The sequence below is a fragment of the Streptomyces sp. P9-A2 genome, from assembly GCF_036634175.1.
Lineage (GTDB): Bacteria > Actinomycetota > Actinomycetes > Streptomycetales > Streptomycetaceae > Streptomyces > Streptomyces pratens.
On sequence record NZ_JAZIFX010000001.1, the window covers coordinates 5,204,701 to 5,320,043 of the forward strand.

The 115,343-nt window shown below is 70.1% G+C and carries 95 protein-coding genes and 7 pseudogenes (2 of these 102 only partly in view); 61 read left to right on the plus strand and 41 right to left on the minus strand.

Going from position 1 to position 115,343, the window contains the following annotated elements:
* From V4Y04_RS23780 to V4Y04_RS23815, 8 genes and pseudogenes are all read left to right on the plus strand, one after another.
* A protein-coding gene (locus V4Y04_RS23780) for a hypothetical protein (RefSeq protein WP_332430344.1) crosses the window boundary here: on the plus strand, positions 1–237 show its end. Its footprint begins 1,119 nt before the window's first position; the window shows 237 of its 1,356 coding nt (coding positions 1,120–1,356); its start codon lies off the left edge, out of view; it ends in the stop codon at positions 235–237.
* A gap of 1,060 nt (positions 238–1,297) precedes the next feature.
* Positions 1,298–1,633 (plus strand): hypothetical protein, encoded by a 336-nt coding sequence (locus V4Y04_RS23785; protein ID WP_332430345.1) that lies wholly within the window; start codon positions 1,298–1,300, stop codon positions 1,631–1,633.
* Between the two features lie 18 nt (positions 1,634–1,651).
* Positions 1,652–1,976 (plus strand): annotated as a pseudogene (locus V4Y04_RS23790) (LLM class flavin-dependent oxidoreductase); the annotation flags it as partial.
* 253 nt (positions 1,977–2,229) lie between these two features.
* Positions 2,230–3,036: a class I SAM-dependent methyltransferase gene (locus V4Y04_RS23795; RefSeq protein WP_332430346.1), complete on the plus strand. Its 807-nt coding sequence runs from the start codon at positions 2,230–2,232 to the stop codon at positions 3,034–3,036.
* Between the two features lie 888 nt (positions 3,037–3,924).
* Positions 3,925–4,698, plus strand: a complete 774-nt coding sequence (locus V4Y04_RS23800; RefSeq protein ID WP_332430347.1) for an isoprenyl transferase — start codon at positions 3,925–3,927, stop codon at positions 4,696–4,698.
* Between the two features lie 377 nt (positions 4,699–5,075).
* Complete coding sequence (locus tag V4Y04_RS23805) at positions 5,076–6,401, plus strand: PhoH family protein (protein ID WP_332430348.1); 1,326 nt, start codon at positions 5,076–5,078, stop codon at positions 6,399–6,401.
* Positions 6,402–6,902: 501 nt separating this feature from the next.
* Positions 6,903–7,628 carry a transglycosylase SLT domain-containing protein gene (locus tag V4Y04_RS23810; RefSeq protein WP_332430349.1) on the plus strand — a complete coding sequence of 242 codons (726 nt, stop codon included), beginning with the start codon at positions 6,903–6,905 and terminating at the stop codon, positions 7,626–7,628.
* A gap of 144 nt (positions 7,629–7,772) precedes the next feature.
* Positions 7,773–9,383 (plus strand): AI-2E family transporter, encoded by a 1,611-nt coding sequence (locus tag V4Y04_RS23815; protein WP_332430350.1) that lies wholly within the window; start codon positions 7,773–7,775, stop codon positions 9,381–9,383.
* Positions 9,384–9,504: 121 nt separating this feature from the next.
* Here the strand turns inward: V4Y04_RS23815 and V4Y04_RS23820 are convergent, their stop codons facing one another.
* The 6 genes from V4Y04_RS23820 to V4Y04_RS23845 form a co-directional block, all read right to left on the minus strand.
* Entirely contained in the window at positions 9,505–10,038 is a 534-nt protein-coding gene (locus V4Y04_RS23820) for an alkyl hydroperoxide reductase (protein WP_332430351.1), read from the minus strand.
* 215 nt (positions 10,039–10,253) lie between these two features.
* Positions 10,254–12,572 (minus strand): ABC transporter permease, encoded by a 2,319-nt coding sequence (locus V4Y04_RS23825; protein ID WP_332432983.1) that lies wholly within the window; start codon positions 12,570–12,572, stop codon positions 10,254–10,256.
* Between the two features lie 98 nt (positions 12,573–12,670).
* Complete coding sequence (locus tag V4Y04_RS23830; protein WP_332430352.1) at positions 12,671–13,360, minus strand: ABC transporter ATP-binding protein; 690 nt, start codon at positions 13,358–13,360, stop codon at positions 12,671–12,673.
* Positions 13,357–13,881: a PadR family transcriptional regulator gene (locus V4Y04_RS23835; protein WP_332430353.1), complete on the minus strand. Its 525-nt coding sequence runs from the start codon at positions 13,879–13,881 to the stop codon at positions 13,357–13,359. Before V4Y04_RS23835 ends, V4Y04_RS23830 begins: the two co-directional genes overlap by 4 nt.
* 546 nt (positions 13,882–14,427) lie before the next feature.
* Positions 14,428–14,781 (minus strand): hypothetical protein, encoded by a 354-nt coding sequence (locus V4Y04_RS23840; protein ID WP_332430354.1) that lies wholly within the window; start codon positions 14,779–14,781, stop codon positions 14,428–14,430.
* Positions 14,778–15,722, minus strand: a complete 945-nt coding sequence (locus V4Y04_RS23845; RefSeq protein ID WP_332430355.1) for an SPFH domain-containing protein — start codon at positions 15,720–15,722, stop codon at positions 14,778–14,780. Before V4Y04_RS23845 ends, V4Y04_RS23840 begins: the two co-directional genes overlap by 4 nt.
* A 291-nt stretch (positions 15,723–16,013) precedes the next feature.
* On the opposite strand from V4Y04_RS23845, the gene V4Y04_RS23850 reads away from it, so the two are divergent.
* Complete coding sequence (locus V4Y04_RS23850; RefSeq protein WP_332430356.1) at positions 16,014–18,317, plus strand: transglycosylase domain-containing protein; 2,304 nt, start codon at positions 16,014–16,016, stop codon at positions 18,315–18,317.
* A 96-nt stretch (positions 18,318–18,413) separates the two neighbouring features.
* On the opposite strand, the gene V4Y04_RS23855 is transcribed toward V4Y04_RS23850, so the two are convergent.
* From V4Y04_RS23855 to V4Y04_RS23865, 3 genes are all read right to left on the minus strand, one after another.
* On the minus strand, positions 18,414–20,657 hold the full coding sequence (locus V4Y04_RS23855) for an ATP-binding SpoIIE family protein phosphatase (RefSeq protein ID WP_332430357.1): 2,244 nt from the start codon (positions 20,655–20,657) through the stop codon (positions 18,414–18,416).
* 330 nt (positions 20,658–20,987) lie between these two features.
* The gene (fomD, locus tag V4Y04_RS23860; protein WP_332430358.1) at positions 20,988–21,719 is read right to left on the minus strand and encodes a cytidylyl-2-hydroxypropylphosphonate hydrolase; all 732 of its coding nucleotides are present in this window, start codon (positions 21,717–21,719) and stop codon (positions 20,988–20,990) included.
* Between the two features lie 160 nt (positions 21,720–21,879).
* Positions 21,880–23,283, minus strand: a complete 1,404-nt coding sequence (locus V4Y04_RS23865) for a class II fumarate hydratase (protein ID WP_332430359.1) — start codon at positions 23,281–23,283, stop codon at positions 21,880–21,882.
* A gap of 386 nt (positions 23,284–23,669) precedes the next feature.
* Between V4Y04_RS23865 and V4Y04_RS23870 the strand changes: the two genes are divergently transcribed.
* Positions 23,670–24,842 (plus strand): RNA-guided endonuclease InsQ/TnpB family protein, encoded by a 1,173-nt coding sequence (locus V4Y04_RS23870; RefSeq protein ID WP_332430360.1) that lies wholly within the window; start codon positions 23,670–23,672, stop codon positions 24,840–24,842.
* Positions 24,843–24,928: 86 nt separating this feature from the next.
* Here V4Y04_RS23870 and V4Y04_RS23875 read toward each other — a convergent pair whose 3' ends face one another.
* Together V4Y04_RS23875 and V4Y04_RS23880 are read right to left on the minus strand one after the other, a co-directional pair.
* Positions 24,929–25,927: a M28 family metallopeptidase gene (locus V4Y04_RS23875; protein WP_332430361.1), complete on the minus strand. Its 999-nt coding sequence runs from the start codon at positions 25,925–25,927 to the stop codon at positions 24,929–24,931.
* A gap of 433 nt (positions 25,928–26,360) precedes the next feature.
* Positions 26,361–28,064: a fumarate hydratase gene (locus V4Y04_RS23880; RefSeq protein WP_332430362.1), complete on the minus strand. Its 1,704-nt coding sequence runs from the start codon at positions 28,062–28,064 to the stop codon at positions 26,361–26,363.
* Between the two features lie 381 nt (positions 28,065–28,445).
* Here V4Y04_RS23880 and V4Y04_RS23885 point away from each other — a divergent pair, with 381 nt between their 5' ends.
* Together V4Y04_RS23885 and V4Y04_RS23890 are read left to right on the plus strand one after the other, a co-directional pair.
* Positions 28,446–29,141, plus strand: coding sequence for a DUF1707 SHOCT-like domain-containing protein (locus V4Y04_RS23885; RefSeq protein WP_332430363.1), 696 nt, complete (start codon positions 28,446–28,448; stop codon positions 29,139–29,141).
* 187 nt (positions 29,142–29,328) lie between these two features.
* Positions 29,329–29,706 carry a WhiB family transcriptional regulator gene (locus V4Y04_RS23890; protein ID WP_065002061.1) on the plus strand — a complete coding sequence of 126 codons (378 nt, stop codon included), beginning with the start codon at positions 29,329–29,331 and terminating at the stop codon, positions 29,704–29,706.
* A gap of 336 nt (positions 29,707–30,042) precedes the next feature.
* Here V4Y04_RS23890 and glpX read toward each other — a convergent pair whose 3' ends face one another.
* Positions 30,043–31,077 carry a class II fructose-bisphosphatase gene (gene glpX, locus V4Y04_RS23895; protein ID WP_332430364.1) on the minus strand — a complete coding sequence of 345 codons (1,035 nt, stop codon included), beginning with the start codon at positions 31,075–31,077 and terminating at the stop codon, positions 30,043–30,045.
* A gap of 125 nt (positions 31,078–31,202) precedes the next feature.
* On the opposite strand from glpX, the gene V4Y04_RS23900 reads away from it, so the two are divergent.
* The gene (locus V4Y04_RS23900) at positions 31,203–31,730 is read left to right on the plus strand and encodes a DUF4245 domain-containing protein (RefSeq protein WP_332430365.1); all 528 of its coding nucleotides are present in this window, start codon (positions 31,203–31,205) and stop codon (positions 31,728–31,730) included.
* A 188-nt stretch (positions 31,731–31,918) separates the two neighbouring features.
* Here V4Y04_RS23900 and V4Y04_RS23905 read toward each other — a convergent pair whose 3' ends face one another.
* Complete coding sequence (locus V4Y04_RS23905; protein WP_332430366.1) at positions 31,919–32,509, minus strand: malonic semialdehyde reductase; 591 nt, start codon at positions 32,507–32,509, stop codon at positions 31,919–31,921.
* 236 nt (positions 32,510–32,745) lie between these two features.
* On the opposite strand from V4Y04_RS23905, the gene V4Y04_RS23910 reads away from it, so the two are divergent.
* On the plus strand, positions 32,746–32,958 hold the full coding sequence (locus tag V4Y04_RS23910) for a DUF4287 domain-containing protein (protein ID WP_332430367.1): 213 nt from the start codon (positions 32,746–32,748) through the stop codon (positions 32,956–32,958).
* Between the two features lie 68 nt (positions 32,959–33,026).
* Here V4Y04_RS23910 and V4Y04_RS23915 read toward each other — a convergent pair whose 3' ends face one another.
* Positions 33,027–33,317: an exodeoxyribonuclease VII small subunit gene (locus tag V4Y04_RS23915; RefSeq protein ID WP_332430368.1), complete on the minus strand. Its 291-nt coding sequence runs from the start codon at positions 33,315–33,317 to the stop codon at positions 33,027–33,029.
* A gap of 9 nt (positions 33,318–33,326) precedes the next feature.
* Complete coding sequence (gene xseA, locus V4Y04_RS23920) at positions 33,327–34,535, minus strand: exodeoxyribonuclease VII large subunit (protein WP_332430369.1); 1,209 nt, start codon at positions 34,533–34,535, stop codon at positions 33,327–33,329.
* A 257-nt stretch (positions 34,536–34,792) separates the two neighbouring features.
* On the opposite strand from xseA, the gene V4Y04_RS23925 reads away from it, so the two are divergent.
* Both V4Y04_RS23925 and ppgK read left to right on the plus strand, forming a co-directional pair.
* Positions 34,793–35,821 (plus strand): 4-hydroxy-3-methylbut-2-enyl diphosphate reductase, encoded by a 1,029-nt coding sequence (locus V4Y04_RS23925; protein ID WP_332430370.1) that lies wholly within the window; start codon positions 34,793–34,795, stop codon positions 35,819–35,821.
* Positions 35,822–35,945: 124 nt separating this feature from the next.
* Entirely contained in the window at positions 35,946–36,692 is a 747-nt protein-coding gene (gene ppgK / locus V4Y04_RS23930; RefSeq protein ID WP_332430371.1) for a polyphosphate--glucose phosphotransferase, read from the plus strand.
* A 44-nt stretch (positions 36,693–36,736) separates the two neighbouring features.
* Here ppgK and V4Y04_RS23935 read toward each other — a convergent pair whose 3' ends face one another.
* A complete protein-coding gene (locus tag V4Y04_RS23935) occupies positions 36,737–37,375 on the minus strand; it encodes a DUF6542 domain-containing protein (RefSeq protein WP_332430372.1) in 639 nt (212 codons plus the stop codon).
* A gap of 182 nt (positions 37,376–37,557) precedes the next feature.
* Between V4Y04_RS23935 and ychF the strand changes: the two genes are divergently transcribed.
* The 3 genes from ychF to V4Y04_RS23950 all read left to right on the plus strand — a co-directional run bounded on the left by ychF (position 37,558) and on the right by V4Y04_RS23950 (position 41,314).
* Positions 37,558–38,646, plus strand: coding sequence for a redox-regulated ATPase YchF (gene ychF / locus V4Y04_RS23940; RefSeq protein ID WP_332430373.1), 1,089 nt, complete (start codon positions 37,558–37,560; stop codon positions 38,644–38,646).
* A gap of 396 nt (positions 38,647–39,042) precedes the next feature.
* Positions 39,043–40,359 carry a sensor histidine kinase gene (locus V4Y04_RS23945; RefSeq protein ID WP_332430374.1) on the plus strand — a complete coding sequence of 439 codons (1,317 nt, stop codon included), beginning with the start codon at positions 39,043–39,045 and terminating at the stop codon, positions 40,357–40,359.
* Positions 40,360–40,462: 103 nt separating this feature from the next.
* Positions 40,463–41,314, plus strand: coding sequence for an MMPL family transporter (locus V4Y04_RS23950; RefSeq protein WP_332430375.1), 852 nt, complete (start codon positions 40,463–40,465; stop codon positions 41,312–41,314).
* A 122-nt stretch (positions 41,315–41,436) separates the two neighbouring features.
* Here V4Y04_RS23950 and V4Y04_RS23955 read toward each other — a convergent pair whose 3' ends face one another.
* On the minus strand, positions 41,437–42,081 hold the full coding sequence (locus V4Y04_RS23955) for a response regulator transcription factor (protein ID WP_332430376.1): 645 nt from the start codon (positions 42,079–42,081) through the stop codon (positions 41,437–41,439).
* A 177-nt stretch (positions 42,082–42,258) separates the two neighbouring features.
* On the opposite strand from V4Y04_RS23955, the pseudogene V4Y04_RS23960 reads away from it, so the two are divergent.
* Positions 42,259–42,725, plus strand: a pseudogene (locus V4Y04_RS23960) (pyridoxal-phosphate dependent enzyme); the annotation flags it as partial.
* Between the two features lie 189 nt (positions 42,726–42,914).
* Here V4Y04_RS23960 and V4Y04_RS23965 read toward each other — a convergent pair.
* The 4 genes from V4Y04_RS23965 to V4Y04_RS23980 all read right to left on the minus strand — a co-directional run bounded on the left by V4Y04_RS23965 (position 42,915) and on the right by V4Y04_RS23980 (position 45,543).
* Positions 42,915–43,307 carry a DNA-binding protein gene (locus V4Y04_RS23965; RefSeq protein WP_332430377.1) on the minus strand — a complete coding sequence of 131 codons (393 nt, stop codon included), beginning with the start codon at positions 43,305–43,307 and terminating at the stop codon, positions 42,915–42,917.
* Complete coding sequence (locus V4Y04_RS23970) at positions 43,307–43,558, minus strand: hypothetical protein (protein ID WP_332430378.1); 252 nt, start codon at positions 43,556–43,558, stop codon at positions 43,307–43,309. The genes V4Y04_RS23965 and V4Y04_RS23970 overlap by 1 nt, the downstream gene beginning before the upstream one ends.
* A gap of 441 nt (positions 43,559–43,999) precedes the next feature.
* Positions 44,000–44,989, minus strand: a complete 990-nt coding sequence (locus V4Y04_RS23975; RefSeq protein WP_332430379.1) for a hypothetical protein — start codon at positions 44,987–44,989, stop codon at positions 44,000–44,002.
* On the minus strand, positions 44,986–45,543 hold the full coding sequence (locus V4Y04_RS23980) for a DUF6932 family protein (RefSeq protein WP_443080072.1): 558 nt from the start codon (positions 45,541–45,543) through the stop codon (positions 44,986–44,988). Before V4Y04_RS23980 ends, V4Y04_RS23975 begins: the two co-directional genes overlap by 4 nt.
* 164 nt (positions 45,544–45,707) lie before the next feature.
* Here V4Y04_RS23980 and V4Y04_RS23985 point away from each other — a divergent pair.
* The 3 genes and pseudogenes from V4Y04_RS23985 to V4Y04_RS23995 form a co-directional block, all read left to right on the plus strand.
* Positions 45,708–45,893: pseudogene (locus V4Y04_RS23985) on the plus strand (hypothetical protein); the annotation flags it as partial.
* A 53-nt stretch (positions 45,894–45,946) separates the two neighbouring features.
* Positions 45,947–46,162 carry a CbrC family protein gene (locus V4Y04_RS23990; RefSeq protein ID WP_332432984.1) on the plus strand — a complete coding sequence of 72 codons (216 nt, stop codon included), beginning with the start codon at positions 45,947–45,949 and terminating at the stop codon, positions 46,160–46,162.
* Positions 46,101–46,235: pseudogene (locus V4Y04_RS23995) on the plus strand (CbrC family protein); the annotation flags it as partial. The gene V4Y04_RS23990 and the pseudogene V4Y04_RS23995, both read left to right, overlap by 62 nt.
* Positions 46,236–46,479: 244 nt before the next feature.
* Here V4Y04_RS23995 and V4Y04_RS24000 read toward each other — a convergent pair.
* From V4Y04_RS24000 to V4Y04_RS24010, 3 genes are read right to left on the minus strand one after another with little or no spacing between them, the layout of a single operon-like run.
* Positions 46,480–47,127, minus strand: coding sequence for a DUF6000 family protein (locus V4Y04_RS24000; protein ID WP_332430381.1), 648 nt, complete (start codon positions 47,125–47,127; stop codon positions 46,480–46,482).
* A 3-nt stretch (positions 47,128–47,130) separates the two neighbouring features.
* Positions 47,131–47,862: a HEAT repeat domain-containing protein gene (locus V4Y04_RS24005; protein WP_332430382.1), complete on the minus strand. Its 732-nt coding sequence runs from the start codon at positions 47,860–47,862 to the stop codon at positions 47,131–47,133.
* The gene (locus V4Y04_RS24010) at positions 47,859–48,245 is read right to left on the minus strand and encodes a CPCC family cysteine-rich protein (RefSeq protein WP_332430383.1); all 387 of its coding nucleotides are present in this window, start codon (positions 48,243–48,245) and stop codon (positions 47,859–47,861) included. The genes V4Y04_RS24005 and V4Y04_RS24010 overlap by 4 nt, the downstream gene beginning before the upstream one ends.
* 528 nt (positions 48,246–48,773) lie before the next feature.
* Here V4Y04_RS24010 and V4Y04_RS24015 point away from each other — a divergent pair.
* Complete coding sequence (locus V4Y04_RS24015; RefSeq protein WP_332430384.1) at positions 48,774–49,058, plus strand: hypothetical protein; 285 nt, start codon at positions 48,774–48,776, stop codon at positions 49,056–49,058.
* Positions 49,040–49,453 (plus strand): DNA-binding protein, encoded by a 414-nt coding sequence (locus tag V4Y04_RS24020; RefSeq protein WP_332430385.1) that lies wholly within the window; start codon positions 49,040–49,042, stop codon positions 49,451–49,453. The genes V4Y04_RS24015 and V4Y04_RS24020 overlap by 19 nt, the downstream gene beginning before the upstream one ends.
* 454 nt (positions 49,454–49,907) lie before the next feature.
* Here V4Y04_RS24020 and V4Y04_RS24025 read toward each other — a convergent pair whose 3' ends face one another.
* The gene (locus V4Y04_RS24025) at positions 49,908–53,639 is read right to left on the minus strand and encodes an nSTAND1 domain-containing NTPase (RefSeq protein WP_332430386.1); all 3,732 of its coding nucleotides are present in this window, start codon (positions 53,637–53,639) and stop codon (positions 49,908–49,910) included.
* Positions 53,640–53,972: 333 nt separating this feature from the next.
* Here V4Y04_RS24025 and V4Y04_RS24030 point away from each other — a divergent pair, with 333 nt between their 5' ends.
* Together V4Y04_RS24030 and V4Y04_RS24035 are read left to right on the plus strand one after the other, a co-directional pair.
* Positions 53,973–55,244: an acyltransferase family protein gene (locus tag V4Y04_RS24030; RefSeq protein ID WP_332430387.1), complete on the plus strand. Its 1,272-nt coding sequence runs from the start codon at positions 53,973–53,975 to the stop codon at positions 55,242–55,244.
* 125 nt (positions 55,245–55,369) lie between these two features.
* Positions 55,370–55,936: a DUF4240 domain-containing protein gene (locus V4Y04_RS24035; protein ID WP_332430388.1), complete on the plus strand. Its 567-nt coding sequence runs from the start codon at positions 55,370–55,372 to the stop codon at positions 55,934–55,936.
* 156 nt (positions 55,937–56,092) lie between these two features.
* On the opposite strand, the pseudogene V4Y04_RS24040 reads toward V4Y04_RS24035, so the two are convergent.
* From V4Y04_RS24040 to V4Y04_RS24050, 3 genes and pseudogenes are all read right to left on the minus strand, one after another.
* Positions 56,093–56,725: pseudogene (locus V4Y04_RS24040) on the minus strand (DUF6000 family protein).
* A 4-nt stretch (positions 56,726–56,729) separates the two neighbouring features.
* Positions 56,730–56,894, minus strand: a complete 165-nt coding sequence (locus V4Y04_RS37815) for a hypothetical protein (protein WP_443080073.1) — start codon at positions 56,892–56,894, stop codon at positions 56,730–56,732.
* Between the two features lie 324 nt (positions 56,895–57,218).
* Positions 57,219–58,464 (minus strand): annotated as a pseudogene (locus V4Y04_RS24050) (helix-turn-helix domain-containing protein).
* 394 nt (positions 58,465–58,858) lie between these two features.
* Here V4Y04_RS24050 and V4Y04_RS24055 point away from each other — a divergent pair.
* Positions 58,859–60,295 carry an ATP-binding protein gene (locus V4Y04_RS24055; RefSeq protein ID WP_332430390.1) on the plus strand — a complete coding sequence of 479 codons (1,437 nt, stop codon included), beginning with the start codon at positions 58,859–58,861 and terminating at the stop codon, positions 60,293–60,295.
* Positions 60,296–60,611: 316 nt separating this feature from the next.
* Here the strand turns inward: V4Y04_RS24055 and V4Y04_RS24060 are convergent, their stop codons facing one another.
* The 4 genes from V4Y04_RS24060 to V4Y04_RS24075 all read right to left on the minus strand — a co-directional run bounded on the left by V4Y04_RS24060 (position 60,612) and on the right by V4Y04_RS24075 (position 62,582).
* Positions 60,612–61,451 (minus strand): HEAT repeat domain-containing protein, encoded by an 840-nt coding sequence (locus V4Y04_RS24060; RefSeq protein WP_332430391.1) that lies wholly within the window; start codon positions 61,449–61,451, stop codon positions 60,612–60,614.
* On the minus strand, positions 61,379–61,765 hold the full coding sequence (locus V4Y04_RS24065) for a CPCC family cysteine-rich protein (RefSeq protein WP_332430392.1): 387 nt from the start codon (positions 61,763–61,765) through the stop codon (positions 61,379–61,381). Before V4Y04_RS24065 ends, V4Y04_RS24060 begins: the two co-directional genes overlap by 73 nt.
* Positions 61,766–62,056: 291 nt before the next feature.
* A complete protein-coding gene (locus V4Y04_RS24070) occupies positions 62,057–62,320 on the minus strand; it encodes a type II toxin-antitoxin system RelE family toxin (protein WP_332430393.1) in 264 nt (87 codons plus the stop codon).
* On the minus strand, positions 62,313–62,582 hold the full coding sequence (locus V4Y04_RS24075) for a type II toxin-antitoxin system Phd/YefM family antitoxin (RefSeq protein ID WP_332430394.1): 270 nt from the start codon (positions 62,580–62,582) through the stop codon (positions 62,313–62,315). Before V4Y04_RS24075 ends, V4Y04_RS24070 begins: the two co-directional genes overlap by 8 nt.
* A 111-nt stretch (positions 62,583–62,693) precedes the next feature.
* Between V4Y04_RS24075 and V4Y04_RS24080 the strand changes: the two genes are divergently transcribed.
* The 5 genes from V4Y04_RS24080 to V4Y04_RS24100 all read left to right on the plus strand — a co-directional run bounded on the left by V4Y04_RS24080 (position 62,694) and on the right by V4Y04_RS24100 (position 68,595).
* Positions 62,694–64,877 carry a DEAD/DEAH box helicase gene (locus tag V4Y04_RS24080; protein WP_332430395.1) on the plus strand — a complete coding sequence of 728 codons (2,184 nt, stop codon included), beginning with the start codon at positions 62,694–62,696 and terminating at the stop codon, positions 64,875–64,877.
* 307 nt (positions 64,878–65,184) lie between these two features.
* Positions 65,185–65,469 carry a type II toxin-antitoxin system Phd/YefM family antitoxin gene (locus tag V4Y04_RS24085; RefSeq protein ID WP_111005329.1) on the plus strand — a complete coding sequence of 95 codons (285 nt, stop codon included), beginning with the start codon at positions 65,185–65,187 and terminating at the stop codon, positions 65,467–65,469.
* The gene (locus V4Y04_RS24090; RefSeq protein WP_332430396.1) at positions 65,466–65,720 is read left to right on the plus strand and encodes a Txe/YoeB family addiction module toxin; all 255 of its coding nucleotides are present in this window, start codon (positions 65,466–65,468) and stop codon (positions 65,718–65,720) included. Before V4Y04_RS24085 ends, V4Y04_RS24090 begins: the two co-directional genes overlap by 4 nt.
* A 590-nt stretch (positions 65,721–66,310) precedes the next feature.
* Positions 66,311–68,020, plus strand: coding sequence for an aldehyde dehydrogenase family protein (locus V4Y04_RS24095; protein WP_332430397.1), 1,710 nt, complete (start codon positions 66,311–66,313; stop codon positions 68,018–68,020).
* Between the two features lie 11 nt (positions 68,021–68,031).
* Positions 68,032–68,595 carry an EF-hand domain-containing protein gene (locus tag V4Y04_RS24100; protein WP_332430398.1) on the plus strand — a complete coding sequence of 188 codons (564 nt, stop codon included), beginning with the start codon at positions 68,032–68,034 and terminating at the stop codon, positions 68,593–68,595.
* Between the two features lie 174 nt (positions 68,596–68,769).
* Here the strand turns inward: V4Y04_RS24100 and V4Y04_RS24105 are convergent, their stop codons facing one another.
* The 4 genes from V4Y04_RS24105 to V4Y04_RS24120 all read right to left on the minus strand — a co-directional run bounded on the left by V4Y04_RS24105 (position 68,770) and on the right by V4Y04_RS24120 (position 71,615).
* Complete coding sequence (locus tag V4Y04_RS24105; RefSeq protein ID WP_332430399.1) at positions 68,770–69,627, minus strand: GvpL/GvpF family gas vesicle protein; 858 nt, start codon at positions 69,625–69,627, stop codon at positions 68,770–68,772.
* Complete coding sequence (locus V4Y04_RS24110; protein WP_332430400.1) at positions 69,624–69,938, minus strand: gas vesicle protein K; 315 nt, start codon at positions 69,936–69,938, stop codon at positions 69,624–69,626. The genes V4Y04_RS24105 and V4Y04_RS24110 overlap by 4 nt, the downstream gene beginning before the upstream one ends.
* A gap of 73 nt (positions 69,939–70,011) precedes the next feature.
* Positions 70,012–70,968, minus strand: coding sequence for a gas vesicle protein (locus V4Y04_RS24115; RefSeq protein ID WP_332430401.1), 957 nt, complete (start codon positions 70,966–70,968; stop codon positions 70,012–70,014).
* Complete coding sequence (locus V4Y04_RS24120; RefSeq protein ID WP_332430402.1) at positions 70,965–71,615, minus strand: gas vesicle protein; 651 nt, start codon at positions 71,613–71,615, stop codon at positions 70,965–70,967. Before V4Y04_RS24120 ends, V4Y04_RS24115 begins: the two co-directional genes overlap by 4 nt.
* Positions 71,616–72,207: 592 nt before the next feature.
* On the opposite strand from V4Y04_RS24120, the gene V4Y04_RS24125 reads away from it, so the two are divergent.
* The 15 genes from V4Y04_RS24125 (at position 72,208) to V4Y04_RS24195 (ending at position 91,155) form a co-directional block, all read left to right on the plus strand.
* Positions 72,208–73,185 carry a phosphotriesterase gene (locus V4Y04_RS24125; RefSeq protein WP_332430403.1) on the plus strand — a complete coding sequence of 326 codons (978 nt, stop codon included), beginning with the start codon at positions 72,208–72,210 and terminating at the stop codon, positions 73,183–73,185.
* Positions 73,186–73,233: 48 nt separating this feature from the next.
* A complete protein-coding gene (locus tag V4Y04_RS24130) occupies positions 73,234–74,193 on the plus strand; it encodes a phosphotriesterase family protein (RefSeq protein ID WP_332430404.1) in 960 nt (319 codons plus the stop codon).
* Between the two features lie 126 nt (positions 74,194–74,319).
* Positions 74,320–75,435 carry an FAD-dependent oxidoreductase gene (locus V4Y04_RS24135; protein WP_332430405.1) on the plus strand — a complete coding sequence of 372 codons (1,116 nt, stop codon included), beginning with the start codon at positions 74,320–74,322 and terminating at the stop codon, positions 75,433–75,435.
* A gap of 4 nt (positions 75,436–75,439) precedes the next feature.
* Positions 75,440–76,363 carry an alpha/beta hydrolase gene (locus tag V4Y04_RS24140; RefSeq protein WP_332430406.1) on the plus strand — a complete coding sequence of 308 codons (924 nt, stop codon included), beginning with the start codon at positions 75,440–75,442 and terminating at the stop codon, positions 76,361–76,363.
* Positions 76,364–76,446: 83 nt separating this feature from the next.
* On the plus strand, positions 76,447–77,388 hold the full coding sequence (locus tag V4Y04_RS24145) for an MBL fold metallo-hydrolase (protein ID WP_332430407.1): 942 nt from the start codon (positions 76,447–76,449) through the stop codon (positions 77,386–77,388).
* A gap of 50 nt (positions 77,389–77,438) precedes the next feature.
* A complete protein-coding gene (locus tag V4Y04_RS24150; RefSeq protein ID WP_332430408.1) occupies positions 77,439–79,178 on the plus strand; it encodes a CocE/NonD family hydrolase in 1,740 nt (579 codons plus the stop codon).
* 433 nt (positions 79,179–79,611) lie between these two features.
* Positions 79,612–81,192 carry a S8 family peptidase gene (locus tag V4Y04_RS24155; protein ID WP_332430409.1) on the plus strand — a complete coding sequence of 527 codons (1,581 nt, stop codon included), beginning with the start codon at positions 79,612–79,614 and terminating at the stop codon, positions 81,190–81,192.
* A 301-nt stretch (positions 81,193–81,493) separates the two neighbouring features.
* Positions 81,494–82,798, plus strand: a complete 1,305-nt coding sequence (locus tag V4Y04_RS24160; RefSeq protein WP_332430410.1) for a DUF4190 domain-containing protein — start codon at positions 81,494–81,496, stop codon at positions 82,796–82,798.
* 147 nt (positions 82,799–82,945) lie between these two features.
* A complete protein-coding gene (locus tag V4Y04_RS24165; protein WP_332430411.1) occupies positions 82,946–83,698 on the plus strand; it encodes a GntR family transcriptional regulator in 753 nt (250 codons plus the stop codon).
* 391 nt (positions 83,699–84,089) lie between these two features.
* Complete coding sequence (locus V4Y04_RS24170; RefSeq protein ID WP_332430412.1) at positions 84,090–84,278, plus strand: SPOR domain-containing protein; 189 nt, start codon at positions 84,090–84,092, stop codon at positions 84,276–84,278.
* Positions 84,279–84,688: 410 nt separating this feature from the next.
* Positions 84,689–85,090 carry an NUDIX hydrolase gene (locus V4Y04_RS24175; RefSeq protein ID WP_332430413.1) on the plus strand — a complete coding sequence of 134 codons (402 nt, stop codon included), beginning with the start codon at positions 84,689–84,691 and terminating at the stop codon, positions 85,088–85,090.
* Positions 85,091–85,318: 228 nt separating this feature from the next.
* Complete coding sequence (locus V4Y04_RS24180; RefSeq protein WP_332430414.1) at positions 85,319–86,779, plus strand: nitronate monooxygenase; 1,461 nt, start codon at positions 85,319–85,321, stop codon at positions 86,777–86,779.
* A 223-nt stretch (positions 86,780–87,002) separates the two neighbouring features.
* Positions 87,003–87,410, plus strand: coding sequence for an ATP-binding protein (locus tag V4Y04_RS24185; RefSeq protein ID WP_332432985.1), 408 nt, complete (start codon positions 87,003–87,005; stop codon positions 87,408–87,410).
* Between the two features lie 290 nt (positions 87,411–87,700).
* Positions 87,701–90,493 carry a SpoIIE family protein phosphatase gene (locus V4Y04_RS24190; protein ID WP_332430415.1) on the plus strand — a complete coding sequence of 931 codons (2,793 nt, stop codon included), beginning with the start codon at positions 87,701–87,703 and terminating at the stop codon, positions 90,491–90,493.
* A 68-nt stretch (positions 90,494–90,561) separates the two neighbouring features.
* Positions 90,562–91,155 carry a GNAT family N-acetyltransferase gene (locus V4Y04_RS24195; protein WP_332430416.1) on the plus strand — a complete coding sequence of 198 codons (594 nt, stop codon included), beginning with the start codon at positions 90,562–90,564 and terminating at the stop codon, positions 91,153–91,155.
* A gap of 199 nt (positions 91,156–91,354) precedes the next feature.
* Here the strand turns inward: V4Y04_RS24195 and V4Y04_RS24200 are convergent, their stop codons facing one another.
* Entirely contained in the window at positions 91,355–92,953 is a 1,599-nt protein-coding gene (locus V4Y04_RS24200; RefSeq protein WP_332430417.1) for an MFS transporter, read from the minus strand.
* A gap of 235 nt (positions 92,954–93,188) precedes the next feature.
* Between V4Y04_RS24200 and V4Y04_RS24205 the strand changes: the two genes are divergently transcribed.
* The 4 genes from V4Y04_RS24205 (at position 93,189) to V4Y04_RS24220 (ending at position 96,633) form a co-directional block, all read left to right on the plus strand.
* Positions 93,189–93,785: a helix-turn-helix domain-containing protein gene (locus V4Y04_RS24205; protein WP_332430418.1), complete on the plus strand. Its 597-nt coding sequence runs from the start codon at positions 93,189–93,191 to the stop codon at positions 93,783–93,785.
* Between the two features lie 127 nt (positions 93,786–93,912).
* Complete coding sequence (locus tag V4Y04_RS24210) at positions 93,913–94,785, plus strand: class I SAM-dependent methyltransferase (RefSeq protein WP_332430419.1); 873 nt, start codon at positions 93,913–93,915, stop codon at positions 94,783–94,785.
* A gap of 104 nt (positions 94,786–94,889) precedes the next feature.
* Positions 94,890–95,057, plus strand: a complete 168-nt coding sequence (locus tag V4Y04_RS24215; RefSeq protein WP_332430420.1) for a hypothetical protein — start codon at positions 94,890–94,892, stop codon at positions 95,055–95,057.
* Positions 95,058–95,376: 319 nt separating this feature from the next.
* On the plus strand, positions 95,377–96,633 hold the full coding sequence (locus tag V4Y04_RS24220; RefSeq protein WP_332430421.1) for a hypothetical protein: 1,257 nt from the start codon (positions 95,377–95,379) through the stop codon (positions 96,631–96,633).
* A 217-nt stretch (positions 96,634–96,850) separates the two neighbouring features.
* Here the strand turns inward: V4Y04_RS24220 and V4Y04_RS24225 are convergent, their stop codons facing one another.
* From V4Y04_RS24225 to V4Y04_RS24240, 4 genes are all read right to left on the minus strand, one after another.
* Entirely contained in the window at positions 96,851–97,627 is a 777-nt protein-coding gene (locus V4Y04_RS24225; RefSeq protein ID WP_332430422.1) for a succinate dehydrogenase/fumarate reductase iron-sulfur subunit, read from the minus strand.
* On the minus strand, positions 97,624–99,576 hold the full coding sequence (locus tag V4Y04_RS24230; protein WP_332430423.1) for a fumarate reductase/succinate dehydrogenase flavoprotein subunit: 1,953 nt from the start codon (positions 99,574–99,576) through the stop codon (positions 97,624–97,626). The genes V4Y04_RS24225 and V4Y04_RS24230 overlap by 4 nt, the downstream gene beginning before the upstream one ends.
* A gap of 106 nt (positions 99,577–99,682) precedes the next feature.
* A complete protein-coding gene (locus tag V4Y04_RS24235) occupies positions 99,683–100,519 on the minus strand; it encodes a hypothetical protein (protein WP_332430424.1) in 837 nt (278 codons plus the stop codon).
* 71 nt (positions 100,520–100,590) lie between these two features.
* A complete protein-coding gene (locus V4Y04_RS24240) occupies positions 100,591–100,884 on the minus strand; it encodes a hypothetical protein (protein WP_332430425.1) in 294 nt (97 codons plus the stop codon).
* 301 nt (positions 100,885–101,185) lie between these two features.
* Here V4Y04_RS24240 and V4Y04_RS24245 point away from each other — a divergent pair, with 301 nt between their 5' ends.
* The 9 genes and pseudogenes from V4Y04_RS24245 to V4Y04_RS24285 all read left to right on the plus strand — a co-directional run.
* The gene (locus tag V4Y04_RS24245; protein ID WP_332430426.1) at positions 101,186–103,651 is read left to right on the plus strand and encodes an ABC transporter family substrate-binding protein; all 2,466 of its coding nucleotides are present in this window, start codon (positions 101,186–101,188) and stop codon (positions 103,649–103,651) included.
* Positions 103,652–103,830: 179 nt separating this feature from the next.
* The gene (gene typA / locus V4Y04_RS24250) at positions 103,831–105,747 is read left to right on the plus strand and encodes a translational GTPase TypA (protein ID WP_332430427.1); all 1,917 of its coding nucleotides are present in this window, start codon (positions 103,831–103,833) and stop codon (positions 105,745–105,747) included.
* A gap of 305 nt (positions 105,748–106,052) precedes the next feature.
* Positions 106,053–107,756, plus strand: a pseudogene (locus V4Y04_RS24255) (IS200/IS605 family accessory protein TnpB-related protein).
* Between the two features lie 540 nt (positions 107,757–108,296).
* A complete protein-coding gene (locus V4Y04_RS24260) occupies positions 108,297–109,916 on the plus strand; it encodes a peptide ABC transporter substrate-binding protein (RefSeq protein ID WP_332430428.1) in 1,620 nt (539 codons plus the stop codon).
* Positions 109,917–110,047: 131 nt separating this feature from the next.
* Positions 110,048–110,977, plus strand: a complete 930-nt coding sequence (locus V4Y04_RS24265; protein WP_332430429.1) for an ABC transporter permease — start codon at positions 110,048–110,050, stop codon at positions 110,975–110,977.
* Positions 110,970–111,935 (plus strand): ABC transporter permease, encoded by a 966-nt coding sequence (locus tag V4Y04_RS24270; RefSeq protein WP_332430430.1) that lies wholly within the window; start codon positions 110,970–110,972, stop codon positions 111,933–111,935. The genes V4Y04_RS24265 and V4Y04_RS24270 overlap by 8 nt, the downstream gene beginning before the upstream one ends.
* An 11-nt stretch (positions 111,936–111,946) precedes the next feature.
* Positions 111,947–113,005 (plus strand): ABC transporter ATP-binding protein, encoded by a 1,059-nt coding sequence (locus tag V4Y04_RS24275; RefSeq protein WP_332430431.1) that lies wholly within the window; start codon positions 111,947–111,949, stop codon positions 113,003–113,005.
* The gene (locus tag V4Y04_RS24280) at positions 112,998–114,146 is read left to right on the plus strand and encodes an ABC transporter ATP-binding protein (protein ID WP_332430432.1); all 1,149 of its coding nucleotides are present in this window, start codon (positions 112,998–113,000) and stop codon (positions 114,144–114,146) included. The genes V4Y04_RS24275 and V4Y04_RS24280 overlap by 8 nt, the downstream gene beginning before the upstream one ends.
* Positions 114,147–114,478: 332 nt before the next feature.
* Positions 114,479–115,343: the 5' portion of a peptide ABC transporter substrate-binding protein gene (locus tag V4Y04_RS24285; protein ID WP_332430433.1), read on the plus strand. Its footprint extends 761 nt past the window's final position; the window shows 865 of its 1,626 coding nt (coding positions 1–865); its start codon is at positions 114,479–114,481; its stop codon lies off the right edge, out of view.

Sequence of the window (115,343 nt, forward strand, 5' to 3'; positions counted from 1 at the left end):
GGAAATTCGCTGGTGGCTCGGGCTGTACGAGGCGCGAATAATCCTGAAGCCTCAGCCAAGGCTGTGGAGGGGACGGCAGGCGTCGTCGGTATTGGGACTGCTGGGTTCGGTCTCCGTAACAAGTTGGTGGACGCGGACGACGACGGCGTAAAGGACGGCGCAGTAGCCGGTATTGATGGTACGCGCCTACTGTTGGACTCCGGAGCGATCTATGGTCTTGCTCGTCATCTCTTCTGACGCGTTCTGAGGGAAGGAAGCGGATGCGATCTGCCAACCGGTCAACTGCTTGGAATTCATGGTCCACCCGCCGGGTGTGGTCAAGAGGCCTTGCTATGAGCGTCATAGGGTTGGTTGCATGGGCTGGCGGCTGGGTGATCCTACTAGGGTTATCCGTGAATGGTCCGGAATGGCTCGTGTGGTTGTTCATGCCTTATTTCATCTACGGACTCTACCGGGTGGTGCTTCAGCTTCACGGATTTCCAGTTGCATTGAGTGTGCTTCGGGTCCTCCGTGAATACCCCTGGCAGATCTACTCCAACGCAGTGCGAGGCATTGAAGATCATCCGGATGCGGAGGCTTCTGGGATCTGGATCGAACTCCCCAGCCCTTCAAGCCGTTCAGACGCAGGGATCCCCCTGGTGTTCGTGAAGCATCATCGGGTGTTCTGGTGGTTGCGGCGGATTGGGGGGCCGCGTACGAAGCCTGCGCTCAAGGCGCAGCTGGAGCCTCTGTGGTTTGCGGGGGATCCACGGTTCCTGGGTGTCGTGGCTGTGTCCTCCCGGGATGGTAAGGCTCCCAGGCGGCTGCACTTCCTCTACCAACCGTCTGCCTTCGACGAGCGTGCTCCGCGCCGGAGTTGGCAGGACGCGGACCCTGTCGACCTTGAGCGTGCCCGTCGTGCCGGAGCGCGGTTCGTCGACGCCGTGCCCCCTGACGCCGTCTCCGGCATCAGGGGGAGCGAAGGGACAGGGCCTTGAGCACAGCTGTGGTCATTGTCGATGCTTCCACGGCGGATCCTCTCGCCGAGCTGTGGTTCGTCGAACCACCGGGGTTTCTCCCGCTGCCTTTGGACGCCCTGCTTCCCGGCCCGAACTCCCCGGCAGGGGATCGTTTGCGGGCAGCGGCCGCACCGCTTGTCGATACCGCGCCTGATGAGGTGTCCCGCCAGCAGTTCATCGCGGCTTTCGCCACCGGTCAGCAACTCCTCGCTGCGCTCCGGGAAGTAGGTACTGTGCACTGTTCTGTTGGGTTGCATCGGGATGATGTGAGTGGGGTGGGGGCGGGGCCGTTGTTTTCGTTGTTCACGATTTCCTGGCGGGAGACCGCCCCCGCGCCCCGGGGTGTCACGGCTGCCCGTGCCGTGACGGCCGGCGGAGGGTATACGGGGGCCGAGTTCGCCGAGTTGCCCGCGGGGCCCGCCACGTTCGGCGAGTCGACGTCCGTACCCGGGAGCGGGAGCGGGAGCGGTCTGCCGCAGTGTCCGGTTCTCCAGTTGCACGCCCACCTTCCCCACCCGGACTGCCGGCGGCTCGCTGTTCTCACGCTCACCACCACGGCTCCGGCCCGGCGCGAGGAGTACCGGGCGATCCTGCGGGCGATCGCCGAGAGCGTCAGCTTCGAAAGCCCCGGGTAGGTGCATCGCCGTGAGAATGGTGCTGTCGGGCCGCGTAGCCTGCGGCTCACCGGCGAGGTCGCCGGCGGCACCATTCTCACGGCGTTCACCTCACCCGAGGGCGTTCGGCGTGCCGGCGTCTCATCGGCGAGGAGCGTGCGGCGGCCGGGCGTGAGGCCACGGCACACACGGTCGTCGTGTATCTCCTCACTGCCACCGGGCCCGGCGCCGAGGAGCGGCTCCGGGCCGAGCTGATCGCCGAGGGCGTCGGCTCGGAACCCGGCCTCGGAGTGGCCGGGAGGCCGGTGCCGTCGCCGAGGCGGTGCACCGGCTGGCCGATGCCGGGGCCGACTCCGTGATCCTCTAGCCGACGGAGGACGAGCCGGATCCGGAGGGGTTCGTTCGGTTCGCCGCGGAGGAAGTGGCCCGGAGGGTGGGGACAGCGGTGTCGTAGGGGAGGCGTGGACCGCGGGTCGTGGACTGTGGACCGCGACTGCCTGTTCCGGGGAAATTCGAGAGCGGGCTCCGTCGGCTTCTGTGAGGATCGAGAGGTGTCGTACGGACGTCGCTCGGACCGTTCCTCATCCTCGTTCTCCCCCTCCCTTCCCCCTTCCTCCTTGTCCTTCGACGAGCTGCTGGCCGAAGGCGTGGCCGTTCCCACCGAGGGGTGGGACTTCTCCTGGTTCGCCGGGCGGGCCACCGAGGCCCGGCCCTCATGGGAGTACGCGCGGGCCATGGCCGGGCGATTGGGCGGACTGTCGGGCCGGCAGTCGGGCCGGGCGGTCGGGGCTGTGCTCGATGTGCAGACCGGGGGAGGGGAGGTGCTGAGCTTCGCTCTCGACGAAGCCGGGCGTGCCGCCCCCGAGAGCCGTCGGCCCGCGCTTGTCGTCGCCACCGAGGGGTGGGCGCCCAATATCGTCAAGGCCGCCGGGCTCCTCCGGGAGCGGGGCGGCTTCGTCGTCGCCTCCGCGGACGGGCCGTTGCCCTTCGCCGACGGGGTCTTCGATCTCGTCGTCAGCCGGCATCCGGTGAGAGCCCACTGGCGGGAGATCGCGCGGGTGCTGCGGCCCGGCGGCGGTTACTTCGCTCAGCACGTCGGGCCCCGCAGCGCCTACGAACTCGTCGAGCACTTCCTCGGGCCGCAGCCGGACGAGCAGCGCGATGCCCGGCATCCCGAACGTGAACGCCGGGATGCCGAGGCCGCCGGGCTGGAGATCGTCGACCTGCGGGCCGAACGGCTGCGCATGGAGTTCTACGACATCGCCGCCGTCGTGCACTTCCTGCGCAAGGTGATCTGGATGGTTCCGGACTTCACCGTCGAGGCGTACCTGCCCCGACTGCGCGCGCTGCACGAACGGATCGAGACCGAGGGCGCGTTCGTCGCCCACAGCAGCCGCCACCTCTTCGACGTACGCAAACCCTGACCACCCTCGATCCGGCGCGGTGCCTACGCGTGCGAGTCGACGGTCACCTTGCCCACGACCACCCTCCCGGCCGTCGCGTCGTCGGCGGGTCAAGTGGGCGTTCCTCGCCGGGTCACCCGTCGGAGGGACGGCCGGAAGGGTGGTCGTGGCGGGGTTCCATCGAGGGCGCGCCGGATGGCCCAGGGTGGGATGACCCGCTATTGCCGGTTTCTTCCAGGAGGAACTGCCGTATTTCGGCCACTGGAACGCCCGGAATGTGCACTTCCGTGACCCTCGGGGCGTTGCCGTGCGATTCCGGAGAGTAGTTATGGCGCGCCAATGTACGCAGCATCACTCACAAAGGGTTATGGTGGAGCTCCCCCCCTCGGGCCGGTCCGTATCCCCCCCACGGACCGGCCCGTTTTTCTTTGCCCGCGTCCGCAGGTCCGGCCGCGGCTCCCCGTTCCGGCCCCGGGCGGGTCCATCGGGTGGGGCGTGCCCCTGCTCGGCGTCCGATCGCGCCCTGTGTCCCGTCCCGCCGGGGCGACCTCCCCGCATCCATCCGGGCGGACCCACAAGCAGGCCCACAAGCAGGCCCACAAGCGGACCCCCGGGCAGACCCACAAGTGGACCCCCGGGCAGACCCACAAGCGGATCCCCGGGCAGGCGCACGGGCAGACCCTCGCCCGGGCCGGCCGCTTCGGAGGCCCGCTCCGAGGTTCAGGCCGGCCGCCGAATCACCCCCACCCCGAGGTTCAGGTCCCCCGCCCCCGCAGGGGTAGGCTTCGCCTCCGGGGACTGCCACATGGAGACAGGGTCCGCACGCGGCCGAGGAGTACCGGGCCGCATGGCGTGGGCCGCGGCGGGTGCCGCCCCTGTCCGATCCGTACGTGAGGGGCTGACGATCACGTGAACCTGCGCGACAAGCTGCGCGGCCTGCTGGTCAGGCTGTACACGCGCCGGGTGGGAGGCCGCCTGGACCACGCTCAGGTGCCGAAGCACATCGGCGTCATCATGGACGGCAACCGCCGTTGGGCGAAGGCCTCGGGTTCCAGTACCGTCCACGGCCACCGGGTCGGCGCGGACAAGATCGGTGAGTTCCTCGGCTGGTGCTCCGACACGGATGTCGAGGTGGTCACCCTGTGGCTGCTGTCGACGGACAACTTCGACCGGCCGAAGGACGAACTCGTTCCGCTGCTCGGCATCATCGAGGACGTCGTGCGCAGCCTCGCGGCCGACGGCCGCTGGCGGGTGCATCACGTCGGCACCCCCGATCTGTTGCCCGCCGGGATGCAGACCACCCTCAAGGAGGCCGAGGCGGCCACCTCGCAGGTCGACGGCATAGTGGTCAACGTCGCCATCGGGTACGGCGGTCGTCAGGAGATCGCCGACGCGGTGCGCTCCATGATTCTCGACGCCCACGAGAAGGGCACCTCGATGGAGGAGCTCGCCGAGGCCGTCGACGTCGACATGATCGGACGTCATCTCTACACCCGCGCCCAGCCCGACCCGGACCTTGTCATCCGAACGAGTGGCGAGCAGCGGTTGTCCGGATTCATGCTGTGGCAGACCGCGCACTCGGAGTACTACTTCTGCGAGGTCTTCTGGCCGGCCTTCCGCAAGGTCGACTTCCTGCGCGCCCTGCGCGACTACGCGGCCCGCCACCGGCGTTACGGCGGCTGAGGCCACGGCACCGTTCGGCGGCCGAGGCCCCGTTCCCGCACCGTTCGGCGGCCGAGCGCTGCCGGGACGGGGCGGGTGAGCCGTTCGGAGGAACGGACGTCACGAGGAGTTCATCCTGGCGCCGCCGGGTGCTCGGGCATGGGCGCGATGGTTCGAGGGCATAACTCAGACAGGTCGACACCCGAACCACGGGTGTCGGATCTCAGCGGGCGGCCCGGGGCCGTCCGCCCGGGAGGCCCTTTGCACCAGCCCGACCGTGCGGTCACGGCACGGACGAAGCAGCGGGGGGCCGGTTCTCGGCCCGTGCATCGGCGCCGTCAACCGGTCCAGCTCCGCTCCGTCGCTCCCCGACCTCTTCCGAGGGGGTACGTCCTTCCGTGGTGACCAGCACAAAGCGCCACAAGCCCGACCGGCGCACCTATGTCATCGACACCAGCGTCCTGCTGGCCGATCCCAACGCCCTGAGCCGCTTCGACGAGCACGAGGTCGTGCTTCCCGTCGTCGTGGTGACGGAATTGGAGGCCAAGCGGCACCATCCCGAACTCGGCTACTTCGCCCGGCAGGCGCTGCGCCTGCTCGACGACTTCCGGGTGCGCTACGGCCGTCTCGATGCTCCCCTCCCGATCGGGGACCTCGGCGGAACCCTGCGTGTCGAGCTCAACCACTCGGACCCCGGCCTGCTGCCCAGCGGCTATCGCCTGGGGGACAACGACTCCCGCATCCTCGCGGTCGCCCGCAATCTGCAGGCCGAGGGATTCGACGTCACCGTCGTGTCGAAGGATCTCCCGCTCAGGATCAAGGCGTCCTCCGTGGGACTCCTCGCCGAGGAGTACCGCGCCGAACTCGCCGTCACGGACGCCTCCGGCTGGACCGGAATGTCCGAGCTGACCCTGCCCGGCGAGCAGGTGGACGTCCTCTTCGAGGAGGGCCACGTCTACGTGCCCGAAGCGGCCGAGCTGCCCGTGCACACGGGGCTGACCATCCAGTCGGAGCGCGGCAAGGCGCTCGGCCGGGTCACCCCCGAGGGCAACGTCCGTTTGGTGCGCGGTGACCGGGAGGCGTTCGGCATCAAGGGCCGGAGCGCCGAGCAGCGGATCGCGCTCGACCTGCTGCTCGACCCCGACGTGGGAATCCTGTCCCTCGGCGGCCGGGCCGGCACCGGCAAGTCGGCGCTGGCGCTGTGCGCGGGCCTGGAGGCGGTGCTCGAGCGCCGTCAGCACCGGAAGGTGATGGTCTTCCGGCCGTTGTACGCGGTGGGCGGGCAGGAGCTCGGCTATCTTCCCGGCAGCGAGGCCGAGAAGATGAGCCCCTGGGCGCAGGCCGTCTTCGACACGCTGTCGGCGGTCACCAGCCGCGAGGTCATCGAGGAGGTCACCGCGCGCGGCATGCTGGAGGTCCTGCCGCTCACGCACATCCGGGGCCGCTCGCTGCACGACGCGTTCGTGATCGTGGACGAGGCCCAGTCGCTGGAACGGAACGTACTGCTGACCGTTCTGTCCCGGATAGGCGCCAATTCGCGGGTCGTCCTGACCCACGACGTCGCCCAGCGGGACAACCTCAGGGTGGGCCGGTACGACGGAGTGGTCGCCGTCGTCGAGAAACTGAAGGGCCATCCGCTCTTCGCCCACGTGACCCTGACCCGGTCCGAGAGGTCCCGGATCGCCGCCCTTGTGACCGAAATGCTGGAGGACGGGCATATCTGAACGATCCGGGAGGTTCGGGTGATCCGGGGCGTCCGGGTGATCCCGGGCGTCCCGGCGGTCCGAAACGTCCGGGCGGTCCGGGTGATCCGGACGATCCGGGACGTCTGCCCCGTCCGGTAGTTGGCGCCGTCCGGAAAGGCGAAGAGCCTAGCCGGGCGGCGTCGGCGTGCGTGCCGCTTTCCGGTAATCGCCTGGACCAAACGGGATGTGAGCTTTCACACCCGCGAGGGAATTGCCTCCCGGCTCCGTATTACGGCAGAGTCTCACTCCTGTCAGGCCCCGCATACGACACAGCCTTACCCCCAGCGGCAGGGCGCCACATGAGTACCAGCATCAACTGCATAGCGTTGTCGTATGCCGCCCGAGTACCACGCGGCGCTCCCGTTCGGGAGTTGCTCATCGGGCCCGTACCTCCCGTGACCCGAGTTGGGGAGGCCAGTGCCAGGGGCACGATTGCGTCCGCGAGGGTCACCGAAGCGGTCGATGCTGGAAGGAAACCGTGTGAGCCGGATTTCGGTCCGGGGATTCGCAGTGGCTTCGGCCACGGCGGTCACCGCTGTAGGAAGCGTCGTCGGCGTTGCGTCGGGCAGTACCGCGCAGACCAACAATGACCTTGAGGCGACCGCAGCCGGCACCACGCTGCTCGCGGACATCCCCGCGGGCCAGCAGGTCGAGGTGCAGACCGCTTCCCTGACGCAGCAGGCCGAAACGATGGCCATCGCCGCGGACACGAGCGCCAAGAAGGACGCGGAGGAATCGGCCCGCAAGGCCGCCGCCGAAACCGCGATCGCCAAGAAGAAGGAAGCCGCCGAGCAGGCGGCCAAGGAAGCCAAGGCGGCGAAGGAAGCCAAGGAACGCGAGGAGGCCGACAAGGCCGCCAGCCGTTCCAAGACGGCCTCCGCGTCCGCCTCCGACTTCGCGGTCCAGAGCTCGTACAGCGTCGCCGAGGTCCAGGCGATGGCCCGGCAGATGATTCCGGCCGACCAGTTCCAGTGCTTCAGCAACATCGTGAACCACGAGTCCACATGGAACTACCAGGCCGTGAACCCCTCCTCCGGCGCCTACGGTCTCGTCCAGGCACTTCCGGCGGGCAAGATGGCGTCGGCCGGTGCCGACTGGCAGACCAACCCGGCCACCCAGATCAAGTGGGGCCTCAACTACATGAACGACCGCTATGACAGCCCCTGCGGCGCCTGGTCGTTCTGGCAGGCCAACCACTGGTACTAGAGCCCTGCTCGGTACCAGCCCCGCTCAACCCCGGCAGAGCCCCGCACCGTCCTACGGTGTGGGGCTTTCGCCATGTACGGTCTGATCGACGCCCCCGGGGGAAGCAGGGGAGTGATGAAGAGAGCCGGGGGAAAAGGACGCACCATGTCGCACGCGCCAGGATGGCTCGGCCGGATCGGAGCCGGACTGACCGAGGTGAGCAGGCGGTTGGAGGCACGCCGCGCCGCGATGGAACGGGAGAGCCGGGACGGCCCCGAGCCCGCCATGACGACCGCACCGGCCGCCGGCCCCTACGCACCCGATGTCACCGCTTCCACTTCCTCCACCGAGCCCACCGAGCCCATCGAGCCCGCCGAGCCCGCCGACCGGGTGTCCGTGCCGCCGGGCGGCCACGCTCCCGCAGCCGCGCCCGCCCCCGCGACGGCCTTCGGCACCGCACCCGCCCCGGTCACCGTCGTCCCCTCCCGCCCCGACCCCGCGCAGGCCGTGCCCTGGGGAGTGCGGGTCGCCGCCGAGGCCGGCTGGCGCCTGCTGGTGCTCGCGGGCACGGTCTGGGTGCTCATGCGGGTCATCGGGGCCGTGCAGCTGGTGGTGCTGGCCTTCGCCTCCGCGCTGCTGATCACGGCGCTGCTCCAGCCGACGGTGGCCTGGCTGCGGAAGATCGGGCTGCCGCGCGGACCGGCCACGGCGCTGACCGCGCTGTTCGGGTTCGTCGTCATCGGCCTCATAGGCTGGTTCGTGACCTGGCAGGTCATGGAGAACATCGACACCCTCTCCGACCAGATCCAGGACGGCATCGACGAGCTGCGCATCTGGCTGCTCAACAGCCCCTTCCACGTCACCGACCACCAGATCAACGACATCGCCAAGAACCTGCGTGAAGCGGTCGGCGCCAACACCGAGCAGATCACCTCGGCGGGACTCGAGGGCGTGACGGTCGTCGTCGAGGCACTCACCGGCATCCTGCTCGCGGTCTTCTCGACGCTGTTCCTGCTCTACGACGGCAAGCGCATCTGGGAGTGGACGCTGAAGCTGGTGCCCGCCGCCGCCCGTCCGGGGGTCGCCGGCGCCGGACCGGCCGCGTGGCGGACGCTGACGGCGTATGTGCGCGGCACGGTGATAGTGGCACTGATCGACGCGGTCTTCATCGGCCTCGGCATCTACTTCCTGGATGTGCCGATGGCGGTGCCGCTCGCCGTCTTCATCTTCCTGTTCTCCTTCATCCCGCTCGTCGGCGCGGTGGCGTCCGGAGCGCTCGCGGTGGTCGTCGGGCTGGTCACCCAGGGCGTGTTCACGGCGGTCATGACGCTGGTGGTGGTCCTGGCGGTGCAGCAGATCGAGGGCCATATCCTCCAGCCGTTCATCCTCGGCCGGGCGGTCCGCGTCCACCCGCTCGCGGTGGTGCTGGCGGTCGCCACCGGCGGCATGGTGGCGGGCATCGGCGGTGCGGTGGTCGCCGTACCGCTGGTCGCGGTGACCAACACCGTCGTGGTGTATCTCCGCGCGTACGCCCAGGAGCCGGCCGCGCGTTTCGCACCGAAGCCGCGGGGTGCCACGGCGGCGTCGGCGGCCACGGTCCACCCCGGACTGTCGGCTCCACCCGCCTCAGCGGCTCCACCCGCCTCAGCGGCTCCACCCGCCTCAGCGGCTCCACCCGCCTCAGCGGCTCCACCCGCCTCAGCGGCTCCACCCGCCTCAGCGGCTCCACCCGCCTCAGCGGCTCCACTCGCACCGCAGGTCCCGCCGGTGGAGTGAAGGTCGAAGGGTGAAGAACGCGGGGCGAGGTGCGCGGGGCGAAGGGCGCGGGGCGAGGTGCGATCGCCGGGGGAGCGGAGCGCGCGGAGTCGCTCGGCAATGGCTCGGGAGCCGCTCGGAGTCATTCCGCGAGGGCCGCTTCCGCGTCCAGGGTGGTGGCGACGGCCTGGATCACCGCGGCGATCTTGAACGCCTCCTGGACGACTTCGCGTGCGACGCCCGCCCCGCGCAGAACCGACTCGTGCGCGTCGAGGCACAGGCCGCAGCCGTTGACCGCGGAGACCGCGAACGCCCAGAACTCGAAGTCGACCCGGTCGACGCCCGGGTCGCCGAGGACGTTCGTCCGCAGGCCCGCGCGCAGGCTGCCGTACTCCTTGTCCGACAGCAGGTGGCGGGTCCGGAAGAAGACGTTGTTCAGCGCCATCACCGAGGCGGTGGTCTTCGCCGCCCGGTACGCCTCGGGCGACAGGACCGCCTTCGCCTCCGGCTCCAGCTCACGCAGCACGACGGCCGAGCGCGAGGCGATCGCCGTCGACAGCACCGTGCCCCACAGCCGCTGGACCGGCAGGTCCGAGTTGCCGATGGCCGCGTCCAGATTGAGCGTCAGATCCCGTGCATAGTCGGGGATACGGGACTTGAGGGACTCCAGCGACATGGCGGACACGCTCCTTTTGGCAGGGAAGGCTTCCGGGCCGCGAGGGCTTTGGATCACAAGGCAGTCCCGTGCTCCCTGTGCTCTCTGCGCTTCCCGTGCTCTCTGCGCTTTCCGTGATTCCGTGCTTTCCGTGGCCGGACGCGGTCCATGCTCTCAGGTGCGGCGGCCGGTCCCGGGCACCCCGTGCCGCCCGGGACCGGCCGCCGCACCACCGGTCACTCCGTGCGGAGGCCGTCCGGGCGCATCATGCGCAGGAGGGGCGGCAGGCTCAGCAGCGTCACCACCACGACGACACCCGCACCGAAACCGGTCATCTGCAACAGGCTCGTCCAGTCCATCCGCACCGGTGTCGACGTCATCCGCAGCAGGACCGTGCCCAGCGTGACCCCCACCACCGAGGCCAGCAGCAGCCCCAGCCCGATCGGGACGGCCGTCTGCCACAGCACCGACAGGCTCAGGGTGCGCCGCCGGGTGCCGAAGGCGACCAGGGCCGACAGCAGCTTGCGCCGTTCGCGCAACTGCTCCAGCTGGGAGACCAGCAGACTCGCCCCGATCAGCGCCAGGACACAGGCCGCGCCGACGAACAGACCGGTACGGATCGAGTCATAGGTCCCGGAACGCTTGGTGGCGTTCCACTCGGCCATGTACGTCAGCGGATCGATCGCGGCGGCCGTGTTCCGCACGTGCTCCATGGCGTACGGCACCGAGTGGTCGACCTCGAGGTAGATCTGGCTGGAGAGCGTGTCGGTCATCCCCGCCGTCACCGCGCCCGGGGTCAGCAGGAAGCCGCCGCGCTCTTGGCCCACCGGGTCCGGGATCGACCGGGCCTCCTTGAAGCCCGCGGGGACCGTCCAGGTGACGCCCTCGGCGTAGCGGGAGGGGTCCGAGGGGTCGGGCGCCTCGAGGTGGAGGTCCAGGCCCGGCCTGCTCAGCGCCGGGGTGCTCGTGTCGTACTCGGCGCCGGACACCGTGAACACGTCGCCGTCCCGGCACGAGGGGAGTTTCGCCACCGTGCGCAGGGTCGCGCAGTCGGCGACGGTCAGTGCGGCGGTGTTCTCCGGCTCTTGCCCCCAGGGTTTGTCGGCGAGGTAGCCGTGGGAGAGCGCGTAGACCCTGCTCACTCCCTTGACGTCCGCCAGCTTCTCGGCGGCGGGGGCGAGTGCGTGGCCGTCCGGCAACTCCACCTGCGCCTGGGCCAGCGACACGTCGAGCCCGGTGTCCTCGGTGTAGTCGCCCTCGACGCCGACGAACAGCATCTGGAGCGCGATCGCGCCGGCCACGGCCACCGCGATCCCGTTGACCATCCGGGCCGCCGAGCCGCTACTGAGCTGAAGCCGGCGCACCGCCAGCTGCCACGACAGACCGCCCTTGCCGAGCCGGGAGACGACCGCCTCCACGAACCACGGCAGCAGTGCGGTGATGCCGATGAGCAGCAGCAGGACACCGCCGACGACCAGGTACGCGTTGAAGTCCCCGTTCTCGCGGCCCTGCCCGACCATCGGATAGAGCATCACGATGCCGGCCAGCGGCGGCAGCAGCCGCCACCACAGCCGCCGCCGGGGCGGACGCACCGTACGGACCACGCCCAGCGGCTCGATGACGACCCCGCGCAGCGCGAGCAGCGTCACCAGCACCGAGGCCGCCGGGACCGCGACCGCGACCAGGAGGGCCAGCAGCGGTGACGGGTTCAGGTAGCTCGGGAACACGCTGATGCCGAACAGCTCGACGGAGGCGGCGACCTGGCGGCCGATCAGGAAGAAGCCGGTGCCGAGGACCAGCCCGAGCAGCGAGCCGGCCAGTGCCTCGCCCCCCGCGATGCGCCGGGTGGCCGCCGCATCGGAGCCGACCAGCCGCAGCGCCGCGAGCCGGCGGTCGCGCCGCTCGCCGCCGAACCGTACGGCGGTGGCGATGAACACGGCGACCGGTGTCAGCAGCACCACGAAGACGACCAGGACCAGCAGCATGATCACCGGGTCGTTCTCTTTCTCGGACGTGTACTCGGGAGGTGTGCCGAACCTGTCGAGGCGCACCGCCGTCGAGCCGTCGGTCCCCTCGGCGAGCCCCTCGGCGCCCGCGTAGTAGGCGAGTTCCTGCGAGCCGACGAGGCCCGGCTCGCCGATCGTCCCCGTGACGTCGTACGGCAGCCGCTCGCGCAGCAGTCCCGTGCCGTCCGACGCGAGCAGCTCTTTCAGGGCGGGGGAGACGACCATCTCGCCGGCCGCCGGGAACTCGCTCAGACCCGGCGGCAGGGGGGCGTTCGGGCCCTCCGGCTCCATCAGGCGGCCGCGGACGTGCTTGTCCCGGAAGTCGGTGTCGACGCGCGTGATGAGCAGGGTGTCGTCGGCCTTCGACACGGTCTCCGAGCTGAAGGGCCAGTCGAGCCGCGCCTCCTCCCGCCGGTCCCGCTCCGACAGCACCCCGGGCAGGGCGGCGCAGAGCAGCAGCAGCGCCACGCCGAGACCGACGCCGACCCCGGTGAGCACGGCCCTGATCCAGCCCTCGCGCCCGCCGGCCAGGGCGAAGCGGAGGCCCATGCCCAGGTCCCGGGCCACCACCCGGACCTTCGGTTCCGTGCGGGCGGCGGGGACCTCCGGGGCGGAGGAGGCGGTGCGGTCCCGCTCCTTGGTCCCGCTCATACGGCGTGCTCCATGTCCCGGGACTTACCGTCGCGTACGACGATCTCGCGGTCGGAGTACGCGGCCACCCGCGCCTCGTGCGTGACGAGGACGACGGCGGCGTTGGTGGACCGGGCGGCCTCGGTGAGCAGTTCCATCACGCGCTCGCCGTTGAGCGAGTCCAGCGCGCCGGTCGGCTCGTCGGCGAACAGCACCCGGGGGCCGGTCACCAGCGACCGGGCCACGGCGACCCGCTGTCCCTGACCGCCGGATACCTCGCCCGGCCGCTTCGCCCGGACGTCGTCGACCTCCAGGCGCTCCATCCAGGCCAGGGCGGAACGCTCGGCCTCCTTGCGGGGCGTGCCGTTCAGCCGCAGGGGCAGGGCGACGTTCTCCACGCAGGTCAGCTCCGGCACGAGCTGCCCGAACTGGAAGACGAAGCCGAACTCCGAGCGCCTGAGCCTGCTGCGCTCGGAATCGTTCATCGCGGTCAGTTCGCGCCCGTTGTACATGATCGAGCCGGAGTCGGGCGTGACGATCCCGGCGAGGCAGTGCAGCAGGGTCGACTTGCCCGACCCGGAGGGGCCCATCACGGCGACGACCTCGCCGGGGTGGATGGAGAACGCGGCGCCGTCGAGCGCCGGGGTGGGCCCGTACGCCTTGCGCAGGTCCTGGGCGACGAGCAGGGAACCGGCGGGGATCGTCATCGGGAGACCGCCTCACGGAGTTTGTCGAGGCGCGCGGCGGTGAGTTCCAGCCAGCGCAGATCGGCCTCGAGGTGGAACAGGGCGTGGTCGCAGATGAGCTGGTCGGCCAGGTCGCCCCGGCGCTTGCGCTCGGTGAGGGCGCGCATGCCGCGCAGATGCTCGGAGCGCTGGGTGTCGAGGATGTCGGCGGCGTCGCGGCTGGTGAGCAGCGCGAGGACGACCTTGGTGTAGAGCGTCGACTGGAGGTACGGCTCCGGCTTCTCCGGTGTGGCGAGCCAGCGGGCGACGTCGGTGACGCCTGCCTCCGTGATCGCGTACCGCTTGCGCTCGGGGCCGTCGCCGGCCTCGATGCCGTCGACTTCGACGAGGCCGTTCTTCAATAGGCGGGACATCGTCGAATAGACCTGGCCGTAGTGCAGTGGCCGGTCGTGACCGAACTTCGCGTCGAAGGCCCGCTTCAGGTCGTAACCATGGCGCGGGCCGGACTCCAGGAGCCCCAGAAGGGTGTGACCGATGGACATGACGAGCACTCTACACAGCGCGTATACGTGCCGTGTATACATCGAGTGTGCAGGTCGCGGAGAGAAGCAAGAGGGCCCAGGTGAGGGCCGGTTGTCACGGTTCTGTCACCGGGTGGGGGAGAGGACGGGCGCTCGGATTCAGGAGGCCGGGCCTCTTGCCCGGATCGGTCCGGTCCGGACCGGTTCGGAGAGTGGGGGTCCGGTTTGATCGGGCCGAAAGACACTGCAGGGCCCGAGGAAGCAGGGCTCGGGGAGCGGGCCAGGGGGAGCAGGGCCGAGGAGCTGGGACCCAGGAAGGCGGACCCAGGAAGGCGGGAGGCAAGGGGGGCGGAGGGTCGGAGGGCGTCACCGGGGCGCGGGGTGGGGCGCGCCGGGCCAGGAAGGCGGGCCCAGGGAGGCAGGGGGAGAGCGCCCTCGGGGCGCGGCCCGGGGAGGCAGGTCCGGGGAGGCGGGGGCAGAGGGCCGGAGGGCGTCATCGGAGCGCGGGGTGGGGCGCGCCGGGCCAGGGGCGGTCGTCCGGCCCGGGAGGCCCCGGCTCCGAGATGGTCACCGGGGCTCGGGGGGATACTCCTCGGGCGGCTGCGGCTGCGGCTGCGGCTGCGGCTGTGGTTGTGGCTGCGGTGGCCGGCCGGCCTGTGGGGGCTGGGTGGGTGGCTGCTGTACGGGCGGGCGCCCCCGGCGGGGGAGGGGGCCCGCCTCGCCGGGCAGCCGGCCCGCTTCCGCGAGCGCCCGCCGCAGCAGGAACTCGATCTGCGCGTTCGCCGAGCGCAGCTCGTCGTTCGCCCATCGCGCCAGTGCCTCGTGCACCAGCGGGTCCAGCCGCAGCAGCACCTGCTTGCGCTGCTGCTGCGGCCTGCGCCGAGGGGCCCGCCCCTCGGGGGGGTCGGAGGGGGCGGTCACTGGTAGAGGGTCCCGGTGTTGAGGACCGGCTGCGCGGCGCGGTCACCGCACAGGACGACCATCAGGTTGGACACCATCGCGGCCTTGCGCTCGGAGTCCAGCTCCACGATGCCCTGCTCGGCGATCCGGGCCAGCGCGGTCTCGACCATGCCCACGGCACCCTCCACGATCAGTTGCCGGGCCGCCACGACCGCGCCCGCCTGCTGCCGCTGGAGCATCGCGGAGGCGATCTCGGGGGCGTAGGCGAGGTGGGTGAAGCGGGACTCGATGATGTCGACGCCGGCCGCGTCCACCCGTGCGCGCAGTTCGACCGCGAGCTTCTCGGTGATCTCCTCGGCGTTGCCGCGCAGCGAGAGGCCGTCCTCCTCGTGGGCGTCGTACGGGTACTCGATGGCGATGTGCCGGACGGCGGCCTCGGTCTGGGTGGAGACGAACTCGATGTAGTCGTCCACCTCGAAGGTGGCCTGCGCGGTGTCCGCCACCCGCCACACCACGACCGAGGCCAGCTCGATCGGGTTGCCGTAGGCGTCGTTCACCTTGAGGACCGCGGTCTCGTGGTTGCGTACGCGGGTCGAGATCTTGGTGCGTGAGGTGAAGGGGTTCACCCAGCGCAGACCGTCCTGCCGGATGGTGCCCCGGTAGCGGCCGAAGAGCTGGACCACCCGGGCCTCGCCCGGCGCCACCGTGTTCAGCCCGCACATGGCGAGGAACGCGGCTATGGCGATCAGGATGCCGAAGACGATCAGCAGGGCCTTTCCGGCGGCCGCGGTGACCGCGGTGGCGCTGATGGTCATCCCGATGCCGAGCAGTAGTCCGACCAGGCCGAGTGTCAGGGCGAGGCCGCCGCCGATGCTGTGCGCCGCCGTCTCCCGCACGCGCGGGGCCGGCATCTCGGGGACGTCGGCCGTGGCCGGTGCGGCCTGTGTGTCGTGTGTGGACATGGGTGATCCCCCGTCTTTCGGGGCGCCGTCGCGTGTGATGCGTTCCGCTAGCGCCTGCCTATCCAAGTGATATCACTTTAGTGGTTCGTGGCAACCATGACCAGCTTTCGCACGTCGGTTCTGGTGAGGCGAATGGTGGTTCCGGTGGGACGGGTGCTGATTGTCACGCCCGTAAAGGCCGGATCGGCAGCTTTTTGTCATAGCTTCCGGTGTTAGCTTGCGGAGTTGACCTGGCCGGCGAACCCGTGTGTTTCGTCGGCACACACGAGCGAAGCGGAGCAGAGCGGACCCATGGGACGAGCGGAAGAACGACGCGCACGACAGCGCGGTGGGCACCGTGCGGCATCCAGGGGCCGTTCGGCGGGCGGGAACGGCCAGGGCCGGATACGCCGCCTCTTCACCTGGAAGAAGATCCTCGGCACGGTCTTCGGCCTCTGCCTGCTCGGCATGGGCGCCTTCATCGTGCTGTACATGGTGATCGACATCCCCGAGGGGAACGCCGACGCCCAGCAGCAGAGCAACGTCTACAAGTACAGCGACGGCTCGATCATGGCCCGCGACGGCGAGGTCAACCGTGAGGTCGTCGACCTGGCGAAGGTCCCCAAGCCGGTACAGCGGGCGTTCGTCGCCGCGGAGAACAAGACGTTCTACAACGACGCCGGTGTCGATCTCAAGGGCACCGCGCGCGGTCTGCTCAACACCGTGTCCGGCAAGGGTGCCCAGGGCGGTTCGACGATCACGCAGCAGTACGTGAAGAACTACTACCTGACCCAGGAACAGACCGTCTCGCGCAAGCTCAAGGAAGTCGTCATCTCCCTGAAGCTGGACCAGAAGAAGTCCAAGGAATACATCCTCGCCGGCTACATGAACACCAGCTACTACGGCCGTGGCGCCTACGGTGTCCAGGCCGCCGCCCAGGCCTACTACCGCGTCGACGCCGAGGACCTGACCGTCGAGCAGGGCGCCTACCTCGCCGCGCTCCTCCAGGCACCGAGCCAGTACGACTGGGCGGTGGCCTCGGACACCAGCAAGAAGCTCGTCAAGAACCGCTGGAACTACGTCCTCGACAACATGGTCGAGCAGAAGTGGCTGGACGCCGCCGAGCGGTCCGGCATGAAGTTCCCGGTGCCGAAGGATCCCAAGGGCAACCCCGGTCAGGCTGGCCAGGTCGGTTACCTCGTGACGGAGGCCAACGCCGCGCTGAAGCGCCGGCTGGTCGACGAGGGCACCGCCGCGGACGCCAAGGAGGCCGACGCCCTGGTCGACCTCGGCGGCTGGACCGTCACCCTCAACATCGACAAGAAGAAGCAGAAGGCGCTGGAGAAGGCGGTCAAGACCCAGCTGACCGACAAGCTGGACCCGAAGGCACGCAAGGTCGACGCCGACGTCCAGGCCGGCGCCGTGTCCGTGGACCCGAAGACGGGCGCGGTCGTGGCGATGTACGGGGGTGTGGACTACCTCAAGCACTACTGGAACAACGCCACCCGCGTCGACTACCAGCCCGCCTCCACCTTCAAGCCGGTGATCCTGGCGGCCGCGGTCGAGGAACAGGCCGAGACGCAGGACGGTCAGCCGATCGCGGCCAACACCGTCTACGACGGCACCAGCAAGCGCCCGGTCATGGAGAACGGCGCCGAGGTCGGCTTCTCCCCGGAGAACCAGGGCGACGTGGACCACGGCGACATCACCGTCCAGACGGCGATGAACAAGTCCGTCAACTCCGTCTTCGCGCAGATGGGCGTCGACGTCGGCATGGAGAAGGTGATGGAGACCGCGGGCAAGCTCGGCATGGACGTTGAGGACCTGGAGGCGGTGCCCGCCCAGACCCTGGGCTCCATGGGCGCGAGCCCGCTGGACATGGCCGCCGCCTACGCCACCCTCGACAACCACGGCAAGCGGACCACCCCGACGATCCTCAAGTCGGCCGAGCACCTCAACCGCACCGTCACCGTCCCGGACGCCGTCGGCGAGCAGGTCATCAGCCGCGAGGCCGCCGACACGGTGACCTCGATCCTGACCGGCGTGGTCGACGACGGCACCGCCCGCACGGCGGTCCGCGACAACCCGCTGCGCGACGGCCAGCAGGTCGCCGGCAAGACGGGCACCTCCGACAACAACAAGTCGGCCTGGTTCGCCGGCTACACCCCCGACCTGGTCACCACGGTCGGCCTGTTCGGCGAGGACGACAAGCCCCCGCACCCGCAGGTCGAGATGTACGGCGCGGGCGGCCAGGACCGGGTCAACGGCGGTGGCTTCCCGGCGCAGATCTGGTCCGCGTACACCTTCGGCGTGATGGAGAAGACCAGCAGGTTCGACCTGGAGACCGACCAGGGCGCGGCCGTCACCCCGCCCCCGTCCTCGTCGGCCCCCGCGTCGCCGTCCCAGTCGCCCAGCGAGGAGCCGACGACCGAGGAACCGACCTCGCAGGCTCCGACCACCGAGGAACCGACCGGGGAACCCACCACGAGCGAGCCCACCACCGAGGCACCGACGACCACCCCGCCGGCGAGCCCGAGCTCCACCCCGCCCACCATCGAGGTCCCGACCGACCCGGACGATCCGGGGGACGACGAGGAGCAGCAGCAGCGGCAGTAGAAGGCAGACGAACGACGTGTGGGGCACCCGGTACCAGGACCGGGTGCCCCACACGTCGTCGGCGCCCTGCGGACACCGTGGTTCGGGTGCCGTGGTTCAGCCGCCGTGGTTCAGCTCGAACCACACCACCTTGCCGGTGCTCAGCCGGGTCGCGCCCCAGCGGCGGGCCAGGCGGTTGACCAGGTAGAGGCCGCGGCCTCCCTCGTCCGTGGCGCGTGCCTGGCGCAGCCGCGGGAGCTGGGGCACGTCGTCACCGACCTCGCAGCGCAGGACGTCCGTACGCAGCAGCCGCAGGGTGACCGGGCGGGAGGCGTACCGGACGGCGTTGGTGACCACCTCGCTGACCAGCAGCTCCACCGAGTCGCTCAGGTCCTCCATGCCCCACCGGGACAGTGCCTTGCGGGCCAGCCGGCGGGCCCGGCCGGGAGCGGCGTCCTCCGGCTCGAGGAACCAGTACGCCACGTCGTTCGGCGCGATCCCGTCGAAGCGGGCGGCGAGCAGCGCGATGTCGTCGTCCCGGTCGCCCGGACCGAGCATGTCGAGCACCTCGTCGCACAGCGCCTCCAGCGGCGGCGGATGGTCCGGGCCGGTCAGCTGCGCGGTCGCGGCGAGCCTGTCGCGCAGCTGGTCGATGCCGGTCCACACGTCCCGCAGCCGGGACTCGACCAGGCCGTCCGTGTAGAGCAGCAGCGTCGCCCCGGCGGGCGCGTCCAGCTCGACCGCCTCGAAGTCCACGCCGCCGACGCCGATCGGGGCGCCCGCGGGCACCCGCAGCACCTCGGCCCGCCCGCCCAGGTGCAGCAGGATGGGCGGCGGATGACCGGCGTTGGCGATGGTGATGCGGTGCGCGACCGGGTCGTACACCGCGTACAGGCAGGTCGCCATCCGGTCCGCGCCGAGCCGCTGCGCCTGCTCGTCCAGGTGGTGCAGCACCTCCTGCGGCGGCAGGTCGAGCCCGGCCAGGGTCTGGGCGGTGGTGCGCAGTTGACCCATGATCGCGGCGGACGTCATGGAGTGACCCATGACGTCGCCGACGACCAGCGCGACCCTGCTGCCGGGCAGCGGGATGGCGTCGTACCAGTCACCGCCCACGCGCGCGGTCTCGGCGGCCGGCAGATAGCGGGAGGCCAGCCGTACGCCGGTGCAGCGCGGCAGGTTCTCCGGCAGCATGGTCCGCTGCAACTCGTCCGCGATGTACGCCTCCCGCCCGTACAGCACCGCCTTGTCGATGCCGAGGGCGCTGTGCGTGGCGAGCTGGGCGGCGACCAGCAGGTCGTCGGCCTCGAAGGCGACGCGCTCGGGGCCGCGCAGGAACAGGGCCGCGCCGATCACCCGGCGCCGGCCGCGCAGCGGCGCGAGGATCGCCCGCTGACCGTCGGGGACGGTCGACTCGGCTCCCTCGCCCAGGAGTTCGGGCAGCGCGGCGCGCGCGGCGGGCGCGTCCGTGAACACCGGCCGTACGCCGCGCAGTACTTCGGCGAGCGCGCTGCCGGGCCGCACCGTGCACCGCTCCGAGCCGATGGAGTCCAGCTCGGAGCGCGCGGGCGCGGCGGCCGACGCGAAACCGCCCTCGGTGTCGCGCTCGGCCGGAATCCGGTCGCTGCGCCGCAGCCGCAGCACCAGCGGGCCGGTGGGCCGCTCGTCACCGACCGGCAGCGGTTCGCGCAGATAGACCAGGATGGTGTCGGCGAAGGTGGGCACGGTGGCCCGGCACAAACCCATCACGATCTCTTCGAGATCGATGCCGCGGGCGATCCGCCGGGTCGCGGCGCCGACGAACCTCAGCCGGTCCCCGTCCCGCCGCATCGGGGTGGGCTTCCCGGGCGGGGTGATCTGACCGCTGCGGCGGTCGAGGCCGTCGGAGACGGGCGCGGAGCGGTCCTGGGGCGCCGGTTCCCGGGACCCGCGGCCCTGCTCCCCCCGCTCCGGGTCCCCCCGCTCCTGGTCTTCCTGTTCCTCGGGCGCACCGCGGGGGGCCGGAGGGGCCGCTGCCGGGTGGTCCGCTGCCGGGTGGTCGTGCACGTCGGTTCTCTGTCCTCCGGCCGGCTGGAGCGGGATGCCTTCGGGCGCGGGCCGAGGCCGATGGGCGTCGGGTTCGGATTCCTGCCCGGCGTGCGGCTGGGAGTGCTCGGCGCCGGGCCCGGTCGTACCCGACGAGGCCAAGGACGCCGGCGAAGCCGGCGCGGACGACGACGTCGGCGGCGATGACGACGATGTCGAGCCGGGCCCGTGTGCCGGTGCCGAGGCAGGCAGGAACACCCCGTGGGCATCCGCGGGGGTGACGCCCGGATCCGGGCGCTCGTAGGAGGTCGGCTGCTCCGTCACGCGTGTCGAGTCCATCCGTCCGGGGCCACGGCCCGTTCCTCACATTCCCGCCCGCCCCGTGAACGTGAGGCCAAGGACGCACGCCGTGCACACCGTACGTCCCGCCGGAACTCCGATACCCGCAATGCGTGCCCCTGGAACGGAATCCCCGCGGGGTGAGCGCGTGCTCCTGTGCCGCCTGCGGGCCGTCCACGGCCCGCACCGGTAGTGCCGTACCCCTCGCTCACGTCCTGCCGCCCCTCGGTGACGTTCGGTCAAGCCCAGCGCGTGCTCCGGTAGTTGTCGTCACCCGGTGCCTTGCGGAGGACGATCCTACGTTTCCCGGCCCGGGGCGCATCAAGAGTCTCATGACGACAGATGCGCAGGCGTGCGATCCCAGTCCGGTGGCAGTGAAGGTACCGCCCAGGACGGATCCGGGCGCCAGTTCTGCCAGCCGTCCGAGAACGGGGCTCCCCACCGGGAGATCACGGCCACCGCGTCCCGGCCCGCCCGGCGCACCCGGCCGGCCAGCGCGGCGTCCACCAGTCCGTCCTGCTGGGCCTGCGTGAACTCGTCCTCGTCCCGCCAGTGCCAACTGCGGTCCGGGTGCACGGAGATGTCCAGGAAGTGATCCTCGGAATCCACCCCACCGGCCCAACGGGCCAAGGGTTCCTCCAGATTCACGTACCAGTTCTTGAACCGCCAGCCCTGGTCCCAGAACAGCCACACCGACCAGGGCTCACCGGGCCGGGCCAGCTTCAGCACACCGGTCCCGGCCCAGCGGTCGCGCTGGACCGTCCGGGGTTTGGTGTACCGGGTCCGGAGGGGTTCCTGGTGCACGGGAGTGCCGTCGGCGAGCACCGGCTTCACGCACTCGGTGCCGGGTGCCATCCACGCGGCGAGCAACTCCGGATCGTCGCGCACGACGGTGACGGGGCGCGCGATGTGCAAGCGCGCGCCGCCGTTCTCCCGGTAGCGCCACAGCACCTGCGTCCCGGGCGCCCAGTGACGGTCCGGACCGACCGCCGCCGTCGCGCCGCGTCGGTCCTGGCGTGGGCCGCCCTCTTCCCCGTGTCCTGTCGCTCCGCCCTCTGTCATGGGCAGATATTAGGTGCCCCGGGCACAGACCGCTGCGGTCCCCGTCACGCTTCACCCGTGCGGTACGCCGGCGACATGACGGGGGCGTGGCGGAGAGACGGCGGGGGCGTGGCGGAGGGACGGCGGGGGCGTGGCGGAGGAGCGTCTCAGCCGCGCCGTTTCACGGGCGCGTCATCCGCAGGACGTCCAGGGCCTCGTCGAGCTGCTCCGCGCTGAGGTCGCCGCGCTCGACGTACCCGCTCTCCAGGACCACCTGACGGATGGTCTTCCGCTGTGCCAGCGCCTTCTTGGCGACCTTCGCGGCCTCCTCGTAGCCGATGTACTTGTTGAGCGGGGTGACCACGGACGGCGAGGACTCGGCGTACTCACGGGCACGCTCACGGTCGGCCACGATCCCGTCGACCGTACGGTCGGCGAGCAGCCGGGAGGCGTTCGCGAGCAGCCGGATCGACTCCAGGACGTTCTTCGCGATGACGGGCAGCATCACGTTGAGCTCGAAGTTGCCGGACGCGCCCGCGGTGGCGACCGCCGCGTCGTTGCCCATGACCTGCGCGCAGACCATGAGCACGGCCTCCGGGACGACCGGGTTGACCTTGCCGGGCATGATCGAGGAGCCGGGCTGGAGGTCGGGCAGGGTGATCTCGGCGAGACCGGTGCGGGGGCCCGAGGCCATCCACCGCAGATCGTTGGCGATCTTCGTCAGTCCGACCGCGATCGTCCGCAGCTGACCGCTGGTCTCCACGATGCCGTCCCGGGCGCTCTGCGCCTCGAAGTGGTCGCGGGCCTCGGTCAGCGGCAGCCCGGTGGCCTCGGCGACCTCCTCGATGACGGCGGCCGAGAACCCGGGCGGGGTGTTGATGCCGGTACCGACGGCGGTTCCGCCCAGCGGCAGCTCGGCCAGCCGCGGCAGGGAGGCGTGCAGCCGCTCGACCCCGTACCGCACCTGGGCCGCGTACCCGCCGAACTCCTGCCCGAGGGTGACGGGTGTGGCGTCCATCAGGTGCGTACGCCCCGACTTCACCACGTCGGCGAACTCCCCGGCCTTGCGCTCCAGCGAGACCGCGAGGTGCTCCAGGGCCGGTACGAGGTCCCGGGTGACGGCGGCGGTGGCGGCGATGTGGATCGAGGACGGGAAGACGTCGTTGGACGACTGGGAGGCGTTGACGTGGTCGTTGGGGTGCACGGGGCGCCCGAGCCGCTCGGTCGCCAGAGTGGCGATGACCTCGTTGGTGTTCATGTTGGACGAGGTGCCCGAACCCGTCTGGAACACGTCGACGGGGAAGTGCTCGTCCCACTTCCCCCCGGCGACCTCCCCGGCCGCCTCGCCGATCGCCCCGGCGATGTCCTCGTCCAGTACACCGAGGCGCGCGTTCACCTTCGCCGCGGCGCCCTTGATCCGGGCGAGGGCCTCGATGTGGGCGCGTTCGATGCGCTGCCCGGAGACCGGGAAGTTCTCCACGGCGCGCTGGGTCTGGGCGCGCCACTTGGCGTCGGCCGGTACCTGCACCTCCCCCATGGAGTCGTGCTCGATGCGGTAGCGCCGGTTGTCGTCCGTGGTCGTCATCGTCGTACCTCCGAAGATCCACAGCAGTGGTGTGGGCCGGGTGTATTCCTGCGGGCTCCTTGCCAGCATCCCGCGCGGGTACCCGGAACGGACTCCGCCCCGCCGCGAGGGAGCGGCGGGGCGGGGCGGAGTACCGCGTGCGGACCGGCGCCGGCCGGGTGCCCCGGGGGGTGCCCCTAAGCCCGGCGGCAATACCCCCAGGTCATCCCTTCGACAGGGGGCACACAGCCATACCGGACCCGGGGGCCAGGCGCCCCATTGCGAGGCCACGAATAAAGGTAACGGGGCAGGGCGAGTCGGACCCGGTGATGCCGGGTTTCACTCGATGGGGTGGCCGGCGGGGAACGCGTGGTGCGGCGTCGTGCGGGTGTCTACGATCGGTGATCGTGAAGCTGATGGTGCGGGTCAAACTCCTGCCGACGCCCGAGCAGGCGGCGGCGCTGGAGTCGACCCTGCGCGCCTGCAACGAGGCCGCCACCTGGGCGGCCGAGGTCGCCTTCGCCGAGAAGGCGATGAAACCCCTGCCCCTGCGCAAGCACACCTACCAGCAGGTCAAGACACGGTGGGGCCTGGGCGCGCAGGCCGCCCAGCATGCGATCAAGAAGACCTGTGACGCGTACACCACGCTGCGCGCCAACCTCCGGGCGGGCAACCACGGCAGGCCGGGCTCGAAGCGGTACGAGAGAGCCTCGGGCAAGCCGATCGCCTTCCGCGCGCGGGCGGCGCAGCCGTACGACGACCGGATGCTGTCCTGGCGGCACGAGGACCAAATGGTGTCGATCTGGACGACGTCCGGGCGGATGAAGAAGGTGGCGTTCACCGGCGAGGCCGGTCAGCTGGCCGTGGTGGCCGCACACCGGCGGGGCGAGTCCGATCTGCTGTGCCGGGACGGGCAGTGGTTTTTGTTGGTGACCTGCGACATCGCCGAGGCCGAACCGGACACGCACCCGGCCGGGTTCGTCGGGGTGGATCTGGGGATCGTCAACATCGCCACCACCTCCACCGGAATCCGGCACAGCGGCCGGCACCTCAACCGCCGCCGCGAGGCCGACCGGGCCCTGCGCTCCAAGCTGCAGAAGAAGGGCACGAAGTCGGCGAAGCGGCGGGCGAAGAAACACGCGGGCAGGGAAGCCAGGCGCGCCCGCGACATCAACCACAAGATCAGCAAACGCATCGTGGCGGAGGCTCAACGCACCGGTCGCGGCATCGCCCTGGAGGACCTGGGCGGTATCCGTGAGCGGGCACGGCTGAAAAAGCCCCAGCGCGTCACGTTGCACTCCTGGTCGTTTCACCAGCTCGGCTCGTTCATCGCCTACAAGGCGAAGCGCGCCGGGGTGCCGGTGGTCCACGTCGACCCGGCGTACACCAGCCGGGAATGCTCCCGCTGTCATCACATCGCCAGAGCCAACCGGCCCTCCCAGGCCGTGTTCACCTGCGGGTCGTGCGGCTTCGCCGAGCACGCAGACCACAACGCGTCCCACAACATCAGCCACCGCGGCTGGTACGTGTGGGTCCGCGGGGCCGAGTCACAGGCCCCTGCTCTCACCCTCATCGCCTGACGCACCGCGACACGTAAAGGGGAGGAGCTGGACGCGGCCGGTTCCGTCGAAGCCATCGACGGAACCGAGCAGCAAGCCCGGGAACTTCAGCCCCGAGTAGTTGACGAGACGGCCTGCTGCCAGAGGGTGTGGGCGATGCCGTCGGCCGCGCGGTTCAGGCCGGTGGTGTTGACGTTGGTGAGGGTGTCGCAGGACCGGTGGTAGCAGGGGTCGTAGGCGGAACCGGCCGTGCCGCCCCATTTGGCGGCCTGTGCGGACGTCTTGCGGGCGCTCGCGCCCATCGCGTAGCCGGAGGTGGGGATGCCGGCCTGCTGGAAGGGGTAGTCGTCGCTGCGCCCGGCGCCCTCGGTGTTCTCCTCGGGCCGCAGACCCAGCGAGTCCCAGTACGCCTTCATCGGCGCGGCGGCCGACGTGGTGATGCGGTTGATGAAGTAGCCGCCGTTGGTCGAGGCGACCATGTCGAAGTTGTAGTACGCCCGGATAGTGGAGCGCTGGGTGGAGGAAAGCGAACGGACGTAGAACTCGGAGCCGTTGAGGCCCTGCTCCTCGTCGGTCCACCAGGCGAAGCGGACCCGGTTGCGCATGGCCGGGTTCTGCTGGGCCAGGGTCAGGGCGTTCTCCAGGAGCGCGGCCGAGCCGGAGCCGTTGTCGTTCATGCCGGGGCCCGCCGAGACGCCGTCGAGGTGGGCGCCGAACATGTACACGTTGTTCGCGTCGCCCTGCGGCCACTCGGCGATCAGGTTGGGGCCCGCTCCGCTGGTGCAGCCGGAGGTGCAGGGCTGCTCGGTGACGGTGTAACCGGCCGCCTGCAGTTTGCCCTTCACGTAGGCGACCGAGTCGCGGTACCCCTGGGTGGTGGAGCGGCGGTTGCCGCCGTTGCGGCCGGCGATGGCGCTGAGCTCGCTCAGGTGCGCCCGCACCTTCGTCACGTCGACGTCGGGCGCGGCGAGCGCGTTCACGTCGAGGGCGGGCGCGGCGAGGGCGGACCGGCCGGTGTCCGCGGGGGCGGCGGCCGCGGCGGGGAGTGTTCCGCAGCCGAGCACGACGGCGAGGGAGAAACTCGCCACGGCGAATCGTCGTCTCACACTGTCTCCTTCGGGAAGTGGCCGTGGGGTGGGCCACAGGGAGTCCGACATAGCGTGTGCATGTCAGATTGGCGAGAAGACTCACAGCGGAGGTCGAGGCAGTCAACGGAAACGGGGCCCGCGCGGGCAGGTTGTCCAAAAAAAGAACACGGCGTCCGCTATCCGGGCGCGCGGGCCCCCGCAGCAGCCCCCCACGGGCGTTTCCGGGGCCGGGGTCGAGGTCGGGGCCTGCCGTGAGGGCGCGGTCGGTGCCGAGCCGTTCCGGCAGCCGGTCGAGGGCGAACTATGGACGGCGGGGCCGCTCCCGGTCCGTCCGGAGTCGAGGGCGGGACCCGTTCAGGGCCGAAGGGGGTCCGGGGAGCGGCCCCGGAGGCGGGAGGGGAAGGAGCGGCGGGAGGTGAAACCCTCGACCGCCGCCCCCCCACCCGGGGCGCTACGCCAGCCCCGGCCCCCGCACCGGGATCGACGTGAACGTCGGCTGCTGCGGCGAAGGATCCTGGAAGAAGTCGTTGCCCTTGTCATCGACGACGACGAACGCCGGGAAGTCCTCGACCTCGATCTTCCAGACCGCCTCCATGCCGAGCTCCTCGTACTCCAGGACCTCGACCTTCTTGATGCAGTCCTGGGCGAGCCGGGCGGCCGGCCCGCCGATCGAGCCGAGGTAGAAGCCGCCGTGCGCGTCGCACGCGTCGGTGACCTGCTTGCTCCGGTTGCCCTTGGCGAGCATCACCCTGGAGCCGCCCGCCGCCTGGAACTGCTCGACGTAGGAGTCCATCCGGCCGGCCGTCGTCGGGCCGAAGGAGCCGGACGCGTAGCCCTCGGGGGTCTTGGCCGGACCGGCGTAGTACACCGGGTGGTCCTTGAGGTACTGCGGCATCCCCTCGCCCGCGTCCAGCCGCTCCTTGATCTTGGCGTGCGCGATGTCGCGGGCCACCACCAGCGGGCCGGTGAGGGAGAGGCGGGTCTTGACCGGGTACTTGGTGAGCTCCGCGAGGATGGCGTCCATCGGCTGGTTCAGATCGATCTTGACAGGCTGTCCATCAGCGGCTCCGCCGCGGGCGCCCTCGGTCTCGAGGTGCTCGTCCGTCGTCTCCGGGAGGAACCGCGCGGGGTCCCGCTCCAGCTGCTCGAGGAAGACGCCCTCGGCGGTGATCTTCGCGACGGCCTGGCGGTCGGCGGAGCAGGAGACGGCGATCGCGACCGGGCAGGACGCGCCGTGCCGCGGCAGCCGGACCACGCGGACGTCGTGGCAGAAGTACTTGCCGCCGAACTGCGCGCCGATGCCGATCCTCTGGGTCAGCTCGAAGACCTTGTCCTCCAGCTCCTTGTCGCGGAAGCCGTGGCCCAGCGGGGAGCCCTCGGTCGGGATCTCGTCGAGGTAGTGCGCCGAGGCGTACTTCGCGGTCTTCAGCGCGTACTCGGCCGACGTGCCGCCGACGACGATCGCCAGGTGGTACGGCGGGCAGGCGGCCGTGCCGAGCGAACGGATCTTCTCCTCCAGGAACTTCATCATGGAGGACTCGTTCAGGACGGCCTTGGTCTCCTGGTAGAGGAAGCTCTTGTTCGCGGAGCCGCCGCCCTTGGCCATGAACAGGAACTTGTAGGCGTCGCCGTCGGTGGCGTACAGCTCGATCTGGGCGGGGAGGTTGGAGCCGGTGTTCTTCTCCTCCCACATGGTCAGGGGCGCCATCTGGGAGTAGCGCAGGTTGAGGTTGCGGTAGGCGTCGTAGATGCCCCGGGACAGGGCCTCCTCGTCACCGCCCTCGGTGAGGACGTTCTGGCCGCGCTTGCCCATGACGATCGCGGTGCCGGTGTCCTGGCACATGGGGAGCACGCCCGCCGCCGCGATGTTGGCGTTCTTCAGCAGGTCCAGGGCGACGAACTTGTCGTTGGACGACGCCTCGGGGTCGTCGATGATGCGGCGCAGCTGGGCGAGGTGGGCGGGGCGCAGATAGTGCTGGATGTCGCGGATGGCCTCTTCGGCGAGCTTGCGCAGCGCCTGAGGCTCCACCTTGAGGAAGGTCCGCCCGTCGGCCTCGAAGGTGGAGACACCCTCGGAGGTCACCAGCCGGTAGGGGGTGGTGTCCTCTCCCATGGGGAGCAGATCGGCGTACTCGAACTCAGGCATCTCGCCCATTCCTCACTCGACAGACGGCCGCCCGCCGACATCGGCGGGCGCTCACCAGCGTAGGACCTGCCGCCGGGAGTGGGCCTGTGAGGTTGTCCTCAGTAGCGGTCGGTCGCTTCCTCATGGCTTCCCGCCGGGTCACCTCATGGCTTACCGCCGGGTCGGCGGACCTGGCGGACCTGGTGGGCCCGGTGGGCCCGGTGAGGCCGGTGGGCCCGGTGGGCCCGGTGGATCCAGTAGACCTGGTAGACCTGGTGGGGCTGGTGGGGGCTGGTGGGGGTGGCCGGGTCGGTGGGATCCGTTCGGCCGGTCCAATGGTTCCCGAGTCGTTCACGAGGAGTTGACGACGGGGGGTAGTCGCGATCTATCGCGTTTGGGTAAGCTGCCGCCGTGGACCTTCAGAAGCACGCCCAGCCGCAGGACAGCGCACCGCGGGCCGCCGAACTGCGCGTCTCGGACGCCGACCGCGACCGTGTCGCCGACCTTCTGCGCGAGGCCCTCGCCGAGGGCAGGCTGTCCCCCGAGGAGCACGCCGAGCGCGTCGAGGGCGTGCTGGCCGCCAAGACCGCCGGAGAGCTCGAGGTGTTCGTCCGGGATCTGCCGGGCGCCCACCAGCGGCGCGCGGCCCCTGCCTCGGCGCCCGGCCGGCCCACCGCGGGCGCCATCCCGATGGACCCCGACGACAACGTGGTGGCGGTCTTCAGCGCCGCCACCCGCAAGGGCCGCTGGCGGGCCGGCCGCCGCATCCATGTGTACGCGGTCTTCGGCAATGTCGAGATAGACCTCAGCGAGGCGATCTTCGAGCACCAGCAGGTCATGATCAAGGCCTTCTCGGTCTTCGGCAACGTCGAGGTCCGTGTCCCGGAGAACGTGTCGCTGCGCGGCATGGGCGGTGGTGTCCTCGGCAACTTCGAGGTGGCCTCGCTGGACTCCGAGGACCCCGAGGCCCCGGTGGTCTACGTGGACGGCTGGGCGGTGCTGGGCAACATCGAGGCGTGGCCCAAGCGGGGCAGGCTGGTGGCGGACATCCTCGACCGGGTGCAGCGCTCGGTGGACAAGGGTGTGCGCGGGCGCCAGGACCGTTGACGGTCGTGAAGCGGGGCGGGCGGAGGCGCTGAAGCGGAGGCGCTCCGTCCGTACGGCTCGGAGGCGGCGTGGGCCGAATTCCGTTGTCGGAAGCGGCGGTTCGGGACTCAGTGCATAGGCGCACGCACAGCGGGTAAGCCTTGCTGCATCGTCTCTCGCTCGCGAAGCCGTCGTCAGGAGTAGACCCGTGCCGCAACCGCCGCATTCGTCCCTGCAGGTAGCTGCCGTTCCGGCCCAGCGGGTGCCGACGCGAGACAGGGACCAGGACGCGCCCTGGCACACCGAGGCGGTGTGCCGACGCGACGAGGCAGGCCTGTTCTTCGCCCCGTCGAAGGAGCCCACGGCCGCCAGGCTCTCCCGTGAGGAGGCCGCCAAGCGGGTCTGCGCCCGCTGTCCGGTGATGGTCGAGTGCAGGGAGCACGCCCTGCTCCAGCCCGAGCCCTACGGTGTCTGGGGCGGCCTGACCGCCGCCGAGCGCCGTGTGGTCCTGGCCCGACGCCGCCGCCGGGACGTGGAACTCCAGAAGACGGCCCGCACCGGCGGCTCCATAGCGGCAGCAGGCTGACCGGCCCCCGCAGCTCCGGTGCGAGGCACGTTTCCGCCTCCGGGAGGACTCACCGGGCGCGGGGAACTGCGTGCCCCGTGCTGCACGAGGGGCGCGTTCTCGGCCTGGAGCGACTCACAAGCCTGGAGTGACTCGACGGGGGTGCGGGGAACTGTGCGACGCCCCCTGCACGGGGGCGCCCGTCCCGCACCGTGGACCACAAGGGGCGCGGCGAACTGCGCGCCCGGCCACAGCGTGCGGGCCCACACCGTTCGACGAGACCGCCGGCGGCTCCCGGCGGCCCACGGACCGCACACCCGTGGGCCGCCCGCACGGCCTTCGTCGAACTCGGCGGAGCTACTTGGCGCGGTCGAAATCCACCGCGCTGTAGGCGCGCAGCTTGCTCAGCCGGTGCTCGGAGTCGATCCGCCGCACCGTGCCCGACTTGGACCGCATCACGATGGAGTCGGTCGTGGCGGTCTCGGACCGGTACCGCACGCCGCGCAGCAGCTCGCCGTCGGTGATGCCGGTGGCCACGAAGAACACGTTGTCGCCGGTGACGAGGTCGGCGTCGGTCAGCACCCGGTCGAGGTCGTGTCCCGCGTCGATCGCGCGCTGCCGCTCCGCGTCGTCCTGCGGCCACAGCTTGCCCTGGAGGGTGCCTCCGAGGCACTTCACGGCACAGGCCGAGATGATGCCCTCGGGGGTGCCGCCGATGCCGAGCAGCAGGTCGATGCCGGTGCCCTCGCGCAGGGCGAGGATCGAGCCGGCCACGTCACCGTCGGAGATCAGCTTGATGCGCGCCCCGGTCTCCCGGATCTCGTTGATGATGCCCTCGTGCCGGGGCCGGTCGAGGATCACCACCGTGACGTCCTCGGGGGTGACCCGCTTGGCCTTGGCGACCCGGCGGATGTTCACGGCCACCGGCGCGTCGATGTCGACGAAGTCGGCGGCCTCGGGCCCGGTGACCAGCTTGTCCATGTAGAACACGGCCGAGGGGTCGAACATCGAGCCGCGTTCGGCGGCGGCCAGTACGGCGATCGCGTTGGTCATGCCCTTGGCGGTCAGCGTGGTGCCGTCGATCGGGTCGACGGCGATGTCGCACTCGGGCCCGGTCCCGTCGCCCACGCGTTCCCCGTTGAAGAGCATCGGGGCTTCGTCCTTCTCGCCCTCGCCGATGACGACGACGCCGTTCATCGAGACGGTGGAGACGAGGGTGCGCATGGCGCGTACCGCGGCACCGTCGGCGCCGTTCTTGTCGCCGCGCCCGACCCAGCGCCCGGCGGCCATCGCGGCGGCCTCGGTGACCCGGACGAGTTCCAGGGCGAGGTTGCGGTCGGGGGCTTCGGAGGGCACATCGAGCTCGGACGGCAATTGATGGTGTTCGGTCATCGGAGCGCACCTTTCTGTACGACGACGGCCGGATGAGGGTGTTGCGCCAGACTCTAGCGCCGGGTGGACAGAATGAGCAGGGCCCCCCACGGATGAGCGGACCGGGCACCTGCGACGATAGGGGCGTGGCAGGAACGAACAGCACCCAGAAGTCGGCTCGGGACATGATTCTCTCCCTGAGTCTCATCTTGCTCGCCGCGGGAGTGATCTGGCTGTTCATCCCGCACGACGACAGTGAACCCGACCTCAAGCGGGTCGACTACCGCGTCGACCTGCTCACCGCGCGCCGCGCCGCCGTCTACCCGGTGGCCGCGCCCGAGGGTCTGCCCGAGGCGTGGAAGCCCACCTCCGTCCGTTTCCAGGGCGAAAAGTTCGATGCCTGGCACCTCGGCTACCGAGCCCCCGACGGGGAGTACGTGGCGGTCGAGCAGTCGACTCAGAAGCCGGTGGTCTTCATCGAGAGCGAGACCCAGGGCGCTGAGAAGACCGGGAAGACGCAGCAGATCGACGGCAGGACCTGGACCCGGTACGAGGGCGATCAGTACGACGCGCTGGTGCTCGAGGAGGAGGGCTCGACCACGGTGGTGACGGGCACGGCGTCCTTCGCCCGGCTGACGGAGATGGCCGAGGCTCTGCGCACCGCGTCCGACTGACCGGTTCGTGGCGACCGGTTCGTGGCGACCGGTTCGTGGCGACCGGTTCGTGACGACCGGTCCGTGACGACCGGCGCACGGCAGGACCCCCCGACATGGGCAGGACCGCATACGGCAGAACCCCGACATGGGCAGGACCCCCCGACATGACATGTCGGGGGGTCCTGCCGTATGCCGTGAGGCGACGATCAGACGGTGGTGACGACCTCGTCGTACTCCAGGCGCGGGCTGCGCGGGAACCAGGCGTCCTCGCCGGGGTGGCCGATGTTGACGACCACCAGCGGGGTGTGGTCGTCGTCGAGGAACTCCTTGCGGATGCCCTCGAAGTCGCAGCCGGTCATCGGGCCGGCGGCCAGACCCGCGGCGCGCACGCCGATGATGAAGTACGCGGTCTGGAGGGCGGCGTTCAGGGAAGCCTGGCCCTCGCGCATCGAGCGGTCGCCGGCGAACATGTCCTTGGCGCCGGGGAAGTGCGGGAAGAGCTTCGGCAGCTCCTCGTGGAACTCGTTGTCCGCGGAGAGGATGGCGACCAGCGGGGCGGTGGCCGTCTTGGCCGCGTTGCCCTCGGCCATGTGCTGGACGAGGCGCTCGCGGGCCTCGGGGGAGCGGACCAGGGTGACGCGCAGCGGCGAGTTGTTCATGGAGGTCGGGCCGTACTTGACCAGGTCGTAGATGGCCTGCACCTGCTCGTCGGTCACCGGCTCGTCGGTGAACGTGTTGGCGGTGCGCGCCTCGCGGAAGAGCAGGTCCTGGGCGGCGGAGTCAAGAACGAGAGACATGCGTGAACTTTCTGGGGGGAGCGTCGGTTCCGCGCGGTCGGCGCGAAACCCTTGATGAGGAAACGGTACGACAGGGAAGTTCAAAGTTCAACAAAAAGTGGAGTACGGTGATCTGCTTCACAAGCAAACCGTGCCGTGGTGACGCACGCCACATCAATCCGGCGATCACTTCCTCGGCCACCCGCCGTCTTCAACGGCAGTACGCCGTCACCCACCCGGGAGAGGACCCATCTGACATGACCGACACCGTCAAAGGACCCGCCAGTTACTTTCCGTCGATCGAGAAGAAGTACGGCCGTCCGATCGCGGAGTGGAAGGAACTGATCCGCTCCTCACCGCTCGTCAAGCACATGGAGCTGGTCGCCTGGCTCAAGGCCGAGCACGGCCTGGGGCACGGTCATGCGAACGCCCTCGTCGCCCACACGCTGGCCGAGGGCAACGCCCGGTAGCACCGTGGCCGCCGGGACGGGCCACCCCGGCGGGACGGCCCGTCCCGTCGGTGCGGGCCGGGCGCGGACTACCGCCCCCCGTCCCCGTCCTCCGCCCGTCCAGCGCCGGCGGTCTCCTCCGCGAGTGCCGCGTCCAGCCGGGCCCGTGCCCCGTCCAGCCGGCTCCGGCACACCTTGGCGAGCTCCTCGCCCCGCTCCCACAGCGCGAGCGACTCCTCCAGCGTCGTACCGCCCGTCTCCAGACGGCGTACGACCTCGATCAGCTCGTCCCGCGCCTGCTCGTACCCGAGAGCCTCGGCCGCGGCCTCCGCCTGCCCCGTCCGGTCCGCCTGCCCCGCCTGCTCCGTCTTGCTGGTCATCCGCCCACCCTACGCATCGACTCGGACACTGAACTCGCCCTCGGACACCCGTGCCCGCAACACCTCACCGGCCTCCACCTCGCCCGGATCACGCACGGCGTTCCCGTCGGCCCGCTGCAGCACGGCGTACCCGCGTTTGAGCGTCGCGGCGGGGGAGAGGGCCACCACGCGCGCGTGCGTGTGCGTCAGCTCGGAGTCGGTTCGGTCCAGCTGGTGCCGCAGGGAGCGCCGGGCCCGGTCGAGCAGCGCGGTGACCTCCTCGGTCCGCCCGTCGATCATCCGGTGCGGTGCCTCCATCGAGGGCCGGGCCAGCGCCTGCGCCAGCCCCCGCTCCTCCCGGTCGACGAACGCCTGGACGCAGCGCCGCGCACGGTCGCGCAGCAGCCGCACCCGCTCGTACTCCTCGCCCACGTCCGGGACGACCCTCTTGGCCGCGTCCGTCGGAGTGGAGGCCCGTACGTCGGCGACGTGGTCCAGGAGCGGGTTGTCCGGCTCGTGCCCGATCGCGGAGACGACCGGCGTACGGCAGTCCGCCACCGTCCGCACCAGTTGCTCGTCGGAGAACGGCAGCAGGTCCTCCACGCTGCCCCCGCCCCGTGCCACGACGATCACGTCCACCTCGTCGACCGCGTCCAGCTCCTTCACGGCCTGGACGACCTGCGGCACCGCGTGCACACCCTGCACGGCGACATTGCGCACCTCGAAGCGGACGGCGGGCCAGCGGCGGCGGGCGTTCTCCAGTACATCCCGCTCGGCGGCCGAGGCGCGTCCGCAGACCAGCCCGATCAGCCGCGGCAAAAACGGCAGTGGTTTCTTCCGCTCGGGGGCGAAAAGGCCCTCCCGCGCGAGGGACTTCTTCAGCTGCTCGAGGCGCGCGAGCAGCTCCCCGACCCCGACCGGCCTGATCTCGGCGGCTCGCAGCGACAGCTGCCCGCGCGGGGCGTACCACTCGGGCTTGCAGTGCACCACGACCCGCGCGCCCTCGCCGACGACATCGGAGACGGCGTCGAACACCTGCCGGTAGCAGGTCACGCCGACGGAGATGTCGTGCGAGGCGTCCCGCAGCGTCATGAACACCACCCCGGCGCCCGGTCGCCGCGACAGCTGGGTGATCTGCCCCTCGACCCACACCGCGCCGAGCCGGTCGATCCATCCCCCGATGAGCCGGGACACCTCACCGACCGGGATGGGCGCTTCCGCAGACGTGTTGACAGCCATGTCGCGAGACTAGTCCGAGCCACCGACACAGCCGGCCACCATCGGGCGGCCCTGTGCCCTGTGCCCTGTGTCCCGTGCCCCGCGCCCTGTGTCCCGTGGCCCGTGGCCCCGTGCCCGGTGCCTGTGCCCCTGTACCGCTCGTCCATGCGTCCGGTGCGCCCGTACGCCCTGCTCGCCGCCCTCGTGCACCCGGAACCCGGAGCGGCCCGGAGCCTCCCCCGGACGCGATCACCGGGCTGCCGGACGTGGCCCTTACGATGGGACGCATGACCGCTTCGCCTGGCCGCCGTGTCCTGCTCGCCGCCCCCCGGGGCTACTGCGCGGGCGTGGACCGCGCCGTGATCGCCGTCGAGAAGGCCCTGGAGCAGTACGGGGCCCCCGTCTACGTCCGGCACGAGATCGTGCATAACAAGTACGTGGTGCAGACCCTGGAGAAGAAGGGCGCCGTCTTCGTCGAACGGACGGAGGAGGTGCCGCCGGGCAGCATCGTCATGTTCTCCGCGCACGGCGTGGCCCCCGTCGTCCACGAGGAGGCCGCGCGCGGCCTCCTCGCCACCATCGACGCGACCTGCCCGCTGGTCACCAAGGTGCACAAGGAAGCGGTCCGGTTCGCGGACGAGGACTACGACATCCTCCTGATCGGGCACGAGGGCCACGAAGAGGTCATCGGCACCTCCGGTGAGGCCCCCGACCACATCCAGCTCGTCGACGGCCCCGAGGACGTCGCCAAGGTCGAGGTCCGTGACCCGTCGAAGGTCGTCTGGCTCTCCCAGACCACCCTCTCGGTGGACGAGACCATGGAGACCGTCGACGCCCTCAAGGACAAGTTCCCCCAGCTCATCTCCCCGCCCAGCGACGACATCTGCTACGCCACGCAGAACCGTCAGCTCGCGGTCAAGCAGATGGGCGCCGAGGCGGACCTGGTCATCGTGGTCGGCTCCCGGAACTCCTCCAACTCCGTGCGGCTCGTCGAGGTCGCCAAGCTCGCGGGTGCCCGCGACGCCCACCTGGTGGACTTCGCCGACGAGATCGACGAGTCCTGGCTGGAGGGCGTCTCCACGGTCGGCCTCACCTCGGGCGCCTCGGTGCCGGAGATCCTGGTCGAGCAGGTCCTGGAATGGCTCGCGCAGCGCGGCTTCGAGGACGTCGAGATCGTCAAGGCCGCCGAGGAGTCCATCATCTTCTCGCTGCCGAAGGAGCTGCGCCGCGACCTGCGCGAGGAGGCGGCGGCCCTGGTGGCGGAGCGCGGTGGCACCGGGCCGGGAGAGGCCCCGGCGTCGGCGTAGTGCGCCGACGGACGGTGGGGATCCGGGGGATGTGACGGCGTCACGTCCCCAATCCTCACCCCATGTCCGATTGGTGACGGCGTCCGGTTCGGTGACCGTTCACGGCCCGGCTTAACGTGGTTCCATGCAGATCTTCGGTGTGGACATCGGCGGGTCCGGGATCAAGGGTGCCCCGGTCGACCTGGACAAGGGGGACCTGGCGCGGGAACGCTGCAAGGTCCTCACCCCTCAACCGTCCACGCCGGACGCGGTGGCCGACGGGGTCAAGGAGGTCGTGGACCACTTCGGCTGGACCGGCCCGGTCGGGGTCACTTTCCCGGGCGTGGTCACCGACGGCACCACGATCCGTTCGGCGGCCAACGTCGACAAGAGCTGGGTCGACACCGACGCGCGGGTCCTGCTCGGCGACCGCCTCGGCGGTCTGCCCGTCACCGTCGTCAACGACGCGGACGCGGCGGGCGTCGCCGAGATGCACTTCGGTGCCGCGAAGGGCCGCCGGGGCACGGTCATCCTGCTGACGTTCGGTACGGGCATCGGCAGCGCCGTGTTCGTGGACGGCGTCCTGGTTCCCAACACGGAACTCGGCCACCTGGAGCTGCACGGCCACGAGGCGGAGAAGCGGGCCTCCAGCAAGGCCCGGGAGGACCACGAGCTGACGTGGGAGCACTGGGCGCACCGGGTGCAGAAGTACCTGGCCCACGTGGAGATGCTGTTCTCGCCGGAGCTGTTCGTGATCGGTGGCGGCGTCAGCCGCAAGTCCGAGAAGTTCCTGCCCCACATCGAGGGCATCAAGGCCGAGATCGTCCCGGCGCAGTTGCAGAACAACGCGGGCATCGTGGGAGCGGCGATGCGGGCGGCCACAGGCGTGTAGGCGCCGGGGCCCCGGCCGCCCGGACGCCGGCCCGGGCCCTGCCGTCAGGCCTGGACCCGGCTCCGGGCGGCAGCGGTCCGCCGGTTGATCGTACGGATCATGCGCATCCGCCGGCCGAGCACGATCGCACAGGCGACCAGGGTCCCCCCGTACAGCCAGCCGGCCTGGGTGGCGAGTCCCGTCACCATGCCCATGAGCCGGCCGCCGATCCCGCCGTCGCCCTCGTCGGCGACCGGGGCCAGGCCCAGGGCGAAGGAGATCGGGACGACCACGGGCGCGGTGAGCAGGTCCCCCTCACGCACCCACAGCGCGGTGAGCACGCACACCGGCAGGAAGAGCACGCCGTACACGGTCTGGGACATTCCGAACAGCAGTGCGACGAGGAACCCGAGCGTCAGCATCACGAGCCCGCAGAAGAGGCCTCCGCCGAGCCCGGTGAGCCGGGGGTTCGGCGGCCGCCGGGCCGCGGGGGAGGGGGTGGGCCGGGGGGTCGGCGCGGGCCCTCGGAGGGCCGGAGCGGGTCTGCGCTGCGCCGGGGGGGCGGGCCGGGCGGCGCGCGCGACACCGCCCCCGGGGGCCCGTCCCGCCTGCGGAGGCAGCGGCGGCCGGGGTGGCTGGGGCGGCCGGGGAGGCCGCTCACGTGGCGGTCCGTGCTGAGCAGGTCGCGTGCTGTGTTGCTCCACTGGACCAACTTAGGTCTGTTTATGTGCCGAATGGGCTGACGGACACGCCGGGGAGCGAAGGCTGTCCACGTGTTCGATTTACCGACGGGGTGCGGAGCGGGCACGCCGTAGACTGGTGGATCGGCCCACGTGCCCAGTCGGCCGGTCCTCGCCCCCCATCCTCACGTACGGGAAGTCGCAACGTGTCGCTCACGATCGGAATCGTCGGTCTGCCGAATGTCGGCAAGTCGACCCTGTTCAACGCCCTGACCAAGAACGACGTGCTGGCGGCCAACTACCCGTTCGCCACCATCGAGCCGAACGTCGGCGTGGTCGGTGTCCCCGACGCCCGGCTGACGAAGCTCGCGGAGATCTTCGGATCCCAGCGGATCCTCCCGGCCACGGTCGACTTCGTCGACATCGCGGGCATCGTCCGCGGCGCCAGTGAGGGCGAGGGCCTCGGCAACAAGTTCCTGGCGAACATCCGCGAGTCCGACGCGATCTGCCAGGTCATCCGCGCCTTCCAGGACGAGAACGTCGTCCATGTCGAGGGCAGGGTCTCGCCGAAGGACGACATCGAGACGATCAACACCGAGCTGATCCTCGCCGACCTGCAGACCGTCGAGAAGGTCCTGCCGCGCCTGCAGAAGGAGTCGCGGATCAAGAAGGACGTCGCGCCCAAGGCCAAGGCGGTCGAGGAGGCCAAGGAGATCCTGGAGAAGGGCGACACGCTCTTCACGCACGGCATCGTCCAGGGCAGCGAGCGCGCCGAGCTCCTGCACGACCTGCACCTGCTCACCACCAAGCCCTTCCTCTACGTCTTCAACGTGGACGAGGGCGAGCTGACCGACGAGGACTTCAAGAACGAGCAGCGCGCCCTGGTCGCCCCCGCCGAGGCGATCTTCCTCAACGCCAAGCTGGAGGCGGACCTCGCCGAGCTGGACGAGGAGGACGCCATGGAGCTCCTGGAGTCGGTCGGCGCCGAGGAGCCCGGCCTCGCCACCCTCGCCCGCGTCGGCTTCAACACCCTCGGTCTGCAGACGTACCTGACCGCAGGCCCGAAGGAGTCCCGCGCCTGGACCATCAAGCGCGGCGCCACCGCCCCCGAGGCCGCCGGAGTCATCCACACCGACTTCCAGAAGGGCTTCATCAAGGCCGAGGTCATCTCCTTCGCCGACCTCGTCGAAACCGGCTCGGTCGCCGAGGCCCGCGCCAAGGGCAAGGCCCGCATGGAGGGCAAGGACTACGTCATGCGCGACGGCGACGTGGTGGAGTTCCGCTTCAACGTGTAGCGGGCGTCTTGACGTCACGTCGCTGACCTGGCAAACATGCAGGTCGGAGGGGTCCGACTCTTCGGGATCGGGCCCCTGGTCTTCCCGCACCGGGTTGGCGCTGACCCCTGAGTCATAGCTCCACAGGGGAGAGCGGATGCGGCCAGGCGGACCTGCATACGGCAGTGCCGCCGGGAGCGAAGTCGCGCGAGGCCGCCGCACAGACGCCCCGCCACCTCCGCCGTGTCGCCCGTGGCGTGGGACCCGCGCCGCCCGTGGGCTCGTAGAAAAGACGCACCCTCGGCGCCGGGTGCGGCAGGAAGAGGGGTACTGGTACCCCTGCGGTCCACCCCCTCCGGCAGGCATGCTGCTGATGCGCTCACAGGAGCGCGTAGGCGAAGCGAGGTGGGGAACGTCATGGGGCGGCAGGACGTGACGGCGGTCGGGCGCGGCGTATCGGCGGGGCCGGTGGGCCTGGCACGTGGTGTGGCCCTGACCGGACTGGCGATCGGTGAGGCACTGCTCGCGGTGTGGGCGTGCCTGGTGCTCTGCCTGGCCTCAGTGGGCCTGGGCCTTCCGCTGCTGCCGGGTGCGCTGCGGGCGGTGCGGGCGCAGGCCCGGCGGCAGCGGAGGCTGGCGTGGGCGTGGTCGGGGGTGCGGGTGGACGACCCGTACCGACCGGTGAGCGGCGAGACGGCCCGTGCGGGCGGGTGGCGTGAGACGCGGTGGCGGCTCACCGATCCGACCACCTGGCGGGACCTGATGTGGCTGCTCGTCAACCCCTGCATCGGTCCGGTGATGGCCTTCCTGCCGCTGGTGGCTGTGGTGCACGGCCTGTTCGGAGTGGTCCTGGCCTTCGCGTGGCGGCCCATCACCAGCGCCTGGGACGGCGTCTGGTTCGACTTCATCCCGGTCACCGGGCAGACCACGGCCACCCTGGCCGCGGCGCTCGGCGTGGTCCAGGCCTGCTGCGGCCTGCTGCTCTTCCCCAGGTGGCTGATGCCGCTGCACGGACGGTGGGTGCGCTTCGTCCTGGGCAAGAGCCGCGGCACGCTGAACGAGCGGGTCGAGCAGTTGCAGACGTCGCGATCGGACGCCGTGGACCTCCAGGCGGCCGAACTGCGCCGCATCGAGCGCGACCTGCACGACGGCACGCAGGCCCGGCTGGTCGCCCTGGGCATGACGCTGACCGCCGCGGAATCCCTCCTGGAGCACAACCCGGAGGCGGCACGAGCCCTGCTCGCGGAGGCGAAGGGCAACTCGACCCGGGCACTGAACGAACTGCGGGACCTGGTGCACGGCGTGCACCCGCCGCTGCTGGCCGACCGCGGCCTGGTCGACGCCGTGCGCACCTTCGCCTTTGAGCTGCCCTTCCCCGTCCAGGTCACCGGTGAGATCCCGGGCCGGCTCCCGGCCCCCGTGGAGTCCGCCGCGTACTTCGCCATTGCCGAGCTGCTCGGCAACGTGGTCAAGCACGCCGAGGCGGACCAGGTCTCCGTGGACTTCCGCTACGACCACCACGTCCTGCGGGCGGCCGTCCACGACAACGGAGTCGGCGGCGCCACTGCGAGGGACGGTGGTGGCATCCGCGGCATCGAGCGCCGGCTCGCGGCGTTCGACGGCACGCTCGCGCTGACCAGCCTTCCGGGGGGCGGCACCACCGCCGCCCTGGAGATCGGCTGCGACCTGCTGGACGGCACCGACGAGACCGGAGTCGCCTCGCGGTCCCGGTGACCGGGCCGCGCAGGGCGCGGCACCACCGACGCGTTCGCCCCATGGGCGCAGTACGGCCTTGAGGCCGGAGAGAACACACGATCAGGAGAGGGCTGACCTCGGCATGTCCTTAGAGCATCATATTTCCGCTCGGATCGGCTACTGGAGCGCGGCACATCCGTGGCGGGCCGTCCTGGTGTGGCTCGTACTGACCCTCGCCGCCTTCTCCACCGGCTTCCTCGGCGAGACCCGTACGGCCACCCAGGCGGACATGACCGTGGGTGAGTCGGCCCGGGCCGCACGGCTGATCGAGGACAACGGGCTGAAGAAGCCCGCGACGGAGAACTTCCTGGTCTCCCCGCGCGCCGGCCAGGACGCCACCGGCGCGGCGGACGAACTGAAGCGGCGGCTGGCCGCACTGCCCGAAGTGGCCTCGGTGGCCGGGCCCCTGGAGTCCGACGACGGCAGGACCCTGCTGGTACGGGCGGCGATGAAGGGTGACGCGGACTCCGCCCCGGACCGGGTGACCGCACTCACCGACGTCACCGCCGAGGTCCAGGAACGCCACCCCGGGCTGAGGGTCGAAGAGACCGGCGACGCCTCCATCCAGCACGAATTCAGGGACTGGCTCGCCAAGGACATGTCCAAGGCGACCGCGATCAGCGTGCCGATCACCCTGGTGGTGTTGATGGTCGTGTTCGGGGCCCTGGTGCACCGGGCGGCGGCGGAGGCGGACGCCACGGGCAGGGGCCGGGTGGCCTCCGCCGCCAAGGCCCGCGCCTGCGCCCTGGCGGAGGACGCCACCCTGGCCGCCTGTGATCTGCTCGGCCCGGCGGCCCGGGCGAACCATCCGGAACTGGACAAGCTGGTCAGGGACGCGCGGGGTGCCGAATTCATGGAGGGCACGCGGAACATCCAGCACCTGAATCTCTTCCAGGGGCTACTGACGAACGAACTGGAGGGCGGCTTCCGGTGATTTCCCGGCGTGCGTTCCGTGAACGACCGGTGCCCGGTACATGGTGCCCTGCGAGCGGTGCCCGGCCGACCGAATGCCGGGCGCACGTCCGGAGAAACCCGCCGGTCCCGCGGAACGAAGCGTCAGGCCCTTTCCAGATAGGCGAGCACCGCCATGACACGCCGGTTCTCGTCTTTCGACGGCGGTAGTTCGAGTTTGGTGAGAATGTTGTTGATGTGCTTCGCCACCACCTTCTCGGTGATGACCAGGACCGCCGCGGTGGACGCGTTGGAGCGGCCCTCGGCCACGTACGAGAGCACCTCCCGCTCCCGTTCGGTGAGGCGGGCCAGCCGTTCGTTGCGGGCATTGTGGGTGATCATGCCCGAGACCACCTTGGGGTCCATCACCGTGCCGCCGCCAGCCACCTGCCGCAGGGCGGAGGTGAACTGGCCGCCGTCGAACACGCGGTCCTTGAGGAGATAGCCGACGCCGCCGCGCCGGTCGGCCAGCAGCTCCCGGGCATACACCTGGTCCACGTACTGGGAGAGGACGAGCGCCGGTTGGTACCGGCGGGCACGGGCGTGCAGCACGGCACGCAGCCCCTCGTCGGTGTGGGTGGGCGGCATCCGGATGTCGACCAGGGCGACATCGGGCCGGTGCTCGTCGAGGGCCCGGACCAGTTCGGGACCCGTGCTGACCGCCGCCACGATGTCGAACCCGTTCACCTCGAGCAACTGGGTCAGCCCAGCGCGGAGCAAATACTGGTCCTCCGCCAGCACCAGACGCATCCTCGGTACCCCCGGTCCCCTGTGGCCCGGTCGCCTCCGGCCGGCCCCCGCCGGAAACTATCAACAGCGCCGGGCACGGACAAGCCCGTTCTGTTGTCAGTGACCGGTCATCCGGATGTCAGCGCCCCTTGTCGGGATCGAGCCGCCCGGTATCCGCCGTCATCTGGCAGGTGCGTCATCAACTTCATATCCCGACCTCATGAATTCAATACCGGTGACCTCTTCGTCAATCTTGAGGAGATCATCGGCGCACGCCTGATGCTGAAATGCGAGGGATTCAATTTCGCGGGTCCGATCAAACTGAAGGCCGCACGGGCCATGGTCGACGCCGCCGAGCGGGCCGCCTGGTGGGGCCCGGTTCCACTCTGGTGGAGAGTTCGTCCGGCAGCCTCGGTGTCGCTCTGAGCCTGGTCGCCGCAAGCCGCGGATACGGGTTCATCTGCGTCACGGATTCGCGGTGCACGCTGAGCGCCCGTCAGATGATGCAGGCTCTGGGCGGGCAGGTGCACGTCGTCACCCCACCCGACCCGGTATACGGACTGCTCGGCGCCCGCATCCGCCACGTACAGGAACTGTGCGCGTCCCGCAGCGACGTCCACTGGCTCAACCAGTACGCCAACGCGGCCAACTGGCAGGCCCACTACCATTGGAGTGGGTTTCCAGCCACGTCCGTGCCTCCGGACCGCGCAGGTACGCGGCGAAGTAGTCCGCGTCGAGTGGAGAAGGGGGACGCAGCACGAAGCATCCGGTGCCACACACTCCCGGGAGCCCCGGTCCCGCAGGGCGCTGTGGTGTTGGCTGTGGGGCAGGTCGGCGTGACCGGTGCCGGTATTTCAGACCTTGACGACCTCTACGGAAGGGCCGCACAGGAGCGTCAGGTCCTCGGGGTCGGAAGTGAGGACGGTGACCGGCGGGGGCGCGTTGCGGGCGATGGCGGCGAAGGCGGCGTCGATGGCGTACTTGTGGCCGTGGAGATGATGGGTGCGAAGGAGGGCGGCGGCTTCGTCGGTGACCTCCTTGGTGATGTCGTGAACGTCGAGGCGGGAGAGGGCCCACTTGATGCGGGCCGGGTGGATCCGCTCGTAATCGGCCTCAAGGGTGGTCATGGCGCTGGTGGCTACGCGGATGCCCTCCTCTGATGCCGCCTGGACCAGAGTTACGACGGTGCGGTCCTTGCGGTAGAGCTTGGAGAGTCCTTCGCTGTCGAGCAGCAGGGTTCCGGGCATCAGGCGGCGGCACCGTCGACCTGTCGGTGGTCATGGCGCAGCAGCGCGCGGGCGGCCTCGACCTCCTCGCGGGTGAGCTCGTCGTTGTCGGTCTCGAAGTCGGCGACGATCTCCCGAAGTTTGTCCATGGCGACCCGTTGTTCGAGGGCTTCGGCGACGTAGGCGGAGAAGCCGCCGGGCCCGACATGGGCGCGTACGGCCTCGGCAAGGTCCTCGGGCAGGCTGATGGAGTACTTTCTGCTACTGCTCATGGTGCCGATCCTACCGATGGTCGTAACTCTGTGGGGGTGAATGGTCAGGGCGGCATGGGGGAGGCTGCCCGGTCCGCAGAGAGTCCGCAGGGCGCTCGTAGGCGCCCGTCGGAGGCCAACGCAACCAAACGGTGAAATGCCTGGTCAGGGGCTTGGGCGGGGCTCCGCCGCAGGTCAGGATCAGACCGCAGGCGTTCCGCTTCAACGTCTAAGGCCTGATGTCCCGGTCTGCAAACATGCAGGTCAGAGGGTAAAAGCCCAGGTCAGGGGTCAGATCTTCGGGTCTGGCCCCTTTTCCTTTCTGCCCTATCTGTCATAATTTTTCCTGCCGATTCTCGGCACTGTGGTGACTTGGTGGTGACCTGCCTGGCGGTTCGTCAGCGGCCCTGGCCAGGGACTTTCGGACCTGCCGAGTGAGGGTTCGTCGCGGAGAACACGGTGTCAGCTTGTGTGCAGGGCCAAGTTGAGTACGACATAGCTGTGGTGCTCGCGCCCGTGCGGTGAGCGGACGGTTGATACGAGGACCTCGGCGGTGATCCGACGGTTCGCGTAGGCACTCAGCAGGCTGGTGACTTCGTGATCCACGCGCGCCGTGATTACGCCCCGGTCGGCCGTCTCGATCTCCACCGTTCCCCGCAGCACGCTGCCGCCGACGAGCCTGCCTGCCAACCGTTCCGTGTGTTCCTCGGGCTGCGCGGCGCGCAGCGCGTCCCGGCACCGCTGGGCGTTTCTTGAGCCGAGGCGGGAGGCACGCACACCGTTGTACGGCGAACTCCAGGTCAGGCTGACATCGGTGCCAGAGTCAGCGAGTACCTCTGTCAGGTCGGCAAGACGGTTGAAGACCCGCCCACCCAGGGGCAGCGCTGTTTCGATCACCGCGTCGATGGCTCCTGGGCCTGCCTCCGCCCGGTCAGTGATGTCAAGGACAGCTCCCATCGCGCGGTCCAGCAATGACTCCGTCGAGGCCACCTCCGGTAGCGGTAGCTCGACCTCGTCTGCCGGCGCTTCCTCCAGGACCATGCCGTACGACGAGGGAAAGGTCGCTGCAGCATAGAGCCGTGTTGCTTTTCGGACGGCTTGCGGCAACGGGCCGTAGTCGTGTGTGGGGCGACTCTCATCGAGGGCGTGGGCAACGGTGGTGACGGCCTCCTGGAAGAGGATCAGCCACTGTCCGAGTACGGACGACTCCACGCGATGTTCCCGGACGGGCGTCCCTTCGAGAGCCAGCCGGAGTGATCGCCGAGCCGTACTGGCTTCGGCACTGCTGGTTGCCCAACCCACGGTCTTCAGCAGCTTGCGCCGCTGTGCCGCAGCGAATTCATCTGCTGACCGCACCGGATGATGACCGTCTGCTTTGACACGGTTGGCCTGCATCCAGGCCCTCAGGGCCTCCTTGTCCGAGGGATCGGGCAGGTTCTGCGGACTGTTCACAGCAGCACCTCCACATATCCTCGTCGGGCCCTCTCGGGGATACCGTTCTGCCCGCTCCGGCAGCGCTGCCAGACCTCGTCATAGACCCCGAGGCTCTCGAAGACCTTGTGGTCGCTGGGTGTCATGGCCCCAGTCACCCCCAGGGAGCGGAAGTCCTCCGTCTCGGGAAGGCACAGGACATATGCGTCCACTCGCATGGCATGGCACGTACACCAGTCCTTGGTACCCAGATTGTCAAGGTAGTCAACCGTGTCGGCGTCCGCCATCGCCCGGGCGTATGCATCTGGAGGTATGAGGTAGGTGACGTCGACGTCCTCGGGATCCACTTTGCCGCTGACGAAGCTTCCGGCGAGCCATAGCCGACCCACTGCTCCGGTTGTGAGTTCCACCATTGCGTAGTGGGTCTGCAGCTCTCCGAAGAGGTGGCCGCGCGTGGACGAGTCCGTGAAGTACGCCGCCTTCACCAGTTCCGACTCGACTTCGTCCCAGGTCAGCGGAAACCTGCCCGGGGGAGGGCACTCCGTGACGGGATCGAATGCGGGTAGTGGTGACATACGGGCCCTTTGGTCAGATGGTGAACGCAGAGTCAACCTAATGGATCTCTCGGTGATGCGTGGACCGAATGCGTGAACGCGGGGCAAGCCACCGACCCGCAGGAAGTCGGGAAGGTAGTCCTCCACGTCAACCGCATCGGTGCTCCCCGCCGTATGGCTTTTCACAACGCATGGTGAAGACGCTGGAGGAGAAGCCCCGTCTGTCTGACGCTTACGCTCGTCGCAGCGCCGTGGCCGAAGCGACCCCGGACGCGGTCGACGTGTCGGACGCCGAGTCGGCTCGACGGACCGCCAAGGAGGAACAGGCGCGCCTGGGCATGACCGACGGGAGGTCCACGGCACCCGAATGAGCGACAGGGTGCAGTCCGGCACGACCTTCCTGTGCGCAGGTAGCGTGACCGGCATGTCCGAGGAGTTGCCCGGTTTTCCCTACCGCCCCGACCCCTTGGCGACCGGGGCGGTCGTTGCGTCCAGCACGACGTGCCTCTGCTGCGGGAGGGCGCGGGGCTCATCTACACGGGCCCGGTGTACGCGGTCGAGGAACTTTCCAACCTGCTGTGCCGTGGTGCATCGCGGATGGCGGCGCGGCTGCGAAGTACGACGCGCACTTCATCGGTGACGCGGTCGGGGACGATGTCCCGCTTGAAATCGTGATGTCCGTCGATGCGCGTACGCCGGGCTTCTCCTCCTGGCAGGACCCGCGGTGGTTCTTTCACTGCGGTGACGGTACGGCGTTCATGGGGGCGGCCGAGCCGGCCACGTTCCCGGATGCCTGGGAGGAGCTGTACAGCGAGGCCGGCCCGCGTGGGGGTGGTCTGCCGAGGCAGTGGAGAGCTATCTGGGTGCTCTCGACAGGACATTCAGCCCACCGGCTACCTCTTCATGTGCCGCGCTTGCAGCCGATACATGGCGTACGCGGACTTCACGTAGCCGCAGTCAGGCGGCTGCGGCTACGGCCGGGTCCAGCCGTTGGCGAAGGCACAGCGGAGGTCCGTCCAGCGGCGCTGCTCGGCGGGGGGTGTAGTCGGGGTGGTCGCGAAGGTGGACCAGGGCGTTGACCCACTGGTCCCAGAGGCCGTAGGGCTGGGTGAAGCGGTCGGCGTGGTGGGTGTCGAGGTGAGCGTCGAGGTGGAGGAGGGCGCCGAGGGCTGCGGGTTGGTCGTAGCGGAGGTCGGTGCGGGGGAGGTAGTGGTCGAGGTAGGCGGTGAGGATCTCGGCGTCGGCGTGGGCGCCGAGGCGGGCCAGGGCGAAACAGTAGGCGCTGCCGGAGTAGCAGACCTCGCTGGCGAGGAGGAGGTCGCCGAGGCGCTCGCGGAAGCTCGCCCGCCGGCCGACACCGATCAGCCAGGCGGCGGTGAGGCGGGAGCGCCATTCGTAGGCGAGGAGGGCTTCCAGTTCGGTGTCAGTGATCGTGGCGGCGTCCTCGATCACGTGGCGGGCGAAGCGTTTGGCGTGCGGCCACCCCGGCCGCAGGACGCGCGCGCTGTTCAGTTCGAGGTAGCGCGGGTGGTCCGAGTCCTTCCTCGTCACGTAGCGCTCGATTACGTAGCCGTAGCCGATCTCCTCGGGGTGCTGGAACGGCATCGGTCACCTCTCCGGGTATAGGTCGGTACGGTCGATCCAGGTGGGGGCGACGAAGATGCTGTCGCCGGCGGGGGCTTCGGAGGCTTCCAGTAGGGACCAGGTGCGGGACTCTTCGACCAGGTGCTCCCAGGGCGCGGTCCAGTCGAGTTCCCAGTCCAGGGCGGTGCCGGAGATGCCGTACGTGCGGCTGGCGTCCACCTGCCAGAACTGGGAGTAGAGGATCACCTGGGCGTGGTCGGCCAGGTCGTTGATGATCTCGGCGAAGTGGGCCGAGGGCCAGCCAGGAGCGTCGTCCGCAGCGCTGGCTCGTAGGCGCGCGGTGAGCGGCGGGACGACTGGGGTGCGGGCGCCGAGTTCCGTCAAGGCCCAGCGGATGCCGCTGGGCTCGGTCCAGTCGGGCGGGGTTGCGCGTTGCAGGCATGCGTGGTGGGTGCGGCGCAGGGGCTCGATGGAGTCGTCGATCTCCAGGTTCGCCAGGGCCATGGCTGCCCATTCGCGTATGGTCGGGTTGTCGCTGTCCAGCAGTCTGATGAGGGCAGGGCCGCAGTGGGGATCGCCCACTTCCTCAAAGACCTCGATGGCGGTCAGCTGCCCGAAGCCGCCGAGGGAGGGGAGCTCGTCGACGATCGCGGGGATGGCGTCGGAGCCGATCCAGATCAGCTCCGCGCGGGCGTCGTAGGACTCGCAGGCTTCTCCGTCGAGCTGTTGGACGAGTCTCTTGATGTGGGCGGTCATGACACCGGCTGGCCGCGGCGCCAGAAGGTGGGCAGCCACCAGCAGAGGACGGAGGGGTCCGACGGCCACGGGGCCCAGTCCTTCGCTTCCCAGACCTCGAAGGAGTCCCGCGTGAGGTCGATCGGGCGCCAGGCCGGATCGAGCGGTTCGTCCGCTGCCGGGGGTCGGACGAACCGTCGGCCGTGCTGGTCGCAGGCACCGAAGTCCTGGTAATTGTGCTGGGCCTCGATGAGGGAGACCTTGTTCGCCCCGCCATCCATGGTGGGCCACCGGAACTGGATGGCGTCGTCCTCCCAGGAGCAGACGGGGCAGATAGCGTACGAGCCGGGCATCTCGTCCAGGACGAGATGCCCGCAGCAAGGACAGGGGTAGTGGCGGCTCACCTGCGTAGTCTCATTGACCTGCTGTCCCCGGTGCCATGTATTTCCAGGCCAGTGGCGGTCAGCCGGTCCGCAGAGAGTCCGCAAGACGTTCGTAGACGGCGGTCGGAACCCAACGCAGTCAACGGTGAAAGTCCTGTTCAGAGGCTTGGGCGGGGCTCCGCCGCAGGTCAGGGTGGGGGCTCAGGCGTTCCGCTTCAACGTGTAGCGGGTGCTGTACCGCCACGTCGCTGATCCAACAAACATGCAGGTCAGGAGGGGTCCGGCCTTTCGGGGTTGGGCCCCTGGTTGCTTGCCGTGTTGGGATGGTGTTGGGAAACCTGCCTGGTCTTCGCCTGTCATCATCCCTGGTCGTCCCTACCGTGCTGAGATTGTGCTGGGATGGTGGCTGGCTCCTGTGCTGAGTCGCGGACTGTGCGGTGTGCGACGAGAGGGGGTGGGGTGGGCGACCCTTCCCCGGCCCCTCCCGGGTGGCTCCCGTGTGGGTGGCGGGCCGTAGCGCTTTTCCTACTCGTTTGACACACTTGGGTCATGGCTGAGGCGACGTACAGCATCGGAGAAGGGCCGGCGACGCGGGTGAGCCTGTCGCTTCCGGAGGGGACCGCGGAGGCGATCCGTGCGCGGGTGGGCAAGCGGGAGTTCTCTGCGTTCATCGCCGCGGCGGTCGAGCGTGAGCTGCGCGGCCAGGTGCTGGACGAGTACCTGGCGGACTACGAGAACCGCAAGGGGCCGGTCTCCGAGCAGGCTCGTCAGCGGGCACGGCAGGTCTTCGACGAGGTGTTCGCCGAGGAGGCCGAATGGCCCGCCGCAAGCTGAGTCACGAGGGGACGCTGGTCCTCGACAGCGAGGGGCTCTCGAAGCTTCTCGCCGACGACGAGCAGGTGGTGGCTCTGGTTGCTGAGGCACGCTCGCGAGGTATGGAGGTCGTGATCAGTGCGCTCACCATTATCGAGGGCGTCCATGTCCGTACGAACAAGTCCCGCCTGAACTGGGTGCTCTCCGGGCTGCGCGTGGTCCCGGTGGGCGACGAGGAGGCCAGGGCGGCCTCGAAGCTGCTGATGGATGCCGGTTCGCACGGGCACAAGTATGCGATCGATGCGGCGGTCGCCGAGGCCGCGTTGCGGCAGCACCGCCCCGTGGTCATGTTGACCTCCGATATCGACGACATGGTCAAGCTCTGCGGCGATCGCGTCCGGCTCGTGGCGGTGTGATTTCCCTTTGTCCGGCTCACCAGCGCAGTCTCATCGACGAGTTGGTCCCGGTGTCATGCGTTTCCCGAGCGGGGGAGGACCCGCCAGTCCGCAAACAGTCCGCAGGATGCTCGTAGACGCCCGTCGGCGGCCAACGCAAAAAAACGGCGAAAGTACTGGTCAGAGCCCTGGACTGGGCTCCGCCGCAGGTCAGGGGCCAGATCTCGCGGTCTGGCCGCTCATTGTTCCCTCCTGCTGATGCCGGCCTCTTCCGGGCTCCTGTCCGGCCGCAGGGCGGCGGTTCTCGAAGTGGTCGTTCTCGAACCATAGGGAGGGGTTGATATTGGCGTCGCCCTTTGTCCGGTATGTCGACCAGGTCCAGCCGCTCTGGCACTCGACACCGAATGCGAGGAGTTCCGCAACGTTGTCCGGGCGTGACTCACCGACCGGCATGGCGTGCTGATGCGGTGATGTTCTACCGTGCGGCTGGTCGGCAGCCGGTTTCAGTGGACCGGTCGTGCAGGTAGCGGGACTGTTCCAGGGGGGTGAGAGTGGTGTCGACGGCCTCGCAGACGGTGCGGATCGCGCGGGCCGGGTCGGGCAGGTCGACGTTCCACAGTTCGACGGAGCTGCCCGCGCCGATGGCCAGGGTCCGTCCGTCCGGGCTGAAGGCCACTGCTGCGAGCGAGCGGGTCGGCAGGGTGGTTCTGACCTGGCTGGTGGCGAGGTCCCACAGCTGGACTCCTCTGGCACTGTTTGCGGCCAGGGTACGTCCATCGGGGCTGAAAGCCGGCGACGCCACCTTGTCGCCGACCCGGAAGCTGTCCTGGAGCCGGCCGGTGCGCGCATCCCAGGTCTTCACGAGTCCGCTGCCGCTGCTTGCGGTGGCCAGGGTGCGTCCGTCCGGGCTGAACGCGAGGGACAACAGGCCCCGGGCGCTCGGCTCGATGGTGCGCTGTGCGCGGCCGGTTGCGGCGTCGAACAGCGTGACCCGTTCGCCGTCGGCCTCAATGGTCACGACGGCAAGTGTGCGGCCGTCCGGGGCGAACGCCACCGTTCTGACGAGTCGGTCGTGGCCGGTGCGGACGGTGTGCAGCGCGCCGGTGGAAAGGTGCCAGATCCGCACCGATCCCTCCCCGCCGACGAGGACGAGCCGTGTCCCGTCGGGGCTGAAGACCGCCGTTTCGGTGGCGCCCCGGGCACGGCTCCGGCGGAGGCGGCCGGTGGCGACGTCCCGGACCTCGAGCACCCCGTTCTCGGTGGCCCGGGCAGCCAGGGCGCGCCCGGTCGGGCCGAACCCCACAGCCCCGAGGCGGGAAACCGTGAAGGGCCGCTGCTTTTCCCGGAGTGCCGGGTCGGTGTCGAGCGCCAGTGTGGCTTCGCGCTCGCCGGTCCCGACATCCCAAAGCTGTACCGACCCATGGCCGGGCGGCCCTTGGCGCACCGCGGCCACCGTGCGTCCGTCCGGACTGAAGGCCGTGTCGGCGAGGTACGTGCCGGCACGGCCGGGCAGAGTGGTCTGCGGGTGGTCAGCGGACAGGTGGTGGACGCGGACGGTGGGGTCCGAGTTGCTGCTGGTGACCAGGGTGCGGCCGTCCGCACTGAGAGCCACTCTCATGATTCCCCGCCCGTGGTGACCGGCGGTCACGGTGGCCCGCGTTGTGCCGGAGGCGGTGTCCCACAGTCGCACCCTGTCCCCAGGGATCGGGATGGCGAGGGTCCGCCCGTCCGGGGCGAAGGCCACCTCGTCCAACGCGCCGGCACTCTCCCTGAGGGTGCGCCGGACGATGCCGGTGGACACCTCTCGCAGGTGCACCACACCGTCGGTGCGGACAGTCGCGTAGGCCCGGCCGTCCGGGCTGAAAACCACCGCACGGCTCACCGCGCGGCTGTCGTGGGCGGTCCGGGTGCGGCCGGTGGCAGCGTCCCACACCCGCACCAGTCCGTTGAGGCCCACCGCGGCGACGGTACGTCCGTCAGGGCCGAAGGCGACCGCCTGCGGGTCGGGGTGACCGGTGAAGCCGTGCCGCGTGCGGCCGGTGGCCACGTCCCACACCCGTACAGCCGCCGGGGAGGAGGCGGCCACGGCACGGCCGTCAGGACTGAAGGCCATCCCGCGTACCGAACCGTCGGGGACGGTGAAGGTGCTGAGTTTCCTGCCGGTGACCGGATCCCACAGGCCTATCATCGCGTCGTCGCCACCGACGCCGGCGACAGCAAGGGTGCGTCCGTCGGGGCTGAACGCAGCTACTTCGCTGTGGTCGTGGCCGGTGAACGCGTGTCGGAGCCGGCCTCCGGGCAGATCCCAGATCCGCACGGTGCCGTCTTTGCTGTGGGTGGCGACGGTGTGTCCGTCCGGGCTGAGGGCGAGGGACTGCACGGGTTCGGTGCCGTCGGTCAGGCGCTTGCGCAGCGGGAGCGCCGCGGCGGCGTACAGGGCGGCGGCGGCTTCGCGGGTCGGGTTGGTGCGGTAGGCGTGGATGGCGAGCAGTGAGGCGAGGTCGGGTTCGGAGTCCAGCAGCGCACCGGACTGGGCGGCCAGTTGCCGGGAGTGGGCCAGCTGCTGGGCGGTGACCGCGCTCTGCCGCTGCCCCACGGCGAGACCGGCGGCGACGAGGGCGAGGCACAGGGTGGCGGTGACCGCGGTGAGCACCAGCCGGGACCGGCGACGGCCCTTCCGCTCGTGGTCGCGGCCGGCGACGAGGAAGGCGTGCTCCACGCCGGTCAGGTCCTCGCGTGGTGTGCGGCCGAAGTGCTCCTGGGCGGCGGCGAGTCGGCTTCCCCGGAGCAGAGCGCCCTTCTCGCGCCCCAGTTCCTGCCAGGCGTGGGCCGCTTCGGTCAGGTTCCGGTGCGCACGCAGGCGTTCGCGATCCTCCTCGATCCACTCGCGCAGCCGGGGCCAGGCCGTGATCAGGGCCTCATGGGCCATCTCGACCGTGTCACCGTCCAGGGTGAGCAGCCGCGCCCCGGCGAGTGCCTCCACCGCCTGGGCGGTCGCCTGGAGGGTGTCGTCCCGGCAGGTGCCGGGCAGTTCCGCACGTTTGACGGGACGGCGGGTGTCGGGGGTGCCGTCACCGGGGGCGACCAGGCGCAGCAGCACCCGGCGGGCGGCAGTCGCCTGCTCTTCGGTGAACCGGCCGTAGACCTCCTCGGCGGTTTTGGCGATCGCGCCGTCCAGGCATCCGGCCGCCTCGTAGCCCGCCATGGTCAGTGTCTTGCCGCGGCGGCGGCGCCAGGTCTCCCGCAACGCGTGGGACAGCAGCGGCAGCCCGCCCGGCGCGTCGGCGACCTCCTTGACCAGCCGGGTGGTGAGGGCGCGTTCCACGGTCAGTCCGGCGGCCGTGGCCGGCTTGACGACGGCGTCGCGCAGTTCCGCCCGGCTCATCGCTCCGGCCAGGAGATTGGCATCGCGCAGTGCGTAGGCCAGGTCGCGGTGCTCGGCGCAGCGACCGTAGAAGTCGCCGCGCACCGCCAGCAGCACCCGCAAGCGGCTCTCGGGCTGCCGGGCCGTCAGCAGCAGATCGATGAAGCGAGCGCGATCGGCCGCATCGTGGCAGAGGGTGAAGACCTCCTCGAACTGGTCGACGATCACGAACGTGTCCGCTCCGGCGCTGCCGGCGCGGGGAATCGCGGGTGTGAGGAGGGGGGCGTGGCTGCGGGCGGGGTGTTCGCCCGGGGTCAGGATCCGGATCGCGGCCGGGCGCAGGCCCGGCTCCCGGGTGTGTCGCAGGACGGGTAACAGGCCGGCCCGCAGCAGGGAGGACTTGCCACTGCCGGACGGGCCGAAGACCGCGGCGAACCGCCGGCGGCGCAGCAGGTCGACCAGGTCGGCGGTGAGCTGTTCCCGGCCGAAGAACAGGCCGCTGTCCCCGGTCTCGAACCGTGCCAGACCCCGGTACGGGGCGAGTGGTCCGTCGTCGCCCCGGGAGCCGTCACCGGCGGACTCCTCCACCGCCTCCTTCCACCGGGCCTCCCACTCCGCCAGGTCTCCCCCGCACGCCCCCGCATAGGCCAGGGCCACCGGCAGCGTCGGCAACTGCTCGCCCGCCGCCGCCTGCGACAGCGTGGTCACCGAGTATCCCGCCCGCCGGGCCAGCGACCGGTAGGTGATTCCGTCCGCCTCCGCCCGCAGCTTGCGTAACTCGAACGCGAACCGCTGCACCGGACCCGCCGCCGGATCCACCGGCACCTCACGACGCCCCGCCACACCTTCACCCCCTCCAGCCGCCCCTGCGTCGGAGCGGGCAACCAATCCATGCACCTCTATGACACGAGAGGCTCGGGCACCCCGTCTCATTGTCCGGTCGCCGGAAAGGTACTGCCGAACAATGCTCCGGCCGCTGAACTCGGTGATGTGAGCGGCGAGGGGGACCGCTCCGCAGGGAACGCCCTGCTGGTCGTCGGCGACCAGCAGGGCGGCCTGCAAGCGCGCCGGCAGGGTCGAAGGCTTGGCGCTCTCCCCCGCCCATTGCGGACCCCGCCGGCACCCGCCTCACGACAAGCCCACCCGACACCTCACCGAAGAGGACTCTGTCTGCGCATGGAATCCCCACCTCTCGTCCCCACTTCACCGGCGCATCCGCCTTCAGTCGCGTCGCGATTACTGACAGCCATCGCGGCGACCGGTCCGTCGCGGTTGGGCTGGCTGGACGCGTTGCGCGGCGTCGCCGCACTCGTCGTGGTGTTCGACCACTCGTCGTACACCTTCATGGCGGAATTCCGGCGGGAGTTGATGCCGCAGTTCAACACCAGCCGCTACGGCATCATGGTGTTCTTCCTGGTGAGCGGCTACATCATTCCCGCGTCGCTGGAGCGCCGGGGCTGTGTCCGGACGTTCTGGATCGGACGGGTCTTCCGTGTGTACCCGCTGTGGGCGGCTGTCGTCACGGTGCTCCTTGCCCTCAACCTCTCGGGCATGGCGGAGATGCGTGACTTCGGTCAACAGAACGCTGTCACCGTGGCGGTCGCCCACGCCACCATGCTCCAGGAGTTACTGGGGACACCCAATCTCCTGCTCATCCTGTGGACGCTCTCCTACGAGATGTCCTTCTACCTGCTGGTCGTCGCTCTTTTCACGGTCCGCCTTCACCAGCAGTCTGCGGCGGTCGCCGTCATCCTGGCCGTGCTCGCCGCTGTGAGCGTGACGGCAGGGGTGGTGCTGCCGGCCTCCGCCCTGTCCGGCCTGGCGGGCACCGGCCCGCTGATCGTGTTTGCCTCGATCGCCATGGGGATCGCCATCTGCTGTGCGAGCGCCAGGTCACCCGTGCTCCGGGGGTTCGGGGGCGTGCTGGGCGGGGCGCTGGCGCTCGTCCTGGTCCCGCTCAACGGCACGGTCCCGCTGTGGGAGGGCCTGGTGATCCTCGCCGTGATGTTCCTCGGCACCGCCGTCTACCGTGCCGAGAACGGTCGGAGCACCTGGCACTGTGCGGCCGGCACTGCCGTCATGGTGGTCGCCTGTGCCGTGGGGAGTGCGTACTGGTACGGCGACGGTGACCACTTCACACGGCGCGGCTGGATCGTCGCGTTCCTGCTGGCTGTGCTCACCTTCGGCGCCGGACTGGCATCGCGCCGCCGGCGCATACCGCGGATGCTGACCGGGTTGGGAACGATCAGCTACTCGGTCTATCTGGTGCATCCGGTACTGCTGGCGGTGATCGACAGCACGATCGGCCGACGGCGACAGGACAGTCCCGTGCTCGAAATGGCTTTCTTCACCGTGCTGTTGCCCCTGTGCCTGCTGACCTACCGTTACATCGAAGCGCCGAGCCAGGCTTGGGGCCGCAGGTTGGCACGCCGCGTGCAGCCACCGTGACGAGCGCCCGTGCCGCACCGCCTTTGCGGTGCCACTGCTGACGCGTGTGTACCCGACAGAAACAGCCAGGTGTCGGCAGGGTGGCCAGGATCGATTGTCACCGGGGCGTGGCACAGTGCGCGGTCATGGACATCGACACGTTCTGGAACGTCATCGAAGTCGCGCAAGCTGGGGCGGCCGAGACGGGCGAGCCGTTTGACGAGGTTCTCGTCGAGCAGCTCGCGGACAGACCGCGGCAGGAGATTCTGGAGTATGCGGAACGCTTCGACGAGCTGCACGACGCGCTGTATCGCTGGGATGTGTGGGCGGCTGCCTATCTCATCGGGGGTGGGTGCTCCGATGACAGTTTCATGGACTTCCGCGCTGGGGTGATCGCTTCAGGCTGTCAGTGGTACCAGCGCGTGGCCACCGACCCCGACAGCCTCGCGGCGCACCCTGGTGTGGTTCATGCTGCGAACGTCCGGGACCGTCCCGAGGTGCTGTTCTACGAGGACGTGAACTATGCGGCCGGCGGGGCGTTCGAACGGATCACGGGTGATGCGGATGCCTTCTGCGAAGCCTGGCACAGTTTCCGTGGAGCTGATGCAGAGAGCGGCAATACGGTTGATATGGGTGAGGACTTCGACTTCGACGACGAAAAGGAGATGAGCCGTCGGCTTCCCCGTCTGGCCGCCCTGTTCCTTGGCCCATGACTCCTGAAGGGCAGGTGGGTCGGTGAGACCGAACGTGTGCCCTGGGCATGACGCGAGGTGCGTTCTGGCGAACCTGTGAAGAGGGAGACAGCCGAGGCGGACGACAGGCACCGGCAAAGCAACGGTCTTCGGCGCGTCCCGCAGCGCTTCTCGGTATCAAAGACGTGTCCACCCGTCGGCGAAGTCGCACTGGAGGTCGGCCCAGTGGTGCTGTGCGTCGGGGGTGTGACCGGGCTGGTCGCTGAGGTGGACCAGGGCCTGGACCCACTGGTCCCAGAGGCCGTCGGGCCGGGTGAAGCGGTCGGCGTGGTGGGTGCCGAGGAGGGCGTCGAGGCGGAGGAGGGCGCCGAGGGCGGCGGGCTGGTCGTAGTGGAGGCCGGTGCGGGGCAGGTAGCGGTCGAGGTACGCGGTAAGGATCTCGGCGTCCGCGTGCGTGCCGAGGCGGGCGAGGGCGAAGCAGTAGCCACGGCCGGATTAGCAGACCTCGCTGGCCAGGAGCAGATCGCCGAGACGCTCGCGGAACGCTTCGCGCCGGTCGACGCCGATCAGCCAGGCCGCGGTGAGGCGCGCACGCCACTCGAAGCCGAGGAGGGCTTCCAGTTCGGCGTCGGTGATCGTGGCCGCGTCCTCGAGCAGACGGCGAGTAAAGCGTGCGGAGTGCGGCCATCCGGGACGCAGGAAGCGGTATCCGTTCAGTTCGAGGTAGCGCGGGTGGCCCGAGTCCTTCCTCGTCACGTAGCGCTTGATCACATGGCCGGAGCCGGTCTCCTCAGGGTGCTGGAACGGCATGGGGTCACCACCTTTCCGGGTGCGCGTCGTCCTGCCGGAAGCAGACGGGGCAGATCGCGAATGACCCGGGCAGCTCGTCCAGTCCGAACCGGCGGGAGAGCTCGCGCGCGATCATGGTCGCGGCGGATTCCTCGTCGCCTGTGCGGTAGTTGACGAAGACCTCGGGCATGAAGGTTCCCTTCGTGGGAGGAAGACGGAAGGAATGGGTACGAGCGCGGAGGCTGCGGACCGGGGCTCCGAGGCCCCGGGCCGCCCGGACCGTGAGGTCCTGACCGCGTAACGGGCACGCCACGTCCACGGGAGGGCGTACGGATGGAGGCGCGCCACCCGGCGCGTCACTGGTCGCGGGCGGCTCGAAGCAGCCGGGGGCGCGGTGCGATGCGTCGGGCGGGGATCAGAGGGTCCCGTCGGGATCGTTGGGATCCGGAGGGCCGACCGGACAGTCCGGCGAGCCGGGCGGCTCGAGGAGCCGGCGTCGGTCGTGGAGGCGGTGTCAGTCGTGCGCGGGGGCGAGTACCCGTGCCAGCGTCGGTTGTAGATCGCGTACGGCCCGGCTGCTCCGGAACCGGGTGAGTTCCCGCGCGAGACGCCGGACGTCACTGTTCACCGTCGCCGAGGGCACGGCCGGCATTACCCCCCAGGAGCTCCCCGGCGATCGTGCACGCGTGCTCGGCCTCTCCGGAGGCAGCGTGGGCCAAAGCCCTGCGGAAGCCGTACCGGGCGCGGGTGCGCAGCGCGTGCGGTGGGAGGCGGCGGCACTCCCGGTCGAGGACCTCGGCGGCGGCCTCGGGTCGACCGAGGTCGTACAGGCACCAGCCGGTCGTCATTGCCGCCGGATCGCTCACGTGGGTGGTGCCGATCACGGGCTCGGCGCTGCTGCGGGCGTCGTCGCTGTCGAGCAGCTCCCGGGCCCTGTCGAGGCTGCGGAGGCAGTCGCGTTCGTCGCCGACGAATGCGTGGCCCTGCGCCTCCCGCTGAACCGCGAGTCCCCGGACGCGCGGCGGGAGTTCGCCGCTCTGGGCCCGGCGGGCCAGGACGATGGTGCCCGCGGCATCCCCGTCGTAGGGAGTGACCAGGGCGCGTCGCACGAGCGCGTAGGAACCGAGGTACGGATCGCCCCCGGCGCGCCCCAGCGCGGCGGCTTCACCGGTCCAGCCGAGCGCCGCGCCGCTGTCCCCGGCCTCCTGGGCCATCCAGCCGGTGAACTCCGCGAACCGCGACGCGAGCAGGAGCGCGGGGGCCCGAGTGGCGGACGGGGTACCGGCGGCCAGCCCGGCGACCGTGCGCGTCTGCGTCTCCAGCAGGGGAAGCAGGACCTTCGGCGCGGTGGACTGGCCGAGCTTTCGCAGCTGGTCGAACTGCGCGCGGAAGGAGGGAAGGAGAGGGCCGGCGGTAGAGGACGTCTGACCGCCGATTTTCAGGCCGAGGTCGATCAGCGCCCCCGTACCCGCTGCGAGGACCGTCCGGCGCCCGACGAGCCAGAGGCTCGGGGTGGCGGGGGTTTCGGTGGTGTCCGAGTCGGTCTCGGGGCGGACGGCCATGCGCTGCAGCTCGCCGTTCGCGCCGAGGAAGGCGTCGCACCGCCGGGCCAGTTCGGGGGACGCGGAACGCTCCCCGCGCTCGACCTTGCTGAGGTGCCCCTTGTCGTAGTTGAGCGCCACAGAGAACTCGGTCAGAGTCAGCCCCGCTTCCTGTCGTAAACGGCGAAGTTCAGGTCCGAAACGTAAAGTTGTGCTCATCATCAACCTCCCCCTTGCGTAGCGACCGTGAGAACTGTGCGCCCTCACGGGAGCTCTCGTTCAACGTTCATTGGCCGACGCGAAGGCCGACGGCGAACACCTGTTGTGACGGAGTCATTTCGCTTCGCATCCGAGAGTGGGTCTGGCACGAGGCGCGCCTCGGGAATCGGGGTTCGGCGGGGTTGCCTGTTGCTTCTTCCGTTCTCCGGTGTTCTCCGTCTGTTCCTTGCTGCGACCTGATTCGACCATGATCGGGGCAAAGTGATCGAGAGTGACAGGGTGAGGCTTTATCGACCATGCCTGGAGTGACGGCCTCCTGCGGCCTGGCGAGGTCATCCACTAACGTGCATGTTACTAACAGTTTGGTTAGTAACATGAATGGAGGTTGGTGGGCATGGTGGACTTCGTGGGTCGTCGGCAGGAGCTGGCGACGTTGGAGCGAGAGCTGCAGAAGGTGGCGGCAGGGGCTGGCGGGGAGCGGCCCGGTCGGTGCGTGATGTTGCGTGGGCGGCGCCGGGTGGGCAAGTCGCGGCTGGTCGAGCGGTTCGCGGAGCGCTCCGGGGCCCCGTTCTTGTTCTACGCGGCGACCGGTGCGTCCCCTGGGGGTGATCTTGCACGGCTCGCCCGGGACGCCCAGGCATCGACGCTGCCGATGGCGCGGCTCGTGGCCGCCGCGCGGCCGGAGAGCTGGGACGCCGCGTTCGACGTGCTGGCAGCCGCGCTGCCCGCTGACCGGGCGAGCGTGCTGATCATCGACGAGGTGCCGTACCTGATGGATGCCGGTGGCGCCTTTGAGGGGATGCTGCAACGGGCCTGGGACCGGGTGCTGGAGACCAAGCCGGTGCTGCTGGTCCTCATCGGCTCCGATCTGTCGATGATGGAGGCCCTGAACAGCTACGGGCGCCCCTTCCATCAGCGCGGCCGGGAGATGGTGCTGGGACCCCTGAACCCCGCAGAGGTGGGGCAGATGCTCGGACTGGAACCGGCGGAAGCCTTCGACGCCGCGCTGGTCACCGGCGGGCTGCCGCTGATCTGCGCGGAGTGGCCGCGAGGCGCAGGACTGTGGGACTTCCTCGGCGAGGCGCTGAGCGACCCGGTCTCGGCCCTGCTGGTGTCGGCCGAGCGCTCGCTGGCTGCCGAATTCCCCCCGCAGGCTCAGGCGCGTACGGTGCTGGCAGCCGTCGGCAGTGGCGAGCGGACCTTCACCAACATCGCCCGTGCGGCCGGCGGGATCGGGGCCACGCCGCTGCATCGAGCCCTGGAACTGCTCACGAACAAGCGGATCGTCGCTGCGGAGCTACCCGTATCGCTGCGTCCTTCAAAGGATCGCCGCTACCGGGTGACAGACCCCTACCTGCGCTTCTGGCTGCACCTGCTCGGTCCGTCCATGGAGGAGATCGAGCGGGGACGGGGTGATCTGACCTTGGCGCGCATCCGGGAGAACTGGACCAGCTGGCGCGGCCGGGCGGTCGAGCCCCTTGTCCGCGAGGCCCTGGCGCGGATACTGCCCGATGACAGGCTGCCCGCGGCCCCCGCAGTGGGCGGCTACTGGACCCGCACCAACGACGTCGAGATCGACATCGTCGGGGCGGACCGCGCCCCCATCGCCAAGGAGCTGCTCTTCGTCGGCTCCATCAAGTGGCTGGAGCAGTCGCCCTTCGACCGGCACGACCTGGCAGCCCTCCATCGACACCGGGCCGCCCTCACCGGCGAACCTGTTCCCGTCGTGGCGGTCTCGCGCAGCGGAGTCGACTGCCCGGGGCTCGATACCTCCTATGGTCCCGGCGATCTGCTGACCGCCTGGCCACTGCGAGCGGCGGATGACAGGTGAGGAGCGGGAGCTGGTGAGCGCGATCAGGCTGCAGAAGCCGGAGACGTCCCGCAGACCTCGGCCCGTAGCCGGCGCTCCTGAGACTCCTCGTACTTCGTCGCGGATCCCGTTCTGGGACGACTTCGCATTTCCGCAGGTCACATGAGTCGTGGTGGAGCGGCCTTCTCTTCACTGCCTCCTTCCGCGCGGACACTACTGACCCAGCCATACGGTTTCCGGAGATACCGTTGCCGCCCCCTCCCGGTTGCAGGATGCGCGCTGTTCAGTTCGAGGTGGCGCGGGTGGTCCGAGTTATTCCTCGTCACGTAGCGCTCGATCACATGGCCGGAGCCAATCTCCTTGGGGTGCTGGAAGAGCATGGGGTCACCTCTCCAGGTGCAGGTCGGTGTGGTCGATCCAGGCAGGGGCGACGAAGATGTCGTCGCCGACGGGGGCTTCGCCAGCCTCCAGCAGGGACCACGCGCGGGCCTCTTCGACCAGGTGCTCCCAGGGGGGCGGTCCAGTTGAGTTCCCAGTCGAGACGGGGACCGTCGACGTCGTACGTATGCCCGGCGTGCACCTGCCAGAACTGGGAGTAGAGGATTACTTGGGCATGGTCGGCCAGGTCGTTGATGATCCCGGTGAAGCGGGCTGAGGGCCAGCCGGGGGCGTCATCCGCAGCGGTGGTGCGCAGGTGCGCGGTGAGCGGTGGGACGACAGGGCTGCGGGCGCCGAGTTCGGTCAGGGCCCAGCGGATGCCGGCGGGCTCGGTCCAGTCGGGTGGGGTCTGCCGTTCCAGGCAGGCGCGGTAGGCGCGGCGCAGGGGCTCGACCGCGCCGTCGATCTCCAGGCTCGCCAGGACGATGGCCGCCCATTCGCGGACGGTGGGGTTGTCGCTGTCCAGCAGCCTGATGAGGGCGGGTCCGCAGCGGGGATCGCCCACCTCCTCGAAGACCTCGATGGCGGTCAGCCGGCCGAAGGCGTCGAGGGAGGGGAGTCCGTCGATGATGGCTTCGGAGCCGATCCGGATCAGTTCGGCGCGGGCGTCGTAGGACGTGCCGGCTTCGCCGGCGAGCTGCTGGACGAGTCTCTCGATGGGGAGAGTCAGGAGGCGGGTCGGTCGCGGCGCCAGAAGGTGGGAAGCCACCAGCAGAGCACCGAGGGGTCCGCCGGCCACGGGGCCCAGTCCTTCGCTTCCCAGACCTCGAAGGAGTCCCGCGTGAGGTCGATCGGGCGCCAGGCCGGATCGAGCGGCTCGTCCGCTGCCGGAGGCCGGACGAACCGTCGGCCGTGCTGGTCGCAGGCGCCGAAATCCCGGTAGTTGTGTCGGGCCTCGACCAGGGAGACCTTGTTCGCCCCGCTGTCCACGGTCGGCCACCGGAACTGGATGGTGTCGTCCTCCCAGAAGCAGACGGGGCAGATCGCGAATGACCCGGGCATCTCGTCCAGTACGAGGCGCCCGCAGCAGGGGCAGGGATGGCGGCGGCTCACTGGCGCAGTCTCGTAGATGGGCCGATCCCGGTGCCATGCATTTCCGGACCGGTAGAGGAGCTGCCGGTCCGCAGACGGTCCGCAGGACACTCGTAGAAGCCCGTCGGAGGCCAACGCAACCAAACGGTGAAGTGCCTGGTCAGAGGTTGGTGCGGGGCTCCGCCGCAGGTCAGGATCGGGGCGCAGGCGTTCCGCTTCAACGTCTGATTGGACGTGGACAAACGGCCTGACCTGCGAGAAAGCAGGTCAGGCCGTTGCGCTGTCCGCAGTAGTCCGCAGAACCTGGAGCAGTTACGTGTCGTAGACCGTGGAGCGGTGTCCGACGTGTACGACCCACACCACCAGCTCCCCGTTGTCGATCGTGTAGACGACACGGTAGTCGCCGACCCGTAGGCGGCGGCGCTCAGGCTGGGATACGAGTGCGGTGGTGTTGAAGCCGAAGGGGTCGATCTCCAGCTCTGTCAGTTTGGCCAGGATGCGAAGCGCCATGTCACGCGGGATCTTGCGCAGCTCGGCCTGGGCCTCGGGCCGGAACACCGTGCGGTAGTCACTCACTGCGTGCCAGCGTCTCCCTCATCACGTCCTCGATCGTGACGCCGGCGGCCGGGCTCGCCATGCGCTCGTCGATGATGCGGTTGATCTCGCGCTCTTCCCACTCCTGGTACTTGCGCAGCACCTCGATCGAGACCACGGCGGCGACCTGCTTGCCGCGACGGGTGATGACAGTGGGCACGTCGTCGCGGTCGGCCCGTTCGACGACTTCGGCCAAGTGAGCGCGTACGTCGCGGATGGACTCTATGGGCAGCGGCTGAGTCATGCTTCAAGGGTACCAAGTGTGCAATGTGTACACAATGTGTGCGGGCCCCGGTCGGCGCCGGGGGGCAGCGGTGGCAGTATGCGGGGATATCACGAGAGGGGCCGGGGCGGGATGGGGCGCAGTGAGCGGGAGGCAGTTGCCGCGGGAGGGCGGCTGTACGAGGCGGCGCAGGTGGTGGCCGGTGACCACGGGCGGGCTGTCGAGGCGGTTCGGGCGGCGCTGAAGCCGATCTGCGATATGGCGGCGGAACAGGCGCTGGACGCCATCCCAGTGGCCCGGTTGAAGGAGGTCACCGAGGGTCGGCTGAGGCTCGGTGAAGTCGAGAGGAGCGGGCTGCGGTCGGTCCGGCAGGTACTCGATGCCGGCTCCTACCGGTTGCGACAGGTCCCTGGCGTGGGGCAGAGGACTGCCGATCAGGTCATCGCGGCGGCACGTCAGATATCTGATGCCGTTCGGGAGACCACAGCCGTCCACATCGACGTGGATCGGCCGGAGCCCCGAACCACCTCACTCGTCATGGCCCTGCATGTGCTGGTGGGAGCGGGCCCCGATGCGCGGCGAGCCGTAGACACGGCCATGGCTCTCTCGGAGCGGCTCGGTCCGCTGCTGGCCGAGGCCAAGCCGGCCGCCGGGCGGCTGCGGATGCTGCTGGTGGGGCAGGTCAAACGAGCCCGGGCGCTGGAGGCCGTTGCAGAGGTCCGCAGGCTGACCGAGGAAGCAGCGCAGGGCGGTGTGCCGGAGCTGCTTGCACAGGCCTCGGTGGATCTGCTGCGCGGTACCTCGACCGAGGTTGCGGCCTGGGTCGACTTCGAGCTGCGTTCCGCCGAGTACTACAGCCTGCTCGCGGAGATCTCCGGCCGCAGACCCGACACTGCCGCTGCCGAGGGGTTCCTGCCCGACGAAGTTGCCGAGCGGGTCCGCGACCAGATGCTTGATGACACTCACCGACGGGTGTCGCTGCGCGGCTATCAAGCCTTCGGGGCGCGCTTCGCCCTGGCGCAACGCAAGGTGATTCTTGGCGACGAGATGGGGCTCGGCAAGACCATCCAGGCCATCGCTGCTCTGGCTCATCTCGCTGCCGAGGGGCAGAGCCACTTCATGGTCGTCTGCCCGGCCAGCGTCCTGATCAACTGGACACGCGAGATCGAGGCCCGCAGCAAGCTGCGCGTGATGCCTCTTCACGGCCCCGACAGACAGGAAGCGTTCGCCGACTGGAAGGGCCGGGGCGGCGTAGGGGTGACTACCTTCGACGCCTTGCGTGGTTTCCCGGCCCCCGGGGGCGGCGAGCTGGGGATGCTGGTCGTGGACGAGGCGCACTATGTGAAGAATCCGAAGACGCGTCGCTCCCAGGCCGTGACTGAATGGTCCGGGCACTGCGAACGCGTTCTCTTCATGACCGGCACGCCCATGGAGAACCGAGTCGCCGAGTTCCGCAGCCTCGTGCAGATTCTCCAGCCGCACCTGGCAGGTGCTGTCGGTGACCGTGACGGAGTGGCCGGTTCCAAGGCCTTCCGGAAGGCCGTCGCCCCGGTCTATCTGCGGCGCAACCAGCAGGATGTTCTGACCGAACTGCCCGCACTCCAGCAGACGGACGAGTGGGAGGAGCTGAGCGCGTCGGACGAAGACGCCTACCGCGAGGCCGTGCGCGCCGGCAACTTCATGGCGATGCGTAGAGCGGCGTACGCGCGCCCCGAGAAGTCGGCCAAGTTGAACCGGCTGCGCGAGATCGTCGAGGACGCCGCCGGGAATGGGTTGAAGGTGGTGGTGTTCTCCAACTTCAGGGATGTCCTTGGAGCGGTGAAGGACACGCTGGACGGCGCGCGGAGCAATGGTGGCGGTCAGGTGTTCGGTCCGATCTCGGGAAGCGTGCCGCCCGCGCGCCGTCAGCAGTTGGTGGACGAGTTTGCCGCCGTGCCGGGTCATGCGGTGCTGGTGGCGCAGATCGAGGCGGCGGGGGTGGGGCTCAACATGCAGGCCGCGGCCGTCGTGATCATCTGTGAGCCTCAGATCAAACCGACCATCGAACACCAGGCGGTGGCGCGGGCCCACCGCATGGGGCAGGTGCGTTCGGTCCGGGTGCACCGGCTGCTCACCACCCGCGGGGTGGACGAGCGGATGGTGGAGATGCTGAAGAACAAGACCCGCCTGTTCGACGCGTACGCACGGCGCAGCGCGGTCGCCGAGTCGACGCCGGACGCGGTCGACGTTTCGGACACGGCGATGGCCCGCCAGATCGTCGAGGAGGAGCAGGCGCGGCTGGGAGCGGTCCGCAAAGAGTCCGCAGGACACCCGTAAGCGACCGTCGGGACCCAACGCACTCCAACGGGGAAATGCCTGGTCAGGGCGTTGCGTACGGCTCCGCCGCAGGTCAGGATCGGGGATCAGGCATTCCGCTTCAACGTGTGATCAATTCGTTACTGGAAGCTAAGGGCTTCGTCAAGCCCGCAGGTGGCAAGGGGTTGGTCTCCTTGAGAGCCGACCCCTTGTTGTTGCCTGTGCCGGGGTGGTGCTGGGATGTCTGCCCCTTCGCCGGGCGTCTGCTCTGTCCATGAGCGATAAGAGTGGTACGTTATTTGGTACCACTGTCGGAAAGGGTGAGGTCATGTCCATAACTGCGAGCGAAGCCCGCAAGGCTCTCTTTCCGCTGATCAAGAAGGTCAACGACAACCACGAGGCCATCGAGATCGTTTCCAAACACGGCAATGCCGTGCTCGTCTCGGCCGAGGACTATGCGGCATTGCGTGAGGGCTCGTACCTGCTGCGCTCGCCGGCGAACGCTCGCCGGTTGCTCAAGGCGTACGAGAACGCCCTGGCTAACATCAACGTGTCAGAGCGAGAGCTGATCGACCCCGACTCGCCGGATGCGGCCAGTGAGGGTGCTGAGTGAGGCTCGTCTTCGAAGATCAGGGCTGGGAGGACTACACGTCCTGGCTCAAGAACGATCGCAAGATGCTCGCTCGGATCAACAAGCTCATCGAGGACGTCAAACGCGACCCCTTCACTGGAATCGGTAAGCCAGAGCCCCTCAAGTACCACTTGCCCGGGGCGTGGTCGAGGCGGATCGACGACGAGCACCGCCTCGTCCATCTGGTGACGGACAGGGAGATCGTCATCCTCGCGGCTCGTTACCGCTACTGACCGCTCGGGCGGTGCAGGCGTTCCTGGGGATGCTGCTCCCGCGCTGGGATGTCACTGTCGCCCTCCGTGCCGGCCTCGAACATGAGGTCGGCACGGAGGCTGTTCGGTGCCGTCCGGGGCGCAGTGGAGCCTGGCCGTGAAGAAACCGGCCGCTGCGTTCGGGATCTCGTCGGCCGCGTCGGTTCGGCGATATCACTTCATCGCCTTCATCGGCTTGGACTCCTCCGCTGGAGGCTGACGGGCGTCGGGCCGGCGGAAAGGCGCACCAGGGCGTTCTCGGCCTCGGCCGACAGGGAGACCGAACCGGCGAGGCCGCGCCGATCCGTCACCGCCCGCCGCAGCGGCTCGCGGACCTCGTCCGCCCGGAGTCCGGAGCCTCAGCACCGGCAACCGTGAGAGCAACGGCGACACCTTGACGTGTTCGGGCTGGTCAGTGGCGCACTTCTGACCGTCGGGCGGCGCCTCGGCCGACACCGGTGCTTACCATGCCAGGGAGACGGGTCGGGCGGCAATGGGTGGATTTCCCCTGTTCAGGGTGGAGGGTGCCGTAACAGGTCCGAAGCCGGGCCCCGGTGCGAAGAATCCGGGGTGTGAACGCTTCCTCGGGGACCGCGCTTCGGAGCTATCCGGTCCTGCTGTCCGGCGTACCCGCCGCCGGACAGAGCTGGGTGCACTGGCCCAGGAGCAGCGCCGTGCTGCTCGACACCTACGAGACGGTCGCGCTCAAAGCGCGTCTCGACCACGACCGGGCCGGCCCGGCGGACCACGACGACCCCCGGCTGGTCGGCCGGGTGGCGCGGTCCACCGGCGAGCAGGCCCTCGCGGCGCTCGCCGCGGCGCGCGAGGCGCAGCCGGCCTGGGCGCGCGTCCCGCTCGATCACCGGCTGGACTTCGTCCGCGCCTTCCACCGCCTGCTGCGGGAGCGGGCCGAGGAACTCATGTCGGTCCTCGTCGCCGAAGGGAACCCGCTGCAGGTGAGCCGGTGGGCCCTGTCCGCCGCGCTGAACCTGACGCACCCCGACTCGGTCGCGTACGCGCGTGCCGCCATGGTCTGGGAGGGCGGTCATGCGGGCCGGCTGGTGCGGCTGGTGCGCAAGCCCGACGGGGTGGTCTGCCTGGACCCGGCGCGCAACGCCCCGATGCTCACCGCTCTGTCCGGGGTGCCGACGCTGGCGGCGGGCAACGCGCTGGTGGTCAACGCCCCGCCGACGGTCCCGCTGAGCACCGCCTACCTCTTCCACGAGCTGGTCGCCCCGCTGCTGGCCGACCACGGGGCGCCGCCCGGCACGCTGAGCGTGCTGTGCGCGCCGGCCCGGCCGATGCTGCGCACGTGGCTCGCCTCCCCGCACTGCGACGACATCTTCTTCTTCGGCGGTTCGGCCCAGGGCGCCGAACTCACCCGCTCCTGCCTGGAGCACGGCAAGAAGCCCATCATGGAGCTGGCCGGCAACGACGCCCTCGTGGTCTGGCGGGACGCCGACCTGGACGGCGCCGTCGAAGCGGCACTGGAGCGCTACCTGGGGTCCGGACAGCTCTGCCTGGCACCGAAGTTCGCCCTGGTGCATCCCGCCGTGGCGGACGACTTCACCGAGCGGCTGCGCCGGAAGGTGGCCGCCCTGCGCGTGGGGCTGCCGGACGACCCGGAGGTCGTGCTCACCCCGGTGATCAAGCGGAACCAGTGCAAGGAGGTGCTGGACGACGCCGTGGCCCGGGGCGCCGAACTGCTCTGCGGTGGCGACCTGGTCGACGTGCACGGCCGTCCCTCCCCGCGGGGCCCGTTCGTCCGGCCCGCGCTGCTGCGCGTACGGGGTCTCGAGCGGGCGGCGACCATGAACGCCGTCACGGAGGAGACGTTCTTCCCCCTGATGTGCGTGGTCGTGCCGGAGGCCGCCGCGTCTGCGGCGGTGGCCTCGGACGACGCGCTGCTGGACGCGGTCCTCGCGTTCGTCAACGCCAATCGGTACGGGCTGCGCAACTCGCTGTGGGCGCGTGATCCGCACGTCGTCCACCGGTTCACGGACGAAGTGACCAACGGCGGTGTGCTGAAGGTCAACGACAGCCACATCGGGACCCTGCCGGTGCTGCCCATCGTCGGCGGCACGGGGCTGTCGGGCGGCGTCTTCGGGGAGGCCAACGTCTCCTTTCTGCGCACCACCCGCCTCCAGGGCATCAGCCTCGCCACCGGGACCGGTGAGCCCTTCGACCACCTCGCCGCCGCCGGAATGCCCCGGGAGTCCGGGCCGGTGGTAGCTGCTCCCTCCACCCGTATCCCTCTGCCGGGACAGTCCGGCACCAGCTGAAAGGCCGACACATGACCACGCTCTCCGGTACTCCCCTGCTCCACCGCAAGATCGACCTGTGCTTCCGGCACTTCGACACCGACGACAACGGCTTCATCGACCGCGAGGACCTCCTGACCCTGGGATCGCAGCTGCTGTCCAAGTTCGGCGAGCCCGTCACCTCGCCCAAGGGCACCGCGCTGATGGACGGCATGACCCGCTTCTGGGACGCCCTGGTCGCCGCCGCGGACCAGGACGGCGACGAGCGGCTCACCCGTGACGAGTACCGGGACTGCATGACCGGCGCCTTCGTCGAGTCGCCCGAGGGCTTCGACATCTCGTTCCGGCCCCTGGCGGAGGCGGTGTGCGCGCTGCTGGACACCGACGGGGACGGTGAGGTGGACGAGCGGGAGTTCGAGGCATGGCAGGAGGTGTTCCGTACCGCGCCCGAGAACAGGGCCGACGCCTTCCGCAAGCTGGACGCCGACGGGAACGGCAGGCTCACGGTCGACGAGCTGCTGGCCGCCGTCCGCCAGTACTACCTCAGCCCCGACGCCGACGCGGCCGGCAATTGGCTCTACGGCGCGGTCGCCTGAAGCAAGCACGGGCCGGGGGCCCGGTGGGTAGCGGCCTCGCCGTCTGCCGGCCCCCGGTTCCCGGTTCCCGGCCCCCGGTTCCTCGGCCGCCCGTCCGCCGACGGCCGTCACTTCAGGCAGGATGCCCCCACCGCAGCGCCGAGCACCGGCAAGGAGCAGTTCGTTCACGGCCGCTCAGGGGGCCATTTCCTCCGCCCGGGTGCGGTGGCGGGTGTCGATGAAGGAGTACGGGGGCCAGGGGCCCAGGAAGCGGATGCGGACGGCGGGCTGACGGGACCGCAGTTCGGTCAGTACGGTGCCGACGGCGTCGATGTCCTCCCGCCGGACGAGCAGGGCGGCGCACAGGACGTCCGTCTCGCCCGCGACGCGGTGGGTGGGGCCGCGGTCGCGGTAGTCCTCGGCGACGGCCAGCAGACGCTGCCTGATCTCGGCGTGCAGGGTGTCGGCGAACTGTCCGGCCGCGTTGCGGGCCCGGTGCTCCCGCTGCTTGGCCATCAGCCTGCGCATGCCGGGTGACAGGCCGTCCGCCGGGCCGCCCGCCGGGTCCTCCGGCGCGGCCTCTCCCGCTTCGCCCGTGGTGACGGCCGTACGGTCCACGGTGATGTCGACCCGCAGTTCGCACCGGCCGGCCAGGTCCTCCAACTGGCCCGCGATGTCCGCCGCCTGCTCGGTGACCCACTCCGTCAGGCGCCGTTCGGCGCTCCGCCCGGCCTCGGGCCGGCCCTCGGGCGGCGGCTCCTCGGCGACCAGGACGTTGAAGGTCATCGGCAGGATGCTGCCGGTGCGTTCCCATACGGTGTCCACCGCCCGGCTCTGCTCCTCCACCCAGCGGCGCACCTGGTCGTCGCCGCCCTCGAGAGGGGCCGGGGCGGCGTCGTGCACCAGTGCCGCGACGGAGGCGCCGGGAACGCGCACCAGCCGCAGCGGGCGACCGTCGATCCCGGTGACGCCGTCGGCCGCGTCCGGCCGGTCCGGGCCGTCCGGCCGGTCCGGGAGCAGCGCGTACACGTACAACGCCGTGTGCTCGGTCATTCGCCTGCCTCCTCCGCCCAGCGCTGCGGGTTGATCAGCTTGTCCACGACGTCGTCGACCACTTCGTCCAGTCCCCGGTGCAGGTCGGCGACCGAGGAGACGATGCCGTGGTCCTCCTTGATCTGCTCCATCGCCTCGTCCAGTTCCAGCAGGGCGTTCGCCAGGCGTTCGGCCTCCTGCGGGGTCAGATCGTGGCCGTTCATACGACGCAGCGCCTGGCGGTCCAGCGCCTCCTGGATGACCTCGACCAAGGTGACCACCAAGGACAGCACCCCGTGTTTGAGGCTCTTCTCGTCGACGGTCAACGGCATGTCGGCTCTCCACCCTCCTGCTGTCGTGCTCGGTCGCTCACCTGGTTGTTCGCCTGGTTGTTCACCCGGCCACTCATCCGGTCGCCGCCATGGGTCCCGGCACGGGTCCCGTCACGGACCCCGCCGCGCGTAGCCGTTCCGTCCAGGCCGCCGGATCGTCCGCGGCCAGCCTCACCTCGTCGCCCGCGGTGGTGTGGACGGCGATGACGCCGCCCTCCCCGGCAGGGCTGTACGCGGGTACCCGACGCACCTCGGTGATGTCCGCCGTGGACAGCACGAGCGCCGGCCGGGAATCCACGGGGGACTTCCAGGTCAGCCTGTCGGCGGTCAGCCGTCCCTGACCGCCGCGCCACAACGGCCCGCCCCGGCGCGGTTCGTGGTACCACACGTGCTCCTCGACGAGAGGCGGCTCCTCCTCGACGGGGGGTGCGAACGGGAGGGCGGGTGCCGGGCGGCCCGCGCACGCCTCGGTGAGGAGGGCGTGCAGTTCTCCGGGCTGACGGGCCGAGAGGCGTTCCTGGCCGCCGTCGGCCAGGGCGACGTCCAGGCGCAGCTGTTCCTCGCCCCCGACCGTCCTCTCCGGTTCGAGACGCACGGCGGTGACGGCGTCGAGTCCGGTCTGCCACAGGATCTCCCGTGGTTCGTCACGCAGGACGACGAGGCGCCGGTCGGTGAGGTAGACGGTGCCGGGCCGCCATCCGTGGTAGAGACCTTCCGTCAGGAGGTGACCACCGGTCATCCGGCAGACGACGTTCTCGTCCTCCGCCAGGTCGAGGGCGCGGCGGGCGACGGACCGCTCGGCCCAGGCGCGGGTGTCCTCGTCCCAGTGGCGCATCATCCCGTACTCCAGCATCGTCTCCATCCCGGCGATGGCCGCCCGCAGGGAGACGCCGATCAGCGGGATGTCGGCCACGGCGACGATCAGGTCCAGGTGCAGGACCGCGCCCTTGTTCAGCACGACTTCCAGCAGGTCGTCCAGGGTGACCCGCGGATCCCGCGTGGGGCGCATCGGTGACAGTTCAGCCGTCACGCCGTTCCGCCTTCGCCTTCGCCTTCGCCTTCGCCCTCGGCCTCGCCCTCGGCCTCGCCCTCGGCCGGGGACGGTTCGGCCGCCCGGTGGTCCTGGTCCTCGTCGCCGTCGCCGTCGCGGTCGCCGTCGCTTTTGCCCTCGTCGTCGGCGGCGGGCTCCTCCCGGCGCTCGGTCAGCGCCGCCGGCTGTGTGTGCTCGGAGCGGCCCCGCATCTGGGCCTGCGCGCTGAGCCACCCGCACCAGGGGCACCACTTCTCCAGCAGTTGCTCGACCGGGGAGCGCTTGCCGCAGGCCGGGCAGCTCTCCTTCTCCTCACGCGTGTCACGCCACGCGGCGGTCTCCGTGTCCGTGCCGGACGGGAACTCCAGCCCGTAGCGGGCAGCCGTCTCGAAAGAGGCCAGCGCCGCGCGCAGACGGATACCCAGCAGTTCCACCCCGGCCACCGAGACCATGATGTCGGCGTTGAGCACGAGGCCCTTGTCCAGCAGGGTTTCCACCACATGAGCGAGGCTGCCGTCGCCGTCCCGCCGTGGCTGCATCGGGGACGGGCCCGTACTCGGCATCCCGCCCTGCGACGGGCCGCGCCGCGAGACCGTGGACGGGAACCCGCTGTCGCTCTGGGTGATCCTCTCGGGGTAGCTGCTCATTCCGCGCGTCTGTCCGCTCTCCCGTCACTTACACACCCGGGCCGGGACCGGGGCGCGTGAACGGAACGGTCGTCATGAGCGGGGACGCGTCGGCGAAGTGGCTCGGACGGCCGGGAGCTCATGGCGGCGGTTGCGGTGCCGAAGTCCGGCCGCGCCGAAAAGTCCTGAAGGCCGGCGGCTCCGCGGAAGGGAGCCGGCGAGGCGGGCGCCGCCGGCTCGGCCCCCGCGGGCCGGCCGGTGCCGTCGCAGCCGGTACCCCGGAGTCGCGTACCGCGCCGACCATGGTCGGCCGTCGGGTCGGACCCTGGCGTCCTTGCCGAAGCAAGCGATGCGCGTTTAGTACAATTCAGGCATATTGCTTGGGGTGAGATGCTTGTAACAGGGGGTCCGCGCCTGCGGCGCCTTACCCCCATTCGGGGCATCGTCGCAGGGTGGGCGGGCTGTGCCGGACGTCTGATCCGTTTCCCGTGAATTGTTTTTTCGTCGTGTCAGTTTCATTGACGTTGTGTAAAGCGAATGGCTACCTTGACATCAGCCACAAGGGTGCGGTGCGCCCCTGCGGCGTACCCCACCCCGGACACGTGAGGCAGGCATGAGCGTCGAGAGCAACACTGTGAACACCGTCCTCGGCCCGGTGGCAGCCGAGGATCTGGGTGTCGTGTCGGTCCACGAGGCACTGCTGTCGGTGGTCCCGGGCGCGGAGTACGCCTACGACGTCACCTTCGACCGTGCCGAGATCTTCGAGACGCTCGCCGCCAAGCTGAAGGACTTCCGCGCCCACGGCGGCGGCACCGTCGTCGACAGCACCGGCATGTTCCACGGCCGGGACGTCCGGCTGTACGAGGCCCTCTCCCGTACGACCGGCGTGCACATCGTCGCCTCGACGGGCCAGGGCCCCGAGGAGATGCTCGGCGGCTACTTCCTGACGCCGCAGACCAACCCTCCGACGCCGTGGCCGGCCGAGAAGTTCGCCGACCTCTTCACCAAGGAGGTCACCGAGGGCATGGTGGTGCCCCGCGTGGAGCGACGCGGCGCCGCCGGCCTGGTGGCCACCACCGCGACCCCCGAGGGCATGACCGCGACCGACGAGAGCCTGTTCCGCGGCGCGGCCCGGACCGCCCTGAGCACCGGCGTCGCGGTCTCCGTCCGCTACGGCGCCGACGCCCTCCACGACCTCGACGTCGTCCTCGACGAGAAGCTGCCCGCCGACCGTGTCGTGGTCGGCGGACTCGACCGCAAGGACGCCGTCGCCGCCGGCGCCCCCCTCCAGATCGCACGGCGCGGGGCCTACGTCGCCCTGGACCACGTCGGTACGCAGGACGACGACGCCCACATCACCGATGACGAGCGCGCGGCTCTGGTCGCCGAGCTCGTGCGGGCCGGCTTCGGCGACCGGATCCTGCTCTCGAGCAGCGCGACCGGCGTGGCCAAGGGCCACCCCGGCAACGATCTGCCGTACAGCTACGTCCTGACCACTTTCGTCCCGCTCCTGAAGGCACAGGGTCTCAGTGACGAGGACACGCGGCGGATTCTCGTGGAGAACCCGCGCGACCTGCTGTCGGCGCGCTGAGCGCCCCCGCGAGCGACCGTCAAGTCTCTTATCTCAAAGGTGAGTGTTGTGTCGAGAGTGAACACCGTCCTGGGGCAGATCCCGGCCGAGGAGCTGGGTCTCGTGGCCATCCACGAGCACATCGGCTATGGCATGCCCGGCTCAGAGCTGGACACGAAGTGGTGGAAGACACCCGAGCAGCGGTACGAGGAGACCGTGCCGAAGCTGCGCAGGTTCCACGAACTGGGTGGCGGCACCTTCGTCGACGCGACCGGCATCTGCAACGGCCGTGACGTCGACTACTACAAGTCGCTGTCCGCGAAGACCGGCGTCCACATCGTCGCCTGCACCGGCTTCGTCGGCGGCGACACCGCCCTGCCGCACTTCGCCAACGCCAGCGTGGAGTACCTCACCCAGCAGTTCGTCCACGAGATCACCGTCGGCATCGGCGACACCGGCAGCCTCGCCGGGGTCATCAAGGTCGGCGTGAGCCGCGGTGGCCGCATGACGGACCTGGACAAGCGCATCTACCGGGCCGCCGCCCGCGCCTCGCTCACCACGGGCGCGCCGGTCCTGACCCACCTCGCGATCGACGCCGAGAACGCGATCGCGATCTTCGACGAAGAGGGCCTCCCCCTGGACCGCGTCCTGTTCGGGCACGTCGACGACGGCGTGAACGCCGACAAGACGCGCGACGTCTGGATCGCGGAGCAGGGCGGCCGCATCGGCTTCGACACCTTCGGCTACGAGACCGAGCTGCCGGACCCGCCGTTCTGGGCCCGCCCCCGCCAGGAGCGCCTCGACCACTTCCTCCGGTTCATCGGCGACGGCCGGCTGCACCAGGTCCTCGCCTCCGCCGACGCCAACTGCAGCCCCCTGGGCTGGCCGGGCGTGAAGGGCCACACCGTCAACTACATCTTCGAGGACCTCATCCCGGACCTCCGCGCCGCCGGTCTCGACGAGGCCGCGATCAAGACGATCTTCGTCGACAACCCGGCCGACTTCCTGACCCTCCAGAAGTCCTCCTGACCTTCCAGGTGCTCCTGGCCTTCCAGGTGCTCCTGGCCTTCCAGGTCCTCCCGGCCTTCCAGGTCCTCCAAAAGTCTTCTTGACCCTCCAGGTCTTCCTGACCCTTCAGAATCAGAGAGAACCACCATGCAGACCTCAGAACTGAAAAACCTGAAGATCGCTGTTGTCGGTGCGGGGTACGGCGGTGCGGCGGCGGCCAAGGCGCTGAGCCTGCTGGGCGCCGAGGTCGACGTCTACGAGCAGGCGAGCCAGACCCGGGAGGTCGGCGCCGGTATCGGTCTGCGTCCCGCCACCATGAACCGGTTCCGCCAGTGGGGCATCTTCGAGGCGATCGCGGGGGTGACCTCGCCCAGCGAGTACTTCGAGATCCTCACCGCCACCGGTGAGCCGATCATGAAGGAGGCGTGGCCGGCCGACGGCGAGCAGACCCACACCCACCTGATCCACCGCGGCGACTTCATCGAGGCGCTGCTGGGCGTGCTGCCCGAGGGCATGGTGCACCTGGGCCACAAGCTGGAGAGCATCCAGGACCACGGCGAGCGCTCCGTGCTCACCTTCGCCAACGGCACGACCGCCGAGGCCGACCTGGTCGTCGGCGCCGACGGCATCAAGTCGGTGGTGCGCAGGGAACTGTTCAGCGACAAGGGCCCGGTCTTCTCCGGCGAGCACGCCTACCGCGCGGTCATCTCCCTCGACGACGCCCACGGCATGGCCACCGACGACAACCTGCGGATGTACATCGGCAAGGGCACGAAGGTCTACCTGCTGCCGCTGCGCCACCGGGGTCAGGTCTCCTTCGACATCACCGCGCTGTGCCCGGACAGTGCCTGGAACCCCGAGGTCACCAAGGACGACATCCTGGCCACGGTGGAGGGCTTCGACGAGCGCCTGGTCGCCATCGCGCGCGGCCTGGACATGTCCACGGTCAACATCCGCGCGGTCTACGACATCGACCCGGTCGACACCTGGCACTCCGACTCCGTGGTGCTGCTGGGCGACGCCGCCCACTCGATGCTGCACCACCAGGGCCAGGGCGCCAACTCCGCGATCGAGGACGCCGGCGCGCTGGCCGACGCGCTGCGCGATGCGCCCTCGCTGAAGGAGGCGCTGGCCTCCTACCAGGCCACCCGCAAGCCGGAGACCGACAAGTTGCAGGCCATCTCCCGCCAGGGCTGGTCCGAGGAAGAGATCGACGACGTCTTCCCCGGCCAGAAGCCCGCCGCCACCGCCCCCAAGGAGTAACGGAATGCCCCTGCACCCCGAGATCGCCAAGTTCCTCGCCGGCCTGCCGGCCCCTGCCGGGGGCCCGCTCGACCCGGTCGCCATGCGCGCCGCGGACGAAACGCACGTCGCTCCCCTCGAGGAGCGCCTGCCGCTCCACGCGGTCGAGGACGTGACCGCGCGGACGGCGTCGGGCGAGGTACCGGTACGGATCTACACGCCGTCCGAGGCCGACCGCCACGGCGTACTGGTCTACTTCCACGGCGGCGCGTTCTTCCTCGGCAGCCTGGAGACGCACGACCACGTCGCGCGCTCGCTGGCCAAGGAGACCGGGCTCAAGGTCGTCTCCGTCGGCTTCCGCCTGGCGCCCGAGGCCGCCTTCCCCGCCGGTCTCGACGACTGCTACGCGGTCGTGCGCTGGGCCGCCGAGGAGGGCGAGAGCCTGGGCTGGGACGGCACGACCCTCGCCATCGCCGGCGACAGCTCCGGCGGCACCTTCGTCGCCGCGGTCGCGGCCAGGGCGCACGACGACGGTTTCGACCGGATCACACACCAGATCCTCTACTACCCCTCGCTCGACCTGGACTTCGACGTCGACCGCTATGCCTCGCTGCGGGAGAACGCCGTGGGCTACGGCCTGGAGACGGCGGGGCTGAAGCCCTTCAACGCCTTCTACATCGACAGCGGCGCCGACCCCGCGGACCCGCTCGTCTCGCCGATCAAGCGGGCGGACCTCACCGGGCTGCCGCCGGCCCTCGTCGTCACCGGGGAGTACGACCCGATGCGCGACGAAGGCGAGCTCTACGGCCGGCGGCTGCGGGAGGCCGGCGTGGAGGCGACGGTGAGCCGTTACGAGGGCGCGGGCCACGGATTCGTCCAGCACTTCTCCTGGATCCCGGAGTACCACAGGGTCTTCGAGGAGACGCGCGACTTCCTCGGCCGGCGCTGACCCGACCGATCCGACCGATCCGCTGACCCGACCGATCCGCGTACGTACCCGACCGATCCGCGTACGAGTTCAGAAGGAAATCCATGACGCACGCAGTCGATGTTCATCCCCTGGTCTCGCCATGGGGCCGGTTCGGGCTCTACAGCTTCTTCATCGACGCACCCGAACCGGCGATCGTCGACACCGGGATCGCCTCCTCCCCCGCCGAAGGGATGGCTCCCGCCCTCGAGGCGATCGGGCGCCGGATCGAGGACGTGCGCTGGATCCTGCTGACCCACGGTCACATCGACCACGTCGGCGGGGCGTACGCCCTGTGGGAGCTCACCGGCCGACGCGCGCAGGTGGTGATCCACGAGGCCGACGCGCCGATGCTCCGCTCGCGGCGGGCCCACGTGGAGGAGTACCTCGCGGGACGGGGCCGGTACCTGGGCGACCCGGAGGGAGAGGCGAAGGTGACGGCCGCCACGCAGGCCGTCATCTCCGGCGAGATGGAGCCCACCCTGCTCGTCAAGGGCGGCGAGACCCTCTCCCTCGGCGGCGACGTCACCGTCTCGGTGCACTCGATACCGGGCCACACACCCGGATCGGCCGCCTACGTCGTCGACGGGCAGCGTTCGGTGTTCGTCGGCGACTCCGTGCAGGTCCACGGGGCCGCCAACGGCTTCCCCGGCTACACGGACCCGGTCGCCTACCGCGCCAGTCTGGAGTACCTGCGCGACGAGGTCCGTCCGCGGCACCTGTACCTCGGACACCCCTACCGCCGCGCCGACGGCACGCCGTACGGCGTAGAGCTCGACGCCGCCCAGGCCCGGGAGGCCATCGAACAGAGCCTCGCCGTCGAGGGCCGGGTCGCCTCGGCCGCCTGCGGCTGCCTGGAGGCCGGCCTGAAGGAGACGGACTCGCCGTACTCCCCGTTCGCCCGTACCGCCGAGGAGCTCGGCTACACCGGCGACCCCACGCTTGAGCCGTCGCCGTTCTTCACGTCGATGCACGGCTACCGCACGCAGCACCAGCAGAACTCGTAACGCACTGTCCTGGGGGACGCCCCCCAGACCCCCGGAGGAGCTTCACACCCATGACCGACTTCCAGACGATCCGGGCGGGCCGGCAGGAGATCGCCGTCCGCAAGGATCTCCGAGTGCCGATGCGCGACGGTGTCATGCTGGCGGCCGACACCTACAGCGGCGTCGACGACAAGCCGCGGCCGGCGCTCGTGGCGCTCAGCCCCTACGGCAAGGAGCTGCAGGCCCTCGCGCTCACCACGCCGCCGCAGCGGCGCCCCAGCCCGATGTGGGACGGCTGCATCGAGGCCGGTGACATCGCGCGCGTCGTCCAGGAGGACTACGTCCACGTCATCGGCGACCTGCGCGGCTCCGGCGCCTCCGAGGGCGAGCACATCGGCAACTACAACGCCGGCGGCGTCTCCCTCGGCCAGGACGCGTACGACTTCATCGAGTGGGTCGCGCAGCAGCCGTGGTGCGACGGCAACGTCGGCATGATCGGCATCTCCTACTTCGGCTCGATGCAGGTGCTGGCGGCGGCCGAGCGGCCGCCGAGCCTCAAGGCGATCTTCGTCAGCGGCGGCCACTACGACTTCTACGAGACCACCTACCACGGCGGCGTCATGTGGTTCATGCCGCGTGCCGCCCGTGAGGGCCGCGGTGGCGACTCCGGCTGGGCCTTCACCGACGGCGTCAAGTCCCGCATGCTCGAGACCTTCTCGCCCGAGGAGATCAAGGAGAAGGTCGCCGAGCGGCTGCGGGACCCGGACGTGGCCGCCTGGCCCAACCTGGTCCATGTGCTCAACTACCCGAAGAACCACGAGGCCTGGTTCGACATCGTGATGAACGAGGTCGACGGCGACTGGTACGAGGAGCGCAACCCGATCACGCTCGCGCCGAACATCGACATCCCCGTCTGGCTCCAGCTCGACCAGGGCCGCGGCTGGACGATGGACGGCACCATCGAGCTGTACAAGGCGCTGAAGGGCCCGAAGAAGCTCGACATCGGCCCCTACCCGCCGATGCAGTCGCGCCCCTTCATCGAAGAGCACGACAAGATGTTCCGCTGGTACGAGTACTGGCTCAAGGGCATCGACAACGGGATCATGGACGAGCCCGCCGTCACCGTCCACGTCGAGGGCTCGCGCGAGACCGTCACCGGCGCCCAGTGGCCGCCGAAGGACGTGGAGCACAAGGCGCTCTACCTCCGCCCGCGCCGCAAGCTGTCCTTCGAACCCGAGCTCATGGGCGCCGAGTACGCCGCCCCCGACGGCTTCTACCAGGCGCCGCTGACGGTGACCGACAAGGTGGAGATCCTGAACTGGAGCACCGCTCCGTTCACCGAGCCCACCGAGATGATCGGCCAGGGCGCGGCGCACCTCTTCGTGGAGATCGACCAGCCCGACACGAACCTCATCCTGCGCATGTGGGACGAGGCCCCGAACGGCAAGCGTCAGCTCATCACGACCGCCTACCTCAAGGCCTCGCACCGCGAGCTCGACGAGGAGCGCACCACGGAGGGCGACCCCCACCACCCGCACACCCGGGCGGTGCCGGTCGAGCCGGGGAGGATCGAGGAGTACGTGCTGCGGGTCTACCCGTTCGCGGCGACGTTCCTGCCGGGCCACAAGCTGGTCGTGGAACTCTCCAACGCCGAGCCGCTGGCCGACGAGCACAACGCGCTGCTGCCGCCGGACGCCTTCCACCTGCCGGTGGGCCGCCCCGTCACCCACAAGATCTACCGCGACGCCGAGCACCCCTCCCGGCTCGTGCTGCCGTTCACGACGGTCACGGCGCCGGACGCGACCGAGTAGGGCTCTGCCTGCCCCACCATGAAGGGAGAGCGGCGCGGCGGTTCCTGACGCGCCCTCGCGACACCGGCCGACCGGCCCGCCGTACCCTCGGCGGGCCGGTCGGCCGTTCGTGTCGTGCACGGCCCCGGGCACCGTCCCGGCGACGTCGCTCTCCTGGGTTCCGTGGGTTCCGTGGGCTCCGTGGGCTTCACGGGCGGGGGAGGCCGGCGGGCCGGTGAACGTGTCGCCTGTGTGGCGGGGCTGTTTCGTTCGTGTGGGCCCTCTTGTGCGATTCCTGTGGAACCCTCAATCTTTCGACTGACGCACGCAGTTGTTCCGACAGTAACCATTGTCATGGTCACATCATTCGCGTTCGGCTGTGCCACACCCACGGCACGTGTGTCGATAGCACCGCCCCCACAGCAGCGCACCCCGACCGAGGAGGAACCCTCACATGGCGTTGATGCGTCACCCCCACCGAAGACTGGCCACTCTCGGCGTCGCGACCAGCGCGGCGCTCATGGCGGGCCTCGTCTCCGCGCTCCCCGCCGGCGCGGCCCCGGTCGCCGCCGAAGGCCGCATCCAGTACGAGGGCGCCGCGAACGCCGTCAGCGACAGCTTCATCGTGACCCTGGAGGCGGACCGGGCGAAGTCCGGCTCCGCGGAGGGGCGCGCCGTGGCCGAGAAGTACGGTGCCGAGATCGAGCGGACCTACACCAAGGCGCTCAACGGGTACGAGATCGAGGCCTCCGAGGCCGAGGCGAAACGTCTCGCCGCCGACCCGGCCGTCGCCTCCGTGGTCCAGAACCGGACCTTCCACACCACCGCCACCCAGAACAACCCGCCCTCCTGGGGACTGGACCGCATCGACCAGGCGAACCTGCCGCTGAACAGCTCGTACACCTACCCGGACTCGGCCGGCCAGGGCGTGACGGCGTACATCATCGACACCGGCGTCCACATCTCGCACAGCGACTTCGGCGGCCGCGCCCGCCACGGCTACGACGCCGTCGACAACGACAACGTCGCCCAGGACGGCAACGGCCACGGCACCCACGTCGCGGGCACCGTCGCGGGCACCGCCCACGGTGTGGCCAAGAAGGCCGACATCGTCGGCGTCCGCGTGCTGAACAACGCCGGTTCCGGTACCACCGCCGGGGTCGTCGCCGGCATCGACTGGGTCGCGCGCAACGCGGTCAAGCCGGCCGTCGCCAACATGTCCCTCGGCGGCGGCGCCGACAGCACCCTCGACGCGGCCGTGCGCAACGCGATCAACGCCGGCATCACCTTCGCCGTCGCGGCCGGCAACGAGTCCACCAACGCCTCCACCAAGTCCCCGGCCCGGGTGACCGAGGCGATCACCGTCGGCGCCACCACCTCCACCGACGCCCGCGCCAGCTACTCCAACTACGGCTCGGTCGTGGACATCTTCGCCCCGGGCTCCTCCATCACCTCCACCTGGCACACCGGCAACACGGCCACCAACACCATCTCCGGTACGTCCATGGCGAGCCCGCACGTCGCCGGCGCGGCCGCCCTGTACCTGGCCGCCAACCCGTCGGCCACCCCCGCCCAGGTCTCCTCCGCGCTGACCTCCGCCGCCACCAGCGGCGTCGTCGGCAACCCGGGCACCGGTTCGCCCAACCTCCTGCTGCGGGTCGGGGAGGGCGGTACCACCCCGCCGCCCCCCGGTGACCGCTTCGAGAGCACCCAGAGCGTCGCCATCGCCGACAACTCCACCGTCGAGACCCCGATAGCCGTCTCCGGAGTCTCCGGCAACGCGCCCTCGGACCTGGCCGTCGAGGTGGACATCACCCACACCTACATCGGCGACCTCCGGGTCCAACTGGTCGCCCCCGACGGCTCGGTGTACACGCTGAAGGCGTACGGCACCGGCGGCAGCGCGGACAACATCGACACCACGTACACGGTCAACGCCTCCTCGGAGACCGCGAACGGCACGTGGAAACTGCGGGTCAGCGACAACTACACGCGCGACACGGGCCGGCTGAACGGCTGGGCCCTGCAGTTCTGATGTGACGGGGCCGGCCCGCGGACAGGTGCCCGGCCCTTCGTCCTCTTCGCCCCCTTCGCGCTCTTCTCTCTTCCTCGTCCCCGTGGTCGGGCTCCGGGTCGGTGATCCGGTCGTCCGCCATGGGGACGAGGCGTGTGCGCGGGAGGTGCGCGGGAGGTGCGCCGGACGCGGTCCGGCTCGAACAGGGGTGCCCCTCACCGCCCCGCCCGGCCGCGCTTACGATGCGCGGAGCCGCATGTCGGCCCGCCCCAGCGCATGCACCTCTCCGCGACAGCACGGCAGAACCAGGAGCACGGTACTCGTGTCCATACCCCCGCCCGCCGGGTCCCGGCAGCCCGAGGGCTCCCAGGGGCCGCATCCCCAGGGCCAGTACCCCGTTCCCCAGCCTCAAGGTGCGTATCCAGCACCGCAGTTCCCTCAGAGCCCGCAGTTCCCCCAGAGTCCGTACGGCCCGCACGTCCCATACGGCCCGCACGTCCCGCATGGCGCCAACGGCCCTCATGCCCCTTACAGCCCGTACGGGTTCCGGCCCCTGCCTCCCACCAACGGTCTGGCCATCGCCTCGCTCGTCTTCGGCATCCTGTGGATCGTGCCGGTCCTCGGGCTCGTGCTGGGACTCGTCGCGCTGCGGCAGATCCGCCGGCGGGGGGAGCAGGGCCGGGGCATGGCGATCGGCGGGGCCGCGATGTCCGCCGCCGGGATGGTGGCGTGGGCGGGGCTGGTCCTCTCCGGCGCCATGGCCGGCTCCTGGGACGACTTCCAGGGGGTGAGCGGCAACGAGATCCAGACTCTCGAGAAAGGCGAGTGCTTCAACTCGCCCGGCGGCCTGGTGGGCTGGGCCTCCGAGGCCGACCGGGTGCCGTGCGAGGGGAAGCACGACGGGGAGGTCTTCGGCGTCGTCCTCCTGTCCGACGGCTCCTACCTGGGCGACGAAAGCCTCGCCGACACCGCCGACGACCGGTGCTACGCCCTCCAGGACGCCTACGCCATGGACGGCTGGGCCCTGCCGTCCGACGTGGACGTGTACCACCTCACCCCGTCCCGGGAGAGCTGGGGCCACGGCGACCGCGTGATCACCTGTGTGTTCGGCAACCAGGACGAGAACGCCACCCTCACCGGTTCGTTGCGCCAGGACGAGACCACGCTCGACGCGCACCAGGTGGCCTATCTGAAGAGCACGCACGCCATCAACGCGGCGCTGGACGAGGTCCCCGAGTCGGAGTCCGCCGAGGACGACCTGCCCGGCCACAAGGAGTGGGCCCGGGAGCTCGCCGGGGCGCTCGCCGAGCAGAGCGGGATGCTGCGGGAGCACAAGTGGCCCGCCGGCGCCGAGGGGCCGGTGACGGATCTCGTCGGTGACCTCGAGAAGGCCGAGGCCGCATGGGCGAAGGCCGCCGGGGCCGACGACGTGGACACCTTCTACGAGCACTCCGACAACGGGTGGGAGTTCAGCGACCCCCGGCACTCGGTTCCCGCGCGCGAGGCGCTGGGTCTGGCCACCACCCCGCCCACGTATGACGAGGACGGGGGCGAAAGCGGGGGTGAAAGCGAGGATGAGGACGGGACCGGGGACGACGGTGCAGATGAGGACCGTATCGAGGTGTGAGGCCCGTCACAGCGGGGAGGAAGAGCCTGCCTGAAGACCCCCGCCGGAGCCTGTCATCACTTCGAGTGGTTCTTTGGCCTTTGCTTGCCTGGTACAACCTGCGGTTGCCACGCTGTCGCTGTCTGTACAACCTGATGGGAGTGGCCAGTGACATTCGGTGAGCAGCCGGCGTATCTGCGCGTCGCGGGTGATCTCCGTAAGAAGATCGTCGACGGTCGGCTGCCCCCGCATACCCGCCTTCCGTCCCAGGCGAGGATCCGCGAGGAGTACGGCGTCTCCGACACGGTCGCGCTGGAGGCACGCAAGGTGCTCATGGCGGAGGGTCTCGTGGAGGGCCGCTCCGGTTCGGGGACGTATGTCCGTGAGCGGCCCGTGCCCCGGCGGGTGGCCCGTTCCGGGTTCCGTCCGGAGCGTGGCGCCACCCCGTTCCGGCAGGAGCAGGCGGACGGGGACGTGCGCGGCACCTGGGAGTCGAGCAGCGAACAGACCGACGCCTGCGGGGCAGTCGCCGAGCGGCTCGAGGTCGAGCCGGGGGGCAGGGTGATGCGCACCCGGTATCTCTTCCGGGAGGCAGGTGAGCCGATGATGCTCTCCACTTCCTGGGAGCCGCTCGCCCTGACCGGCCGGACGCCCGTGATGCTGCCCGAGGAGGGTCCCCTCGGCGGCATGGGAGTGGTCGAGCGCATGCGCGCCATCGACGTGATCGTGGACAACGTGACCGAGGAGGTCGGCGCCCGCCCCGGCCTCGCCGAGGAGTTGGTGCTGCTCGGCGGTGTCCCCGGCCATGTCGTCCTGGTCATCCAGCGCACGTACTACGCCTCGGGCCGCCCGGTCGAGACGGCCGACGTGGTGATCCCCGCCGACCGGTACCGGGTCGCCTACCACCTCCCGGTGAAGTAGCCGAACCGGCGGCCGGAACCGGAGGCCGTCACGGACCGCGACTCCGAGCCGTCGCCGACCCCGAAGCACTCCCTCTGCGCCCCGTCCGGGTGTCCGCTCGCCCGGACGGGCAGCGGCATGCCCGAACGGGCGCCGTACGAATTTGGCCGTTCTCGCAGGTGGCCCCCAAGGAGCGGGCGTGGGGGCGATATGCCTCTGACCGGATGCATCGAACTCCTGTACGGCGCATTCGCCGCGATGCGCCCCCTGTGTCATGGCCGGTTGCGTATCTCATTGTGTAAAGCCGTATTCGCTGCGTGAAGGTAAGGCGTACGCTCGGGCATATGCGGACTGGGGATTCCTTACCGGGTGGGGCGTGGCACGGGTCGCGGGCGGGAAGCGGAGGGGTGCGATGAACGACAGCACGTCCACGCTTCCCTGGCTCGTGGTGCGACAGGACGACAACGGCAATCGCTACCGCGTGGGCCGGTACGCGACCCGCGCCGAGGCGCAGAAGATCGCGGACAGTCTCGACGGCCGCGGGCACAAGCAGCTGTACTGGGTCGAGCGCGTCGGGCGGAACGCGACCCCCGCCGACTGATGTGCCACGGGCCCGGCCGGGCATGGGCGGTGGCCGGCGTTCTGCGGGCGAGTCGGTGGCCGGGCGGGGAGTCGTCGGGTTCCGTGACGGGGATGCCCGGACGGTTCGGATTCCGGTTCGGGTTCCGGTCGTGGTCCGCGACCGTCGGACGTGCCGTGCGCCGGCGCTGGTGTCCGGCGCCGGTCGAAGCGTGACGCCGCCCCGCTGACGACCTCACCCGCGACAGTGAGCGGGCTGCCGACGCCCTGCGGCTTCGCCTCCGGCGTTGTCGTCGGTCGCGATGGCTCCGCCATCACTCCCTCCTCCGCCTTGGATGCGAAGCCGCATGACGCCGCTCGCTGATCCACTCCCCATCGCGGGTGAGGTCGTAAGGTCCTGCCGACCGGGTTTCCCAGGGTGAAGGCGGAGTGATGTCGGTCCTGATCGACACGGTGGCGTGGGTGCGTGTGGAGGGCGGCAGGATTCTCTGCGCGCGGCCACGGGGAAAGGACGTCTTCTACATCCCCGGCGGCAAGCGCGAGGGCGCGGAGAGCGACCTGGAGACCCTGCTGCGCGAGATCGAGGAAGAGCTGACGGTTGTGCTCGACCCGCGGACCGCTGCCCATGTGGGGACGTACGAGGCCGGCGGGCCCGGCCTCCCGGCCGGTGCCGTCGTGCGGATGGCCTGCTACACCGCCGAGTACCGGGGGGAACTGGTGCCGAGCAGTGAGATCGAGGAGGTGGCCTGGTTCTCGTACGCCGACCGGGACCGGGTGCCTCCCGTCGACCAGTCGCTCTTCGACGATCTGGCCGCCGCCGGCGACCTCACGTAGCCCGCCCCGCCCCGCCCCGCCCTGCCCTGCCCCACTCGCGTCACGCGACCGCCCGCTTCTGTTACCGCCCGGGGGCCGGACCGCCTGCGCGCGGATCCTTACGGGCACCCGGGTGTCCGCACATACCTACGGTGCCGTAAGTTACGGTGCCGAAGGTTGGCTTCCCGCGGCCTGCGGCACTGCCGCGCCGCGGGTTTGCGGCACTGCGGCGAACGTGAGTGAGGGTTCATGAACGCACCCCGGACGACTTCCGAACTGCCCTGGCTGATCCAGGGGGGAATGGGCGTGGGGGTGTCCGGGTGGCGGCTCGCCCGGGCCGTCGCGCGGACCGGGCAGCTGGGCGTGGTCTCCGGTACGGCCCTCGACACCCTGCTGATCCGAGGGTTGCGGTCCGGCGATCCGGGAGGGCACCTCAGGAGGGCACTGGCGGCCTTTCCCGTACCGGAACTCGCCGGGTCGGTCCGGGACCGGTACTTCGTGGAGGGCGGGATCCGGGAAGGCGAGCGGTTCGCGGCCACGCCCCTGATGACGGCCGCCGAGACGTGCCCGTCCCGGTCGCTGGCCGTCGTCGCCAACTTCTGCGAGGTGTGGCTGGCCAAGGAAGGACATGGCGGCCCGGTCGGCGTCAACTACCTGGAGAAGGTCCAGCTGGCCACCCTTCCGGCGATGTTCGGGGCGATCCTGGCCGGCGTGGACTACGTCCTGGTCGGCGCGGGCATCCCCGCCCAGATCCCCCGCATCGCGCGCGGCCTCGCCCGGCGGGAGCCGGTTCTCGCACGGGTGGACGTGGACGGCGACGACCAGCCGCACGAGCTCCGCTTCGACCCCGCTCCGGTGCTGCGCGGGGCCGACCCCGGTCCGTTGCGCCGGCCCCGGGTCCTGGCCATCGTCTCGCTGCCCGCCCTGGCCGCGTATCTGAACCGCGACGAGGAGACCAGGCCGGACGGATTCGTCGTCGAGGGGCACAGGGCGGGCGGCCACAGCGCCCCGCCCCGCGGGCCCCTGCGCCTGGACGACAGGGGTGACCCCGTCTACGGACCCCGGGACACACCCGACTTCACGAGGATGGCCGCTCTCGGCCTGCCGTTCTGGATCGCGGGCGGCCAGTGCGGACCGGAGCAGGTCCGCTGGGCCAGGGCGGCGGGCGCGGCGGGCGTCCAGGTCGGCAGCGTCTTCGCGCTCTGCGAGGAGTCGGGCCTGGAGAAGGGGCTGCGGCGGGAGCTGATCGAGCGTGAACTCGCGGGCGAGCTGACGGTGCGTAATGATCCGGCGGCCTCCCCGACCTCCTTCCCGTTCAAGGTCGCCGACCTGCCGGGCACCCTCGCCGACGCGGGAACGAGTGCCGCCCGTACCCGCGTCTGCGACCTGGGCTATCTGCGGACCCTGTACCGCACCGACCGCGGCACCATCGGCTACCGCTGCCCGGCGGAGCCCGCCGCCGCCCATGTCCGCAAGGGAGGAACCCTCGAGGAGACGGAGGGCCGGCAGTGTCTGTGCAACGGGCTGCTCGCCGCCGTCGGGCTGGGCCAGCGCCGCCCGAAGGGCGTGGTGGAACCACCCGTCGTCACCATCGGCCAGGACCTGGGCTTCCTGCGGCACATCGCCCCGGACGGTGGTGAGTACAGCGCGGAGGCAGGGGTGCGTTGGCTGTCCGCCGGACTGGCGGAAGAAGCCCTCGCGCCCGTGTGAGCGCCGGAGCGCGGAGCGGCCGGGGCGGGCGGTGGTGCTCGGCGGTGACGTGCGGCGGTGACACACGACGCCGGGGTGGCGGGGCGGACCGGGGAGCCGTCCCGCCGCCGAGGGTGCCATGATGCGCCGCGCGGACGGTATTCGGCACCGAATGACGGGTATGGGGATATTAGTCCCCATCGAGAAGGGTGTGGGTTGACTCGCCGACCGGGAAGTGACGGAAGTGATCCGCGTGATCGACACCGAGGGCGACCACGTCACGTGGACCTTCCCCGCCGACCCGGGCGCCGTGGGCGCCGCGCGCTCCACGGTCCGGGCCCAGTTGCACGGCTGGGACCTCGACGGCGTCGAAGACCTCGTGACCCTGCTGGTCAGCGAACTGGTCACCAATGCCCTGCGGCACGCCACCGGCCCCATAGACGTCTGCCTGTGGCGCCCCTCCGGCCTCGACCCGGTTCTGCGGGTGGAGGTCTCCGACCCGCTGCCGGAATTTCCGCACGAGCGGGTCGCCCGGCCCGGGGACGAGGGCGGACGCGGACTGCAGCTCGTCGCCCGCACCACCCGCCGCTGGGGCACCCGGCCCGGCGAGGTCGGCAAGACCGTGTGGTTCGAACTCGCGGTGCCGAAGTGAGCGTTCGCCCCCGGCTGAAACGAGGCGCTGTGCCGCTCCTCGCCGGTGTACGTACGGGCCGTCCCTGTCGAACGGCCGGTTCAGGCCCCTGATGGTTGTCGATGAAGGGGGTTCGATGACGTGTCCGCTGGTTAGAAGACTGGGAGTGTTCTCACAGCCCGGACCGAAAAGCATCGGGACCGTGCTGTGATCGTGAACACCGTGTCGTGCGGCGCCGTAGTGCTGGATACTGCGGGCAGCCGCCCCCGGTGACCGGTGCCGGACGCGGTGAGCTGGAGGGGACGGTTCGCGTGAGCGAGATACCAGCGAAGGCCACGGAGTCCAAGGACCCGTCGGGCGGCGCGAGAGCCGAGGCTGCGGACGGCCTCTCTTCCGGCGATGCCTCGTCCGCCCGCTTGCCGATCAACGACAGCTCGGCCACCGGCGACTCGGCCACCGAGAGCTCGGCCACTGACAACTCGGCCTTCGGCACTTCCTTCGGCGACCGCCTGCCCGCAGGTGACGTCCCGTCGGGGGGCGGGGCGTGGCAGGTCAGTCCTCCCGGATCCATGTACGACTACATAAGGGTCGCGTCCTTCTCCATCGGCCCCGACGGACTGGTCGACCAGTGGAGCCTGCGCGCCGAGCAGATTTTCGGCGTCCCGGCGGAGCGAGCCGTCGGGATGGACCCCATCGCGGCCTTTATCGACCCGGACCGGCGCGAGCGGGGCCAGCGCAAGATGGCCGAGATCCTCGACGGCCGGGAGTGGACCGGGGTCGTCCCCTTCCGGCTCCCCGGGACGGGGGAGGGTGGCGAGCCCGGCGGGGAGGCCCTCGCCGAGGTCTACGTCATGCCGACGCACACCGAGGAGGGCGAGAGGGCGGCCGTCTGCATCGTCGTCGACGTGCGCACCCTGCGCAGTATCGAGACGGATCTCGCCGCCTCGCAGGCCATTTTCGGCCAGTCTCCTTTCGGATTCCTGCTGATCGACCCCGACTTGCGGATTCGCCGCGCCAACCAGCGGTTCGCCTCCATCTTCGGCGGTACGCCCGACGACCACCGGGGCAAGGACGTCCACGACTATCTGCCGCGCGGTGAGGCCGAGCGGGTCGACGCGACCATGCGCAGGGTGCTGGACACCGGCGAATCCATCACGGACATGCACGTCACGGGCTTCGTGTCGGGCGCCGAGGGACGCCGTCACTGGTCCATCAACCTGTACCGGGTGCACAGCGGCAGCGGCCGTCCCATCGGCATCGCATGGCTGGCGACGGACATCACGGCCCGCCGCGCCGCCGCTCGCGAGGCCGCCTCCGCGCGACGCAATCTCGCCCTGCTCAACGAGGCCGGTGCCCGGATCGGTACCTCCCTCGACCTGGAGACCACGGCCCGGGAACTCCTCGACGTCGCCGTCCCCGGCTTCTGCGACCTGGCCACCGTCGACCTCTACCAGGGACTGCTGGCCGGCGACGAGACCCCGCCGGGCCTCGCCGACGGCAGCGCGGAGGTGCGCCGGGTCGCCTTCGCCAGCGCCGTCTCCGACGCGCCGTTCAGCGTCACCGGGGAGCCCGTCAAGCTCGGCGCCGTCCACCACTACGCGTTCAACTCGCCGTGCGCGGACGCCCTGCGCACCGCCCGCCCGCGGACCGTGCCGGGCGAGGAGGGTGGGCTGGTGCGGTCCACGCTCGCCGTGCCGATGGTCGCCCACGACACGGTGGTCGGCCTCGCCCAGTTCGCCCGTACCAAGGGCAGCGAGCCGTTCGGGGACCGCGACCGGGAACTCGCCGTGGAGCTGGCCGCGCGCGCCGCCGTCTGTATCGACAACGCCCGCCTCTACCGGCGCGAACACGAACGCGCCCTGATACTGCAGCGGTCCCTGCTCCCGCCCGGCGACCCGGAGGCGTCCGGCCTCGACATCGCCTGCCGGTACCTGCCCGGCAGCGCGGCGACCGGCCGGGCCGGCGAGGTCGGCGGCGACTGGTTCGACGTGATCGAACTGCCCGGCCACCGCACCGCGTTGGTCGTCGGTGACGTGATGGGGCGGGGTCTGCGCGCCGCGGTGGCGATGGGCGAACTGCGCACCGCCGTCCGTACCCTGGCCCAGCTCGACCTCGAACCCGCGGAGGTCCTCTCCCACTTGGACGAGATCGCCCGGGGCCTCGGTGCCCCCGGCGGGGTCCAGCAGGCGACCCGGGCCGCCCGCCGCCCCCGGGAGGCCGACCTCTCCGAGATCTACCTGGCGACGTGTATCTACGCCGTGTACGACTCGGTGACCAGGCGGTGCACCTTCGCCAACGCGGGCCATCCGCCGCCCGTCCTGGTCGAGCCCGGTGAGTCCGCACTGATGCTGGACGTGCCGCCGGGCCTGCCGCTCGGCGTCGGCGGGGAACCCTTCGAGGAGGTCGAGGTCGAACTGCCGGAGGGCGCCCTGCTCGCGCTCTACACGGACGGACTGGTCGAGAGCCGCGACCATCCCCTCGACGAGGGCCTCCGGGCCTTCGTGGGCGCTCTCACCGACCCCGCCCGGCCGTCGGGCGACGCCCCCTACGACGGCTCGGTGCCGCCGCGTGCCGACACCCGGAACCTGGAGGACGTCTGCGACCACGTCCTCAACACCCTCGACACCCACCACGGCGAGGACGACATCGCGCTGCTCATGGCCAGGGTCCAGGGACTGCCCGCCGACTCCGTCGGCGACTGGGCACTGCCGCGCGAACCCCGCAGCGTGGGACGCGCCCGTGAGCACGCCCGCACCCAACTGCTCGCCTGGGACCTGGAACCCCTCGTCGACACCACGGAACTCCTGGTCAGCGAGCTGGTCACCAACGCCCTGCGGTACGGCGAGGGCGAGATCAGGCTTCGTCTCCTCCTCGACCGCACCCTGGTCTGCGAAGTCTGGGACGCCGGCCTGGTCCAGCCGCGCCGCCGCCGCGCCCGGGACACCGACGAGGGCGGCCGCGGCCTCCAGCTCGTCGGCCTGCTCAGCGCGGCCTGGGGCTCCCGCCGCACCCCCCGCGGCAAGACCGTCTGGTTCGAACTGCCCCTCCCCGGCGCCGACACCACCCTCACCGACCCCGCAGAGGCCCTCCTGAGCCTCTTCTGACCTCACCCGTCCGTCCGCCGGCCCACCCCGCTCCGGAGCCGGGCGGCCCGTCCACCTACCCTCGCCGTATGCGGACGACTCCGACACACCTGGTGGCCGGCACCCTCACCCTGCGGCCCTGGAGCCCGGAGGACTCGGCGGAGCTGGCCGGGCTGTACCGGGACGACGCGCTGCGCCGCTGGACGAGCGAGGCCGTGCACGACGAGGCGAGCGCGGCGCGCTGGGTGACGGCGCAGCAGCGGGGCCGGGAGGCGGGGGACCGCTTCTCGTTCGCCGTGGAGGAGGCGCCGGAGGAGACACGGGAAGGGGCGCCGGTGCGGACGCGGGCACCCGGCACCGCGGCGCGGCTCGTCGGCAACGTGGTCCTCAAGTACGCGGCCAGGGGTTCGGGTTCCGCCGAGGTGGGCTACTGGACCGCCGCCCACGCGCGGGGCCGGGGAGTGGCCCCGCGCGCTCTGGCGGCGCTGACCGACTGGGCGTTCACGGCCTTCGCCCACGAGGGCCTGACCCGCCTGGAGCTGCTCCACCAGGTCGACAACGTGGCCTCCTGCCGGGTCGCCGGGAAGGCCGGTTTCCCGCTGACCGGTACCCTCCCCGCCGCACCCCCCGCCTTCCCTCTGGACGGGCACGTGCACGTGCGTCAGGCGTCCGCCGCCGCCTGACCGCAACCACGGCGCCTTCGTCCTCGCCCTCCTCCCCAAGATCAGCCGCGGGCCCGGACGGGGCCGGCGCGGAGGGGACGCGTGAATCCGAGCCCGGACGGGGACGCCGAAGGGCACCCGCGGGAGCCGGTCGCGGTGCTGGACGCGACGTGGAGGCAGACGGCCGAGCGTCCGGAGGGGGCAGGCCCGGACGCGAAGGTCAGGCGGGGACGGTGTCGCTGGTCTCTGCCTCGTGCGAGGACGCCGCGGGGGCGGTGTTCTTCGGGCCGCGCAGGGCGACGTGGACGAAGAGCGCTCCCATGACGGCGACGCCGGTCCACATGGCCTGCTGCCATCCGTCGACGAAGGACTGCTGGGCGGCATGGAGCAGGTTCTGTGCGTGCGGGCCGGTGCCGGGTGCCACCTCGACGGCGTTGGCGATGCCTTCGCGTGCGGTGTCCGCGGCGCCGTTCGGGATGCCGTCGAGTCTGTCGTCGATGGCGTTGCGGTAGCCGGCCGACAGGAGCGCGCCGAGCAGGGCGACACCGAGTGCGGTGCCGAACTCTCGGGTGACGTCGTTGAGGGCGGAGGCCACGCCCTGTTCCTCGCGGGGCAGGGAGCCGGTGATGGCCTCGGTGGAGGGCGTCATCGACAGGCCCATCCCGGCGCCCATGGCGAGCAGGCCGGGCAGGATGGACAGGTAGCCGCCGTCGACGGAGACGAACAGGGCCATGAGGGCCAGGCCGAGGGCGGCCAGCGCGATTCCGGTGGCCATGGTCGAACGGGCGCCGACGCGTGCGGCGAGCCGGGGGGCCAGGCCGGAGGCCGTCATCATCACGATGGCCATGGGCATCATCGCGACCGTGGACAGCAGGCCGGACCAGCCGAGGACGGCCTGGAAGAAGGGGAAGAGGACCACGGCGATGCCCGCCTGCACGCCGAAGACGACCAGCAGCGTGAGGGAGCCGCCGGCCAGGCCGCGCTCACGGAAGAGGCGTACGTCCAGCAGGGAGGCATCGCGGCGGTGCAGTTCCCAGGCGACGAAGCCGACGGCGGCGACGAGGCCGACGGCGAGGCTGATCAGCGTCACGGGCGCGGTCCAGCCGCGCTCGGGGCCTTCGTGCAGGACGAAGATGAGCCCGGTGACCGCGACGGTGGAGACCAGCGCGCCGATGGTGTCGAAGGAATGGCGGGAACGCTCGCGGGAGTTGGGAACCGACTTCAGCGTCATGGCCAGGGCCGCGAGGACCAGGACCACGGGCAGGACGAACAGCCGACGCCAGTCGGCGACGTCGACGAGGAGCGCGGAGAGGAACATGCCCAGGATGCCGCCGCCTCCGGCGACAGCGGTCCACACGCCGATCGCCTTGCCCCGCTGCTCCTTGGGGAAGGTGGAGGTGATGACGGCCAGGGTGATGGGCATGATCATCGCTGCGCCGGCACCGCCGGCCACACGCGAGGCGAGCATCACCTCGGCCGTCGGCGCCAGACCCGCGGCGACGCTTGCGACGCCGAAGACACCCAGCCCGGTGATCAGCATGGGCTTGCGGCCCAGGCGGTCGCCGACGGCGCCGAGCGGCAGCAGCAGCGCGGCCAGGGCCAGGGTGTAGATGTTGATGATCCACAGGACCGTGTTCTGCGAGGCGCCGAACTCCACGGCCATGTGGGTCTGGGCGACGTTCAGCCCGGACACCGACGCGATGACGGCCATCAGCGCGATCGAGACGGCGATCAGGATCGTGCGCAGTTGACGCGCATCCGGCGCGTCCCCGTCTCCTGTGCGGTCGGCTGCTCCCGGCAGGGGCTGGTTCGTACTCATGGGGTCCTCTCGGGCAAAGGGCAGGCAGGGCTCGGCGCCGGACCGGGTCCGGTCGCCGAAAGGGAGGGGAGGTCGTGCGCTTGCGGGCGCCGCGGAAGCGTCAGCCGGTGGTGGCCTGTGCCGGGGCGAGGCCGGACATGGCCCCACCCTTTCCGTCGGGCGTGGTTCCGGACGTTCCGGACCATCCGCACACGACGCTAACCCCGACTTGCATCAGGGGCATACCATCTTGCTCATGACGCAAGAAGATGGAGAGCTGGACAGCCTCGTACGCAAACGCATCCGCGCCCTGCGGGTGGCGCAGGGCTGGTCCCTGGAAGAACTGGCCACCCGCGCCCACCTCAGTCAGTCCTCACTGAGCCGCATCGAGAACGGCCGGCGCCGCCTCGCACTGGACCAGTTGGTCACCCTCGCCCGCGCCCTGGACACCACCTTGGATCAACTGGTGGAGACCGCCGCCGACGACGTCGTCACCAGCCCGATGATCGACGGCGCCCACGGCGGGATGCGCTGGCCCGTCAAGGGCGACCCGGGCATGAGCGTGGTGCGCCGGCGCATGACCGAACCGCCGCCCGAGAATCCCGCGCGCATGCGTGCCCACCCGGGACGCGAATGGCTCGTCGTCCTGTCCGGCACCGCGGTCCTCATGCTCGGCCACCGCCGCTTCCGCGTCGAGACCAACCAGGCCGCCGAGTTCCCCACGATGATGCCGCACGCGATCGGCGCCGAGGGCGGCCCGTGCGAGATCCTGGGCATCTTCGACCGCGACGCCCGCCGCGGCCACCAGCGCGAGGGTGGCGACGACGGCGATGTGCGGGACGCCTCCGGGTGAAGGAGTGGGCCGCGCCGGGTGCTCATCGCGTGGGGCATCGTGCGTAATGGGCCACAGGAAGAGGCACTTTCTTGCGTAAACAGCAAGTAGTCGTGCTGCACGCGCATGACCGGCCTACGGTGCCGGTATGACCCAAGCGCACCAGCACACCCCCCACCACGAAGCCCGGCACGACCACCACCGAGACCACGACGATGACGTCCAGGCCGAGATCCTCGACCTGGACGCCGAGGTCCTCGCCGAGCACATCGCCTCCATCACCGCCTGGCTACCGCTGAAGACCGGCCCCCGCCGGATCGTGGATCTGGGCTGCGGCACGGGAGCGGGCACCTTCGCCCTCCTCGACCGCTTCCCCGACGCGCACGTCACCGCCGTCGACACCTCGGCCGGACACCTCCAGCGCCTGCGCGAGAAGGCATGCGCCCGTGGAGTGGAGGAGCGCGTGCGCACCGTACAGGCCGACCTCGACGCCTCCGGCTGGCCCGGTCTCGGCTCACCCGACCTGGTGTGGGCCTCGGCCTCGATGCACCACATGGCCCGCCCCGACCGCGCCCTGCGCAGCGTCCACGACATGCTCGCGCCCGGCGGCCTGTTCGCCGTCGTCGAACTGGCCGGCTTCCCCCGTTTCCTGCCCGCGGACGCCCCGGAAAACCGGCCCGGCCTCGAAGAGCGCTGCCACACCGCGACCGAGAGCTTCCACGCCGAACACATGCCCCACCGCGGCGCCGACTGGGGGCCGATGCTGACCGCCGCCGGATTCACCGTCGAAGCCGAGCGCACCATCGCCGTGAACATCGAAGGCGACCGCAGTGCGGCGATCGGCCGCTACGCCCTCGTCGGCCTGCAGCGCATCCGCAGCGCCGCCGAAGGAGTGCTCAGCCCCGAGGACCTCACCGCGCTCGCTGAGCTCCTGGACACCGACAGCCCGCGCAGCATCCTGCGCCGCGACGATCTGGCCGTGCGCACCGAACGCACCGTCTGGGCCGCACGCCGCGCCTGATCCCCGGACGGCTGCCCGGTTGCCCACCGGGCAGCCCGAGCACCCAGCAGAGCGCCGCCGCCAGGGGCAACCGCGGCGGACGTCCCGAGGTCATCGACGACGGCATGCTCACCTTCGCCGTCGCGCTGAAGAACAGGGGCGTCCCCGTCCCCAAGACCGCGAAGAAGCCGACGGGCAAGCCGGGCAGGCCGGGCAGGGGTGCGGGGCACCACCCGTCGGTCGCCTCGCTGTACCGGGCCCTCACCGAAGCCGAGGAGTACGACATCGAGTAGGAGAATCCCAGCCGGAGGGCATGATCACCGGCTGGGTGTCGACCGCTGTACCGATGGCCCTCAAGGCCGGGCGCCCTTCCCGCCACGCATGCCCGTCCTCCCTCTGGACGGGCATGCGCACGTACGGCACGCGCCCCCCTCGCCCGACCGCAACCGCGGTGCCCCCGTCCTCGTCCTCCTCCCCAAGATCAGCCGCGGGTCCGGACGGGGCCGACGGCGGAGGGGACGCGCGATGTCACGCACGGAGCGTACGGAGCCCATGGGGCCTACGGAGCCCGAGTCACCCGAGTCACCCGAGTCAACGGAGTCAGCTGAGCCCATGGCGCCTGCGGAGCCCACCGAGCCCACGGTGTCCACCGAGCCCACGGTGTCCACCGAGCCCACGGTGTCCACCGAGCCCACGGTGTCCACCGAGCCCACGGTGTCCACCGAGCCCACGGTGTCCACCGAGCCCACGGTGTCCACCGAGCCCACGGTGTCCACGGTGTCCACCGAGCCGGACGAGTTCGGATCCGGCGACGCGGGGAACACCCGTCCCGAGCCGGGCGAGGGGAAGCCGCCCCGGCGTTGGAGGCGTCGGCTCACGTGGGCCGTGCTCGCGGTGGTGCTCGTGGTGCTGGTGCCGTTGCTGACCGCCGGGACGGTGCTGCGGGTCAACTTCACCGGTGACCCGGCCGACGGGACGTACACCCGTGGCCGTGACGCCCTCTGGCTCGGGCACGCCTGGGTCGACGGGCGGAAGAAGGACGCCGACGTCACGGCCCTCGCCCGGCAGCTCGACGGCACCGGGATACGCGACCTGTACGTCCACTCGGGTCCGCTCGAGCACGACGGAAGCCTGCCCAAGTCCGCCTATCCGCACGCCCGTTGGCTGATCGATTCGGTGCACCGGGAGATACCCGGCGTCCGGGTCCAGGCCTGGCTCGGCGACATCCTCGCCCCCGAGCACCCCGAGGCACTGCACCTGGAGCGCGCCGAGTCCCGCGCCGCGATCCTCCGGTCCACCCGGGAGATCCTGGACACCGGTTACGACGGCGTCCACTTCGACCTGGAGCCGCTGCACTCCGGCGACGGCGACTACCTCACGCTGCTCGACGCCCTGCACGAGGAGACGGGCTCCCGCGGAGTCCCCCTGTCCGTCGCCGCCCACCAGATCGACCCGCTTCCGGGCTTCCACTCCTTCTGGGGCGCGGTCACCGGCCATCCCAAGTGGTGGTCGCAGGAGTTCTTCGGGCAGGTCGCGCGCCGCGTCGACCAGATCGCCGTCATGTCGTACGACACCATGCAGCCGCTGGAGGGCACCTACGGCGGATACGTCGCCCAGCAGACCGCGCTCGCGCTGGAGGCCACCCCGCCCGGCACCGACCTGCTCATGGGCCTGCCCTTCTTCAAGGAGAACCGGTTCGGCCACTGGGCCCACGCCGAGACCGTCCCGGCCGCCGTCCGCGGCGTGCGGCTCGGACTGTCCCGCGCCGACGCCGACCGCCCGGACTTCGGCGTCGCCCTCTATGTGGACTTCGCGGCGACGGAGGAGGACTGGGCCGCGTACCGGAAAGACTGGGTGAACACTCTGTGACGGCAGCTCCGCTGCAGCCCTCCGGCAGTCCCCAACAGCCCTCCGGCGGGCACCTTCGGAACAGACTGACCGGCACCCGCTTCCCGGGCTCCACCTCGTGATCCGAACTCCCACGATCCCGAGCCCCTGCGATCCCGAACCCTTGGGCCCCCGAGTTCCCCGAGTCCCCCGGGCCCCCGGTGCCCGGGGGCGCCAGGGGCGTCGGGGGCCCGGGGTGTCAGGAGGGCGCCGACCGGCGCCGGATCTTGGTCCCGAGCCAGACGAGCGGGTCGTACTTGCGGTCCACCGCCCGTTCCTTCAGCGGGATCAGCGCGTTGTCCGTGATCCTGATGCCCTCGGGGCACACCTCCGTGCAGCACTTGGTGATGTTGCAGTAGCCGAGCCCGTGCTCGTCCTGCGCGGCGCGCCCCCGGTCCAGGCCGGACTCGTCGGCCGCGTCCAGCGGATGCATGTCCAGCTCCGCCACCCGCATCAGGAACCGCGGTCCGGCGAAGGCCTGTTTGTTCTCCTCGTGGTCGCGGACCACATGGCAGACGTCCTGGCACAGGAAGCACTCGATGCACTTGCGGAACTCCTGCGACCGCTCCACGTCCTCCTGGGCCATCCGGTACTCGCCGGGTCCGACTCCCTCCGGCGGCACGAAGGCCGGCACTTCGCGGGCCTTCGTGTAGTTGAAGCCGACGTCCGTCACCAGGTCGCGGATCACCGGGAAGGCCCGCAGCGGGGTCACGGTGATCGTCTCGTCCCGGTCGAACACCGACATCCGGGTCATGCACAGCAGCCGCGGGCGGCCGTTGATCTCCGCCGAACACGAACCGCACTTGCCCGCCTTGCAGTTCCAGCGGACGGCGAGGTCGGGGGCCTGGGTGGCCTGGAGCCGGTGGACGATGTCGAGGACCACCTCGCCGTCGTGCACCTCGATCCGGAAGTCCTCCAGACCGCCGCCCCGCACGTCTCCCCGCCACACCTTGAAGTCGGCCTCATAGCTGCTCACTCGTACAGCTCCTCTTCGGTGAGGTACTTGACCAGCTCCTCCTTCTCGAAGAGGGCGAGCAGGTCGGGGCGGATGGGTTCGGTGGTCTCGCGGGTCAGGAGGATCTGGCCGCGCTCCGGGTCGGTGGCCGCGACGCCGTCCGCCGGATCGGCCATCGCGCACAACAGGTTGACGTTGCGCCAGGCGCGTTCCATCGCGGAGTGGTCCTCGCGGGTGTGGCCGCCGCGCGACTCGGTACGCTCCAGCGCGGCCCGCGCCACGCACTCGCTGACCAGCAGCATGTTCCGCAGATCCAGGGCGAGGTGCCACCCCGGGTTGAACTGCCGGTGCCCCTCGACACCGGCCCGCCGGGCGCGTACCCGCAGTTCGGCCAGTTTCCGCAGGGCCTGCTCCATCTCGTGCTCGCGACGGATGATGCCGACCAGGTCGTTCATCGTCTGCTGGAGCTCCTGGTGCAGGGTGTACGGATTCTCCGGAGGGCTCCCGTCCGTGTTCTCGCCGTCCTCACCGTTCTCGCTCTCCGCCGAGAACGGGCGCAGCGCCTCCGCGGCGGCGGCGTCCACCTGGACGTCGTCCACCCGGGGCCGCTCCCGCCCCTGTCCCGCCGCGTGCTCGGCCGCGTGCCGGCCCGCCCGGCGCCCGAACACCAGCAGGTCGGAGAGGGAGTTGCCGCCCAGCCGGTTGGAGCCGTGCATGCCGCCGGCCACCTCACCGGCCGCGAACAGACCCGGCACCCCGCGCGTCGCCGCCGTGTCCGAGTCGACGGCGATGCCGCCCATCACGTAGTGGCAGGTGGGTCCGACCTCCATGGCCTCCGCCGTGATGTCGACGTCGGCCAGCTCCTTGAACTGGTGGTACATCGACGGCAGCCGGCGCTTGATGACCTCGGCCGGCATCCGGGTGGACACGTCCAGGAAGACCCCGCCGTGCGGGGAGCCGCGGCCCGCCTTCACCTCGGCGTTGATCGCGCGGGCGACCTCGTCGCGGGGGAGCAGTTCGGGGGGACGGCGGTTGTGGTCCGGGTCGTCGTACCAGCGGTCGCCCTCCTCCTCGGACTCGGCGTACTTCTCCTTGAAGACGTCCGGCACGTAGTCGAACATGAACCGCTTGCCGTCGGAGTTGCGCAGCACCCCGCCGTCGCCGCGCACCGACTCGGTGACCAGGAGGCCCTTCACCGACGGCGGCCAGATCATGCCCGTCGGGTGGAACTGCACGAACTCCATGTTGAGCAGCGGGGCCCCGGCCAGCAGCGCCAGCGCGTGGCCGTCGCCCGTGTACTCCCACGAGTTCGACGTCACCTTGAACGACTTGCCGATGCCGCCCGTCGAGAGGACCACGGCGGGCGCCTGAAGGACGAAGAAGCGCCCGGACTCCCGCTCGTAGCCGAAGACACCGCAGACGTGGCGGCCGTCCTTGAGCACGCGGGTGACCGTGCACTCCTGGAATACCTTCAGCCGGGACTCGTGGTCCCCGGTCTCGCGGAAGTCCTCCTGCTGGAGGGCGACGATCTTCTGCTGGAGGGTGCGGATCAGCTCCAGGCCGGTGCGGTCGCCGACGTGCGCGAGGCGTGGGTACTCGTGGCCGCCGAAGTTGCGCTGGGAGATCCGGCCGTCCTTCGTCCGGTCGAACAGCGCGCCCCAGGTCTCCAGCTCCCACACCCGCTGCGGCGCCTCCTGGGCGTGCAGTTCGGCCATCCGCCACTGGTTGAGGAACTTCCCGCCGCGCAGGGTGTCGCGGAAGTGGACCTTCCAGCTGTCGCCGGTGTTGACGTTGGCCATGGCGGCGGCGATCCCGCCCTCGGCCATCACGGTGTGGGCCTTGCCGAACAGCGACTTGCAGATCACCGCCGTACGGGCGCCCCGCTCGCGTGCCTCGATGGCGGCGCGCAGCCCGGCGCCGCCCGCACCGACCACGACGACGTCCCATTCCTGCCGGTCGACCACGGTCATCTAAAGGCCCCACTCGTCGGAAACCGCCATAACCTGCCAGAACTCACAGAACTCACAGAACTCACACAACGTGCAGACATTACAGAACGCGCAGAACGCTCGGGGGTCAGAAGAAGCGCGGATCGTCGAAGGCGCCGGACGCGACGAGATAGACGTAGAGGTCGGCAACCGCCACGCTCACCAGCGACGCCCAGGCGAGCTGCATGTGCCGGGCGTTCAGCCGGCCCACCCACTGCCACATCCGGTAGCGCACGGGATGCCGGGAGAAGTGCTTGAGCTTGCCGCCGACGATGTGCCGGCAGGAGTGGCAGGAGATGGTGTACGCCCAGATCAGCGCGATGTTGACCAGGAAGACGAGGGTGCCGAGCCCCATGTGGCCCCACGCGTAGTGCTCGTCGCGGAAGGCGAGGACGGTGTCGTAGGTCAGCACCAGGGCGACCAGGAGCGCAGCGTAGAAGAAGTACCGGTGGATGTTCTGCAGGATCAGCGGGAAGCGGGTCTCCCCGGTGTACTTCTTGTGCGGCTCGGCGACCGCGCAGGCCGGCGGGGACGCCCAGAAGCCCCGGTAGTAGGCCTTGCGGTAGTAGTAGCAGGTCAGGCGGAAGCCGAGCGGGAAGATCAGGATGAGGATCGCCGGAGAGAGGCCCCACCAGCTTCCGAACAGTTCCCAGTTGGGCCCGCCGCGCATCGGCTCGCAGTTCTCGGCGAGGCACGGGGAGTAGAACGGCGAGACGTACGGCGCCGCGTAGTAGTCCGCGTTCGAGAGGGCTCGCCAGGTCGAGTAGACGACGAAGGCGAGCAGACCGGCCGCGGTGGCGGCCGGGGCCAGCCACCAGCGGTCGGTCCGCAGGTGCGGAGCGGCGATCGTGGCGCGGGTACCGGTTCTCACACCGGTACGTCGGGGTTGGGGGTCTGTGGCGGGAGGTTCCGTACCAGTGGCCACTTGTCCGCTCCGGTCGGGGTCAGGGGGCGCGGTGGGTCCTGCGGGGTGGGAGTGGAGTGGAGGGGAGGGGATCAGGGGGCGCGGCGGTCGCGCGCGCCGAGCCCCTCGTCGTCCGAGTCCACCCACAGGGACGGGTCGTACGGTGCGTCGGAGATGGTGACGAGATCGGGCCGCTTCGGTACGCCGGCCGTGGTGACGACCGTCTCCCGGAGCAGCGCGACGCTCTCACGCAGATGGTTGGTGTCGGACCGGACGCGGCGCATCTCCAGGCCGCCGCTGCCGAGCTGCTTCTCCAGGCGTCCCACCGACCGGATCAGGTCGTCGAGATTGCGCTGGACGGATGCCAGTTCGTCGTGCACGGACATGACTTGCCCTCACTTCTCGCGGGTCCTTCGGGGTCCTTCAGGCCCAAGGCGGCAACGTTCATGCGCCTGCGAGTGTTGCGCGTCACACCTTGCGCTGTGAAGGGATGTGCATCGATTGGCCGAGGCGTATGGGTGCACCGAGTGGTTGTTGTGCGCCGTACGGGTGCCCTTCCGGCCCATGGCCGCCGTGTCGCTCCTGGTTGCCGAACCCTTTCCTCTTCAGTGGCCGCATACATCGGATGAGATCTAAATAGCAACAAAAGTGATCATAACGTCCGCGGCTTCACGGAGGTAACCAGAGATGTCCCACGACGGCGTCGGCCCGCGCGCGGTCATGCGCTCGGTCGCCTTCCTCACCGCGGGCGCGCTCGTGGTGCCCGCGCTGGCCGGATGCAGCTCCGAGGACGACCCGGCCGGCCGGCCCCTCGCCGGTGGGGACATCGCCCGCGCCGACCGCGCGAGAATCGCCGACGGCGGCACCCTGCGCTGGGGCGTGGACACCGTCCCGGACACCCTGAACACCTTCCAGGCGGACGCCGACGCCACCACCACCCGGATCGCCCAGGCCGTGCTGCCGTCGATGTTCCGGATGGACAGCCGGGGCCGTCCGGCGCGCAACCCCGACTACCTGGAGTCCGCCGAGGTCGTCGAGACCGAGCCCAAGCAGGTCGTCCTCTACAAGCTCAACCAGCAGGCCGTCTGGAGCGACGGCCGGGAGATCGGCGCCGCCGACTTCGCCGCCCAGTGGCGCGCCCTGTCCGGCAAGGACTCCGCCTACTGGACCGCCCGCAACGCCGGCTACGACCGCATCGAGAAGATCGAGCGCGGCAAGGGCGACCTGGAGGTCAAGGTCACCTTCAGCCGTACCTACGCCGACTGGAAGTCGCTGTTCGCACCGCTGTACCCGAAGGACGTCATGGGCACCCCCGACTCCTTCAACGACGGGGCCCGCAAGAAGCTGAAGGTCACCGCCGGCCCGTTCAAGGTGAAGAAGGTCGACCGCGAGGACGACGAGGTCACCCTCACCCGCAACGCCCGCTGGTGGGGCGAACCGGCCCGGCTCTCCACGATCGTGCTGCGTGAGGTGCCCCACGACGAACGCGTCGCCGCGCTCACCGCCGGAACCCTGGACCTGGCCGAGATCGACGCCACGGCCGCCCGCCGCATCTCCGTCGCCGCCGGCCCGCGGGGCACGAGCGGGAGCGGGAGCGCGAGCGGGGATACGAGCGGGAGTGGGAGCGCGAGCGGGGATACGAGCGGGAGTGGGAGCGCGAGCGGGGATACGAGCGGGAGCGCGCCGGGCGGCGCGGCCGAGGACGGCAAGTCCCTGACCGGCCCCGGAACCGCAGGTCTCGGGAACGGGCGGTCCGCGGCGAAGGCCCTGCACTCCTGGGCCGTCGCGAACGGCTCCGACGAGGAGGCCGCCGACGAGGAGATCTCCGCCCGCGAGGAGCGGCGCGAGGCCGCCGCGGAGCTCACACGTGAGCAGCGGGCCCTCAGCGGCTTCGAGGTGCGCAAGTCACTGGAGCCCGCCTACACCCAGCTAGCCCTCAACGGAGCCGAGGGTCCCCTCGCCGACGAACGGGTCCGCCGCGCCGTGGCCCGTGCCCTGGACCGGCGGGAGCTGGCGGAGGCGATCCTGAAGCCGCTCGGTCTGCCCGCCGAACCCCTCGGCAGTCACCTCGCGCTCGCCGGGCAGACCGCCTACGCCGACGGCAGCGGCGCTCTCGGCGACCAGAACGCCAAGGAGGCGCGGGCCCTGCTCGCGGACGCCGGCTGGGTACCGGGCGGCCCGGTGAAGAAGAAGGAGAAGGACAAGACCGCAGGCGGGGAGGGCAAGAAAGCGGGATCGTCCGACAAGGACTCCACGGACGGCGCCGACGACGACGGCACGTACATCGTCGGCGAGGGCGACGCCGGGGACACCGAGGACGACGGGGGCACCCAGGGTGACGGCAACAACGGCGACGGTCACCTCGCCCAGGACGGCACCCAGCACACGCGGCTGAAGCGGGGCGGCGCCCCCGGCGCCTACGCACCCCTGGGGACCGCCGCCCCGGCCCAGGCCGGGAGTGCCCCGCTCGCCAAGGACGGCAAGGCGCTCACGCTCGACTTCGTGCTCCCCTCCGGGCCCGGCTCGGAGGTCCTCGCCACCGTGGCCGAACGGATCGCGAAGATGCTGAAGGGGGTCGGCATCAGTACGGAGATCACCGAGGTCGACGACGAGAGCTATTTCACGGATCACATCGCCTCCGGGGAGTACGACCTCGCCCTCTACTCCTGGCCCGCGACCGCCTTCCCCGCCACCGACGCCCGCCCCGTCTACGCCAAGCCGGTCCCGGCCGCCGACGGCTCGCTGAACGTCGGGCAGAACTACACCCGCGTCGGCACCGACCAGGTCGACCAGTTCTTCGACCAGGCCCTCGCGACACTCGACGACGCGAAGCGTGCCGAGCTGATCCGGAAGGCGGACGCCCGCATCTGGGCGGTGGCCGGCTCGATCCCCCTCTACCAGCGCCCCCAGCTCACCGCCGCCCGCAAGGACCTGGTCAACGCCGGCGCCTTCGGGTTCCGTACCCCGGTCCACGAGGACATGGGCTATCTGAAGAAGGGTGCGGGGGGCCCGGCCCGGACACCGGGGGAGGAGTCCGCCGAGCCGTTCGCCTCCGCCTCCCCCTCGGAACCGGACCCGGGCTCCCCTTCGGATTCGGGCTCCGCCTCGGACTCGGATGCGGACTCGGATGCGGACTCGGATGCGGAGTCCTGATCAGTCCTGATCACCCCGTGTGACGGGTCCGGTGGGCCGCTCCGGACGAGGAGGGCGAGTTCCCGGTGCCAGGGGCCCGTACCATGGGGGGTGGCCGTGGCGTGTCCAGCCCGGCAGGGCCCGCGCACCACAGCCGTCTGCGCAGGGCATTCCTCACCATTCCGGGAGTACGCCAACCCATGGCTTTGTCCATCCAGCGTCACGACATCCGCAACGTCGCCATCATCGCCCACGTCGACCACGGCAAGACCACCATCGTCGACGGCATGCTCAAGCAGGCAGGTGCCTTCGCCGCCCACCAGCTCGACCAGGTCGACGAGCGCATGATGGACTCCGGCGACCTGGAGCGTGAGAAGGGCATCACGATCCTCGCCAAGAACACGGCGGTGAAGTACCACCCCAAGGACGGTGGGGACCCGATCACGATCAACATCATCGACACCCCCGGCCACGCCGACTTCGGTGGTGAGGTCGAGCGCGCCCTGTCGATGGTCGACGGTGTCGTGCTGCTCGTCGACTCCTCCGAGGGCCCGCTGCCGCAGACCCGTTTCGTGCTGCGCAAGGCGCTCCAGGCGCGGCTGCCGATCATCCTGTGCATCAACAAGACGGACCGGCCGGACTCCCGTATCGACGAGGTCGTCAACGAGGCCTACGACCTCTTCCTCGACCTGGACGCCGACGAGGACCAGATCGAGTTCCCGATCGTCTACGCCTGCGGCCGTGACGGCATCGCCTCGCTGACCAAGCCGGCGGACGGCACGGTCCCGACCGACTCCGACTCCCTGGAGCCGTTCTTCTCCACCATCCTGCAGCACGTCCCGGCCCCCACGTACGACGAGGGCGCCCCGCTCCAGGCCCACGTCACCAACCTGGACGCCGACAACTTCCTCGGCCGGATCGCCCTGCTCCGCGTTCACCAGGGCGAGCTGAAGAAGGGCCAGACGGTCGCCTGGATGAAGCGCGACGGATCCGTGCAGAGCGTGCGGATCTCCGAGCTGATGATGACCGAGGCGCTCACCCGCAAGCCCGTCGAGAAGGCCGCCCCGGGTGACATCTGCGCGGTCGCCGGCATCCCGGAAATCATGATCGGCGAGACCCTGGCCGACCCGGAGAACCCGGTTCCGCTGCCGCTGATCACCGTGGACGAGCCGGCGATCTCCATGACCATCGGCACCAACACCTCGCCGCTGGTCGGCCGCGGCAGCACCGGCAAGGGTGCCGACGCGAAGGCGGCCGTGAAGGACCGCAAGGTCACTGCCCGCCAGGTCAAGGACCGCCTGGACCGCGAGCTCATCGGCAACGTCTCGCTGCGCGTCCTGGACACCGACCGCCCCGACGCCTGGGAGGTGCAGGGCCGCGGCGAGCTGGCCCTGGCGATCCTGGTCGAGCAGATGCGCCGTGAGGGCTTCGAGCTCACCATCGGCAAGCCGCAGGTGGTCACCCGGGAGGTCGACGGCAAGGTGCACGAGCCCGTCGAGCGGATGACGATCGACGTGCCCGAGGAGCACATGGGCGCGGTCACGCAGCTCATGGGCGTCCGCAAGGGCCGCATGGACAACATGTCGAACAACGGCTCCGGCTGGGTGCGCCTGGAGTTCGTGGTGCCCTCGCGTGGTCTGATCGGCTTCCGTACCGAGTTCCTCACCCAGACCCGGGGCACCGGTATCGCGCACTCCATCCATGAGGGCCACGAGCCCTGGTTCGGGCCGCTCTCGACCCGTAACAACGGCTCCCTGGTCGCCGACCGCGCCGGCGCGGTCACCGCGTTCGCGATGACCAACCTGCAGGAGCGCGGCGTGCTGTTCACCGACCCCGGCACCGAGGTGTACGAGGGCATGATCGTCGGCGAGAACTCCCGCTCCGACGACATGGACGTCAACATCACCAAGGAGAAGAAGCTCACCAACATGCGGTCGGCCTCGGCCGATTCGTTCGAGGCGATCGTCCCGCCGCGCAAGCTGTCGCTGGAGCAGTCGCTGGAGTTCTGCCGCGACGACGAGTGCGTCGAGGTGACCCCGGAGTCCGTGCGGATCCGCAAGGTGAACCTGGACGGCCGCGAGCGCGCCCGCGCCGCGAGCCGCGCCAAGCACAGCTGACACGTCGTCGGCCGACACGTCGGCCGGCACCCCGCCCGCGCACGCGGGCACATACGGCACCGGGCACCCCTGACCGCAGGGGTGCCCGGTGCCGTATGTGCCCGAATGCGTGCGGGTGGGGTGGAAGAACGTGCGGTGGCGGGGCGTCACCTGGAAATGACGCGAGAAGAGAGGGTTGGGAGCTGTTGGGGTTTGGCTGAGCACGAGTGTGTTCTGGTGTGCATGAGTGAGCGCGGACGGGCGCGGCCATGGCCGGGAGTGGGTGCTGTCATGAGGGAAGGGGGGAATGGGGGTTCGTCCGCCGAATGCGTGACCTTGGCAGATGGTGCTCGTTGGGTGGGGTGAACGGGTTTTCACGGCTGACTGGGGGTGTAGGGGTGGACGGAGGGCTGCGGGAGCCGGCGGCGCCGTTTGTGGCACCCGGTCCGTCGGGGGTGGCGATCCGTACCCGGCTGGGGCAGCTCACCGCTCGCGATGAGGAGGTGCTGCGGCGGGTGGGCGCGCACCTGGGTACCCTGGCCTCCCGTGACCTGAAGACCCGCTGCCACGACGGCCTGGAACACGACGCGCAGGCGTGGGCGGTGCGCAAGCGGGAGCTGACGCCGTTGTCGTCGGCCCGGTGGGCGGGTGCGATCACGAAGGCGACGCATGATCAGTGGGCGCTGGCCCGGCGCTGCGCGCTCGCCCACCTCCAGAACCTTCAGGCGGGTGTCCAGACCCTGCGGCACCGGCTGGCACTGCCGCTCGGCCGGAAGGGCACCAAGCGGGCGCCGGGCGGGTATCGCAGCAGGCGGGAGTAGCGTGCCAAGGCCCGCCGCCTGCGCGTGCTGGAGGACCGGCTGGAGCGGAAACGCGCAGACTGGACGGCCGGGAGGGTGCGCGTGGTGCGCGGCGGCAGGCGCCTGGCCCGGATGCGGCACCAGCTGCCCGCCGCACGGCTCACCCAGGCGCAGTGGCGTGAACGCTGGGAGGCGGCCCGCTGGTTCCTGCGGGCGGACGGGGAGAGCGGCAAGCAATACGGGAACGAGACCCTGCGTATCAGCCCCGGCGGTGAGGTCAGCATCAGACTCCCCGCCCCACTCAAGCAGTTGGCGAACGCTCCGCACGGCCGGTACGTGCTCACCGGCCGGATCCACTTCGCGCACCGGGGGCAGGAGTGGGCCGACCGGGTGGCGGCGAACCGGGCCGTCGCCTACCGCATCCACCACGACATCGACCGGGCACGCTGGTATGTGACCGCCGCCTGGCAGCTGCCCGTGTCACAGCCGGTTCCTCTGGCGGCGGTGCTGGCCGACGGGGTGATCGGGGTGGACACCAATGCCGATCACCTGGCCGCCTGGCGCCTCGATGTGCACGGCAACCCGACCGGCACTCCGCGCCGGTTCTGCTTCGACCTGTCCGGCACCGCCGACCATCGCGACGCCCAGGTCCGCCACGCCCTGACCCGGCTGCTGCACTGGGCCCGCACCTGTGGGGTGCGGGCGATCGCGGTGGAGGACCTGGACTTCACCGCGGAGAAGACCCGCGAGAAACACGGCCGCAAGAGGCGGTTTCGGCGGCTGGTCTCCGGCCTGCCCACCGGCCGGCTCCGCGCCCGCCTCGTCTCGATGACCGACGCCATGGGCATCACCGTCATCGCCGTGGACCCCGCCTACACCTCGAAGTGGGGCGCCCAGCACTGGCAGAAGCCGCTCACCTCGAAGAACCGTAGGACCACCCGGCACGATGCGGCGAGCATCGCGATCGGGCGACGCGCCCAAGGGCACCCGATCCGGCGACGGACGACACCGCCCCGTGCACACCAGAGCGATGTGCACGGGCATCGGACCGTCCAGGCCGGACCGGATGCCCCCGGGCGTGAGGGACCCCGCCGCCGCCTTCCCGGACCACGGACCCGATCCGTGCCGCCGGACGCGGAACGAACGCGGGCGACCAGGACACCCAACACCGTTCGGGGTGTCCGCAGTGAGCGGGAACGGGTCCAGGACTCACTCCTGCTCACTGACTAGGAACGGTAGGGATAACCCTCGATTCGGCTGGGAGACGCTGTTGAAACGGCTTGTTCGCACTACCCTGCTTCGGAAGCAGGCGCCTTCGAGGTCGGTTGTTCCGAGGCGCGCGCCTGATGGCCAACGGCCTTGCCGCTCAATCTCATTGAGTACACGGCAGCCCTGAAGGGCCCCTTGCACGGCGGCCGCGTTACTGGCAATGGGTTTTCCCCACGTGACTGTCCGATATGCGGATGCGCGCCCCCGATAGATGTGTAACAAGTCCGTTTCGCAGGGATCTCTCACCAAACCCTTTGTCCGGGTTTTGGAAGATGTGAGTACGAGCTGTGATTGAACCGAGACCTCGAGGGTGTGGTTCGGTCCTGGTGTATGGCAGATAGTTAGGCGCGTAGAGCTCGGACGTACGGGTCACGCGCTGAAGGCGCCGACTCACGAGCACGGGGGCACTTGACTATCTCCGACACCGGCGACGGGCGGTGGGCGGCGACATGTCCTGTGCTCCCCTTTGCGGTGAACCAATGGACTCATGAGGAGGAACCCATGCGCGGTGCCAAGAGCGCCAAGTGGGTCGCGGGTGCGATAGTCGTGGCTCTGGCTGCCACTGCATGTGGCAGCGGCGACGGCGGTGACGACAAGGGGCAGAAGAAGGGTTCCGGCCCCGCGGGCTACGTCTCGATCGACGTCGGTGAGCCGCAGAAGCCGCTGATGCCGGCCGACACCAACGAGGCCAACGGCTCGTACGTGATCCAGTCCTTGTTCACTCAGCTCCTGGACTTCGACGCCAAGGGCGAGATCGTCTACACCAACGCCGAGTCCGTCGACACCGAGGACTCGAAGACCTGGACGGTCAAGCTCAAGAAGGGCTGGAAGTTCCACAACGGCGAGGACGTGACGGCCAAGTCGTACGTCGACGCCTGGAACTGGTACGCGAACATCAAGAACAACCAGCAGAACTCGTTCTGGTTCTCGGACATCAAGGGCTACGCCGACGTCCACCCGGAGAAGGGCGACCCGAAGTCCGACGCGATGTCCGGTCTGAAGGTCGTGGACGAGAGCACCTTCACGATCGAGCTGGCGGAGCGCGTCCCGTACTTCAACTACAAGCTGGGGTACTCCACCTTCGCGCCGATGCCCAAGGTCTTCTTCGACGACCCGAAGGCCTTCGGCCAGAAGCCGGTCGGTAACGGTCCCTACGAGTTCGAGAAGTGGGACCACAAGAAGCTCATCCAGGTCAAGGCGTTCGAGGGCTACCAGGGCCCCAACAAGGCCAAGAACAAGGGTCTGCAGTTCAAGAACTACTCGACCCTCGAGGCCGCGTACAAGGAAGTCGTCTCCGGCAACCTGGACATCATCCGCCAGGTCGGCCCGACGGACCTGCCGAAGTACAAGCAGGACCTCGGTAGCGGTGCCATCGAGCAGCCCTACGCGGCCATCCAGACGCTGACCCCGGCGTTCTACACCAAGACGTTCAAGGACATCGACCCCAAGGTGCTCCAGGGTCTGTCCATGGCGATCGACCGCGAAACGATCACCAAGACCGTCCTGAACAACACCCGTACGCCGGCGACGAGCTTCACCCCGCCGCAGGTCAAGGGCAACCAGGCGCTGGACACCGACGTGTTCACGTACAACCCGACGAAGGCCAAGAAGCTCATCAAGGATGGCGGCGGCGTTCCGGGCAACAAGTTCACCATCCAGTACAACAGCGACGGCGGCCACAAGGAGTGGGTGACCGCGGTCTGCGAGTCCATCCGCAAGGCCACCGGGGTCGACTGCGTCGGCGACGCGAAGCCGGACTTCGCCACGGACCTCGAGGCCCGTGACAACGACGAGGTCAAGGGCATGTACCGCGGTGGCTGGGTGGCCGACTACCCGGTCAACGTGAACTTCATCAAGGAGCTGTACCACAGCAGCGCCGAGTCCAACAACGGTCGTTTCTCCAACAAGGAGATCGACGCGCTGATGGCCAAGGGTGACAAGGCGGAGTCCCTGGAAGAGGCCGTCGCGGCCTACCAGGACGTCGAGAAGCTGCTTCTCGAGGAGATGCCGTCCATCCCGCTCTGGTACTACCGCATCAACGGCGGCCACGGTGAAGCGGTCGGCAACGTCACCGTCGACTTCCACGGTGACATCGAGCTGACCGAGGTCACCGTCAAGTAAAGAGGCCGTGGGCCTCAACTCACTCGGCCGTTGCCCGTCACCGCCGGTTCCGGCGGTGACGGGAGGTCGACCGGGGCCGTTCCCTCGCGAACGGCCCCTTCGGCCGTAGCACACCCCTCACGGAGGCACGCATGGGGCGATATGTCGCACGACGACTGCTCCAGATGATCCCGGTATTCATCGGGTCAACCTTGTTGATCTTCCTCATGATGTACGCACTGCCCGGCGACCCCGTCAGGGCCCTCATGGGAGATCAGGCGTACGACCCGGCGGTCGTCGCCAACATCAGGAAGGACCTCGGGCTCGACCTGCCCATCTGGCAGCAGTACGCGAACTATCTGGGCGGCCTGCTGCAGGGCGACTTCGGTACGGAGATCGTCAGCGAGCGTCCCGTCGCCGACATCATCGCCGACGCGTTCCCGGTCACCCTCCGGCTCACGCTGTTCGCGTTCGCCTTCACGGTCTTCGTCGGCGTCGGCCTAGGCATCGTCGCCGGCCTTCGCCCGAACACACTGCAGGACCGCGGACTGCTGACGCTGACTCTGGTCCTCATCTCGATGCCGTCCTTCGTGCTGGGTTTCCTGATGCAGTACCTGTTCGCCTTCCAGTGGCAGATCACCACCCCGACGGTGCGCGACTCCGAGAACTTCGGCGAACTCCTGCTGCCCGCCATCGTGCTGGGCTCGCTCTCGCTCGCCTATGTCGCGCGTCTGACGCGTACGTCGATGGCGGAGAACCTGCGCGCCGACTACATGCGCACGGCGGTCGCCAAGGGCCTGCCGAAGAGCCGTATCGTCGGCGTCCACCTGATGCGCAACTCGCTCATCCCCGTGATCACCTTCCTCGGCACCGACATCGGCAACCTGATGACGGGTGCCATCGTCACCGAGGGCATCTTCAACGTGAAGGGTGTCGGCAACGCCATCTTCGAGGCGCTCATCCGCCGCGAGGGCATGACCGTCGTCGGTATCGCCTCGTTGATCGTTCTGGTGTACCTCGCCACCAGCCTGCTCGTCGACCTGCTGTACGCGGTCCTGGACCCGAGGATCCGGTATGCCTGAGAAGACCGCCGAACCCGCGAAGACCGCCGAGGTCCCGGCCACCGCGGCCGTCCCCGTGCCGGCCGCCGGCCTGGACGCGGGCCCCTCGCCTGACAAGTCGCGCAGCCTGTGGAGCGACGCCTGGCACGACCTGCGGCGTCAGCCCATGTTCCTGGCGTCCTCCGTGCTCATCCTGCTGCTTCTGGTGATGGCGATCGCGCCGGGTCTGTTCACGAGCGCCTCACCGCGCGACGCGGACCTGGCCGCCCACTACCTGCAGCCGCCGAACTGGAGCCACTTCTTCGCCGAGGACTGGCTCGGCTACGACGGGCAGGGCCGCTCGATCTACGCGCGTATCGTCTACGGCGCCCGCGCGTCGATCCTCGTCGGTGTCGGCGTCACCGTCCTGGTGACCTTGTTCGGTACGGTCGTCGGCATGATCGCCGGTTACTTCGGCGGTTGGATAGACAGCCTGCTGTCGCGCGTCACCGATGTCTTCTTCGGCATCCCGTTCCTGCTGGGCGCCCTGGTCGTCCTCACGACGTTCGAGAACCGCACCGTCTGGGTCGTGATCCTGGCCCTGGCCTTTCTCGGCTGGACCCAGATCGCACGTATCGCCCGCGGCGCGGTGATCACTGTCAAGCAGGCCGACTACGTTGTCGCCGCCAAAGCGCTGGGAGCCTCCACCGGCCGCATCATGTTCCGGCACATCCTGCCGAACGCGCTCGCGTCCATCATCGTCGTCGCGACCATCGCCCTGGGCGGATACATCGCGGCCGAGGCCACACTCTCCTTCCTCGGCGTGGGTCTCGCCGAACCCACCGTCTCGTGGGGCGTGGACGTGGCCACGGGCCGCGAGCAGTTGCGCAACGCACCGTTCACACTCATCGTCCCCTCGGTGATGGTCTCGATCACGGTGCTCTCGTTCCTCATGTTCGGCGATGCGGTACGCAACGCCCTCGACCCCAAGCTGCGCTGAGGGAGGCGTACGTGACCATCATTGATGACATAGTCGAAAGCCCCGCGCCGCGCGGCTCCGGAGAGGCGGGCGGCCCGCTGCTCGATGTCCGTGACCTGCACGTGGAGTTCCACACGCGGGACGGCGTCGCCAAGGCCGTCAACGGTGTCAACTACTCCGTGGACGCGGGCGAGACGCTCGCCGTGCTCGGCGAGTCCGGCTCCGGCAAGTCGGTGACCGCACAAGCGATCATGGGCATCCTCGACATGCCGCCCGGGCGCATCCCGCAGGGCGAGATCATGTTCCGCGGCCAGGACATGCTGAAGATGTCCGAGGAGCAGCGGCGCCGGATCCGTGGCCGGAAGATCGCGATGATCTTCCAGGACGCGCTGTCCTCCCTCAACCCCGTGCTCTCGGTGGGCTACCAGCTCGGCGAGATGTACCGGGTGCACGAGGGCCTGTCCAAGAAGGCCGCCAAGGCCAAGGCGATCGAGATGATGGACCGGGTGAAGATCCCGGCCGCCGCGGCGCGGGTGAACGACTACCCGCACCAGTTCTCCGGCGGTATGCGCCAGCGCATCATGATCGCCATGGCACTGGCCCTGGAGCCGGACCTGATCATCGCGGACGAGCCCACCACCGCGCTCGACGTGACCGTTCAGGCCCAGGTGATGGACCTGCTGGCGGAGTTGCAGCGCGAGTACCAGATGGGACTCATCCTCATCACGCACGATCTCGGCGTGGTCGCCGACGTCGCGGACAAGATCGCGGTGATGTACGCGGGACGTATCGTCGAGCGGGCTCCGGTCCGCGAGTTGTACAAGAACCCGGGCCACCCGTACACCAAGGGTCTGCTGGAGTCGATCCCGCGCCTGGACCAGAAGGGCCAGGAGCTGTACGCGATCAAGGGACTGCCTCCGAACCTGACGAGCATCCCCAGCGGTTGTGCGTTCAACCCCCGCTGCCCCATGGCGCAGGACATCTGCCGTACGGATGTTCCGCCGCTGCACCCGATGTCCGCGCCGGACGGCACCGAACTGGTCGGCCGCGGCTCGGCGTGCCACTTCTGGAAGGAGACGCTCCATGGCTGAGCTCAGCAAGAACGACGCGCCGGTCGACGCCACGCCGAACGTCTCCGAGGTGGAGGTCGTCGAGGCCGGGACCGAGGCGGAGGAAGTCGCCGCACTCGAGGTGCCGGTCGAGCGCGGTGAGCCGATCCTCCAGGTGCGCAACCTGGTGAAGCACTTCCCGCTCACGCAGGGCATCCTGTTCAGGAAGCAGGTCGGCGCGGTCAAGGCCGTGGACGGCATCTCCTTCGACCTGTACCAGGGCGAGACGCTGGGCATCGTGGGCGAGTCGGGCTGCGGCAAGTCCACGGTGGCCAGGCTCCTGATGAACCTGGAGCGGGCGACCGCCGGCGAGATCTTCTACAAGGGCCAGGACATCACCCGGCTGTCCGGGCGGGCGCTGAAGGCGGTCCGCCGCAACATCCAGATGGTGTTCCAGGACCCGTACACCTCCCTCAACCCCCGGATGACGGTGGGCGACATCATCGGGGAGCCCTTCGACATCCACCCCGAGGTGGCACCGAAGGGCGACCGGCGCAAGAAGGTCCAGGACCTGCTGGACGTGGTCGGGCTCAACCCGGAGTACATCAACCGGTATCCGCACCAGTTCTCCGGCGGCCAGCGCCAGCGCATCGGCATCGCCCGCGGCCTGGCCCTGAACCCCGAGATCATCATCTGCGACGAGCCGGTCTCCGCGCTGGACGTCTCCGTCCAGGCCCAGGTCATCAACCTGATGGAGGGACTGCAGGACGAGTTCAACCTGTCCTACCTCTTCATCGCGCACGACCTGTCGATCGTCCGGCACATCTCCGACCGGGTCGGCGTGATGTACCTCGGCAAGATGGCCGAGATCGGCACCGACACCCAGATCTACGACCACCCGACGCACCCCTACACCCAGGCGCTGCTGTCGGCGGTCCCGGTGCCGGACCCGGCGGCCCGGGAGAACCGCGAACGGATCATTCTCACCGGTGACGTGCCGTCGCCGGCCAACCCGCCGTCGGGCTGCCGCTTCCGCACCCGCTGCTGGAAGGCGCAGGACAAGTGCGCCGAGGAGGTCCCGCTGCTGGCGGTCCCCGAGCGCTTCAAGAGCTCGGACACCCCGGCGGCCCACGAATCGGCCTGCCACTTCGCCGAGGAGAAGGACGTCGTCCACGCGTCCTGACACCGTTCGGCCCGTCCGGAACCCGGCCCCCCGCACACGGGGGGCCGGGTTCCGGCGTTTCCGGTGGATCGAAGGCACCCGGAGGCCCGCAGTACGACGCGGTCCACCCGGCCCGCCCCGCCGGGTCCGGGGCGCCGAGCCCCGTCGCGGGGAGGAGCGCCGGACCGACGGGCCGGGACCGGTGACGCGGGCTCGGTGAGCGGGCCCGACGATACGTACATATGGCTGGAGCCGACCCCGTACAGACGTCGTACGTGTGCGATGCACTCCCTTTGCGCCGATATTGGCGTAAAGCGTCAGCGCACCCCTGCGTACGTACGAGGAGGCACTCCATGCGCGGAGCCACGCACGCCAGATGGGCCGTATGCGCGGTGGCGGTCGCTCTCGCGGCGACGGCCTGCGGAGGCGGGGACGGCGGCAGCGGTGAGACCGGCGCGGTGCTGAGTGCCTCCTGGGGCGATCCGCAGAACCCGCTGGAACCGTCCAACACCAACGAAGTGCAGGGCGGCAAGGTCCTCGACATGATCTTCCGGGGTCTCAAGCGCTACGACCCGGAGACCGGCGAGGCCCAGGACATGCTCGCCGACTCCATCGAGACCAAGGACTCGCGGAACTTCACCGTCAGGGTCAAGAACGGCTGGACCTTCTCCAACGGCGAGAAGGTCACCGCCCAGTCCTTCGTCGACGCCTGGAACTACGGCGCGAGCCTGAAGAACAACCAGCGCAACGCCTACTTCTTCGGCTACATCGAGGGCTACGACGAGACCCACCCCGAGAAGGGCGAACAGACCGCCGACACGCTCTCCGGGCTCAAGGTCACCGACGAACTGACCTTCACCATCGCGCTCACCCAGAAGTTCTCGACCTTCCCCGACACCCTCGGCTACGCCGCCTTCGCCCCGCTGCCCCAGGCCTTCTTCGACGACCACGACGCCTGGGTCGCCAAGCCGGTCGGCAACGGCCCGTACACCGTCGACACGTACACCAAGGGCTCGCAGATGTCCCTGCGGGCGTGGGCGGACTATCCGGGCAACGACAAGGCGCGGAACGGCGGCGTCGACCTGAAGGTCTACACCGACAACAACACCGCCTACACCGACCTCCTCGCCGGCAACCTCGACCTGGTCGACGACGTCCCCGCCTCCCAGCTGAAGAACGTCAAGAGCGACCTGGGCGACCGTTACCTCAACACCCCCG

Bases quoted from the DNA above. Each gene is read 5' to 3' on its own strand.
- V4Y04_RS23815 (WP_332430350.1), top strand. From the start codon at position 7,773: ATGTCGCACGCGCCAGGATGGCTCGGCCGGATCGGAGCCGGACTGACC.
- V4Y04_RS23820 (WP_332430351.1), bottom strand. From the start codon at position 10,038: ATGTCGCTGGAGTCCCTCAAGTCCCGTATCCCCGACTATGCACGGGAT.
- V4Y04_RS23825 (WP_332432983.1), bottom strand. From the start codon at position 12,572: ATGGGCCTCCGCTTCGCCCTGGCCGGCGGGCGCGAGGGCTGGATCAGG.
- V4Y04_RS23830 (WP_332430352.1), bottom strand. From the start codon at position 13,360: ATGACGATCCCCGCCGGTTCCCTGCTCGTCGCCCAGGACCTGCGCAAG.
- V4Y04_RS23835 (WP_332430353.1), bottom strand. From the start codon at position 13,881: ATGTCCATCGGTCACACCCTTCTGGGGCTCCTGGAGTCCGGCCCGCGC.
- V4Y04_RS23845 (WP_332430355.1), bottom strand. From the start codon at position 15,722: ATGTCCACACACGACACACAGGCCGCACCGGCCACGGCCGACGTCCCC.
- V4Y04_RS23850 (WP_332430356.1), top strand. From the start codon at position 16,014: ATGGGACGAGCGGAAGAACGACGCGCACGACAGCGCGGTGGGCACCGT.
- V4Y04_RS23855 (WP_332430357.1), bottom strand. From the start codon at position 20,657: ATGGACTCGACACGCGTGACGGAGCAGCCGACCTCCTACGAGCGCCCG.
- fomD (WP_332430358.1), bottom strand. From the start codon at position 21,719: ATGACAGAGGGCGGAGCGACAGGACACGGGGAAGAGGGCGGCCCACGC.
- V4Y04_RS23865 (WP_332430359.1), bottom strand. From the start codon at position 23,283: ATGACGACCACGGACGACAACCGGCGCTACCGCATCGAGCACGACTCC.
- V4Y04_RS23880 (WP_332430362.1), bottom strand. From the start codon at position 28,064: ATGGGCGAGATGCCTGAGTTCGAGTACGCCGATCTGCTCCCCATGGGA.
- glpX (WP_332430364.1), bottom strand. From the start codon at position 31,077: ATGACCGAACACCATCAATTGCCGTCCGAGCTCGATGTGCCCTCCGAA.
- V4Y04_RS23905 (WP_332430366.1), bottom strand. From the start codon at position 32,509: ATGTCTCTCGTTCTTGACTCCGCCGCCCAGGACCTGCTCTTCCGCGAG.
- V4Y04_RS23910 (WP_332430367.1), top strand. From the start codon at position 32,746: ATGACCGACACCGTCAAAGGACCCGCCAGTTACTTTCCGTCGATCGAG.
- V4Y04_RS23915 (WP_332430368.1), bottom strand. From the start codon at position 33,317: ATGACCAGCAAGACGGAGCAGGCGGGGCAGGCGGACCGGACGGGGCAG.
- xseA (WP_332430369.1), bottom strand. From the start codon at position 34,535: ATGGCTGTCAACACGTCTGCGGAAGCGCCCATCCCGGTCGGTGAGGTG.
- V4Y04_RS23925 (WP_332430370.1), top strand. From the start codon at position 34,793: ATGGGACGCATGACCGCTTCGCCTGGCCGCCGTGTCCTGCTCGCCGCC.
- ppgK (WP_332430371.1), top strand. From the start codon at position 35,946: ATGCAGATCTTCGGTGTGGACATCGGCGGGTCCGGGATCAAGGGTGCC.
- V4Y04_RS23945 (WP_332430374.1), top strand. From the start codon at position 39,043: ATGGGGCGGCAGGACGTGACGGCGGTCGGGCGCGGCGTATCGGCGGGG.
- V4Y04_RS23950 (WP_332430375.1), top strand. From the start codon at position 40,463: ATGTCCTTAGAGCATCATATTTCCGCTCGGATCGGCTACTGGAGCGCG.
- V4Y04_RS23955 (WP_332430376.1), bottom strand. From the start codon at position 42,081: ATGCGTCTGGTGCTGGCGGAGGACCAGTATTTGCTCCGCGCTGGGCTG.
- V4Y04_RS23965 (WP_332430377.1), bottom strand. From the start codon at position 43,307: ATGCCCGGAACCCTGCTGCTCGACAGCGAAGGACTCTCCAAGCTCTAC.
- V4Y04_RS23970 (WP_332430378.1), bottom strand. From the start codon at position 43,558: ATGAGCAGTAGCAGAAAGTACTCCATCAGCCTGCCCGAGGACCTTGCC.
- V4Y04_RS23980 (WP_443080072.1), bottom strand. From the start codon at position 45,543: ATGTCACCACTACCCGCATTCGATCCCGTCACGGAGTGCCCTCCCCCG.
- V4Y04_RS23990 (WP_332432984.1), top strand. From the start codon at position 45,947: ATGTCCGAGGAGTTGCCCGGTTTTCCCTACCGCCCCGACCCCTTGGCG.
- V4Y04_RS24000 (WP_332430381.1), bottom strand. From the start codon at position 47,127: ATGCCGTTCCAGCACCCCGAGGAGATCGGCTACGGCTACGTAATCGAG.
- V4Y04_RS24005 (WP_332430382.1), bottom strand. From the start codon at position 47,862: ATGACCGCCCACATCAAGAGACTCGTCCAACAGCTCGACGGAGAAGCC.
- V4Y04_RS24015 (WP_332430384.1), top strand. From the start codon at position 48,774: ATGGCTGAGGCGACGTACAGCATCGGAGAAGGGCCGGCGACGCGGGTG.
- V4Y04_RS24020 (WP_332430385.1), top strand. From the start codon at position 49,040: ATGGCCCGCCGCAAGCTGAGTCACGAGGGGACGCTGGTCCTCGACAGC.
- V4Y04_RS24030 (WP_332430387.1), top strand. From the start codon at position 53,973: ATGGAATCCCCACCTCTCGTCCCCACTTCACCGGCGCATCCGCCTTCA.
- V4Y04_RS24035 (WP_332430388.1), top strand. From the start codon at position 55,370: ATGGACATCGACACGTTCTGGAACGTCATCGAAGTCGCGCAAGCTGGG.
- V4Y04_RS37815 (WP_443080073.1), bottom strand. From the start codon at position 56,894: ATGCCCGAGGTCTTCGTCAACTACCGCACAGGCGACGAGGAATCCGCC.
- V4Y04_RS24055 (WP_332430390.1), top strand. From the start codon at position 58,859: ATGGTGGACTTCGTGGGTCGTCGGCAGGAGCTGGCGACGTTGGAGCGA.
- V4Y04_RS24075 (WP_332430394.1), bottom strand. From the start codon at position 62,582: ATGACTCAGCCGCTGCCCATAGAGTCCATCCGCGACGTACGCGCTCAC.
- V4Y04_RS24080 (WP_332430395.1), top strand. From the start codon at position 62,694: ATGGGGCGCAGTGAGCGGGAGGCAGTTGCCGCGGGAGGGCGGCTGTAC.
- V4Y04_RS24085 (WP_111005329.1), top strand. From the start codon at position 65,185: ATGTCCATAACTGCGAGCGAAGCCCGCAAGGCTCTCTTTCCGCTGATC.
- V4Y04_RS24100 (WP_332430398.1), top strand. From the start codon at position 68,032: ATGACCACGCTCTCCGGTACTCCCCTGCTCCACCGCAAGATCGACCTG.
- V4Y04_RS24105 (WP_332430399.1), bottom strand. From the start codon at position 69,627: ATGACCGAGCACACGGCGTTGTACGTGTACGCGCTGCTCCCGGACCGG.
- V4Y04_RS24110 (WP_332430400.1), bottom strand. From the start codon at position 69,938: ATGCCGTTGACCGTCGACGAGAAGAGCCTCAAACACGGGGTGCTGTCC.
- V4Y04_RS24120 (WP_332430402.1), bottom strand. From the start codon at position 71,615: ATGAGCAGCTACCCCGAGAGGATCACCCAGAGCGACAGCGGGTTCCCG.
- V4Y04_RS24125 (WP_332430403.1), top strand. From the start codon at position 72,208: ATGAGCGTCGAGAGCAACACTGTGAACACCGTCCTCGGCCCGGTGGCA.
- V4Y04_RS24135 (WP_332430405.1), top strand. From the start codon at position 74,320: ATGCAGACCTCAGAACTGAAAAACCTGAAGATCGCTGTTGTCGGTGCG.
- V4Y04_RS24140 (WP_332430406.1), top strand. From the start codon at position 75,440: ATGCCCCTGCACCCCGAGATCGCCAAGTTCCTCGCCGGCCTGCCGGCC.
- V4Y04_RS24145 (WP_332430407.1), top strand. From the start codon at position 76,447: ATGACGCACGCAGTCGATGTTCATCCCCTGGTCTCGCCATGGGGCCGG.
- V4Y04_RS24150 (WP_332430408.1), top strand. From the start codon at position 77,439: ATGACCGACTTCCAGACGATCCGGGCGGGCCGGCAGGAGATCGCCGTC.
- V4Y04_RS24155 (WP_332430409.1), top strand. From the start codon at position 79,612: ATGGCGTTGATGCGTCACCCCCACCGAAGACTGGCCACTCTCGGCGTC.
- V4Y04_RS24170 (WP_332430412.1), top strand. From the start codon at position 84,090: ATGAACGACAGCACGTCCACGCTTCCCTGGCTCGTGGTGCGACAGGAC.
- V4Y04_RS24175 (WP_332430413.1), top strand. From the start codon at position 84,689: ATGTCGGTCCTGATCGACACGGTGGCGTGGGTGCGTGTGGAGGGCGGC.
- V4Y04_RS24180 (WP_332430414.1), top strand. From the start codon at position 85,319: ATGAACGCACCCCGGACGACTTCCGAACTGCCCTGGCTGATCCAGGGG.
- V4Y04_RS24195 (WP_332430416.1), top strand. From the start codon at position 90,562: ATGCGGACGACTCCGACACACCTGGTGGCCGGCACCCTCACCCTGCGG.
- V4Y04_RS24200 (WP_332430417.1), bottom strand. From the start codon at position 92,953: ATGAGTACGAACCAGCCCCTGCCGGGAGCAGCCGACCGCACAGGAGAC.
- V4Y04_RS24205 (WP_332430418.1), top strand. From the start codon at position 93,189: ATGACGCAAGAAGATGGAGAGCTGGACAGCCTCGTACGCAAACGCATC.
- V4Y04_RS24210 (WP_332430419.1), top strand. From the start codon at position 93,913: ATGACCCAAGCGCACCAGCACACCCCCCACCACGAAGCCCGGCACGAC.
- V4Y04_RS24215 (WP_332430420.1), top strand. From the start codon at position 94,890: ATGCTCACCTTCGCCGTCGCGCTGAAGAACAGGGGCGTCCCCGTCCCC.
- V4Y04_RS24220 (WP_332430421.1), top strand. From the start codon at position 95,377: ATGGCGCCTGCGGAGCCCACCGAGCCCACGGTGTCCACCGAGCCCACG.
- V4Y04_RS24230 (WP_332430423.1), bottom strand. From the start codon at position 99,576: ATGACCGTGGTCGACCGGCAGGAATGGGACGTCGTCGTGGTCGGTGCG.
- V4Y04_RS24240 (WP_332430425.1), bottom strand. From the start codon at position 100,884: ATGTCCGTGCACGACGAACTGGCATCCGTCCAGCGCAATCTCGACGAC.
- V4Y04_RS24245 (WP_332430426.1), top strand. From the start codon at position 101,186: ATGTCCCACGACGGCGTCGGCCCGCGCGCGGTCATGCGCTCGGTCGCC.
- typA (WP_332430427.1), top strand. From the start codon at position 103,831: ATGGCTTTGTCCATCCAGCGTCACGACATCCGCAACGTCGCCATCATC.
- V4Y04_RS24260 (WP_332430428.1), top strand. From the start codon at position 108,297: ATGCGCGGTGCCAAGAGCGCCAAGTGGGTCGCGGGTGCGATAGTCGTG.
- V4Y04_RS24265 (WP_332430429.1), top strand. From the start codon at position 110,048: ATGGGGCGATATGTCGCACGACGACTGCTCCAGATGATCCCGGTATTC.
- V4Y04_RS24270 (WP_332430430.1), top strand. From the start codon at position 110,970: ATGCCTGAGAAGACCGCCGAACCCGCGAAGACCGCCGAGGTCCCGGCC.
- V4Y04_RS24280 (WP_332430432.1), top strand. From the start codon at position 112,998: ATGGCTGAGCTCAGCAAGAACGACGCGCCGGTCGACGCCACGCCGAAC.